A 115,343-nucleotide genomic window follows, 5' to 3' on the forward strand; every position below is an offset into this window, starting at 1 on the left:
GTCGTCGGGTCCAACTTGGTCTTGACCACGTCCTCGTTCCAGCGGCCCCAGTCGGGTTGCGTGCCGTCGAGGTCGGTGAACCCGTACTCGCGCATGAGGGTCCAGGACGCCAGCGCCTGCCCGGTGAACCGGTGCCGGTCCGGGTCGGCGGCCAGCGCCGCGATCCCGCGACCCACGTAGTGCGGCGTCTCGGACATCACGAAGTGCGGCTCCTTCCGCACCGCGTCCCGCCAGTTCGCCTCGGTGACGCCGAAGCCCTCCAGCATCTCCTCCGACCGCAGGAACCCCGGCGTGACGGCGACGGAGGTCGCGCCGTGCTTGCCGATGTCCTTGGCCAGCACGCGACCCATCCGCCGGACCGCGACCTTCACCGAGTCGTAGGCCAGCATCCCCGAGTAGTACTCGTCGTCCTCCCCGTCGGTGACCTCGACGACCAGCCCGCCCGGCTCGCGGATCACCAGCGGCAGCAACCGGTGCAGCGCCACCAGGTGCGCGCGGACGCTGTTGTGCCACATGCCGAGCTGCTTCTCCAGGTCCACCTCCCAGAACGGCTGGAAGTCGACCGCCTGCTCGCCGCCCCACACGTCGTCCACCAGGACGTCCAGCTGTCCGTCCACTTCGGACTCGATGCGGTCGCGGAACGCGTCCACGTCCTCGATCACGGTGAAGTCGCACCGCACCGGGATGCCGCGCCCGCCCGCCGCGGTCACCAGTTCCGCGGTCTCCTCGATCGTCTCGTCCCGCCCGATGGGCGACTTGCCGGCACGCGTCGACCGGCCGCCGACGAACACCGTCGCCCCCAACGCCCCCAGTTCCACCGCGATGGCCCGACCCGCGCCGCGAGTGGCCCCCGTGACCGCCGCGACCTTGCCCTCCAAAGACATTCATCTCCCCTTCCACGCGTCCAACACCGCGTCCACGTCCTCCGCGAGCCGGTCGGCCAGCGCGCCGCGCGGCCGGACCGACCAGTCCATCGAGACCCCGAAGACCACCACCGTGAGCACCCGCGCCGCCCGTTCCGGCGCCGGCGCGTGCGGCAGGTCCGCCGCGCGCACCAGGGCGAGCACCGTGCGCTCGGTCGCCGCGTAGTGCTCGGCCAGCAGCGCCCGCAGGTCCGGGTCGATCAGGTCCACACCGAGTTGGGCGAGGTGGTTGCCCGCCTCGACCGGGTCGGTCATGCCCTCGAACCAGGTCAGCAGCGCCCGGCGCAGGCCCTCGACCGGGTCCGGCCCCTGCGCCGCCGCGCGCATCCGGCGCTCGACGTCGGCGGTGGTCTGCCTGGTCAGCGCCTGGAGCAGGCCGGCCTTCGACCCGAACCGCTGCGCGACCGTGCCAACCGACACCCCGGCCTCGGCGGCGACGTCGGCGATGGTGAACCCGTGCCCCTTGCGGCCGATCACGGTGCCGGCGGCGGTGAGGAGCCGTTCGTCGGTGATGGTCTTCGGTCGTGGCACACGAGTTATTGAACCATGATTCATTAATGTCGTCCATTAGGGTGAGACCAGTGAGTTGGAGACCTCGCCTCATCGCCCTGGACATCGACGGCACGATCACCCGCGTGGGCACCGAGGAGGTCGCCCCCGCCGTGCGCGCGGCCATCCACCGGGCCGTCGACCACGGCGCGCACGTCGTCCTGTCCACCGGCCGCAGCCTCATCGGGACCCGGCCGATCGTCGACGACCTGGACCTGCGCGGCACCACCGCGATCTGCTCCAACGGCGCGGTGTGGTGGGACACGACGACCCGCGAGGTGGTGCGCCAAGTCGCCTTCGACGCGCGACCGACCGTCGAACTGCTGCGCGAACTGTTCCCCGGCGCGGTGTTCGCCACCGAGGTGACCGGCGAGGGCAACCGGTCGCTGGGCCGGTTCCCCGAGGGCGACCTGTGGGGGCACGTGCGCGAGGTGGACCTGGCGGAGCTGACCGCCGAGCCCACGTCCCGGCTGGTCATGCGGTGGATCGACCGCACGCCGGAGGAGGTGTCGCTGCGGCTGGCGGACGTCTCGCTGGGCGACGTGGCGTGGTGGGTGGACAACGCCGAGCCGTGGCTGACCGTCGCGCCGATGGGTGTGAGCAAGGGGTCGGCGCTGGAACTGCTGCGCGTGCGGCTGGGCGTCGCCGAGTCGGACACGCTGGCGATCGGCGACGGGCACAACGACGTGGAGATGCTGCGGTGGGCGGCGCACGGCGTGGCGATGGGCCAGGCGCCGGCGACCGTGCAGGAGGTGGCGGACTCCGTCACCGGGACCGTGCTGGAGGACGGCGCGGCAGCCGTCCTGGACCGGTGGTTCGCGGCCTAGCGCGGGTCCGCGACCTCCGCCGGCACGGCGCAGGCCACACCGACCGACGCCAGCCGGTCGACGATCGGAACACCGTCGGCGACCGGGGGCGTCCACACCGGGGCGCGCCCGGCGGCCAGGTCGTCGGCGTACCGGGCGCGTGCGTCGACCAGGGTGCGCCAATCCGTCAGCCACGCGGCGGTCGGCTCGTCGCGTGCGATGAGGTCCGGCCCGAGCGCCCGAACCGCGTCGACCATCGCCACGACGGCGTCGTTGCGCGCGCGGATCACCGCCACCGGGTCGCCGACCGCCGCGCGCACGTCCCGCGCCATCACGGCGCACGCCTCCTCCACCGCCGCGGCGACCTCGGAGTTGTCGACCAGCTCGGGCCGGTCGTGGTTCGCGTAGGAGACGAAGCCGAACACGGTCAGCGCGCCCAGCACGCCCAGCACGAGGGGTCCTGATCCCATTCAGCCTCCGTGGTGGGCGTGGCCGGCACCGGTGAGGGACAGGGTGCGGGACGTGCGGTCTTCGGTGCCCGGTTCGACGATCACGAACTGGCCCATCATGCCCTTGTCCTCGTGCTTGAGGATGTGGCAGTGGTACATGTACGGCATGGTCGGGTCGGTGTGGTGGCCGAATTCGACGGCCAGGCGCACCTTGGTCTTGCCGGGCACGTAGACGGTGTCCTTGGGGCCGCGCAGGTGGGGAGGGGGTTCCTCGCCGTCGATGTCGAGGATGCGGAACGCCACCTCGTGCACGTGGAAGTTGTGGTCGTAGGTGATGTTGTCGATCTCCCACACCTCGCGCGCGCCGGCCGGGACGACCTCGTCGATGCGGGCCATGTCCATGTCCTGCCCGTTGATGTTCGTGCCGCCCAGCTCGAACGTCCTGGTCTTCGCGCCGGGCTCGATGCGCGGCCGGGCGGACAGGGTGGCGGGCAGGACCGGGCTCGGGGCGAGGGTGCCGGCGGCGCGCAGTTCCAGCAGGTCGTACTCGCCGTCCTCGATCGCCGAGTCGCCGTCGAAGCCCTTGAGCAGCGCGGTTTCGCCGGGCTTGAACTCCACCACGACCTCGAACCGCTCACCGGGGCTGATCTTCACCCGGTCGACGGTCACCGGTTCGGGGAGCAGGCCCGCGTCCGACGCGATCACCTGGAACTCGCGGTTGTCGGCGAAGCCCAGGGTGAAGACGTGCGCGTTGGCGCCGTTGAGAATGCGGAACCGGATTCGGGACGCCTTGACCTCGAAGAACGGGCTGTGCGTGCCGTTGACGAGGATCTGGTCGCCGAGCAGTCCCCAGGTGCCGCCGAAGTCCTCCTTCAACTGACCGTCGGCGTCGAAGACCTTGTCCTGCACGATGAGCGGCACGTCGTCCACGCCGTAGGTGTGCGGCAGTTCGGCGGAGTGCTCGTCGTCGATGATGAACATGCCGGCGAGGCCCCGGTAGACGTGCTCGGCCGTCGCGCCGTGCGGGTGCGGGTGGTACCAGGTGGTGGCGGCGGGCTGGTCCACCGTCCACTGCGGGGTCCACGTGCCGCCGGCGGAGATCATCTGGTGCGGGCCGCCGTCCATCGCGGCCGGCAGGCGCATGCCGTGCCAGTGCAGGGTGGACGCCTCGGGCAGCAGGTTGGTGACGGCCATGGCGACGCGGTCGCCCCGGCGGGCGCGCAGGGTCGGGCCGAGGTACGTGCCGTTGATGCCCCACGTGCGGGCGGGTTTGCCCGGCAGGAACTCGGTCTCCCCCGGCCGCAGCGCGAGCGGGTAGCGCTTCACGCCGTCCGCGCCGGGCTGCGGGTCCAGCACCGGCGGGATGCGCAGCGGGTTGGTGAACTTCAGGGTGCCGGTGTTGCCTTCGGCGCCGCTGCCGCAGCCCGCCAGGGCGGCGAGGGCCATCAGTCCGAGGAAGCCGCGTCGTCTCATGCCCCGGAATGCTGCTGGTCAGCGGCTTTCGAAGCGTCGGCCCGGGACGGTAATCCCGGACCTGCGCCCACGGCGGTACGACGTCAGCCCAGGGCGGTAGCCCGGCGCACGGCCTCCTCGACGTTCGCCTGGGCCGCGGGCAGCAGCGGCAGGCGGACCTCGGCGGTGGGGATGCGGCCCTGCGCGTGCAGGACGCCCTTGATCACGGTCGGGTTCGGCTCGGCGAACAACGCCCTCGACAGCGCGCTGAGCGGGCCGGTGAGCGCGCGGGTCGTGGTGCTGTCGCCCTTCTCCCAGGCCTGGACCAGCTCGACGAACCGGCTGGTCGCGACGTGCGCGGAGGCCACGATGCCGCCGTGGCCGCCGAGCGCGAGCAGCGGCGAGAGGAACGCGTCCTCGCCGCCGAGCACGGCGAAGCCGGCGGGCGGGTCGGCGAGCAGGTCCACGGTGTCGTCGGTGACGCCGCCGGGCGCGTGCTTGACGCCGACGACGTTCGGCAGCGCGGCGATCCGGCGCAGCGTCGCGGCCGACAGGTGCTGGCCGGTGCGGTAGGGGATGTCGTAGACGACCAGGGGCACCGGGCTCTCCGCGGCGACCTTGGTGAAGTAGGCGACCACGCCCTCCTCGCCCGGCCGCAGGAACGGCGGCACCAGGGTCAGGGCGGCGGTCGCGCCCCGGCCGGCCGCGTCGCGCAGGGCCTCGGGGGTGTTCGCGCCGATCAGCAGCTGCGCGCCGCGCTCGTGGCAGACCCGGGCGGTGAGGTTGAGCACCGCCCGCTGCTCGGCCGGGGTGAGCGCGCCGGGCTCGCCGGTGGTGCCGAGCGCGACCAGGCCCGTCGCCCCGTCCGCGAGCACCTGGTCGGCCAGGGCCTCCAGCGCGTCGAGGGCCACTCGGTCCTCGCGGTCGAACGGGGTGATCAGCGGGACGAACAGGCCGGTCAGCATGGTGCCAGGATGCGGTCCGCGAACGTGTAGCACCAGTTCGCGTTCCTCAACGGAAACGTAAGCTGGACTGATGCTCGACGTCCGTCGCCTGCGCCTGCTGCGCGATCTGGCCCACCTGGGCACGATCGCGGCGGTCGCTCAAGCTCATGCCTACACACCCTCGGCAGTCTCCCAGCAATTGGCGGCGCTGCAACGCGAAGCGGGCGTGCCCCTGCTGGAGCACACCGGTCGGCGGGTGACGCTCACGGCCGCCGGGACGGAGTTGGTCCGGCACACCGAGTCGATCCTGGCCACCTTGGAGGCGGCGTCGGCGACCTTGTCGGCGGCCCGCGAGGGCGTGTCCGGGACCGTTCGGATCGGGGCGTTCCCCACCGCCGTGCGCACCCTGCTGCCGACCGCGCTGGTGTCGCTGGCGCGCGACCACCCGGCGCTGGACCTGATGGTGAGCGAGCTGGACCCGGTCGAGATGCCCGACGCGCTGCGCGACGGCAGGTTGGACGTGGCGCTGGTGCACGACTACGACATCGCGCCGGTCGCGCCGGACCCCGGGCTGGACTCCGTGCCGCTGCTGGACGAGACGGTGTTCCTGGCGGTGCCGTCGTCGTTCGAGACGGGGCCGGCCCCGGTGGCGTCGGCGCGCGAGGCCGCGTGGGTGGCCGGGACGCCCGGGACGCTGTGCCACACCATGGCGACCCGGGTGTGCGAGGCCCACGGGTTCACCCCGCGGGTTCGGCACCACGTGGACGACTTCACTGCGGTGTTGGCCCTGGTCGCGGCCGGTCAGGGGGTGGCTCTCGTGCCGCAACTGGGTGCCGCGCAACCGTTTGCGGGGGTGCGCTTGGTGCCGCTGGACGTGTGCCGGCGGACCGCCATCGCGTACCGCCGGGGCGGGGGCGGCCACCCGGCGATCGCCGCGTGCGTCGCGGCCCTGCGGGAGGCGGTGGACTGAGCCCCGGGTCGCCCGACGGCACTGGGACCGCCTACATCCCGTGCGGTAGTTCTCGACCCGGGGCGGTACGTGCGCGGTGTCGGCGGTGGGCTGACGCGGGGGACGGGGGTGGCCGAGCAGGGTTCTCGGCATGAAGCGACTCGTTGTGGCGGTGCTGGCGGCGGCAGGTGTGGCGGTGGCGCCCGGGCAGGCCGTGGCCCATGAACAGCAGCAGGTGGACATCGCGGTCGGGGTCGGGGGCTTCGCCGCGCCCGACACGATCCGGGCCGGTGCGGTGAGGTTCAAGGTGTCCAACACCGATCCGGCCGGGGCGTGGCTGGGGATGGTGCGGCTCAAGGCCGGGGTTTCGCGGGAGCAGTACCTGGCCGATCTCACCCGGGCGATGGGGCCCGACCCGGTCGAAGGCGGCAAGGCCGTGGCCAAGGACGCCGAGATGTTGGGCGGGGTGGCGGTGGCGCGGGTGCCGGCCTCCGTGACCATGCGGGTGTCGCCGGGCGACTACCTGTTGGTCGACTTCCGGGACGTCGGACTGCCCGGCCTCGCCGAGCGCATCCGACCCGTGCGGGTCGTGGCCGGCCACGGGCAAGCACCGCCGCGCGCCGAACAGGTGATCATCGTGTTGGACGGGCGGTATGTCGCGCCCGCGGTGATCAGGGGGTCGGTGCGGGTGGTCAACCTGTCGCCGCACGTCAACGAGGCGATGGTGATGCCGGTACGGCCCGGCACGACCGACGCCGACCTCGAAGCGTTCTTCCGGCGGACCGGTCCCGCGCCCTTCACCGGCGGGCCGACCGGCGTCGTGCCGCTGTCGCCCGGCCGGTCCGCGGTGCTCGACGTCGACCTCCCCGCCGGCGACTACGCCCTCGTCACCTGGGTCACCGACACCCGGACGGGCAGGATGTTCGCGGCGGACGGGATGCGTGCGCTGGTGAGGGTGGAGGGCTGACGTGTCGCGGGTGCCACTGGCCGACGTCGCGCTGGGCGGCGGGCTCGCCGTCCTCGTGCTGGGGACGAGCTTCCTGGAGGTGGGGCCGCCCGGCCCGGCCGGGTCCACCGGGTGGGGCGCGATCGGGTTGGCGGTGGTGCTCGGCGCGGCCCTCGCGGTGCGCCGGCGGATGCCCGTGCTGACGCTGGTCGCGGCCAACGCGGTGACGGCTCTGTGGTTCGCGCTGGACTACCACGGCCGGCTGGTCACCACGTCCGCCCTGATCGGCTGCTACACCCTGGCCGCCTACCGGGGCTGGAAGGCCGGCGTGCTCGGCGGGATCGGCACGGCGGCGGTCACCGTGCTCACCGTCCGGTTCACCCTCGGCGGCCAGTGGTTCTCCGACCAGGTCCTCAACGCGATCCCGCTGGAAGCGGCGGCGACCGCCCTCGGCGCGGCGGTCTTCTCCCACCGGGCCTTCGCGGCCGGCGCGCGGGAACGGGCCGAGCGCATCGCGCAGGCCCGGTCCGACCAGGCCAAGGCGCAGGCCGCCGAGGAACGCCTGGTCATCGCCCGCGAACTGCATGACGTGTTCGGGCACACCATGGCCGCGATCAGCGTGCAGGCCGGGGTGGCGGTGCACGTCATGCAACGCCGACCCGAGCAGGTCGTGGAAGCCTTGAACGCCATCAAGCGGATCAGCGACGACGGGCTCGCCGAAGTCCGCGTGCTGCTGGGCGTGATGCGCTCCGACGAACCGCGCACCCTCACCGCGTCCGGTGGCCTGAAGCACCTGGACAAGCTGCTGGACGTGCCCGGCGTCTCGGTCGACCTCGCCGCCAACGACCCCCGACCGCTCCCGCTCGCCGTGGACCTGGCCGCGTTCCGGATCATCCAGGAGTCCCTGACCAACGTCCGCCGACACGCCCGCGCCACCCGCGTCCGCCTGGAGTTGACCTATGGTGCGTCCGAACTGGAGGTCGTCATCAGGGACAACGGCACCGGGGCGGGCACCGGCACCGGCCACGGCATCGAGGGCATGACCGCGCGGGCGCACGCCCTCGGCGGCACCCTCACCGCCGGACCGGTCGAGGGCGGCTTCGAGGTGCGGTGCGTGCTGCCGGTGGAGGGGGACGCGTGATCAGGGTGCTCATCGCCGACGACCAGGCACTGGTCCGCGGCGGCTTCCGGGTCCTGGTGGACAGCGAACCGGACATGACGGTGGTCGGAGAGGCCGCCGACGGCGGCACGGCGGCGGCGCTGTGCGCCGAGTTGAAGCCCGACGTGGTCCTGATGGACATCCAGATGCCCGGCGTGGACGGCTTGGAAGGCATCCGTCGCATCGCGGCGGACCCGGAGTCGACCGGCGTGCGGGTCCTGATCCTCACCACGTTCGACGAGGACGACTACGTGGTCGAAGGCCTCACGGCGGGCGCCAGCGGCTTCCTCCTGAAGAACACCGACCCGGCCCAACTACTGCACGGCATCCGGGTAGTGGCGGGTGGTGAGGAACTCCTGTCGCCGGGCCTGACCAAGCGCCTGCTGTCCCGCAACGCACCGAGGTCCACGGTCGACCACGACACCTTCGCCCAGCTCACCGCCCGGGAACGCGAGGTCGTGGCGCTGGCCGCGCAGGGGTTGAGCAATGAGGAGATCACCCGGGAACTGGTGATCAGCCCGGCCACCACCAAGACCCACATCAGCCGTGCCCTGGCCAAGCTCGGGGCGCGGGACCGAGCCCAACTGGTGGCCCTCGCCTACCAACACGGCCTGGTGAAGCCCTAGCTGTCCACCACGTGCACCGCTCTTCCGCGCACAGCGCGTCGTCCTTCGGCGCGCAGCGCGTCGTCCTTCGGCACGCAGCGCTCGTCCTTCGGCACGCAGCGCTCGTCCTTCGGCGCGCAGCGCGGCGCTTTGGGCGCGCAGCGCCGTCGGGCAGTGCCGCCGGGGCACACACTTCAACTTGGGCTTCTTGCTTGTGTCATCCCCGTATGGCCCGCCCGAAGGGCTACCACATTTTCGGCCGGGTGCAGCCGAAAATTTTGTGAGGAACGAGCAAAATTTTCAGCGGCACCCGGCCGAAAATGTGGTCGGCTTTGCCGGGTCATGCGGGGATGGCACAAGCAAGAAGCCCCCGCAGTTGTAGTTGTGTCATCCTTGGCGGCTCGCCCGCCGGCGAGGCTCTTTAATCTTTAGACCGGCGCTTCGCTGCTCAAGTCCACGCTTCGCGCGTGTAGACGCAACGCGCTCCGCACTGCTGGAGAATGAACGCGCTTCGCGCTCTTGAACAGCGCTGACGCGCTCTCAAGCTTGAACGCGCCGGCGCGCTCTCAAGATCAAAAGCGGCCTGGAGAACCACCAATGGGGGAGGGAAGGGCGTCGGTTCCCCACCGTATGGCCCGACAAAGCCAACCACAGATTCACCGGGTGCCGCTAAAAACTTTTGCTCGTTCCTCGCAAAACTTTTTGGCTGCACCCGGTGAATCTGTGGTAGCCCTTCGGGCAGGCCATACGGTGGGGGAACCGAAGCCCCGCCGTGGCTGGGAGCAGCCCGCCGCGCGGAGCGCGGCCTAAAAGCAGCCGCTGCGCGGCGAAAAGCGGAGAGCGGGGTTGCGGCGGCACGAAGGTGTGGTTTGCGTGAGGGTGTCCGTGGCGTGGGTGGCGGGATGCGGGTGGGCGGCTCGTGTGGGCGGTGTGCGGCTCTCGGGTGGGCGGTGTGCGGCTCGGACGGGCGGTGCCGGTGGCCGGCTGCGGGGGCGGTCGTGACTTGGCGGACACTGCCCGGTCCCCTGAGGGGTAGCGGGTGAAGTCTCAGGGGACCACTCAGGGTGATCACGGATTACTACACCCGAGGTAGCGCCGACGATAAGACTGAAGTCGCACCCACGAGTCAACTACAGACCGATGTGGTCGACCCCCTGAACCGGGCAGAGTTCTCGCCGAGATCGGGGGATGTGCCAGTCCAGGGGAGAAACCATGATCGAGGCGATCGGCCTCACCAAGCGCTACGGGAACACGGTGGCGGTGGACAACCTGTCGTTCACCGTCGCGCCGGGCCGCGTCACCGGGTTCCTCGGGCCCAACGGCGCCGGCAAGTCCACCACCATGCGGATGATCCTCGGCCTCGACCGGCCGACGTCGGGCAAGGTGCTCATCGACGGCAAGCCCTACACGCAGCTCGACCGTCCACTCCGGACCGTCGGCGCGCTGCTGGACGCCAAGTGGGTGCACCCCAACCGGTCCGCGCGGGCGCACCTGGACTGGCTCGCCAAGTCCAACGGCCTGCCCGGCAAGCGGGTGGACGAGGTGCTGGACCTGGTCGGCCTGACCAAGGTCGCCAAGCGGCGCGCGGGCGGGTTCTCGCTGGGCATGTCGCAGCGGTTGGGCATCGCGGGCGCGCTGCTCGGCGACCCGAAGGTGTTGCTGTTCGACGAGCCGGTCAACGGCCTGGACCCGGAGGGCATCCTCTGGATCCGCCAGTTCATGCAGGGCCTGGCCGCCGAGGGCCGCACCGTGCTGGTGTCCAGCCACCTGCTGTCGGAGATGGCGCTCACCGCGTCCGACCTGGTCGTGATCGGCCGGGGCAAGCTGATCTCGCAGTCGACGACGACCGAGTTCGTGGAGCGCTCGACCGAGAACGCGGTGCGGGTGCGCAGCCCGCACGCCGACAAGCTCGGCGCGATGCTGGTGGACAAGGGGTTCACCGTCCGCGAGGGCGAGGACGGCGCGCTCACCGTGACGGGTGCGACCAGTGACCAGGTGGGTGACATCGCGGCCTCCGCCGGCGTGGTGCTGCACGAGCTGAGCCCTCAGCGAGGTTCGCTGGAAGAGGCGTTCATGCAGCTCACCGGTGATTCTGTCGAGTACCACGCGGCCGAGACGGGGAAGTGACGACCGAGATGACTCTGCTCGCTGTCGAACGGATCAAGCTGTTCACCACGCGCTCGCCGTGGTGGTGCATGGTGCTCGCGCTGGGCCTGTCGATCGGCTTCACCGCGATCATCGCGGCGAACTCGACCGAGGGTGCGATGCCGGTGGTCGCGTCGGCGTTCACGCACCAGTTCGGCCTGATGGTGATCATGGTGATGGCCGCGCTGGCGATCACCACCGAGTACCGGTTCGGGACGATCAAGGCGACGTTCCAGGCGGTGCCCGACCGGATCTCGCCGCTGGTGGCCAAGGGCGTCGTGGTGGCGCTGCTGTCCGCCGTGGTCGGCCTGCTGGTCGGGTTCGGCTCGTGGGGCCTGAGTTGGCTGATCGTCTCCGACCGCTCGCAGCTCGCGCTGGAGAGCGCGAACGACTGGCGGCACGTCCTGGGCGTCTCGCTGGTGTTCGCGGCCGGTTCGCTGCTCGCACTCGGTGTGGGCACGCTGGTCCGCCAGACCGCCGGCGCGGTGTCGATCATCCTGGTGTTCGCGCTGCTGGTGGAGAACCTGGTCACGCTGATCCCCAAGATCGGCGACGACATCCAGAAGTGGCTGCCGTTCACCGTGGCCAACAAGTTCGTGCTGGGCGAGGCGGACAGCAGCGGCCTGCCGGAGGGCGCCGGCCCGCCGGTGCCGGGCGAGCTGTCGCCGTGGGGGTCGCTGGCCTACTTCACGGCCATCGCGCTGGCGTTCTTCGTCGTGTCCCTGGTGGTCGCGAAGCGCCGGGACGCCTAGTCGTTCGACCCCGTCCGGCCGGAATCGGGGCCGGCCGGGCGGGTGCGGGGGAAGGGGGAAGCTCGGGTCGCCTTTCGGGGAGGTGACCCGAGCTTCCGTCGCTTACGTTCGCCGTAGCGGATCGGACAGGAGCTGTCATGATCGAAGCGACCGGACTCACCAAGCACTACGGCACCACCGTCGCCGTGGACGACCTGTCGTTCACCGTCCAGGCCGGCCGGGTCACCGGGTTCCTCGGCCCCAACGGCGCGGGCAAGTCCACCACCATGCGGATGATCCTCGGGCTCGACCGCCCGACCCGCGGCAAGGTCCTCATCGACGGCAAGCGCTACCACGAGCTGCACCGGCCGCTGCGCACCGTCGGCGCCCTGCTGGACGCGAAGTGGGTGCACCCCAACCGGTCCGCGCGGGCCCACCTGCTGTGGCTCGCCCGGTCCAACGGCATCCCCGCCCGGCGGGTGGACGAGGTGCTCGACCTGGTCGGCCTCACCCAGGTGGCCAAGCGGCGCGCCGGCGGGTTCTCGCTGGGCATGTCGCAGCGGCTGGGCATCGCGGGCGCGCTGCTCGGCGACCCGCGGGTGCTGCTGTTCGACGAGCCGGTCAACGGGCTGGACCCGGAGGGCATCCAGTGGATCCGGCAGTTCATGCACCGGCTCGCCGACCAGGGGCGGACCGTGTTCGTGTCCAGCCACCTGCTGTCGGAGATGGCGCAGACCGCCCAGGAGCTGATCGTCATCGGGCGCGGCCGGCTGATCGCGCAGACCAGCACCGAGCAGTTCATCCGGGACGCCACCGAGGACGCGGTGCGGGTCCGCTCACCCCAGCTGGACCGGCTGCGCGAGCTGCTGCCCGGCGGGGCGCGGGTGACCGACGGCGACGGCGCCCTGCTCGTGCACGGCCTGGAGCCCGCCCGCATCGGCGAGCTGGCCGCCCTCAACGGCATCACGCTGCACGAGCTGAGCCCGCAGCGCGGGTCGCTGGAGGAAGCGTTCATCCAGCTGACCAAGGAATCCGTCGAGTACCACGCGCACGAGTAGCCGCCGAATTCACCACCGCGTGCGTTTCCAGAATTCTTCCGGGGGCGGTGGAATTTCCGCGGGTACCGGCGGCGGAGGCTCCGGCCGGCGCGTTCTGGACAACAGCAGACCGGCGACCGCGGTGCCGACCAGAATCGCCAGCAGGCCGCCGAACGCGATACCGGCGCGGGCGCCGCCGCTCCACGCGGGGCCGTTGAGCGCGCGTTCGGCGACCGGCGGGGCGGCCGTCGTCGGGACCGGTGCCGCGGTGGTGCGCGGCGGCGGGGCGAGTGGGTTGCGCTCCACGTCGGCGACGTCCGCGGTGATCGCCGCGACCGGGTCGACCTGGCCGAACCCGGTGGCGTCGTCGCGGCCCGGCACGCCGGCGTCGGTCGCGGTCGTGATCAGCCGGTTCACCACGCTGGCCGCGTTCATGTCCGGGTAGGTGGCGCGGACCAGGGCCGCCGCGCCGGAGACCAGGGCGGTCGCCGCGGACGTGCCGTCCATCTCGGCGTACCCGGTGTCGACCACGGACTTCGGCACCGCGGACACGATGCCCTTCGCGGGCGCGGCCAGCACCGCCTCCGGGCCGGTGTTGGACGAGCCCCACGGCACCAGGTCCCGCTCGGTCCCCGCGACGGCCAGCACGCCGCGGATGTTGGCGGGCGCGCCGATGTGCTCGACGCCGTCGTTGCCGGTGCCCGCGACCACCACGACGTCGTGGTCGAACGCGTGGTTGACCGCGCGCAGCAGGTCGGGGGTGAGGGTGGCCTCGGTGGTCAGGGACAGGTTGATTACGTCGGCGCCGTTGTCGACGGCCCAGGTGATGCCCTCGGCGACCGCCGCGGTGGTGAACTTCGCCCCGTCCGACCCCACCGAGACGGGCAGGATCGTGGCCTCCGGCGCGACGCCCAGCGCGCCGCCGTCGTGGCCCCGGCCGGCGATCAGGGCGGCCATCGCGGTGCCGTGCCCGTCGGTGTCCTCGGTGCCCTTCGTGCCGGTCGCGGACGCGAAGCCGACGCCCGGCAGCACCGCGCCGCCGGCCAGGTCGGGGACGGTGTCGTCCACGCCGGAGTCGACGACGGCCACCACGACGCCCCGGCCGCGCGAGTACTCGTGCGCGGCGGGCACCGCCAGCGCGTCGAGGTGCCACTGCTGGTCCCGGATCGTCTGCGCGTGCGCCGCCGGCGGCGGGGCGCAGAGCGCGATCAGGATCGCGGCGAGCAACGCCCGGCGGGTCATCGCCCAATTCCCCCTGTGGTCGAGGTCACAAGATATTCCATGTCTGCGATGTTTCGACGGAGTTCCGTCCGGCAATCGGAGTAAGGGCCTCGTTAAGAGCCCGTGAACTCCCGCACAGCACCATGACAGGAACGGCTGAACCCGGTCAGATGGAAAGCAGGGAATCGTGAGGCGGCGAAGGTCCGCACGCGAATTCCCATACCCCCGTCAAGGAACCCTCCGGAGGTGAACCCGTGACGGTGCTTGATCCGGACCTGAACGCCGACTCGTCGGCGGCCGGGTCGAAGAAGCTGCCACGGCAACGCGACCACGCCCTTCGCGTCGAACCGATGATGGCACTGGAATGGTCGCACGCGATCGAACCCGCGGGCGGCGTCGGCATCGCCACCACCCCTGCGCAGAGCCGCCGAGCCTGGATCCACCGGGCCGACGAGCAGCAGGTGCTGGCGTTGTTCCGGGCTGTGGGCGCGGACGCCCCGGCCCCGTGGTGGCTGCGGGCGCTGGCCCGCGGCAAGCTCGCGTCCAGGGCGGCGGGCTTCGCCGTCGAGGACGAGGTCACCGACCTGCTGGCCGACCGGCCGGGCTGGGTCTTCGTGCCGTGGGCGGCCGACGGCGAGGTCGGCTACTGGGAGTTCGTGCCCTCCGAGAGCGGCGTCTACGGGCCCGCCGAACCCACGACCGTGCAGTTCACCGACCGGCACCCCGGCTGGGTCGACCTGCTGCCGGTGCACCGCGGACCGGGCACGCGGCAGCCGATCGCCTTCACGCCGGCCGCGCTGCGTGAGCAGATCGAGGACCTGGAGAACATCGCGTAACCGGTCGCTGCTTAGGCTGTGCGCCTGTGACGTCCAGCCAGCGCCCGCCGCACCACCGTTCCGTCGTCAGCTACGTGCAGCGCGGGGAGCGGATGACCGTCGGGCAGCAGCGCGCGTGGGACCGCCACTGGGAGCGCTTGGGCCGCGAGGTCAAGGCGCTCCCGGCCGGTCCCGTCGACTTCGCCGCGTGGTTCGAGCGCGACGCCCCCGTGCTGCTGGAGATCGGCTCGGGCATGGGCGAGACGACCGCTCAGCTGGTCGCGGCCGCGCCGGACGTGAACTACGTCGCCGTCGAGGTCTACAAGCCGGGCCTGGCGCAGCTGCTGATGCGCGCCGAGGCGCTGGGCGCCACGAACCTGCGGGTGCTGCGCGGCGACGCCGTGGACCTGCTGACCGAGCACGTCGAGCCGGACTCGTTGAGCGGCGTGCGGATCTTCTTCCCCGACCCGTGGCCCAAGAAGAAGCACCACAAGCGGCGGTTGGTGCAGCCGGAGTTCGTGCACCTGGTGGCCACGCGGCTCAAGCCGGGCGGCACGCTGCACCTGGCGACGGACTGGGAGCACTACGCCGAGCAGATGCTCGAGGTGTGCTCCGCCGAGCCGCTGCTGCGCAACCGGTACGACGGGTGGGCGCCGCGGCCGGAGTGGCGACCGGTGACGAAGTTCGAGCAGCGGGCGGTCGAGGAGGACCGGGTCAGCCACGACCTGATGTTCGACCGGATTGAGACCACCTGACCGTGTCATAAAGTCACGTCATCGAGTGGTCGATACGGCGACGGTCGGTCGTTTCGTCACTCCATCGAGTGGGCTTTGTTGATCACCCGATGTGCCCCGTCTGGCAGTGACGGGTGACGCCGTTCCGCAACTACGGTTGCCGCCCGTGACCGTCGTAGACAACGAACCGATAACGCTCGACATCGACGCGGCGGAGGGCTTCCTCCGCATGTTCCACATCGCCCACCCCGAGGCCGGCCCCGTCGGCCCCCGCCTGTCGGAGGTCCGCGACGAGATCGCGGAGACCGGCACCTACCGGCACACCACCGCCGAGCTGGCCTACGGCGCCCGCATCGCCCTGCGCGACAGCGGCTGGTGCACCAGCGGCGTCCCGTGGCGCCGGCTCAAGGTCCGCGACCTGCGCGGCTACCGCAACGCCGCCGCCGTGGCCGGCGAGTGCGTGGAGCACCTGCGGCTGGCCACCAACGACGGCGAGGTCCGCCCGCTGGTCACCGTGTTCGCCCCGGACACCCCCACCGCGCCCGGCCCGTGCATCTGGAACGAGCAGCTCGTCCGGTACGCGGGCTACGCCGACGGCACCGGCGACCGGCGCTACGCCGCGTTCACCGACGTCGTCCAGGGCATGGGCTGGCGGCCACCGGAGAAACCGGGCCGCTTCGACGTGCTGCCGCTGGTCGTGGAGACCGCGCACGAGGGGCCCAAGCTGTTCACCATCCCGCCGGACGTGGTGCACGAGGTGTGCCTGGAGCACCCCGAACTGCCCTGGTTCGGCTCGCTGGGCCTGCGCTGGCACGCCGTGCCGCTGATCACCAACATGAAGCTGTGCATCGGCGGCGTCACCTATCCCGCCGCCCCGTTCAACACCTGGTTCGTCGGCTCCGAGGTGGGCACCCGCAGCCTCGCCGACGAGGGCGGCTACGGCGCCGCGCGGCCCGTCGCCGAGGCGCTGGGCCTGGACACCTCCGCCGAGCGCACCCTGTGGCGCGACCGCGCCGTCGTCGAGCTCAACCGGGCCGTCCTGCACTCCTTCGACCTCGCCGAGGTCACCATCACCGACCACCACGCCGAGTCGCTGCACCGGCTGTCCTGGCTGCGCTCCCGGCAGCGGGCGTCGGCCAACCGCCCCGCGTTCCGCCTCGAACCCGCCGCCGCCCGGCGGGCCCGCACCGGCGGCCCCGCGCGCTTTTCCGGCGCGGCGGTGGAAACCACCCAACCGCATTCCCCGAGCCGCCTCGCCGAACTGCTGCGCAGGCGTGCCGAGGGCTAGCCCGGCTCACCGCTGGGAATCGACCAGCACCCCGGCGATCGCCATCAGGACCAGCACCAACAGCCCCAACACCGCACCGGCCCACGTCGCCACGACCGTGAACATCCCGTTCCTCCGTTCCCCGACCCGCCCTTCCAGAGTCACCCCCGGAATCGTCATCCGACATCGGCCACCGGGGTATTTCGCCACGCGTTCGGGTCAGTCCCGCGGATGACGCGCCACCCCGACCGGGGGAGGACGCGGGATCAGCCGCGAGGACATACGGTGACGTCCCGTGGACAGCACTCACCTCGGCTGGCGCACCCTGGCCAAGCGCCAGTGGCCGCTGGCGTGCGCGCTGCTCTTCTTCGCGGGCAGCGAGACCCTCAGCGAGGCGACGTCCTGGTGGCAGCTGCCCGGCACGGCCGTGGTGTGCGCGCTGGCCGTGCTGTCCCCGCGCCGGCCGTTCGACGCGGCCCTGGCCGCGGCCACCGCGCTGGTGGCGTCGTCGGTGGTGCTGGACGTGGTGGACCAGACCGCCGGGCCGGCCGTGCTGGTGTCCGGCGTGACGCTGTCCGAGGGCGCGGCGACGATGGCGCTGACCGCGATCCTGGTGCGCCAGGCGTCGCTACCGCGCGTGCTCGTCGGCGTCGTGGCGCTCGTCCTCGCGGTGGGGTTCACCCAGCCACTCCGGCCGTCGTACTGGGAGCGGTACTACGCCGACGTCGACTACTCCGGTCCGACGTTCTGGCAGCAGGTCCTGGCGGGCGCGGTCCTGCTGGTGCTCTCGGTCGGCACCGGTCTGTACTTCCGGGCCCGCGACCGGGAGCGCGCCACGACCCTGCGGGCCGAGGTGGCCGCCGCCCAGCACGCGGAGCGGATGGCGCTGGCCCGCGAGCTGCACGACGTGGTGGCGCACTACGTGACCGGGATCGTGGTCCACGCCCAGGCCGCGCAGGCGGTGCCCGCGGCGGCGCAGGAGGTGCTGCCGATCATCGCGCAGAGCGGCAACGAGGCGCTGACCGCGATGCGGCGCCTGGTCGGCACCCTGCGCGGGGCGGAGACGGATGCGGCGCCGGCCGCGACCAGCGACCTAGCCGACGACGTGCGGCAGGTGGTGGCGCAGTCCGGGCAGCCGGTGCGGTTGTCGCTGGAGCTGCCGTCGGAGGTGCCGCCGTCGCTGGGGCGTTCCGTGCTGCGGCTGGTGCAGGAGTCGCTGACCAACACGCGCAAGCACGCCGAGGACGTGACCCGGGTGGACGTGTCGGTGGCCGTGCAGGGCGGGGCCGTGCACGTGGTGGTCGCGGACGACGGGCGCGCGTTCAAGGCGGCGCCGGTGGGCGGGTCCGGCGGGTTCGGGCTGGTGGGGATGCGGGAGCGGGTCGAACTGCTGGGCGGCACGTTCTCGGCGGGGCAACGGCCGACCGGCGGCTGGGAGGTCCGCGCGGCACTGCCCATCGCCGAGTGAGGTAGGTGCGGCAGGATCGGGGCATGTCGTTGCGCCTGCACGCCCCCGTGGTCCTGCCCTGCGATCCGTCCTGCACCGTGCTGCGGGACGCGGTGGTCGACGTCGTGGACGGTCGGATCACCCACGTCGGCCCGGCCGCCGACGCGCCCGCGTTCGACGGCGAGGTCCGCCGGCTGTCCGGCATCCTCATGCCCGGCCTGGTCAACACGCACGCGCACAGCCCGATGGTGGTCCTGCGCGGCCTTGGCGGCGACCTGCCGCTTCTGCGGTGGCTGCGCGAGGCCATGTGGCCCGCCGAGGCGAAGATGTCCCCGGACGACATCGGCGCGGGCATGCTGCTGGGCGCGGTGGAGATGCTGCGCAACGGCGTCACCACCAGCTCCGAGATGTACTTCCACGGCCCCCAGCTGACCCAGGCCGTGCTCGACGCCGGGTCGCGGGTGGTGTTCGGCGCGGCGATCATGGACCTGCCCGGCCTGCCGTGGCGGCCGATGACCGACGAGATCACCCGGTGGATCGACGCCGACGGGCTGCGGTTCGGGCCGCACGAGCGGATCGAGCTGTCCTACGGGCCGCACTCGGCGTACCTGATCGCGCCCGAGGCGCTGGGCGAGATCGCGGGCCTCGCGCGGGACCGGGGCGCGCTGCTGCAGATCCACGTGGCCGAGTCGCCGGAGGAGGACGTCGACCAGCGGGCCGCGTTCGGGTCGGTGCCGAAGCTGCTGGAGCAGGCCGGGGTGCTGGGCGGGCGGGTGCTGTCGGCGCACTCGGTGCACCTGTCGCCCGAGGACGTGGAGATCTACGCGCGGCACGGCGTGGGTGTCGCGCACTGCCCGGGGTCCAACACCAAGCTGGCGTCCGGGATCGCGCCGATCCGGTCGTACCTGGACGCGGGCGTGTCGGTCGGGCTGGGCACGGACGGTCCCGCGTCCAACGACGACCTGGACCTGTTCGAGGAGGCGCGGCTGGCGGCCCTGCTGGCCCGCGTGACCACGCTCGACGCCACCGCCATGCGGGCCGCCGACGCCCTGCTGCTGGCCACCCGCGGCGGCGCGGCGGCGCTGGGGCGGGACGACATCGGCGCGCTGGAGGCGGGGCGCTGGGGTGACTTCGTGCACGTGGACGTGGACGACCCGGCGTTCGCGACCGGCTTGGACGCGCCGGACGAGCAGGTGCTGGCGAACCTGGTGTGGGCGTCGGGCACGCGGCGGGTCAAGGACGTGTGGGTGGCGGGCGAGCAGGTCGTGGCCGACGGCGAGACGACCCGCGTGGACCGCCGTGCGGCCCAGGCGGGCGTCGCGGCCGTCTCGAAGCGCCTCCGCTAGCTCGGGGTTCTGTTGGCGCGGTAAAGGCGCGGTGCTAGCGCGGTCGGGGGCGGATGACGATCTCTGTGACGTGGGCGTCGTCCGCCGCCGTGACCGCGGTGTGCACGGCCTCGGCGACCGATTCCGGGCGCAGGTAGAGGTTCGGCTGGTAGTCGCCGGCTTCCTGGTCGCGGACGCCGCGCTGCATGTCGGTGTCGGTGCGGCCGGGGTAGACGGTGGTGACCCGCAGGTCGGTCTCCTCGGCGCGGAGCACGTCGGCGTAGGCGCGCAGGGCGAACTTGCTGGCCGCGTAGACGCCCCAGTTGGCGTTGGCCTGCCGGCCCGCGCCGGAGTTGATCAGCACGACGTGCCCGCGGGCGGCGCGCAGCAGCGGGAGGGCGAGCCGGGTCAGCTCCGCGACCGCGACGACGTTGAGGTCGAGGGTGCGGCGCCAGGTGTCGGTCGTCGCCTCGGCCAGCGGCCCGAGTTCGGCGATGCCCGCGCTGTGGACCAGGACGTCGAGCCGGTCCAGCTCGGCGACGGCTTCGGCGAGTTCGTCGTGGTCGGTCAGCTCGACGAACCACGGCGTGCCGACCCCGGCGTCGGCCAACGCCTGCTCGTCCCGGCCGCCGAGCAGCAGGTCGTGGGTGTCGGCGAGCCGGCGTGCGACGGCCAGCCCGATGCCTCGGGACGCGCCGGTGATCAGGGCAACGGGTCGATCGGTCATGCCCCAGACCCTAGGTCGTGCCCGACCCGGACGTTGGGTTCGAGGTCGCGGGCGCGCAGCCAGTGGTCTTCGGAGAGGCCGTCCGGGCGGCGGCGGGCGAGGAAGTCGTCCATCGACAGGTGCGGGTGCAGGGCTTTGGTGGTCGGGCGGACCGGGATGACCAGCTTGCCGGTTTGTCGAGCGGAGTGAGGGTGGTGGGGTAAGCGGGCCCGGGTGAGTTGCGCCCGGGCCCGCTTCACCTCAGCCGCAGATGCGGCCCTTGTCCTTCTTCCACGTCACCACGACCGACGGGCGCGGCTGGGTCGTGCCGCCGTCCGGCCAGTGCGACGCCGGGTTGTTCGCCGACGCGCCGTCGATCTCGCCCGGGTGCTGCACCGACACCAGGACGAAGTCGTCCTGCACGACCGGGCCGCAGGTCTCCGCGCCCTTCGGCACGGTCAGGAACTGCTTCACGCGGCCCCGGTACCGGCCCTCGACCGGCACCGCGAACAGGCCGTCGTTGGACTTCAGGGCGTTGCCGTCGGTGGAGATCCACAGGTTGCCCTGCGAGTCGAACGCGACGTTGTCCGGGCACGAGATCGGCGACACCTGGGTCTTGTCGTACCCGCCGAAGTACGTGTCCGCCGAGTTCGGGTCGCCGCACACCAGCAGCAGCTTCCACGAGAACGTGGTCGCCGTGTTGTCGCCGCGGCGCTCCTCCAGCTCCAGGACGTGGCCGTGGCGGTTGTTCAGGCGCGGGTTGGGCTCGGTGGCGCCTTCCTTGCCCGCCTTGCCGCGGTCGGAGTTGTTGGTGAGCGCGGCGTAGACGCGGCGGTTGCGGGGGTTGGGCTCGACGTCCTCGGGGCGGTCCATCTTGGTGGCGCCGACCTTGTCCGCGGCCTGGCGGGTGAAGATGTAGACCTCTTCGGCGGTGAAGCCCTCGACGAAGGACTTGTCGCCCGACGCCAGCGGGATCCACACGCCCGAGCCGTCGAACTCGCCGTCGGCCGGGAGCTTGCCGGTGCCGTCGATCTCGGCGGCCGGGCTGTCGCCGGTGAACTTCGCGACGTACAGGGTGCCCTTGTCGAGCAGCTTTTTGTTGTGCTCGCGGGCGTGGCGGCTGTTGCCCGGCTTGTACCGCTCGTCGGAGACGAACTTGTACATGTAGTCGAACCGCTCGTCGTCACCCATGTACGCGACCACGCGGCCGTCGCGGGCCACGATGACGTTCGCGCCCTCGTGCTTGAAGCGGCCCAGCGCGGTGTGCTTGACCGGGGTGGAGTTCGGGTCGAGCGGGTCGATCTCGACGACCCAGCCGAACCGGTTGGGCTCGTTGGGCTCCCGCGCCACGTCGAACCGCTTGTCGAACCGCTCCCACTTGCGGGTGCTCGCGGCGCCGGACAGGCCGTAGCGGGCCAGGCGCGCCTTCTGGACCGGGTCGGTGACGGAGCCCGCGTTGGCGAAGTACTGGTTGAAGTTCTCCTCGCCGGACAGGATCGTGCCCCACGGCGTCACGCCGCCCGCGCAGTTGTTCAGCGTGCCGAAGACCTTGGTGCCGGTCGGGTCGGCGGAGGTCTTGAGGTACTGCGAACCGGCGGCCGGGCCGGTCAGCTCGAACTCCGACTTCACCGTGATGCGGCGGTTGAAGTGCTTGTCCACCTTGGGCAGCAGCTTGCCGCTGCGGTGGTCGCGCTCGACCACGACGACCGACAGGCCGTGCGCGGCCCACGCGATCTCGGTCTGCTCCTTGGTCGGGTTGTTCGAGTCCCAGTTCTTGAACAGGAACTCCTCGGAGGTGTACTCGTGGTTGGACACCATGAGCCAGCGGTTCCAGTGGTTCAGCGGGACCAGGCCGCAGAAGTCGTTGTTGAACCCGAACTGCTTGGCCTGCGCGGCGGCGGTCTGGTTGTCGAAGTCGAACTCGGGCGCGCCCGGCAGCACCGGGTCGCCCCAGCGGATCACGACCGCCGACTCGTAGCCCTCGGGCGTGACGATCCGGTCCTCGGTGTTCGGCGCGACCGGCTCGAAGTTCAGCCCGTCCCGGCCCCACCGGCGGCCCTGGGCCTCGACGTCGGCCTCGGGCTCGGCGGCGGCCGTGCCCGCGCCGGCCAGCCCGACGCCCGCGCCCGCGACGGCGAGCACCGCGCCGGCCTTGAGCAGGCCGCGCCGGCGCACGACCTCGCCGACCACGTCGCCGAAGTAGGCGTTGTCGGACGTGTTGGGTGCCTCGTGCGCGCAGGCGTCGCCGCAGCGGTACTTGCAGGTGATCGCCGACCGCCCGAGGGGGTGGTTGGGCAGCAGGGGCAGCAGGCGCCGGCCCCGATCGGTGGACGAGGACACGCGGACCTCCGAGATCGCTTCAGGTGGGAACCTGGGCGAACGTAGGTTCACAACCACTCTTCCAGGGGACGGGAAGGTGAACGCGAAGCGAACACCTCCCGCCCTTGCCGACCGGAACCGGCTGGTCACGGGGTGTGTTAGTCCCCGATGAACCCGTCGCGCCACACGGCTACGACGGACGGCCGAGGCTGGGAGTCGCCGCCGTCGGGCCAGTGCGACACCGGGTTGTCGGCCGACGCCCCGTCGACCTCGCCGGGGTGCTGCACGCAGACCGTCACCACGCGGTCCCCGATCACCGGCCCGCACGTCTCCGCCCCGCGCGGCACGGTGAGGAAAGCCTTGAGGTGACCGCGTTCCGGGCCGTGCAGCGGCATCGCGTACAGGCCGTCGTTGAGGCCGTTCAACGCGCCCGCCGAGTCGCTGGAGATCCACAGGTTGCCGTGCCGGTCGAACGCCACGTTGTCCGGGCTGGAGATCGGCGACACCTTGGTCTTGTCGTAGCCCGCGAAGTACGTGCTCGGGTCGGCCGGGTCGCCGCACACCAGGACCAGGTTCCAGGAGAAGTGCGGGGACAGCGCGTCTCCGCCGCGCTCGCGCAGTTCGAGGACCTGGCCGTGCTTGTTGAACGTGCGCGGGTTGGGTTCGGTGGCGCCTTCCTTGCCGGGCTTGCCGCGGTCGACGTTGTTGCTCAGGGCGCAGTAGACCGTGCCGGTGTGCGGGTGGGTCTGGATGTCCTCGGGGCGGTCCATCTTCGTGGCGCCGACCTTGTCCGCCGCCACCCTGGTGAACACGTAGACCTCTTCCGCGGTCATACCGTCCACATAGGACTTGTCGCCGCGGGCCAGCGGGATCCACTCGCCGCGGCCGTCGAACTTGCCGTCCGCGGGCAGCTTGCCGGTGCCGTCGATCTCCGCCGGGTCGCTGTCGCCCGTGAACCGGGCGACGTAGAGGGTGCCGTCGTCGAGCAGGGTCATGTTGTGCCGGCGGGCGGATTTGCTCTTGCCGGGGCGGACCTTGCCGGTGGAGACGAACTTGTAGATGTACTCGAACCGCTCGTCGTCGCCGGAGTAGGCGACCACGCGGCCGTCGCGCGCGATGCGGACGTTGGCGCACTCGTGCTTGAACCGGCCCAGCGCGGTGTGCTTGACCGGCGTGGACTCCGGGTCGTTCGGGTCGAGTTCGACGACCCAGCCGAATCTGTTGACCTCGTTGGGTTCCCGCGCGAGGTCGAACCGCTCGTCGAACCGCTCCCACTTGCGGGTGGTGGCGCCGGCGGGGATGCCGTAGCGGGTGCGGCGCGGGTCGGTGCCGCCGTTGGCGAAGTACTGGTTGAAGTTCTCCTCGCCGGACAGGATCGTGCCCCACGGCGTCACGCCGCCCGCGCAGTTGTTCAGCGTGCCGAACACCTTGGTGCCGGTCGGGTCGGCGGAGGTCTTGAGCAGGTCGGACCCGGCCGCCGGACCGCGCAGCTCGAACGGCGTCATCATGGTGATGCGCCGGTTGTAGCGGGAGAACGCCGGGGTCAGCCGGCCCCCGCGCTGCTCGACCTGGACCACGGACAGGCCGTGCGCGGCCCACGCGATCTCGACCTGCTCGCGGGTCGGGTTCGCCGGGTCGTAGCCGCGGAACATGAAGCTCTCGCTGGTGTACTCGTGGTTGGTGACCAGGAGGTTGGTGCGGGCCAACGAGTCCAGCGGGAGCAGGGCGGCGAAGTCGCAGTTGAAGCCGAACTGGCGGGCCTGGGCGGCGGCGGTCTGGTGGTCGAAGTCGAACTCGGGGGCGTCGGGGAACAACGGGTCGCCCCACCGGATCACGACGGCCTGGCGGTAGCCCTCGGGGACCACCACCTCGTCCCGGGTGTTCGGCTGCACCGGGGTGAAGTTCAGACCGCGGGGGTGCCCGGCGGTCTCTGCCTCGGTCTCCGCCTCCGCGGACGCGATCACCGGGACGCTCGCCAACGCGGTCGCCACGACGCCCGCCCGGATCGCCGCACGCCGGCTGAGCAGGTCGCCGAAGTACGGGTTCGCGGAGGTGTTGGGGGCGTCGTGGAAGCACGCGTCGCCGCAGCGGTAGCGGCAGGTCACCGCCGCGCGGCCCGGGGAGTGGTTGGGCAGCAGGGGAAGGTGTCGCACGGTCTGGGTCCTCCGGGTCGGTTCGGGTCCACTGACCGTAGGCCGGCGTTCACCGGTTGTTAACCCACCACTTCTTCACCGACCAGCACGTCCGCGGGTGTGATCGGGCGGTCCTTCGTCCGGCCGATCGCGAGCAGCCCCGCCGCGAGGACGCACGCCACCGCCGCGACCACGAACGGTTGCGCCAGGTGTCCCACGAACGTCGCCGCGAGCGCGCCGCCGAGCCACCGCAGGAAGTTGTACCCGGCGCCGGCGACCGGGCGCGGGGCGGGGCTGATGCTCATGGCGGTGCCGGTGAACAGGGTGTTGAGCAGCCCGCTGACCAGGCCGCTGACGATCACCGCGACGACCAGCAGCGGCTTGTTCGGCACGGCCATGACCAGCATGAGCGCGGCGAACGCGAGGACGGCGGCGATGGTGGCGCGGCGTTCGCCGAACCGGTCGGCGAGCCGGGGCGCGAGCCACGCGCTGGACACCGCCACGCAGACACCCCAGCCGAAGAAGATCAATCCGATCGCGACCGCGCTGTAGTGCAGCACGAACGGCGACCACGCGAGGACCGCGAAGAAAGCGCCGGTGTAGGGGGCGGAGCCGAGCGCGGTGCGCAGGAGTCCGGGGTGGCGCAACGCTTTCAGCACCTGCCGGGGTTGGGGTCGGCTCCGGCGTCGCGGTTGGGCTGCGATTCGAGTTGGCGCCGGGGCCGGCGTCCGGTCTCGGGTTCAGGTCGATGTTCGAGTGGGCGCTCGGGTTGGCGTTGGGGTTCGGGTTGGCGTTCGGGTCGGCGTGGACGTTCGGGCTGGCGTTCGAGCTCGGCTTGGTGTTCGGATTCGGCCGGAAAATTTCACTTCACCATACTAAATATTTTTGCTTAGCGTCACTAAGTAAGTGCGCTCACACTAGGGTGGTCGGCGTGGAAGCGGTGGTGCGGGTGGAAGCGGTGGTGTTCGACCTGGACGGGGTACTCGTGGACTCCGAGACGGTGTGGGACGAGGTGCGCCGGTCCTTCGCGGCCCGCCACGGCGGCACGTGGTTCGCCACCTCGACCCGCGACATGCAGGGGATGAGCACTCCGGAGTGGGCGTCCTACCTGGTCTCGGACGTCGGTGTCCGATTGAGAACCGACGAGGTCGCCCGGGGTGTGGTCGCCGAGATGGCCGCCCGTTACGAGGCCGGGCCGCCTGTGCTGCCGGGCGCGGTCGCGGTGGTCCGGGAGGTGGCGGCGCGGTACCCGGTGGCCATCGCCAGTTCCTCGCCGCCCGTGCTGATCAGGTCTTTCCTGGAGGCCACCGACCTGGTCGACGTCGTCCCGGTGGCGCTGTCCAGCGAGGAGGCCGGCGCGGGCAAACCCGCTCCCGACGTCTACCTGCTGGCAGCCTCGAAGCTCGGCGCGAACCCGACCCGCTGCGCCGCCGTCGAAGACTCCACCAACGGCCTCCGCTCCGCCCTGGCCGCCGGCATGACCGTCTACGCCGTCCCCAACCCGCACTTCCCGCCCGACCCGAAGGTGCTGGCCGAGGTCACGGTGTTGCGGACGCTCTCCGACCTGCCGAGCGCCCTGTCGGCGGACTGACCTGCCGGCCCCGTGAGCGTTGCTGGTGCTGAGCGACAGTTCCGCAGCGCTGGTCTCGCCCGCATGATCCCGCCGACCTAGCCTCTCCGCCATGGATCAACCGGTTGCGGTGGTGAGTGGGGCGGCTCAGGGGATCGGGGCCCGGGTGGCCGAGGTGTTGCGGGAGGACGGGTTTCGGGTTGTCGGGTTCGACCTCCGGGAGACGCCCGGTGGGGTTGTGGGGGACGTCTCGTCGGAGGCGGACGTCGAGCGGCTGGCGGGGCGGCTCGACCGGGTGGACGTGTTGGTCAACAACGCTGGTATCGCGGGGATCTGGGCGTTCGAGGAGACCTCCGTCGAGCAGTGGCAGCGGATGCTCGCGGTCAACCTCACCGGGCCGTTCCTGCTGACGCGGGCGTTGGGGCGGAAGATGCTGGACCAGGGGTCCGGGGCAGTGGTGAACATCGCCTCCGTCGCGGGATTGCGGGGCGTGGCGGATCGGGCCGCGTACAACACCACCAAGCACGGGTTGATCGGCATGACGCGCACGCTCGCCGTCGAGTGGGGTGGGCGAGGTGTCCGGGTCAACGCGGTCTGCCCCGGCTGGGTCAAGACCGAAATGGACGTCGAGTCGCAGGCCGGCGGGCACTACGGGGACGCCGACATCACCGACCACGTCCCGATGGGCCGGTTCGCCTACCCCGACGACATCGCGCAGGCCGTGTCGTTCCTCGCCGACGCCAGGCGCAGCGGCTTCATCAACGGGGTGGCGCTGCCCGTGGACGGTGGGTGGACCGCCGACGGCTCGTGGCAGTCCTTGCGTCTCAGCAAGCGCTGATCACACGCTGAGCAGCGCGAACGCCCCTGTGCCAAGAGAAAGGCACAGGGGCGTTCGTCGACGAGGTCAGCGCTCGACGTCGCCGCGGATGAACGCCTCGACCGCGTCCCGCGCCTCGGAGTCCGAGTACTGCACCGGCGGCGACTTCATGAAGTACGACGACGCCGACAGGATCGGCCCGCCCACGCCCCGGTCCAGGGCGATCTTCGCCGCGCGCACCGCGTCGATGATGATGCCCGCGGAGTTCGGCGAGTCCCACACCTCGAGCTTGTACTCCAGGTTCAGCGGCACGTCGCCGAACGCCCGGCCCTCCAGCCGCACGTACGCCCACTTGCGGTCGTCCAGCCACGCCACGTAGTCCGACGGGCCGATGTGCACGTTCCGCTTGCCCAGCTCGCGGTCGACCTGCGAGGTCACCGCCTGCGTCTTGGAGACCTTCTTGGACTCCAGCCGCTCCAGCTCCTTCATGTTGAGGAAGTCCATGTTGCCGCCCACGTTGAGCTGCATGGTGCGGTCGAGCTGGACGCCCCGGTCCTCGAACAGCTTGGCCAGCACGCGGTGCGTGATGGTGGCACCGACCTGGGACTTGATGTCGTCGCCGACGATCGGGACCTCGGCCTCTTCGAACTTCCGCGCCCATTCGGGGTCGGACGCGATGAACACCGGCAGGGCGTTGACGAACGCCACCTTCGCGTCGATCGCGGCCTGCGCGTAGAAGCGGTCCGCCTCCTCGGAGCCGACCGGCAGGTAGGACACGAGGACGTCGACCTCGGCGTCGCGCAGGGCCTGGACCACGTCCACCGGCGCCTCGTCGGACTCCTCGATGGTCTCCCGGTAGAACTTCCCGAGGCCGTCGAGGGTGGGCCCGCGTTGCACGGTGACGCCCAGCGGCGGCACGTCCGCGATCTTGATCGTGTTGTTCTCGCTGGCCACGATCGCCTCGGACAGGTCGACGCCGACCTTCTTGGCGTCCACGTCGAACGCGGCGACGAACTCGACGTCGCGGACGTGGTACTCGCCGAACTGGACGTGCATCAGGCCGGGCACGCGCGTGGCCGGATCCGCGTCGCGGTAGTACTGGACGCCCTGCACCAGCGACGCCGCGCAGTTGCCGACCCCGACGATGGCCACTCGAACGGTGCGGCGGTTGTCGCCCATGCCGAGTCCTCCTTTGTGTTCTACGTCTGTCATTCGTCCCGCTCGCGCTGTTCGGCCTGCTCGTGCGCGATCAGCTCGTTGAGCCACCGCACCTCGCGTTCGGTGCTCTCCAACCCCATGCGGTGCAGCTCGCGCGTGTAGCGGTCGATCCGCTCGCTCGCGCCCGATAAAGCCGTCCGCAGCCCTTCCCGCCGCTCCTCGACCCGGCGCCGCCGGCCTTCGAGGATGCGCATCCTGATCTCCGCGGGGGTCCGCGAGAAGAACGCCAGGTGGACGCCGAACGAGTCGTCGTCCCACGTCTGGGGGCCCGCGTTGGACAGCAGGTCGGCGAACCGCTCCTTGCCCTCCGCGGTGAGCTTGTAGACCTTGCGCGCACGACGACCCCAGCTGCGGGTCTCCTCCGGCGCCTCCTCGACGATCCACCCGGCGCGTTGCAAGCGGCGCAGCGTGGGGTACAGCGTTCCGTAGGAGAACGCTCGGAACGCCCCCAGCAGCTCGTGCAAGCGCTTGCGCAGCTCGTACCCGTGCATGGGCGCCTCGTGCAGCAGCCCGAGGATGGCGAACTCCAGCACGCGTCACCTCCCGCACTACGCTGCCCGATGGGTGTGCTCAGTATATCGGTGCGATACATCTGTCCGCGCGTTGAGATGTGGCCGGGCGCACAAGGTCACAACGTGATCGCGAGCACTGCCCTGAACGGCCCATCGAAGGGGTTTTGCCGCCCCGTACTCTGGTCCCGTGCTGACCCAACGGCAGGTGGTGGACTACGCCTTGCAGCGACGCGCGCTGCTGGCGGAGGTCTACGCGGGCCGGGTGGGCACGATGGAGGTCTGCGACGCCAGCCCGTACCTGCTGCGAGCTGCGAAGTTCCACGGCCGGCCGAGCGAGGTGACCTGCCCGGTCTGCCGCAAGGAACCCCTGACCCTCGTGTCCTGGGTCTACGGCGACGAGCTGAAGCACGCGGCCGGGTCCGCGCGCACCGCCGAGGAACTGACCCGCATGGCGAACCTCTTCGAGGAGTTCACCGTGTACGTGGTCGAAGTCTGCCGCACATGTAGTTGGAACCACCTGGTGCAGTCATACGTCCTGGGAACGCGCGGGGTGAACTCGCGCAAACCGCGCAGGAGGACCGCGGCGGAGTGAACGTGCTGCTCCCGCCACGGGCGTCGCTGCCGAAGGCGACGGCGTACGACCACCGAACCGCGTGCGACCGCACGCCGGTCTGGGAGGCCATTTCGTGAACGACCAGCATGACGACAGGCACCGTGGCGCGGAGCCGCAGTGGCCGACGGGTGAGGACCCGGACGCCCGCCTGGCACCCCGCCACGGGGCAGGGGATCAGCCGGACCGTCCGAACACGCCACCGGGCGGTTTCGAGCGCCAACCGCGCCACGGCACCCCGCCGGGCGGCTTCGCGCGCCCGCCCCAGGGCACCCCGCCGGGCGGCGTCCCGCGCGGTGGCGGCGCGCCGCCCGGGGGCGTCCCCCGCGGCGGCCCGGGCACACCCCCGGGCGGCGTCCCGCGCGGCGGCACCGGCACCCCGCCGGGTGGCATCCCCCGCGGCACCGGCACGCCCCCCGGTGGCATCCCGCAGTCGGGTGGTCGACGTCACGCCCCCGAACCCGGCCCCGGTCGCGGCCCAGCCGACGGTCCCGGTCGCGGTGCGCCCGGCGCACCCGGTCAGGGCGGCTTCGGCGGCCCGCCCCCGCGCGCGGGCGGCGTGCCCGCCGCGGCGAACGCCGACCCCAACGCCACGCGGCACGTGCCGCGGAGCGGTCCCAGCCGCCCCAACACGCCTCCCGGCGGTATGCGCCGACCCGGCCCCGGCACCGGCCCGGGTGGTCAGCCCCCACGGCCCCGGCCCGGCGAGGAGCCGACCGACCTGCTCCCGCCCGTGCACCAGACCGTCGCCCGCGAGCCCGAACTCCTCACGCACCGCGAGGACGAGATCGAGCTGGAGCCGTTCTACGAGGACGAGTACGACGACGAGCTGACGCCGGAGGAGGAGAAAGCCTTGCGCCGGAAGAAGATCTGGCGCCGGGTGCGCCGCATCTCGTACGTCGGCCTCTTCCTGATGATCCTCGGTCCGATCGTCGCGTTCGCGATCGCCTACCAACTGGTCGAGGTCCCCAACCCGCAGGAGACCGCCTCGAAGCAGGACAAGGCGATCACCATCCTGTACTCCGACGGCTCGGTCATGACCAAGATCGCCCCGTCCGGCGCCAACCGGACGATGGTCACCTACGACCAGATCCCCGAGGTGGTCAAGCAGGCCGTGTTCGCGGCCGAGGACCCGACGTTCGAGACGAACCCGGGCTTCGACTTCCGCGCCATCGCCCGCGCCGGCTGGTACCAGGTCACCGGCCGCAAGAGCGGTGGTTCCGGCCTGACCCAGCAGTACGTCAAGCAGGCGACCGACGAGGACGACGAGACGCTGTCGCGGAAGTTCACCGAGGTCGTCAAGGCGTACAAGATGTCGGAGCAGCAGGACAAGAAGGAGATCCTGACCTCCTACCTCAACACCATCTACTTCGGTCGGTCCGCGTACGGCATCAAGGAAGCGGCCAAGGTCTACTTCAACCGCGACGACCTGAACACGCTGACGATGTCCGAGGCCGCGCTGCTCGCCGGCATGATCCAGAACCCGGGCAAGTCCGAGAACCAGGCGTACAGCAAGGAGCGCTGGGAATACGTCGCCGGCAACCTGGTGAAGTTCGGGTTCATCGACCAGGCCGCGCGCGAGCAGCTCCAGTACGTGCCCCCGGTCCCGCTGGCCGAGGTGAACAACAACGGTCTGGACGGCACCCGCCTCTTCATCCGGATGCAGGTCGAGGCCGAGATGGAGCGCAACCAGTGGGGCCTCGAACGGGCCCAGAAGCTCGGCGTGACCGTGCACACCACCATCGACCCGGCCATGCAGGCCGCCGCCGAGGAGGCGGTCAACGAGGTGATGAAGGGCCAGCCGGAGGTGCTGCGGACCTCGATGTCCGCCATCGACCCGGCCACCGGCGCGGTCCGCGCCTACTGGGGCGGCAACGGCCAGGGGATCGACTACCAGATGGGCACGCTCCAGGAGCCCGGCTCGTCGTTCAAGCCGTTCAACCTCGTCGCCGCGCTCCAGAAGGGCGAGGGCGCGGGCAAGCTCTACGACGGCAGCTCACCCCGCACGTTCCCGGGCCGTGGCCCGGAGAACCCGGTGCGGAACTCGCCTGGTGTGAAGTGCGACGTGCCCACGCAGTGCAGCGTGCGCGAAGCGATGATCAAGTCGGTCAACACGGTGTTCTTCGACATGGCGCTGAAGATCGGCACCGGCAAGGTCGCGCAGGCGGCCCACCAGGCGGGCATCCCGCCGAAGGTCGACGTCGGCGGGAAGACCTACACGCTGCTGGAGGACGAGAACGGCAACGCGCCGGACGCCAACATCTCCATCGGTGGTGGTACGACGCAGGTCCGGCCGTTCGACATGACCTCCACGTACGCGACCTTCGCGGCCCGCGGCGTCTACCACGAGCCGTTCTTCATCACGAAGATCACGAACTCGCAGGACCAGGCCGTCTACACGCACACCGACGTGACACGGCCCGCGTTCGACCCGGACCCGCAGAAGAGCCAGGACATCGCCGACAACGTCACCGACGTCCTCAAGCACATCCCGGGCAAGTCGAACATCCCGTGCGCCAACGGCCGCGAGTGCGCCGGCAAGACCGGTACCCACGAACTCCCGAACAGCCAGGAGAACTCGAAGGCCTGGATGGTCGGCTACACCCCGACGCTCGCGGCGGGCGTGTGGATGGGCACGGACTCCGGCACGGTCGCGTTGAAGAACGCCAAGAACGAGATGATCTACGGCTCGGGCCTGCCGGGGCAGATCTGGAAGAAATTCATGGACAAGGCGCTGGCGAACGCCCCCAAGGAGACGTTCCCCAAGCCGAAGCCGATCGGTGAGACGGAAGCGCCGAAGCCGACGACGACGACGACCACCACGACCAAGGACGACGACAAGGACGACCGGACGACCACCGGCCGGTCGACGACGACGCGCGACGAGCCGACGACCACCACGACCAGGGCCACCAAGCCCTCGGGCTGCGGCATCATCGGCTGCCCGTCCACCACCACGCAGCCGAACGATCCGGATCCGATCGGCGGCGACAGCCCACCGACGAGATAGCCACCGTGAGGCCCGGCCGCAGCGCCGGGCCTCACGCGTTTCCGGCCCGTCGGACACTGGCTCGGGCAGCCGTCACACGACGACGCTCGCGACCCCGTGTTCATCCGGCAAACAACCGGAGAACCGCGCGAACCGTTCAGCTCTTCACGTGACGGCGGTTGACACGCCGTGATCACCCAGTTTGACTGCTGGTGGAGCCGCACTTGTCGGAGTGCCGCAACCCGGGGGTTGGCGTAATGATTTCCGACCGTTCGATGGCGGTGCCCGAAAACTCGCGGGCACCGATCGACACCCAGATCCACGCGCATCGATGCGTCGACCTCTGCCGCGCTGGTGCAGATCGCACTCACCGCCGGGTGAGCGCTCAATAGCGGCGCGCGCCGAGGTTCACAGCTTTCCACACACTTCCGTTCAAGCGGCCGGGGATTCATTTCCAGGCCGCCATGCGGCGCGCCCAAAAGCCGAAGGGAACCCATGGCGAGGAAATGGGCGGCACGCAGGGCAAGGTGTTCCTGACCGGCACGCCGGTCCGCCTGGAGGCGCTGCCGAGTGCACCGGCTCGACGTGCCCGCGAACGCACAGGTGTCCACCCTCGGCGAGTCCGCCGTGACCGGCGTTCGCGCCGCGCGGTACGCCGAAGGGGCGCGCCCCCCGGCCGTGCGCTTGGCCGGAGCCGCGGGAGCAGTCGTTTTGGCCGCGGCCGGGCTCCTGGCGGGCAGCGGCACGGCCAACGCGGCCGTGTGGAAGTGCGCCACCGGCGGGTGGTGCACCAGCGGGTCTACAGCTCGCCCGTCTGGAGTCCCTCCCGGTGCACACCAACGGCGGGCTCGGCACCGGCTTTCGGGGCGGACCGGCTCGCTTCACGCCACGCGCACCTCGTGGCCGTAGCATCCGGCACGTGGCCAGCCCATCACAGCACACGGACGACGACGACACGGACTCGCTCAGCCCGGCGGAGCGGGTCTACCCGACGTGGACCGAGCCGCTGGCGCGGGCTGCCGCGCGGCCGTTCGGGGGGCCGGTGGGGCGGCACGCGTCGGTGGGGCGGCAGTGGTTCTGGACGCCGTTGCGGGTCATCCTGCTGTTGGGCGTGTTGACGCTCGCGCTCGCCTACCTGCAGAAGTCGCCGTGCGTGCAGCAGTACGTCGACACCAACGGGGTGGTGCAGCTCGACTGGCGGGGCAGCAAGCAGTTCACCGCCATGTGCTACTCGGACACCGTGCCGCTGTACACGGCGGAGCGGTTGGACAAGCCGGGCACGTTCCCCTACAAGACGTCGTGGATCGACGACGAGGGCAAGCCCACCGCGCACGTCCGGTACATGGAGTACCCGGTGGTGACGGGGCTGTTCCAGTGGCTCAACGCGCGCATGGCGCAGGGCTGGACCCGGATCGCCGAGAGCGGCTGGCTGCCGAACCCGATGACGGTGATCGTGTACTTCGACATCACCGCGCTGTGGCTGGCCTTCGCGTGGCTGGTGACCACCTACGCGGTGGCCCGACTGGCGCGCCAGCGGGTGTGGGACGCGGCCATCGTCGCCGTGTCGCCCTTGGTCGTCGTGCACGCGTTCACCAACTTCGACACCCTGGCGACCGCCTTCGCCACGGCGGGCATGCTGGCGTGGGCGCGCAAGAAACCCGTGCTCGCGGGCGTCCTGCTCGGGTTGGGCGGCGCGGCGAAGCTGTACCCGTTGTTCCTGCTCGGACCGTTGCTGCTGCTGTGCTGGCGGGCGGACAAGATGCGCGCCGGGCTCACCACGCTGGGCACCACCCTGTTCACGTGGGCGGCGGTGAACGCGCCGATCGCGATCCTGTACCCGGCGGGCTGGCGCGAGTTCTTCCGGCTGAACACCGAGCGCGGGGTCGACCCGGACTCGCTCTACAACGTGGTCGCCCAGTGGACCGACTGGAAGGGCTTCGACCCGGGCCTGGTGCAGGGTCAGGCGCCCGAGGTGCTCAACACCGTGAGCGCGGTCCTGTTCCTGATCTGCTGCGCCGCCATCGGCTTCGTCGCGCTGTCCGCGCCGACCCGGCCGCGCCTGGCGCAGCTCGCGTTCCTGGTGGTGGCGGCGTTCCTGCTGACGAACAAGGTGTGGAGCCCGCAGTACTCGCTGTGGCTGGTGCCGCTGGCGGTCCTCGCGCTGCCGCGTTGGCGGCTGCTCCTGGCGTGGATGACGGTGGACGCCCTGGTCTGGGTGCCGCGCATGTTCTTCTACCTGGGCGTGGACAACAAGGGCCTGCCGATCGACTGGTTCCTGGGCGCGGTGGTGGTGCGGGACGTCGCGGTGGTCGTGCTGTGCGTGTTCATCGTGCGCGAGATCTACCGGCCGGCGCAGGACCTGGTGCGCAGGGCGGGCGACGACGACCCGTGCGGCGGCTTCCTCGACGGCGCTCCGGACAAACGGGTCCTCCGCTTCGGCCGCCGCGCACCGGCTCACGCGGCCTAGCGGCACGCTCTTCCGCCCTTTTGCGGAATTGCCGAGCACATTCACGAGCATCAGGCGCCGCTCTGCTGTGCAGTGAGGACAAGCCACACCACTGCCACCGCAGGTTGGTCGCGGAGCACCTGGCGCGCCGGTGGGACGACGTCACGGTGGAGCATTTGGTCTGAGCGATCGGAGAAGTTCTGCCGTGTAGACGGCCGAGTGGCCGCGGTGGCAAGTCAGCGGTCGGTCAGGCGGCGGACCAGTTTCAGGGCGGACCAGGTCTCGTCGACCGCGCACACCTTCACGTCGACCAGGCCGTGCGCCAGGGCGTGGTCGCGGACGCCGTTCTCGTCCAGGTCCGTGGGCACGCCCGACGACTTCTTCGGCCAGGAGATCCACAGCGCGCCCGCCGTGGTCATCCGGGCCACCGAGGCGTCCCACTGGCGGATCAGGGCGGCTCGGTCCGGGCAGAACACGAGCTGGACGTCGTACGGGTCGCGGCCCGCCCTCCGGTGGAACGGGCAGTCCAGGCCGAAGTCCTTCGGGGAACCCGCCAGCAGGACCCGGTGACCCGGCTTGACGCCCAGCTTCACGTGCAGGGGCTTGCCCGAATACCCGGTCACCGCCGCACCAGGACGTAGGCCTGCGGGGTCTTCTCGTACTCCTCCAGCGGCTCGCGGACCAGGGTCGTGTGCGGGGTGAAGCCCGCCCCGGCCAGGTCCGCCGCCACCTTGTCCACGTTCAGCCGGTACGCCATCGCGTCGAGACCGCTGTGCCCGTACGCCTCGGTGATGTGCTTGGCCTCGTCACCCACCTGGAACCCGAGCAGCAGGTGCCCGCCCGGCGCCAGGACGCGGTGGAACTCGGCGAACACGGCCGGGTGCTCGGCCGGCGGGACGTGGATGACCGAGTACCACGCCACCAGGCCGCCCAGCGAGCCGTCCGGCAGGTCCAGAGCCGTCATGGAACCGACCTCGAACCGCACGTCCGGGTGGGTCCGGCGGGCGATCGCGACCATCTCCGGCGACAGGTCGACGCCGAACACGTCCAGGCCCAGCGCCGCCAGGTGACCGGTGATCCGCCCCGGACCGCAGCCGACGTCCGCCACCCGCCCGGTCACCAGCTCGGCGAACGCGCCCAGCATGGCCCGGTCCAGGACGCTGCCCGCCCGGTTCTCGGCCAGCACGTCCTTGAGCGCTTCGTGGTAGGACTCGGCGACCGTGTCGTAAGCGGCACGGGTGGGTTCGAGGAAGGTCACGAAGCCACTTTAGGCAGGAAGCGCACGCGTTCGGGGAAGGTCACCCGGGCTTTCAGGAACACGACGAACAACGCCACCAGCAGCGCCGCCCGCCCCCACACGCCGATCACCACGGCCTGCGCGGAGAACCCGTCGTAGATGCCCGACGGCTGGGCGAACTCGATCGCGTAGTACCAGCGGAAGATCCCGATGCCCATCGCGAGGTCGGCCGCGAAGTACGCGAACGCCCAGCCCAGCGGCACCCGCAGCAGCACGAACATCGGCACCAGCCACAGCGTGTACTGCGGCGAGTGGACCTTGTGCAGCAGCAGGAACCCGCACAGCATGGCCGCCGACACCGGCACCCACGGGTACACGCCGTCGCGCTGGAACCGCCGCCAGCCCAGCCAGCACGCCAGCGCGAACGACGCCAGGATGCCCACCGGCGACAGCACGCTGACCACGCCCTGCATGGTCTCGTCGGCCATGAACGGCCGCATCGACCAGAACCAGATCGAGTTGGTCGTGATGTCCACGCGCCGCAGCTGCTGGAACGTGAACGACGCCTGCCAGCCCTCGAAGCCTGCGATCGCGAACGGCAGGTTGACCAGCACCACCGTGACGATCGAGGCGAACGCGACCTTCACCGCGCCCGCGACGTCGTACCGCTCGCGGTTCTTCAGGCCCTCGTGCCCGCCGGTCAGCACGTACAGGCACAGCGGCAGCACGAACGCCGCCGGGTAGATCTTGAACGCGAAGCCCAGGCCGAGCAGGACCGACGCCACCACGGCCCGGTCCACCAGCGGTTTCGGCGTCCGCCCCCACCCCCGGTGCACCACGTAGACCGCGGCGACCGCGCAGAACACGACCGGCAGGTCCCAGTTGTGGAACGCGTAGAGCACCATCGGCGGGCCGACCGCCCACAGCAGCGCCCGCCACCGGCTGAGCTTGCCCAGCAGCCACGCCGTCGCCAGCCCGAACGGGGCCATCAGCAACGCGCTGAACAGCAGGAACGCCGCGTCGGTGTGGGCGAAGATCGCGCCCGCCCAGATCAGCAGGCCGGTCAGCACCGGGTACTCGACGGTGCCGCCGATCAGCACGCCCTTGCTGTTGATGCTGCCGTGCACGTACGGGAAGACGTGCCGGTCGACGTCCCGGCCGATCCACAGGTGCTGGATGTCGGAGTAGCAGACCTCGGACTTGTTGCGCTCCTCGTAGTCCGGCGCGCTGCGGCCCCACTGGTCGAACTCCGGGCCGGTGCAGCGGTCCTTGTTGGCGAACCCGAGCAGCAGCGTCACCCCGCACAGGAGGACCAGCGCGGCCAGCGCGGCCCGGCCGAGCCGGTGCGACCGCTCCCCGCGCGCCCGCTCGGGCACGGCCGACACCTCCCGCGTCACGCTCATCGGCCCAGGTGCTCGCGGAGGAACGCGATGTCCTCCGCCTGCCCTTCGTCCGGTGTCTCCACCAGCGCCGGCGACCCGGCCGCGGCGACCACCGCGACCAACTGCTCCGGGTCGATCGTGCCGGTGGCGATGTTGGCGTGCCGGTCGCGGCTGGAGCCGAACTCGTCGCGCGAGCTGTTGAGGTGGACCAGGTCGATGCGGCCGGTGATGGCCTTCACCCGGTCGACGATGCCCACCAGGTCCTCGCCGGAGGCGAACGCGTGGCAGGTGTCCAGGCAGAACCCGGCGTCGAACTCGCCCACCGCGTCCCACAGCCGGGCGAGCATGTCGAACGTGCGGGCCATGGCGTTCTCGCCGCCCGCGGTGTTCTCGATCAGGATCGGCACCGCGAACCCGCCCTCGGCGGCCTGCCGCTCGAACATCTTCCGCCAGTTCGCGATGCCCTCGGCCGGGTCGTCGCCCTTGCCGACGTGGCCGCCGTGCACGATCAGGCCCTTCGCGCCGACCTTGGCCGCGCCCTCGGCGTGCTGGAGGACCATCTTGCGGGACGGGATGCGGATGCGGTTGTTCAGCGACGCCACGTTGGCCAGGTAGGGCGCGTGGATGAAGACGTCGAGGTCCGAGGCCAGCAGGCCCTCGGTCTGGGGGTGCGGCTTGGGCGCCTTCCACCCCTGCGGGTCGGCGAGGAAGAACTGGACGACTTCGGCCCCGCGAGCAGCCGCGGCGCCCAGCGGGTCGTCGTCGCGGACGTGGGCCCCGATGCGCATGGTTGTGCAGAGTAGCCGGGTGCTGCAACGAGTCAGGAGCCGACGCCGATACGGGTTTTGTGAAAAGAGCGCATGACTCGCGTCACCCGAAGGCCTTACGCTCGTTACTTGTAAGTAGGTAACGGCGTGGGGCACGGCAGGAGGACAGCCATGCGGACCCGACTCACCCGGCTGTTGGGCGCGGCGGCCGTGGTGCTCGCGGTCGCGGCGACCGGCTCGGGCACCGCGCAGGCGGCCGAGCCGGTGGTGGTCGGCAGTTGCGCGACGAGCGTCCAGGGTGCTCCCGGCACGCCCGTGTCGCTGAGCCCCGGCGCCGTGGTGCAGCCGATCACCGACCTGATCCGGGCGATCCCGCTGCTCGGGCCGCCCCTCGCGGAGCCGTTCAAGACGACGTTCAACGCCCTGCCGCCGATCCCGATCGGGGCCATCCCCACCGGGTCGGGCGTCATCACCGGCGGGCACATCGCCAACCAGGTCAACGCCGAGCTGAACAAGATCCCGCTGCTCGGGCCGGTCATCACCACGCTGACCGGCCGGGTGCAGGAGACCCTGACCAAGCTCTGCGGCGTGACCGTGACCGGCGTGAACGCGGCGGCGGCCCCCGTCCAGGACGGGTCGAAGGCGGTCGCGGACACCTCCCAGCAGGTCGTCGGCCAGGTCCTGCCCGGCTCCCAGCCCGGTCAACCGGGCACGGGACAGCCGGGGACGGGCCAGCCCGGCACCGGCCAGCCCGGTGGCCAGCCGGGGACCCAGCCCGGCGGTGGTGAGAACGGCTTCACCCCCGTCGGCGGTGTGGGCGGGTTGGACCTGCCGCTGTACGGCAGCAACCCGTTCAGCGGGAACTTCGGCCGCGTGCCGCTGTTCAGCTACGGCTCGCTGCCGTTCGCGATGCCCGGCCGGTTCTCCCCGTCGCCGGGCATCCGTTACGGCGGGAACGTCACCGGCTACCGCCCCGGCTACGGCCTGCCGACCCCGTCCAACGACGGCGTCCAGACCGCCGGCCGCGCCCAGGCCCTGCCGGGTGGCGGCGGTCTCGGCGGCGGTGTGGCGGCCCCGGTGCTGCTGGCGGTGTTGATGCTCTCCTTCGTGACAGGTGCTCTAGTAAGGACCTGGGTGCTCAGGCGCGCGGTCGCCTGACCCGCGAGGCCGCGTCGGCTTGTCGCGTCGCCTTTTCCGACGATCATGCTTTCGATCGGCGAAACGCGGCGTGACGAGCCGACCTCCAGGCGGACTCGCCGCGACGCCGGAGGCGGCGCAATCGAGCACGGCCCCCGGCGGCACGGCCCCCGGGGGCCTCCTGCTAGCCTTCCCGGGTTGCTGACGCGACGACCCTCCTGCCACGGAACGTCCGTGGCCGCCGAGTCCACAGGAGGTGAGTGGTCTTCATGCGTCATTACGAAGTGATGGTCATCCTGGACCCCAGTCTCGACGAGCGCACCATCGCGCCGTCGCTCGACACGTTCCTCAACGTCATCCGCACCAGCGGTGGCAACGTGGAGAAGGTCGACGTGTGGGGCAAGCGCCGGTTGAGCTTCGAGATCAACAAGAACACCGAGGGCATCTACGCGGTGCTCGACCTGACCTCGACCCCGGACGCGGTGAAGGAGCTGGACCGCCAGCTCGGCCTGCAGGAGACGGTGCTGCGGACCAAGGTCCTGCGCCGCGAGCCCGCCAAGGCTTAGGAGTCCTCCACATGGCAGGCGAGACGACGATCACGGTGGTCGGGAACCTGACCGCCGATCCGGAACTCCGCTTCACCCAGTCGGGTGCCGCGGTGGCGAGCTTCACGGTCGCCTCCACGCCCCGCACCTTCGACCGCCAGTCCGGCGAGTGGAAGGACGGGGAGGCGCTGTTCCTGCGGTGCAACGTGTGGCGGCAGGTCGCGGAGAACGTGGCCGAGTCGCTCACCCGCGGCTCGCGCGTGCTCGTGACCGGGCGCCTGCGCCAGCGTTCCTTCGAGACGAAGGAAGGCGAGAAGCGCACCGTCATCGAGCTGGAGGTCGACGAGATCGGCCCCTCGCTGCGGTACGCGACCGCGAAGGTCAACAAGGTGAGCCGGGGTGACGGCGGCGGCGGCTTCGGCGGCGGCGGCGGTCAGTCCCGCGGCGGTGGCGCTCCGGTGGACGACCCGTGGGGCTCCGCGCCCCCGGCGGGCTCCGGCGGCGGCTTCTCCGACGAGCCCCCCTTCTAGACCCGCACCCCCCTTCACTTCACCGCTTCATCCAGGAGTACCCACATGGCCAAGCCGCCTGTGCGCAAGCCCAAGAAGAAGGTCTGCGCCTTCTGCAAGGACCGCAACGCCAACCTGATCGACTACAAGGACACGACCCTGCTGCGGAAGTACATCTCCGACCGCGGCAAGATCCGTGCCCGCCGGGTCACCGGCAACTGCTCCCAGCACCAGCGCGACGTCGCCGTGGCCGTGAAGAACGCCCGCGAGATGGCGCTGCTGCCCTACACCTCGACCGCTCGCTGAGAAAGGGGGACACACCGTGAAGCTCATCCTCACCGCTGACGTCAGCGGCCTCGGTGGCCCCGGCGACATCGTCGAGGTCAAGGACGGCTACGGCCGCAACTACCTGCTGCCCCGCGGCCTGGCGATCGTCGCCACCAAGGGCGCGGCCAAGCAGGTCGAGGTCATCCGCCGTGCGCAGGAGACCCGCCGGGTCCGCGACCTGGACCACGCCAAGGAGATCAAGGCCGCGCTCGAGGGCCTCGGCTCCGTGACGCTCAAGGCCAAGGCCGCCGTCGGCTCCAAGAAGCTGTTCGGCTCGGTCACCACGTCCGACGTCGTGTCCGCGGTCCGCTCCGCGGGCGGCCCGACGCTGGACAAGCGCGCCGTCGAGATCGCCGGCCACATCAAGACCCTGGGCAAGCACACGGTCGCCGTGCGCCTGCACCCCGAGGTCACGGTGTCGCTGGCCGTCGAGGTCGCCGCCGCGAACTGACGTTCGCCGCTTTCGAGAGGCGCCGTCCGACCGGTACTCCGGACGGGCGGCGCCTTCGCACGTCCGGCTGTGGACAACCCGGTGTGACAGCCCGTGCGCGACACGCCGTAGACGCGGTTACACGCGACACGCCGAAGGTGTGACGAAGGACTTTTCCACATCTCTATCCACAGGGTCTGACGTGGGAAAACTTCTGTCATGGCCGGAGTTGTACCCAGGTTGTCCACAGCTTTCCCCGGCGTTGTGGCCAACCCGCCGGAACCATCCCCAAGCTGTCCACCGGTCTGTCCCCAGGGCCGTTTGCCTGCGCCATCCGGGGGTCACTAGCGTCCGCGAAGTCGCTGAGCGTGGCTCGCGGAAATTGTCGTACCCGCGGGGTAGAAAACAGGGCACGAGCGGATTGGGGTGAGTGCGCGGTGGCGCTGGTGGACGACCGGGGGATGGCCGACCCCGGCTTCGAGCGGCAGCCGCCCCAGGACCTAGCGGCGGAGCAGTCCGTGCTCGGCGGCATGCTGCTGAGCAAGGACGCCATCGCCGACGTCGTCGAGGTGCTCGCGCCCAACGACTTCTACCGGCCCGCGCACCAGGCCATCTACGACTGCATCCTCGACCTGTACGGGCGCGGCGAGCCCGCCGACCCGATCACCGTGTCGGCCGAGCTGGAGCGGCGCGGCGAGCTGCTGCGCGTCGGCGGCGCCCCGTACCTGCACACCCTGATCGCGACCGTGCCGACGGCCGCCAACGCCTCGTACTACGCGGAGATCGTCGCCGAGAAGGCCGTCCTGCGCCGCCTGGTCGAGGCCGGCACCCGCATCGTGCAGCTGGGCTACAACGGCGCCGAGGGCGCCGACGTCGACGAGGTCGTGGACCGCGCCCAGGCCGCCATCTACGAGGTCACCGAGCGCCGGACGACCGAGGACTACGTGGTGCTGGAGGAACTGCTCCAGCCGACCATGGACGAGATCGACGCCATCGCCTCGCGCGGCGGCTCGTCGCTGGGCATCCCGACCGGCTTCGCCGACCTGGACGAGCTGACCAACGGCCTGCACCCCGGCCAGATGATCATCGTCGCGGCCCGACCGGGCGTGGGCAAGGCGCTGGCGCTGGACACGCCGCTGCCCACCCCGACCGGTTGGACGACGATGGGCGACGTCGCGGTCGGCGACCAGCTGATCGGCGCGGACGGCGTGCCCACGACGGTAGTCGCCGCCACCGACGTCATGCACGGCCGACCGTGCTACGAGGTGGAGTTCTCCGACGGCACCGTGGTCGTCGCCGACGCGGAGCACCAGTGGCTGACCGAGACCCGAGCCTCCCGCAAGTCCGCCGATGCCGCCGCCGCCGGGCGCAACCGGAACCAGAGGACGTTCGCCGAGGTCCGCACCACCCGCGAGATCGCGGCCACGCTGCGCTGCACCACGGCCGACGCGCGCCTCAACCACTCGGTCACCAACGCCCGACCGCTCGCCCTGCCCGACCGACCGCTACCGCTCGCGCCGTACGTCCTGGGCGTCTGGCTCGGCGACGGCCACTCGGCGTCCGCGCGGTTCACCACGGCCGACCCCGAGATCACGTGCCATGTCGAGGCCGAGGGCTACGACGTGGTCCCGCAGGGACCACTGCTCTACGGCATCCGGCTCTCGGCCGAGCAGCCCGCCGAACGCGAGTGCGCTGTGTGCGGCGAGCGGTTCACACCGCAGACCAGCCAGGTCCGCACCTGTGGCCGCGGCTGCGGCGGCAAAGCCCGCTTCACCTCCGCGCCCGTGCCGGCACCGACGTGCCCCGACTGCGGCAAGCCGTCCACCGGTATGCGCAGGTGCCGGCAGTGCCACAGCCACCACGGCACGGTGCAGGCGGTCCTGCGCAGCCTCGGCGTCCTCGGTGCCAAGCACATCCCGGCCGAGTACCTGCGGGCGGCGGAGGCGCAGCGCCGGGCCCTGCTCGCCGGTCTCCTCGACACCGTCGGCACGGTGACCACCGGCGGGTCGGTGCAGTTCAGCGTCACCAACCGGCGGCTCGCCGAGGACGTGCGCGAACTGGTGGTCAGCCTCGGCTACCGGTGCGGATTCTCGACGAAACGGGTGCCTGGCCGCGATGAGGACTCCTCGACCGCGTACACCCTGACCTTCGGCACGGACGACGACGTCTTCCGGCTCGAACGCAAGAGGCTCGTGCTGAAGGAGCGGCGGCGCACGGCGAGCACGGCCCGCACCGGGTCCCGGTACATCGTCGACGTCCGGCCGGTCGACAGCGTCCCCGTGCGCTGCGTCGAGGTGGACAACGCCGATCACCTGTACTTGGCGAGCCGGTCGATGATCCCCACCCACAACTCGACGCTGGGACTGGACTTCGCCCGGTCGGCGTCGGTGAAGCACGGACTGACCAGTGCGTTCTTCTCGCTGGAGATGAGCAAGACCGAGATCGTCATGCGCATGCTGTCCGCCGAGGCCCGCATCCGGCTCGGCGACATGCGCGGTGGGCGGATGAGTGACGACGACTGGACGCGGCTCGCGCGGCGGATGAGTGAGATCAGCGAGGCGCCGTTGTTCATCGACGACTCGCCGAACCTGACCATGATGGAGATCCGGGCCAAGGCGCGCCGGCTCAAGCAGCGGCACGACCTGCGGCTGGTGGTGGTCGACTACCTCCAGCTGATGTCGTCGGGCAAGCGCAGCGAGTCGCGCCAGCAGGAGGTCTCGGAGTTCTCCCGGAACCTGAAGCTGATCGCGAAGGAGCTGGAGGTCCCGGTGATCGCGATCTCCCAGCTGAACCGCGGTCCCGAGCAGCGCACCGACAAGCGCCCCCAGCTGTCCGACCTGCGCGAGTCCGGCTCGCTGGAACAGGACGCCGACATGGTCATCCTGATCAACCGCCCCGACGCGTGGGAGCGCGACGACCCGCGCGCGGGCGAGGCGGACCTGATCATCGCCAAGCACCGCGCCGGTCCCACGGCCACCATCACGGTCGCCCACCAGCTCCACTACAGCCGCTTCGCCGACCTCGCCCAGGGCTGACCCTCAGCCGGGTTGGAAGAACGCGAGCATCCGCTCGGCGGCGTCCGGCGACATCAGCAGGTCCTGGAGGTCGGCGGACATCCGGGCGGCGGCGCCGGTGCGGTCGAACATCTCGCGTTCGTACTCGCGGACGGCGGTGGGGACGTCGTGCGCGGCCAGGGCGCGGCCCAGGACGGCACCGTCGAGCAGGGCCATGTTGGCGCCCTCGCCGACCGGTGGCATCAGGTGCGCGGCGTCGCCGACCAGGGTGACGGCCGGGTTCGGCGGCCAGGTCAGGCCGACCGGGAGGGTGGTGATCGGCCACTGCCGGATGGTGTCGTCGCAGGCCTCGATCAGGGCGGTGAACTTCGGGTCCCAGCCGGCGAGCAGGTCGACCAGCGCGGCCCGGGTGGCGGCCGGGTCGTCGAACGGGATGCCGCCGGCGGCGAACCAGTCTTCTCCGGTGTGGTAGACGCTGAGGCCGATGCGCACGCGGCCGTCGCCGTTGCGCTGGGCCGCCAGGGACATGCCGTCGCCGAGCACCCAGTAGTTGCCGCGGCCGACCATCGCGGCGAGGTCGGGGTGGGTGCGGTCGATGTCGGGGATGCCGAGTTCGACGACGTTCTGGCCGATGTGCGTGGGCCGGGCGTCGGTGAGCAGTGCGCGGACGCGGGAGTTCGCGCCGTCGGCGCCGACCAGGAGGTCGTACCGGGCACTGCTGCCGTTGGCGAAGTGCGGCACGCCGTTGTCGGCTGACTCGAACGCGTGCCCCCAGCGCACCGTGTTCTCGGGGAGGGAGTTGAGGAGCAGGTTGCGCAGATCGGCGCGGTCCACCTCGGGTCGCAGGAGCGGTGCGTCCTCGGGTGTGTCCTCTTGGAGCAGGAGGGTGCCGTCCGGCTTCAGGAGGCGCATGTCCTGGCCTTCGCCCCGGGCGATCGCGTGGAACTGGTCGAGCAGGCCGGCCTCGCGCAGCGCTTCCTGGCCGGAGTGGATGTCGAGCATGCCGCCCTGGCTGCGGGCGTCGGGCGAGGTCTCACGTTCGTAGACGACGGCGTCGATGCCGTTGACGTGCAGGACTCGGGCAAGGGTCAGGCCGCCCAAGCCGGCTCCGATGATGGCGATGGTCATGTCGCGGCTCCGATTCGCCGTATCGGTCGATACAGTGTATCGCGACGCGCACTGTATCGTCGGCGCATGTTGGTGTGGGAGCGGCCGGAGCCGCCGGACCGGCCGGTGCCGGCCCCGCTGAGCCGGGAGCGGATCGTGCGCGCGGCGATCCGGCTCGCCGACGAGGACGGGCTGGACGCGGTGTCGCTGCGCAAGGTCGCCGCGGAGCTGGACGTCGGCCCGATGCGGCTGTACGGCTACATCGCCACCAAGGAGGAGCTGCTCGACCTGATGGTCGACGCCGTGCACGCCGAGATCCGACCGACCGGCGACGGGTGGCGCGAGGTGCTGCGGTCCCTGGCCGACGCCACCCGGCAGGCCGCGCGCCGGCACGAGTGGCTGGCCGACCTGATCGGCGGGCGACCCCAGCTGGGACCGCACACGCTGGCCGCCGGCGAGGCCGTGCTGGCCGCGATGGGCGGTGTCGACCTGGACACCGTCGTGCCGGCGGTCGCGGCGGTCAACGCGTACGTGGTCGGGGCGGTGCGCCGGGAGATCACCGAGCGGCGCGCCGAGCGGGCGTCCGGGATGGACCAGGCGCAGTGGCAGGCCGCCTACGGGCCCTACCTCGAACGGACCTTCGCCACCGGCCGGTTCCCCGCGCTGGCGAGGATGGTGCACGACGGTCCGCACCTGGACGCCGACGAGAACTTCCGGACCGGCCTCGAATTCCTCCTCGACGGCATCGAGGCCCGCATCGCGCGCTGATCACCGGAAGCGCAGGAGCCACCACCCGAGGACGGCGTACCAGAGCATCACCGGCAGGTGGAGGGCGTACCCGATCCGCTCCAACTCCGGCGGGAAGCCCGCCGTCCCGGTCGTCCACGGCAGGACCACCGCGGCGAAGCCCGACACGGCGGCCACCACCCCGGCCAGGCGGAACCACCGCGGGGCGAGCAGGCCCGCGGTCGTGGCGACGGTGGCCGCCACCCACAGCAACCCGGCCAGGTTGACGCCCCACTTGGCGGTCAACATGGCCGGCGCGGCGACCTCCGCCGACGCGGCCGACGGCTCGGCGGCCAGCCGCGTCACGGCCAGGTTGCCCGCGTCGTGCAACAGCCCGGCCAGACCGGCCGCCGCCAGCAACCCGCCGGCGAGCACGGCGAGGCGCCCCCGCCTGCCGGCCGCGTCCAGTCCGGCGGTGGTCAACGCCAGGTGACCCCGTCCGCCGGCGATGACGAGTCCGGCGCTGGTTAAAGCCAGCCAGCCGAGCACGTCGAGCGCCAACTCGGTCATGTGCAAGCCGACCTGGTCGTGGACCGCGGTCAAAGCAGCCAACGGGTCGGTCGGGTTCAGGGTCAACCCCGATGGTGCGGCGACGGCCGCACCGGCCACCATCGCGGCGAAGGAGATCAGCAGCAGCACGCCGGCGAGACGGGTGCCGGGGTTCGCGTCGGTCATGGCCGGCGACGCTAGGACCCTGCCCCAGGGAGAAGGTCAACGTGTGGCGGATCGGGCAGCTGGCCCGCATGGCCGGGACGACCGAACGGACCCTGCGCCACTACGACCGGATCGGGCTGCTCGCCCCGGCCGCGGTCGACCCGGTGTCCGGCTACCGCTGGTACGGGGTGGCCGAACTCGTGCGGCTGGAACGCATCCGCGCGCTGCGCCGGCTGGGACTGCCGCTGCGCCTGGTGGCCGACGTGGTGGACGCCCCGGACGCCGAGGTCCGCCGGGCGCTGCGGGACACGCTGGCCGACCTCGACCGGCAGGTCGCCGAGCTGACCGCGGTCGCCGAACGCGCCCGCCGGCACCTGGCCGCGCCCACGTCGTTCCTGCCGCACGTGACCACCGCCGCGGCCCGGCGACTGCACGTGCGGCACCTGACCGTCGAGCACCCGAGCGAGATCGCCGCGGCCTGCGCCGACGAGCCGTCGGTCCTGGTGACCTGGCTGCGGGAGCGACCCGACGGCGCGTTCGCCGCCGCGGTCGGCACCCGCGCCGGCGATCCGCTCACCCTCTCCGCTCGCACCGTGGCGCGCGTGACCGTCACCGCGCAGGAGGTCGTCCGGGCGGGGTGCGAGCTGTTCGACTGGCTGGTCCGGCACGGGCTCACCGTCAGCGCCCCCACCGCGGAGACGCGCCTGGTGGACGGGGACGGCGTCCGCGCCACCGTCCTGGAGATCCCTTTCGAGGCACCCGTGTCACCGCGGTGACCGGGTGGTGTCAGGGCGCCCAGCGAACGTGATCTCCATGACGAACACACCGAACAAGCTGTTCCGACGCGCAGGTGCCGCCGTGCTGGCGGTCGCGCTCCTGGCCGGGGCCGCGGCACCCGCCGGCGCGGAAACCCTGCCCGGCCCGCACGCCCACGGCTACCACCGCCACCAGGACGGCGGCGAGTGGAAGGTCGTCGACGTGGTTGACACGGTGTTCTGCGGCAAGCCCGCGAACTGAGTGTCAGCGGTCGTGTCAGCCGTGGAACAGGGGTGTGTCAGCGCGGCCGATGACAGTGGGCGCATGACGGATTCCGCGATCGTGGCCTCAGGGCTGCGCAATGGCCGACGGCATGACGATCTTCCTCACCACCCAGTACCTGGAGGAAGCCGACCAGCTCGCCGACCGGATCGCGGTGCTCGACCAGGGCCGCCTGGTCGCCGAGGGCACCGCCGCCGAGCTCAAGCGCCAGGTGCCGGGCAGCCACGTCCGGCTCCGGTTCGCCGACGCCGGGACCCTCGGCGCGGCGGCCCGGGTGGTGGTCGGCGCGACGCCGGACGAGGAGGCTCTGACCCTGCGCGTCCCCGGTGACGGTGGCGTGAAGTCGTTGCGGGCGCTGCTGAACCGGCTCGACGAGCACTCGATCGAGGTCGAGGAGTTCTCCGTGCGCACGCCGGACCTCGACGACGTCTTCCTCGCCCTCACCGGTCACGCGAGCACGGGGGTCATCGCGAAATGAGCACCACCGATTCGGCGATCATGCTGCGCCGCAACGTCAAGCACTCGATCCGCAACCCGGTCACCGTGTTCAACGCGATCCTGCTGCCGATCGTGCTGATGCTGATGTTCGTCCACGTGTTCGGCGACTCGTTCAACGTCGGCGGCGAGTACATCGACTACGCGACGCCGGGGATGGTGCTGATGGCGGTCAGCTACGGGTTGAGCGCCACGTCGCTGGGCGTGAACTCGGACATGACCAAGGGGATCATCAACCGGTTCCGGGTCATGGACGTCTCCCGCGCCGCGGTCCTGACCGGGCACGTCGTGGTCACCGTCGTGCGCACCTCGATCGCCGTCGCGGCGGTCGTCGGGGTCGCGTTCCTCATGGGCTTCGACCCTTCCGCGACCTTCGGGCACTGGCTCGCCGCGATCGGGATCATGCTGCTGACGGCGTTCGCGCTGGCCTGGCTGACCGTCGCGATGGGACTGGCGGCGAAGACGCCGGAGTCGGCCGGGTTCGTGACCGTGCCGCTGATCATGCTGCCGTTCTTCAGCAGCGCGATCGTGCCGGCCGGGCAGATGGGTCCGGGCGTGCGGGAGTTCGCCGAGTACCAGCCGTTCACGCCGATCATCGAGAGCCTGCGCGGGTTCTTCGCCGGCACGCCGTCCACCGGGGACACGGTCGCCGCGATCGCGTGGTGCGTCGGGATCGCGCTCGTCGGGTACGTGTGGGCGAGGGCGACCTTCACCAGGCGAACGTGACCTCGGCCAGGTCCCGCCAGTCCGCTCGCGAACCCTCCTCGACCGCCTCGGTGAACCCCGTGTCACCGAGGCGGTCGCGCGCTTCGCGCTCGATGCGGGCCACGTCCGGGTGGGACCGGTCGAGCAGGCCGACCACCGCGGCGCTCGCCCCGAGCAGGCGGGCGGCCTGGTCGGGCAGGTCCCGGCGCAGCGCCAGGTCCGCGACCCCGATCAGCACGTGGGCGAGGGAGAGCGGGATGCCCGACTCGGCCGCCGCGTGGAGCGCCGCGACGCGGTGTTCGCGGGCCTCGTCGAGCCCTTCGGCGAGGTGGGCGAGGAGGTCGTGCGTGGCCGCGCGCATCCCGGCGTGCTCGGCCAGTTCGCCCAACAGGCTCCGGGCGACGTCGAGCTGGCGGTGGGACTGCTCGGCGTCGCCACGCCGGCGGGCCAGCTCGGCCTTGGCCATGGCCAGGTCGGTCAACGCCTCCGGCCAGGAGACCCGTTCCGCGAGCCGCTGCGCCTGGTCGAGCGCGGCGGCGCTGGCCTCCCGGTCGCCGGTCAGCCAGTGCAGCTCGGCCTGCCGGGCCCGGATGCGCAGCAGGTCTTCGGCGGCGCCGACCTGGCTGATCGCCGTGGCCGCGTCCTCCAGGTGCTCGCACGCGCGGACGAACTCGCCGCGCATGGCGATCCGGTTCGCCAGCTCGGTCAGCGCGAACGAGGTCCCCCACCGCTCGCCGATCGCGCGGAACTCGGCGAGCGCCGTCTCCAGGCAGGCGTCCGCGTCCCGCCCGCCGTGGCCGTGCAGGATCGCCATCTTGCCCAGTTGCAGCCGGGCGAGCGCGCGCACGAAGGGTTCCGGGTCGGCCAGCAGCGGTTCGTAGGCGGCCCGGTAGTCGCCCTGCTCGACCAGCATGTGCTCCAGCGCGACGACGAGCTTCACCACGGGGTGCAGGCCGTCGACGCGCCGGCTGATCTCGGCCGCCTTCCGGATCCACTCCTCGGCCTGGAACTCGTCGCTGCCCCGGCCGGCGGTCAGCAGGGTCGTGACGAACGTGTACACCAGGGCACGGACGTCGTCGGTGACCTCGCCGGGCATCCGGGCCGCCGCGATGATCAGCTCGCCGCCCTCGACCTTGTGCCCGTTCAGCCACCAGTACCAGCCGGCCGCCGCCGCGAGCCGCATCGCGCCCTGGGCTTCACCGGCGGCGAGCGCACCGCGCATGGCGGCGACGACGTTGTCGTGCTCGACCTCCAGCGCGGCGAGCCACTCCACCTGCTCCGCGCGCCGCAGGTGCGGCTCGGCGGTCTCGACGAGTTCGGTGCACCAGGCCAGGTGGGCCTGCCGCGCGGACTCCGCCTCGCCCGCCTCGGCGAGGCGCCGGCCGGCGTACTCCTTGATCGTGCTCAGCATCCGGTAGCGCGGTGCCGCGTCGCCGCGGGTGACCACCAGGGACTTCTCGGTCAGCGCGGTGAGCAGTTCGAGCACCTGCCACGGCTCGACGCCGTCGCCCGCGCAGACCCGTTCGGCCGCCTCCAGGCTCGCGCCGCCGGTGAACACGGAAAGCCTGCGCAGGACGACCCGTTCGGCGTCGTTGAGCAGTTCCCAGCTCCAGTCGATCACCGCGCGCAGCGTCCGGTGGCGGGGCAGGGCGGTGCGGCTGCCGCCGGTGAGCAGGCGGAACCGGTCGTCGAGCCGGTGGGCCAGTTGGTCCAGGGACATCGTGCGCAGCCTCGCCGCGGCCAGTTCGATGGCCAGCGGCATCCCGTCCAGCGCCTGGCACACCCGCGCCATGGTGTGGACGTCCGCCGCGAGGTCGTTGCGGACGGCGGCGGCCCGGTCCCGGAGCAGCCGAACGGCCGGTGAGGCTTCGATCTCGCGCGGGTCGGCATCCGCCGCGGGCAGGGCCAGCGGTTCGACGTGCCACAGCGCCTCGCCGGTGATGCCCAGCGGTTCGCGGCTGGTCGCGAGGATGCGCAGCCGCCGGCACTCGCCGAGCACGCGGTGGGCGAACTTCGCGGCCGCGTCGATCACGTGCTCGCAGTTGTCCAGGACCAGCAGCGCGTCCCGCTCGCGGAGCGCGGCGACGACCCGTTCCGCCGGTTCGGCGTCCGACGCCCCGCCCAGCAGCGCGTCGCGCAGCCCGAGCACGGCGAGGGTCGCCCCCGCCACGTGGCCGCCCGCGCCGACCGGGGCGAGTTCGACCAGCCAGGCCCCGTCGGGCAGGTCGTCGAGCAGGGTGCGCACGGTCTCCGCGGCCAGCCGGGTCTTGCCCGAGCCGCCCGGCCCGATCAGGGTGGTCAGCCGGTGCCCGGTGACCAGGTCGCGGACCGCGGCGACGTCGGCATCCTTGCCGACGAAGCTGGTCAGCTCGGCGCGCAGGTTGGTCTTCCGGGTCTCCTCGCGCCGGCCCAGCTCGCCCCGGAGCAGGGCGACGTGCAGTGCGGACAGCTCCGGCGAGGGGTCGACGCCCAGCGCGTCGGCGAGCGCTTCCCGTGCCCGCTGGTAGACCATCAGCGCCTCGGTGCTGCGGCCGGCCGCGCCCAGCGCGCGCATCAACGCGGCGACGAGCCGTTCCCGCACCGGGTGGGCGGCCACCAGCCCGGTCAGCTCCGCGACCAGCTCCGGCCCTTTTCCGAGCGCCAGTTCCGCCTCGAACCGGTCCTCCAGCGCGGCCAGCCGCAGCCCTTCGAGCCGGGTGACCGCCGCGTCGAACGCCTCGCTGTCCTGAAGACCGACGTCCTGCATGGCCGGGCCGCGCCACAGGCCGAGGGCTTCCCGCAGCAGACCCGCCTGCCGGGTTTCGTCGGCGCCGCGCGCCTGGCCGACGAGCCGTTCGAACCGCACGGCGTCCACGGCGTCGGGCGCCACGTCCAACCGGTAGCCGCCCACCTGCCCGTCGACCACCCCGTCCGGCAGCACCCGGCGAAGTCTGGATGCCAGGCGTTGCAGGGCGTTCGCCGCGTCGGACGGCGGGTGCTCACCCCACACCCAGTCGACCAGCACGGCCTTCGGCACCACCCGACCGGGTTCCAGCGCGAGGGCGGTCAACAACGCGCGCAACCGCGCACCCGGCACGTTCGCCAGGCCACCGTCGTCCGCGCGGACCTCGAACGGCCCCAGCACCCCGATCTGCACCCGCTCGATTCTGCCGTCACCGTCCCGCCGGCCAGACCGGAACGGGTGATCAGCGCCCGTCCCACGCGGCGGCGGTGGCCGCCGCCCAGGCCCGGACGCGGTCCGCGAAACCCTCGGCCGGGAACGTGCCACCCGCGGCCACGTCACCGATCGTGACGGCGAACCCGGTGGGTGGCGGGCCAAGCGCGGTGCTCACGTGTGACGGACCCCGGCCGCGGTTCGCACGGCGTCTGGCCCCGGTCAGGGCGGTGACCGCCCGGAGGCCGCCGTCGACGTAGGCGCGCAGGAGTTCCCGGGGCGGGCCGCGGTGCCCCTCCGGCAGGCGGCTCGGGTGTTGCAGCAGGTAGCAGGCGACGGTGACGCCGTGCAGGGGTCCCCACGGCGGCCGGCGCGAGTGGTCGAGCGCCAGCACGGCGTGGAACAACTCCTCGCACGGCTCGGTCGTCCCGCACTCCGGGCAGCTCACGGCGCGAGCGTAGGGCTTCCAGCCGGTGGAGGGTCCAGGCTTCGGTTGCGATGCGCAGGCACTTCGGGTCGGTGCTACACGGAAGTGTGAACGTCTCGGGTCGGCGCGTTTACGATCAAGGGATGCCACCCGACGCGGCGCGGCGCAGCGAGCGGTCTCGGAGGGCCGTGCTGGCGGCCGCGCTGGAGCTGGTCGAGGCGGTCGGGTACGCGCGGCTGACCATCGAGGCGGTCGCCGCCCGGGCCGGGGTCGGCAAGCAGACGATCTACCGCTGGTGGGAGTCCAAGGGTCCGCTGCTGTTCGACGCGCTGGTCGAGTTCGGGCCGGCCGAGGACGAGCCGCCCGGCTGGGGCGCGCTCGGTGACGACCTGCGCCGGGAGCTGCGGGAGGCGGTGCGGCAGCTGGAGGAGCGGCGGTTCGACCAGGTGTGCCGGGTGCTGGTGCACGAGGCGCGGACCGACCTGGTGACGCTGCTGCTCACGCCGCGCCGGATGCGGCTGGAGGAACGGCTCGGGCTGGCGCAGCGCTCCGGCGAGATCCGCGGCGACGTGGACGTGCCGGCCGCGGCCGAACTGCTGCTGGGACCGGTCTACCAGCGGTGGCTGCTGCGGACCGGACCGTTGACGGGCACGTTCTCCGACACTGTGGTCTCGCTCGCGCTCCGAGCGCTGCGTGCGTGATCGCGGGCCGCGTCGGCCTGTCGCGGCGCCTTTCGCTCCGATCACGCTCTTCGATCGGAGCGAAACGCGCCGCGATGGGCCGACTTCCAGGCGGCCTCGCCGCGACGCCGGAGGCGGCGCCATCCAACACAGCCCCGAAAGATCACCGGACTGGGTGTCGTAAGGCCTATTGAAATGCCTGCGACCTGCGGGGAGGCTCTTCACGGACAGGTCGGTCCGGCGAAGGGCACGAGTCCTATGCGCACCGTGCAGACAACGCGTCCTGTGTGGGACGAACTCGTCTCCGAACTGCCCGTCGGCGTGCTGCTCCAGGACGAGCGCGGCACCGTGCTCGCCGGCAACCGCCTGGCCGCCACCCTGCTGGGTGTCCCGCCGACCACCCTGCCGGGTTACCGCCTGCCCGTCGCCTGGGACGAATCCGGGGCCCAACTGCCGACCTGCGCCGAACTCGCCGCGCAGGTGCTGCGGACCGGGGCGCCGCTGACCATCCCGGTGGTCCTGCCGCACACCCGGGTCTGGGCCGACATCCACCCGCTGTCCGAACGCGGTCAGGTGCTGGTGCTGCTGCGGCCGGTCCAGCAGGACGTCCCGCACAGCGCGAACCTGCTGGACGCGCTGACCGGGCTGCCCGGCCGGGCGCTCCTCCTGGACCGCCTCGACCAGGCGCTGACCCGCGCCCGCACGCACGGCACGCTGGCCACCCTGGTGCTCCTCGACGTGCACCAGCTCGCCGAGGTCAACCGGACGCACGGCTTCCAGCGCGGCGACGAACTGCTCGCGGTGATCGGCGGACGGCTGCGGGAAGGGCTGCGCGCGGACTACACGGTGGCCCGGTACGGCGGGGACGAGTTCGCCGTCGTCGCCGAACACCCCAGCGGCAACGGCGAGGCCGTGGCGGCGCGGGCCCGTGAGCTGGCGGGGCGGGCGGTGCGGCTGGGCGGGACGCGCATCCAGCCGGGGGTGCGGGTGTGCTGGGTGACCAGCGACGGCGACGCGCCCCTGCACTCGGTGATAGCCCACGTGGAAGAACGCCTCCGCCACTGAAACGAAAAGGACCCCTGGCACCGGATGTGCCAGGGGTCCCGTTTCACACCGAGTGGATCAGATCTTCGGCAGGACCTGGGTCACGTCCATCGCGCCCATCGCGTCGAAGATGCTCATCGCGTCCAGACCGGCCAGGGCCGGGGCGGAGGTGCGCTCCTTCGGGCCCTCGACCTTGCCGTTGAGCGGGTTCACGTTCAGGCCGGACAGCGACGCGCCGGACAGCTGCGGCACGGCGGGCGCGGCCGGGACGCCCGGCAGGGCCGGGGCCGCGGTGCGCGGCTGGGCCACGCCCGGCACCGGCACCACGAACGGCAGCGGCAGCGGGGACGCCAGGCTCGGCAGGTTCCGCGGGGAACCCTTCTGCGGGCCGGGCAGCAGCGGCAGGCCCTGCACCACCGGGGTCACGCCCAGGGTGCCGCCGAACAGCGGCAGGGTGCCGCCGAAGGACCGCTCGTCCTTGTCCGAGTCGTTGACGATCTTGTGCTGGTCGGAGGCGTTGACGATGGCCTCCGGCACCCGCCGCAGCTCCTGCAGGCGGCGCAGCTCGTTCAGCTTGCCCAGCTCGGGCGACCGGGTGAGGCCGGTGACCTTCGACAGGTTCGACAGGCCGGGGACGTTCGCCACGCCGGGCACCTTCACGTCCGTCAGGCCGCCGGTGGGCAGCTTGCCGGGCAGCGACGGCGTGGGCAGCTTCTTGTCCGCGACGCTGGTGGCCGGGGCCTTCGAGGGCAGCTTCGTCGGCAGCTCGTTGGGCGCCACCTTGGTCAGGTCGACCTTGGGCAGCCCGGCGGCCTGGCCGGTCAGCAGCTCCAGGACCAGCTTCGGGTTGGGGATCTGGTTGACCGGCATGTCCTCCAGGTCGACCACGTCGGACACGGCGGGCAGCTTCGGCAGCGACTTGCGGGTCAGCGACAGGTCGCTGGCGCGGGTCAGGTCCATGCCGCGCACCTGGGGCGCGCCCAGCTCGCGGACCTTCGACAGCTCCAGGCCGCGCAGCACCGACAGGTCGAAGTCGCGCAGGTCGGACAGGTCCATCGCGCCCAGGCCGGACAGCTTGTCCAGGCTGGACAGGCTCGGCAGCTCCGTCGGCTTCATCAGGCTGTCCACGCCGGCCGGCAGGTTGATGCCCCGCGGCACGGTCTTGCGCGGGCCGCCCTGGCTCTCCGGCTCGTCGCCGGTCCGCTCGACCGAGGCCTCGGAGAGGTCGGTCCGGGCGTCGCCGAGCACGTCGGCGGGCACGTCGAACACGGCGGGCCGCGTCTCGGCGGGCACCGACAGGTCGTGCGAGGTGAGCGCGCCCGAGCCCTTGGTCTCGGAGTCGCCGCCGGCCTGGGTCAGGCTCAGCGAGTCGGCGTTGGCGTCGGACAGGCCGCCCGCGGTCGCCGCGTCGCCGAACACGCCGGGCTTGGCGTTGGCCGGCAGGTTGACCAGGTTGCCCGACAGCGAGCTGTTCCAGGCCTCGGTCTCCTGGTCGCCGCCGGCGACCACCGCGGACTGGTCGGTGACGTCCGAGCGGCTGTTGCCGACGGCGGACACCGAGTCGGCGAAGGTCTGCAGCGCCAGGGCGGGCTGCGCGGTGACGCCGTTGCCGGACACCGAGCCCTGGTTGCCGCTGGTCTCGATGTCGCCGCCGGAGAACGAGGTGAACTCGTTCTCGACCGCGCTCTTGGCGTTGCTGCCCGCGGCCAGGGTCGAGCCGAACAGCTGCGGCGAGGACGCCTGCGGGGCCGACACGATGTTGCCGGTGAAGGCGCCGTGGTCGCCCTCGGAGGTGGCGTTGCCGCCGGAGCGGGAGTGCAGCTCGTTGCTCAGGTCGGACGCGCCGTTGCCGACGGCCACCACCGTGTTGCCGGGCACCTGGGCCGGGTTCGAGGTCGGGGCCTCGACGATGTTGCCGGACATCGAGCCGTGCCGGCCGGTGGCCGACGCCGGGCCGCCCGCGACGATCGCGGTGTCGCTGTCGGTCTTCGAGGTCGGGTTGCCGACCAGCGCGCCGGCGTTGCCGAAGCCCTGGCCGCCCAGGGCGGTGGGCGTGGTGATCACGTTGCTGGAGACGGTGCCGTTGTCGTCGCGGGCGTTGGGCGCGCCACCGGCCCGGATCTCCTTGTCCTCCACGGCGTTGCCGGTGGCCAGGCCGCCGACGCCGCCCGCGTTGCCGAAGCCCTCGGCGGGCAGGGCCAGCGGGGCCTGGCCGATGTTGCCGGACAGGACCGCGTCGTTGCCGGTGGTGCCGTTGTAGCCGCCGGCGCTGGAGTCGACCTCGTTCTCGCACTGCGAGGCCGCGATGCCGCCGCCGGACAGGCCGTTGCCGCACGCGTCGATCGCGCCGGCCGGGGCCGCGTTGGTGGAGTTCGCCGACAGCACCGAGCGGTCGCCGTCGGTGAACGTCGAGCCGCCCGCCTGGACGTCGGTGTCCGCCGCGTGGGTCGACGAGGTGTTGCCGAGCAGCGAACCCGAGTTGCCCGCGCTGCCCACCGGCAGCGCGACCGGCGCGTCGCCGAAGTTGCCGGACAGGGTCGAGTCCTGGCCACTGGTCTGCGCCCAGCCGCCCGCCTGGGCGTTGTTGTCCGACCGGGTCTCGGTGTCGGCGTTGCCGACGCCGGCCAGGGCGTTGTTGTTCACCGTGGCGGGGCCGGCGAGCTGCGGCTGGAGCGCGTTGCCCGCCATGGTGGCGTTCTCGCCGCTGGTGGACAGCCACGACTCGTGGTTGCCGCGGGTCGGGCCGGTGTCGCCGGCGACCGCGGTGGTGCGGTGGTCGGCGGTGGAGTCGGCGTTGCCGGCCGCGCCGACCGCGTTGCCCTCGACCGAGGTGATCGGGGCGAGCGGGATGCCCGCAGTGTTGCCGCCGAGGGTGCTGCGGTCGCCGTGGGTGGCCAGCGAGCCGCCGGCCTCGGCCTCGGTGTCGGCGTGCGAGGCGCTGTTGGCGATGCCGCCGCCCGCGACCGCGTTGTTGCTGACCCGGAACGGGGTGGCCTGCTGGACGCCGAGGATGTTGCCGGACAGCGAGCCGTCCGAGCCGCCGGTGCTGACGTCGCCGCCGGCGGTGGCGTCCTGGCGGGCGTAGGACTCGGAGTAGGCGTTGGCGCCGACGCCGGCGGCGTTGCCGGTGACGCCGACCGGGCTGGCGTTGTGGACCGCGGCCACGTTGCCCGCGAACGAACCGCGGGAGCCGTCGGTGCGGGTCTTGCCGGTGCTGGGCGTGTACTGCGCGCACTCGCCGTCGGCGTGGGCGTCGCCGCCCGCGCCGACCGCGTTGCCGCAGGCGTGGACCGGGGCGACGACGTCGCCGTCGAACGCGTTGCCGCGCGTCACCTGGGTGGTGTCGACCTGGCGGACGCGGGCCTGCGTGTCGCGGACCAGGGGGTTCTTGGTGACGGCTTCCGGCTGCGGCACGTTCTCCGTGCCGATCTCGCGGTGGATCTCCGGCAGGTCCCGGTTGCCGACCGGGGTGCCCAGGTTGTTCTCCTCGACGTCGATCGGCACGCGGACGCGGGCGTCCAGCGGCGACGGCGGGGCGTCGGGGTTGACGTTCTCCTGGGCTGAAGCGATGCCCGTGCCGAGCATCAGCAAACCACCCGTGACAAGTGCGGTCTGGAAACCGCGCTTGGCCCAGGTTTGCATGGGTTCTCCTTCTTCTGTGTCCCTTGAGCGGGAGGTGAAGGGCGGTCGACGCGGCACCGCGTCGTGGGCGACGACCACCCGGATCGGGGGTGGGGCGCGGCGTTTCGACCGGTGTCGGGCGCGACGGGGGCGCGTCGGTCGATTACCGGGACGGCGGAGGGCCGCCCGCGGACCGCGCGCTGGGATCAGTCGGGGGTGGTGCCGGGCTGCTTGCCCGGCAGCACGGAGTTCCGCTCGGTGCCGGGCAGCAGCGCCCGGAGCACGGCGGCGTCCGTGCCGTCGGCGGTCACGCCCGTGAACGGGCCGTTGCCGCCGGCGGCGGAACCGGAGCCGTCACCACCGCACGAGCAGTGCACCGGCACCCCTGACGGCGGTGCGAACGGCGTGCGCGTGGGGGCGGCCGGGTCTCCCAACGGGGAGGTGCGGTCCTCGTCGGACGACGCGTCGGACGACGGCGCCGGCGAGGAGGCCCAGCTCTCGCTGAGCTTGCCGAACGGGCCCCGCACCACCGGGGTGCCGATGGAGACCGGCACGGCGGTGGCTTCGGAGGCGGGCTCGGTGTGCCGGTTCACCGCGCGCCCCGACAGGGACGAGGCGATGACCGACTGGCCCAGGTTCGGCTCGAACCGGGCCACGGTGTGGCCGAAGGTGTCGCGGATGTCCTCCGCGACGCGGCCGAGGTCGGGCACCCGGGGGTGCTCGTGCTTGGCGCGCACCTTCCGGTCGAGGTCGCGCACGGTCTCGCGGACCGGTGCGACGGCCTCGCCGACCGGGCCGGCCGCCACCGCTTCGGCGACGGACGTGACCGCGTCGGGCTGGGCGGCCCCCTGCGCGGAGGCCGGGGCGGAGGACAGCGCCCAGACGGCGGCAGTGCCAGCCAGCACACCGCCGGCGACCAGCAGGGCGCGGGAGAGCAGCCGCCGGACGCGGCTCACCCCCGTGCCCGATCGCTGGTCGGCCGACGACACCGCTGGTACCTCCACCTGAACGCTGGGGAATCGTCGGCGCGAGACGTCGAAGGTGATCAAGCCGACGCCGTCGAGCGTGCCAGCCCGCCGGGCCGGTGCGCACGCGTTCGCGGCCTGGTTCGCCGGATCGTGTGATCGACACTCCGTGTTGTCGAATTTAACCCTGGGTAGCCGACACTGGTCAGACCCGCTTCAGCACGCGGGCCGCGCCGGCCGCCGCCGTGGAGGCCAGGATCCAGCCCACCGCGATCAACGCGCTGGAGATCCACTGGGAGGCGCCGGAGAACTTCCACTTGCCGTCCTGGCCCAGGTCGACGATGGGGATCAGCAGGTCGACGGCCAGCAGCCACGGGTTCCAGGACGGCGACTCGTCGTCGTTGAGCTTGGGCATCTCGTGGCCGAGGAACCACAGCGCGCCCGCCAGCCAGAACGCCGCCAGCCACGCGATCGCCAGCCAGGGCCGGTACCCGTAGCCCACGGTCCAGCGCTGGAGGAAACCCCACGCCCGGCCCGCCCGGCCCAGCTCGGAGTAGCGGCGGTGCTGCTTCTCCAACTGGACGTGCTGCGCGAGTTCCTCCTCGCCGCCGTCCCGGTACACCGCGGCGAGCTGCTCGTACGGCCCGGGCGCGAAGTCCGGCTGGACCTCGCGCAGCCACCGCAGCCGGGTGTGCACGTCCACCGGCGGGGTCGAGGAGATCGCGCTGAAGGTGAAGTCCTCCACGTCCACCCCGCCGGTCGCCGCCCACAGCCCGGGCCCGTCCTGCACGGCGGTCGCGCTCACCCGCCGCAGCACCACGCGGCCGACCGGGATCACATCCTCGGCCATCCGCAGCACCAACTGGCTGACGGTGAGCCCGTAGGCGTTGAGCGCGATGTCGCTGCCCGGACCGCCCAGCCGGGCGCCGGTGAAGGTGGCCATCTTGCCGACCTCGGCCAGCCGGATGCGGACGCCGCCGGTCGCGGTGAACCCCTGGCTGCACAGCAGGTCCTTGCCGATGGTGGCGACGCGGGCGTCGAGCGAGGGCTTGACCCCGGTGCCGTCGGATCGGCGGCGGGGTTGGACCAGGGTGGCGCCCGAGCAGTCGAGGGTGGAGCCGATCGCGGCGTTCTGGAGCCGGAGCGAGCCCTTGGCGTGCAGGTCGCGGAGGAAGAGGGTGCCGCCGACGGTGAGCCGGTCGGCGAACAGGACGTCGATGCCGGGGCCGTGGAGCTGGACGCCGGACAGGCTCGCGCTGCCCCGGACGTGCGCGTCGACCAGGCGGACCTGCCCGTAGGCGCGCAGGGCGGACTCCCGCGCCCCGTCCCCGCGGAACCCGCCGTTGACCGCGCCGCGCGCTTCGAGGTCGCCGCGCACCCGGATGCCGTCGGCGTGGAGTGCGACGGGAACCCGGTCCACCACCTCGCGGGCTTCGAGTTCTTCGACCACGTCCCGCTGCCCGATGGCCGCGCCGGACAGCCGCAGGTACCCGCCGATCTCTGCGTTGGGCAGCCGCACGGTGCCGCTGGAGGTGAAGCCGTCGTCGAACTCGACGTTGCCGTCGACCCGGATGCGGTCGGCGACGAGGGCGGCGGACTCGTCGGCCGTGCCGCGCGGGATGACGAGGACGGGCCGGTCCACCACGCCGGCCTTGAGGCGGGCGCCGGAGAAGACGACGTTGCCGCCGACCCGGGCCCCGTCGAGCAGGATGCGGCCATCCGCGGTGAACCGACCGCCTTCGGCGTCGCAGAACAGGTTGCCCGCGATGGTGATGCCGGAGCCGTCGAGCGCGTTCTGGCCGGGGTTGAGCAGCCGCGCGCCGCCGAGGTGCACGGACCCGCCGATGTTCGCCCCGCGCATCCGCACTTCTCCGCCCGCGCGCAGGGCGATGGCCTGGAGCGACCCGGAGAGCCGGATGCGGGCGGCGAGGAGGGCGTGGTCCCCCTTGGCCTTGAGGACCGCGCCGGCGAGGCGGAAGGTGCCGTCGACGGTGGCGTCGGTCAGGTCCACCACGCCCTCGCTGGTGAAGCCGGCTTCGAGGACGAGGTCGCTGCCGACGCGGAGGTTGCGCGCCCAGAGGCCGGGGACCTTGCAGCCCCGCATGCGCAGGCTCGTGAGGCGGGCCATGCGGAGGTCGGGCACTTCGTCGAACGTGCAGTCGACGAGGTCGACGACCTGGGTGACCGTGAGGCCTTCGAGCGCGAAGGGACCGGTGACGTGCGCGCCGACCAGGCGGAGGGCGGAACCGGGGAGGGGTTCGGTGAGGAGGGCGGAGAGGAGTTCGCCGCGAACGGTGCGGTCGACCTTGGGTTTCCGGGTGTCGAAGGCGGTGCGGCGGCCGACGGCGAAGGCGGCGCGCAGGGTCTCCTCGTCGGTCACGGGCTCGATCCGATCATCCCGACGAGGGTGTCCGCCAGAACTTGTCGGCTGGACCTCGTGGCCTCCGGCCCCCGGTTCCATTGTCCCACGGGGGTATGACATCTCGGCGGGCTCGCGCGTTCCCGGGGTGACCCGACCGGCGGAACCTTCCCATGGGGAAGGGGAGCCCCGCCGGTCACGGTGGCGGGGCTCCTCCTTCGGGTCACTTCTTGTAGGAGTACTTCTTCAGGCCCTTGCAGAGCGCCTCGCCCGCGTAGTCGACCAGGCACTTCGGCGACACCAGGGCGTGCGAGAAGATCAACTTCTGGGTCTTCCTGCCGTCCGAGTAGGTGTCCTGCCGCCAGAGTTCGTGGTTCGGCATCTTGTCGTGGCTGCCGACGACCTCCGTCCGGCCGTCGCGGTGGACGTCGATGACCATGGTCCAGTCGATCGCCGCGAAGCCCGTGCACCACGGGTTGGTCACCTTGTGCGACACGGCCATCCCGCCCGTCTTCGCGCTGATCTTCGGCTCGCCCTCGACCCGGATGCCGTCGTCGTTCGCGGTCCGGCTGTCCTCGTAGACGAACTTGCCGCCCACCTTCTTGTACCGGCTCGTCGGGTGGACGGTGTGCCGCTCGCCGTACTTCTTCTTCTTGAAGTCGAACGTCAGCACCACCTGCGTCCGGAACTGGCCCGTGCCGAACGCGGGACCGGTGCGGTTGTCGACCCCGTTCCACCAGTCGGCCTTGGTGCGGCCGTCCTTGCCGAAGTTGTGGCAGCCGACGTCGGGGGTGTCGATGTAGCCCTGCGGCGCGACGGTCGGGTGCCGCGGGATGTAGGTCTCGTAGAAGATCTCCGACTTGACGATCTTCGCCGCCTTCGCGGCCTTCGACGACGCCACCGGCTGGATGCCGACCCCGGCGGCGCCGCCCGCGGCGGCGATCCCGAGCACCGCGGCCACGGCGAGGGCGATGCGCGCCCCGGAACCCTTGAACAGCCTCTTCACGATGTTCTCCTGGACGGGGTGGTGGTTCAGCCGACGACGAAGCCGTACGCGTCCTGGAGGTGGTCGCCGTTGACGATCGCCACCTGGGACGGCTGGCTGCCCTCGATGAAGCCGGGCTCGTCCGACTTCGACTTCTTGGTGTCCTGCTTCTTGGTCTCGGTCTTCTTCTTCGTGTCCGTCTTCTTCGTATCGGTCTTCTTCTTCGTGTCGGACTTCTTCTTGGTGTCGGACGTCTTGGTGTCGGACGTCTTGGTGTCGGAGTTCTTGGTGTCGGTCTTCTTCTTGGTGTCCGTCTTCTTCTTGGTGTCTGTCTTCTTCGTCTTCTTCTCGACGGGGGACGCGTAGCCGGTCACCTGCGACTTCTTCGGGTCGATGGTGATCTTCGAGACCTTCTTCGACCCGGGGCCGCTGTTGCCGGAGATCACGGTGATCTTCCCGGTCTTCTTGTTGACCTTCGTGACGATGCCGACGTGGTCGTTGCCGGTGTTGCCGTCGTTCAGCCGGTACGTGACCGCGTCGCCCGGCTTGACGTTCTTCACGCCCGCGCCGTTCTTCCACGTCCCGTACTTCACGCCGTAGCTGCGGAAGCTGTTGGCCATCGACGTGGCGCCGTCGGTCTTCACGCCGGCCTTGTTCCAGACCCACTTGGTGAAGTCCGCGCACCACGCCTGGCACTTGCCGCCCGGGCTGTACGCGTTGCAGTTGTCGCCACCGGACTCGTGGTTGCGCTTGGGGTTGTTCAACTCCTTCTGCGCGATGTCCACGATCTTCTTGCGGGACTCGTCGTCCGCCGGCTTGGTCGCGGCGGCGACCAGCTCCATCTCGACCGGGGCGGCGTGCGCGGACATGCCCATCAGGGCGATGCCGGCGGCCGCGGCGACACCGACGACGAGGCGGGCGGTGGTGGTTTTGAGCAGGGTGAATCGCAACGGGATCTCCTCTGTCAGGGATGTGCGGGCGTCAGCGGCCCGCGGGAACGACCACGAAAGGACCATCGCTGTCCGGACCGACGTGCACGGCGTACGGCTCGGACGGGGTGTGCGGCTCGACGGTGCGCAGTTCGCGGTGCTCGGTGAACTCGCCGAACTCGCGGAATTCGGGGGACCTGGGGGATTCGGGGTACTCGGGGAACTGCGGGGCGATCGGCTCGACGGGCATGGTGCGCAGGACGCGGTCCGACGGCTCGGGGACGTAGGGCGGGTACGGCTGGTACGGCTCGATCACCGGCGGCGCGGGCTGGGGCTCGGGACGGACGGTGAAGGTCTCGGTGAACTCGGGCTCGGACACCTGCGGCTCGAACCCGCGCGGTTCGGACGCCTCCGGCTCGACGGACTGCGGCTGGAACACCTCGGGCTCGACGACCTCCACCGGCTCGACGACCTCCACCGGCTCGACGACCTCCACCGGCTCGACGACCTCGACCGGCTCAGCGGGCTCGGCGGGCTCGGCCGGCTCGGCGGGCTCGGCCGGCTCGGCGGGCTCGACCGGCTCGGCGGGCACGGCGGGCTCCTCGGTGGGACGGGTGGCCGCCTCCACGGACACCGCCACGGCGGGCGGCTGCACGGGCGCGGGCGTCTGGGCCGGCGCGTCCTCCACCGGCACCGCCTGACCGGCCGGCTCCTCCTCGGACACCGGCTCCTCCGACGACGAAGGCTCCTCCGCGGGCGACTCCTCGGAGGGCGACTCCGCAGGCGACTCCTCGGCAGGCGCCTCCGAGGACGGCGCGGTGGGCGTCTCCGGAGCGGGCGTCACGGACTCCTCCGGCTCCTCCACCGGCACCTGCCCGACCGGCGCCTCGGCCACCGGCGGCTCCGCGACCGTCGCCTCGCCGCCCTGCTGGTGCCCCAGCAGGAACGCCGCCACGACCGCCAGCGCGAACGCCGCGAACACCAGCAGCGTCTTCGGCTCCATCCGCCCGGGCTTCTGCTCCCCGGCGGACCGTGCGGACCCGGCGGACCGAGAAGACCGAGCGGACCCAGCCGGCGCGGCGGAAGCGCGCTTCTCCCGCGCTGCGGCTGGTGGGGTGACTCGTCGGCGTGGCATCGGCACGGCCCTTCCTCGTCGGGATCGCTCGACACCGGACGCAATCCGTCCGAACGGGTGTCCGACAAGCGCCGACGACCGGCCGGGACTGTCCCGGACGTCCGACGTCCCCGTGAGCGGGAGTTGGCCGCGTGTTCGACTCGCGCGGCCCGTGCGCGGGCTACGGTGATCGTGTGAAGGGGAGCGATACGGAAACCAGCGTCCCGCGCCTGCTGCGGGTCAGCGCCGCGCTGAGTTGGCGGTTCGTGGCGGTCGTCGCCGCGCTGTACGTCATCGGCGTGGTCGTCGGGTACCTGACGACCATCGTCATCCCGGCCGGGGTGGCGCTGCTGCTGGCGGCGCTGCTGTCGCCGGCGGTGGCGCAGCTGACCCGGGTCGGGGTGCCCAAGGGGCTCGCGACCGGGCTGGTGCTGGTCGGCGGCATCGCCGTGGTCGGCGGGGTGCTCACCTTCGTCATCACCGAGTTCTCCAAGGGCCTGCCGGACCTGCAGAAGCAGGTCAGCGCGAGCCTCGACACGATCCGCGGCTGGCTCAAGGACGGCCCGCTGCACCTGAGCGACGTGCAGCTCCAGCAGTACCTCGACCGGGTCGTGCAGACGATCAAGGAGAACCAGGCCGAGATCACCTCCGGCGCGCTGACCACCGCCGCGACCGTCGGCGAGCTGCTCACCGGGCTGATCCTCGCCCTGTTCACGCTGATCTTCTTCCTGCACGACGGCGACGGCATCTGGCGGTTCCTGATCCGGGCCGTCCCGGCGGACGTCCGGGACCGGGCGGACGTGGCGGGACGGCGCGGTTTCGCGTCCCTCGTCTCCTACGTCCGGGCCACCGCGCTGGTGGCCGTGGTGGACGCGCTCGGCGTCGGCATCGGCCTGTGGATCGTGGGCGTCCCGCTGGTCGTGCCGCTGTCCGCGCTGGTCTTCCTGGGTGCGTTCATCCCGATCGTGGGCGCGGTGATCACCGGTGCGGTGGCCGTCCTGGTGGCGCTGGTCGCCAACGGGTGGGTGGCGGCGCTGATCGTGCTGGCCATCCTGATCGGCGTGATGCAGCTCGAATCCCACGTGCTCCAGCCGCTGCTGCTGGGTCGCGCGGTGAAGCTGCACCCGCTGGCCGTGGTCCTCGCGATCACCGCGGGCCTGGTCGTGGGCGGCATCTCCGGCGCGCTGCTGTCCGTGCCGCTGCTTGCGGTGCTCAACTCGGGCATCCGGTCGCTGCTGTCGGAGTCGGACAAGGCCGTCGAGCCCGCGCAGGTGGACGTGCACGAACCGCAGGAGACCGGTCCGCCGGACACCGGCGGCGAACGCGTCGAGGACCTCGACGGCAAGCCCTAGGCCATCTCCACCAGGTTCCGGCCGTACCCCTTCGCGGCGAGCAGCGCGGCGTCGGCGGCCACCAGCAGGTCCGGCAGCTCGTAGCCGTAGCGCTGGGTGGTCGCCACGCCGATGCTCACGGTCAGCCCGGTCAGCAGGTGCTCGCGGCCGTCGGTGCCGACCGTGGTCACCGCCAGGCCCGCCACCGCCAGCCGCACCCGCTGCGCCACGGACCGGGCGACCGCCGGTTCGGCGTCCGGCAGCAGCACCACGAACTCCTCGCCGCCGAACCGTCCGACCAGGTCACCGCGCCGGACCGTCCCGGACAGCAGCAGGGCGATCGCGGACAGCGCCGCGTCCCCGGCCAGGTGCCCGACCTCGTCGTTGACCTTCTTGAAGTGGTCCAGGTCGAGCAGCATCACGGCCATCGGCCGGTTGCGGGCGCGCGCCTTGGACAGCTCGTAGCGGGCCTTGCCGTCCCAGTGCACGGCGTTGGCCAGGCCGGTCTTGGCGTCCCGCTGCGCCGACCGCCGCCAGTGCGGCAGTTGAGCCGCGCGTTCCAGCAGGGCCATCGGGGCCGCCGCCATCAGCGCGTGCACGGGGGTGGCCGTCGCGACGAACCCCATCAGCCCGCCGATGCTCACCGCGACGATCCCCAGGACGGCGTCGATGGGTTCGCCGACGACCTCCTCGGCGGGCGCCTGCGGGCTGCGCAGCTTCAGCCCGAGCGCGATGATCCCGGCCCGCAGGATCAACAGCACCGCCGCGCCGAGCACCATGACCAGCAGCTCGCGGTTCGGGCTCATCCAGCCCAGCAGCGCGCGGGTGGCGAACACCGAGACGGCGGTCGCGGACAGGGTGAACACCCAGCGGTGCGACTCCGGGCGCTGCGCCAGCACGCCGTGCAGGGCGGGCCCGAACAGCAGCAGGACCAGGAGGTTGCACGGCAGCGCGATCAGGCCGGCGGTCAGGTAGGTGAGGTGCGCGGCCCACGGGTTGCGCTCCGTCTCGCCCATCCGGTGGCTGTAGATGGAGCTGACGATGATCACCGCGCCCGCCGTGCCGGCGATGGCGCCGAACCGGGCGATGGCCTCGGAGTCGGGAGTGGGCGTGGAAGCTATTACGTACACAACTATCCCGAGCGCGATGGCGTCGACGGCCAGCCAGTAGGCCAGGGCGGAGCGCCGCAGCGTCCACAGTGGCCAGTCGCGCACGTCCACCCCACCCCTCGTGCCAGGAGTCGAATCGCGCGGTGTCCCCCGAGAGTCACACCCAGTAGTGCCGGCAAGCCTTCCACACCCGCCGGCCGCCGAACAGACGGCCACCTGGGGGTTAGCTGCGCCACTCCGACACGGCAAAATCACCGGTGAAGGGAGCACACCGTGCACACAGAGCCGGGCCGGACGGGTCCATCGGTGACCGGAGACCCGGTCGCGCACCTCTGGCGGGGAACCGTCGCGCTACGCATCGTGACGTTCCTGTTCGCACTGGGCAACGCCGCGGTCCACCACAGCACGTACGAACGGCCGTGGCTGGCGTGGACCGTGATCGGCGTGATGGCCGCGTGGACGGTGTTCACCAGCGTCGCCTACAGCCGGGAGAACGGGCGGCGGCCGTGGGTGGTGTCCGCCGACCTGGGGCTGGCGTGCGCGCTGATGTCCCTGTCGCCGCTGATCATGACCGATTTCCAGTTCCTGTCGAACGTCCCGCTGATCACCACGATCTGGGCGTCCGGGCCGCCGGTCGCGGCGGGCGCGCTGGGCGGGTCGGTGGCGGGCGCGCTGTCCGGGCTGGTGGTCGGGCTGTTCACCTACCTGAGCCGGGGCGTGCTGAGCGTGGACCTGGTGCGGGACGTCGTGCTGCTGTCCGGCGCGGGCCTGGTCGTGGGCATGGCGTCCACGACCGCGCGCAAGTCGGCCGTGCGGCTGGAGCAGGCGTTGCGCACCGAGGCGGCCACGGCGGAACGCGAGCGCCTCGCGCGGTCCATTCACGACGGTGTCCTCCAGGTGCTGGCGCGGGTGCGCAAGCGCGGGCTGGAACTGGGCGGCGAGGCGGCGGAGTTGGCCGAACTGGCTGGAGAGCAGGAGATCGCGCTGCGGTCGCTGGTGGCCGCCGCGCCCACCGAGTCCACTGTGGATGGTGACGCGGACCTGCGGCCGGGGCTGCAGCTGCTGGCCACGCCGCGGGTGCAGGTGTCCACTCCGGCCACCCAGGTGATGCTCCCGGCCTCGACGGTCGCCGAGCTGACCGCGGTGGTCCGCGAGGCGCTGTCCAACGTGGACAAGCACGCGCCCGGCGCGAAGGCTTGGGTGCTGCTTGAGGACCTGGGCGCGGAAGTGGTGCTCAGCGTCCGCGACGACGGTCCCGGCATCCCGGAGGGGCGGCTGGCGTCGGCCGAGGCGGAGGGGCGGATGGGCGTGGCGAAGTCCATCCGGGGCCGGGTCGAGGCGCTGCGTGGGACGCTGGAGCTGCAGACCGGCCCGGGGGAGGGCACTGAGTGGGAGGTGCGGGTCTACCGATGAGCGTGTCCGTGATGGTGGTCGACGACCACCCGATCTGGCGGGACGGGGTCGCGCGCGACCTCGCCGAACGCGGGTTCGACGTGGTCGCCACCGCCGGCGACGCGGCGTCCGCGGTGCGCATCGCCCGCGCCGTGCGGCCGGACGTGGTGCTGATGGACCTCAACCTGGGCGAGTCGACCGGGGTCGAGGCCACCACGATGATCACCGGGTCGCTGACCGGGACCCGGGTCCTGGTGCTGTCCGCCAGCGGCGAGCACGACGACGTCCTGGAGGCGGTGAAGGCGGGCGCGTCGGGCTACCTGGTGAAGTCCGCGTCCGCGGAGGAGCTGGTCGAGGCGGTCAACCGCACCGCCGCCGGCGACGCCGTGTTCACCGCGGGCCTCGCGGGCCTGGTGCTCGGCGAGTACCGCCGCATGGCCGCTACCCCGGACGAGGACAAACCGCAGCTCACCGACCGCGAGACCGAGGTGCTGAGGCTGGTCGCCAAGGGCCTGACCGCCCGCCAGATCGCCAACCGCCTGGTCATCTCGCACCGCACCGTGGAGAACCACGTGCAGTCGACGCTGCGCAAGCTCCAACTGCACAACCGGGTCGAGCTGGCCCGGTACGCCATCGAGCACGGCCTGGACGTCGAGCCGGAGGGGACATGACCGATCCGAGGCAGTGGCGGGTGTCCGACGCCGAGAGGGAACACGTGGTGGGGCTGCTCCAGAAGGCGATCGGGCGCGGCCTGATCACCCTGGACGAGTTCACCGAGCGGGCCGACACGGCGCTGGCCGCGAAGACCCGCGAACAGCTCAACGCCGTGCTGCTGGACCTGAGCGGCGTGGTGCACACCGACCAGACCCGGGTGGCCGCGTCGGTCGAGCCGCTGGAGCTGAAGTCGACCATGTCGTCGGTGCGCCGCAAGGGCCAGTGGACGGTGCCGAAGACCGTCGTCGTGCGCAACCGGATGGGGTCGACCGAGCTGGACTTCCGGGAGGCGTCGATCCTGACGCCGGTGGTCGAGGTGGAACTGGACGTGCTGGCCGGCTCGGTGAAGCTGGTGCTGCCCGACGACGCCACCGTGAGCACCGAAGGGGTGGACCTGGCGGCGTCCTCTTTGAAGGACAAGGTGGGCGGCACCGGCGGCCGTCCGCACTTCGTCCTGCGCGGCCACGTGACGGCGGGTTCGGTCGAGGTCAAGCGCAAGAAGAACTGGCTGCGCAGCGCCTGATGCGGCACGGGGAGCGGGTGCGCCCGCGGGGCGTCGAGCCCGGGGACCGGCAGGCGTTCATGCGGTTCGACCAGCACGTCTCGGACATGCGGAACGTGGACCTCGTGCACCCGCCCCGGTCCGCGGCCGGTTACCGGGCGTGACCACGAGTTCTTCGCCGGCCGCCACCATTACGTCGTCCTGAGGGGTTTGACGACGGCCGAGTTCGCGAAGCGCCACCCGTTCCCGGGGGTCTGGTCAGCCGGCGCATAGCGCGGGCGGTTGCCGCGGTTGCGGGTGCCCCGGGCCGGCGTGGCCGGCGCTCCGGGTGGCGGCGGCGGGCGGGGGCGGGTCCACTTACGGCAGCGCGCGGTGTTCGTGCCGCGCGGCTAGTGCAGCGGAGCTTACAAGCGAGTTCAGAAAGTCCTGATGGACTGCACAAGCGTGACGGGAGCACACTGCCGGCATGAAGGCTCTGGTCAAGGCGACCGCCGGGCCGGGACTGTCGCTGACCGACGTCCCCGACCCGACCCCCGGCTCCACCGACGTGGTCGTCCGGGTGCTGCGCACCGGCATCTGCGGCACCGACCTGCACATCGACTCGTGGGACGAGTGGGCCGCCCACAACATCCACGCGCCCCTCGTGCTCGGCCACGAGTTCGTCGGCGAGGTCGTCGAGACCGGGTCCGCGGTGACCGGGGTGCAGGTCGGCGACCTGGTCAGCGGCGAGGGCCACCTGGTGTGCGGCACGTGCCGCAACTGCAAGGCGGGCCGCCGGCACCTGTGCGCCCACACGCGCGGCCTCGGCGTGCACAGCGACGGGGCGTTCGCCCAGTACGTGGTGCTGCCCGAGCAGAACGCGTGGGTGCACCGCGCCCCCGTCGACCTGGACGTGGCGGCGATCTTCGACCCGTTCGGCAACGCCGTGCACACCGCGCTGTCGTTCCCGGTCATCGGCGAGGACGTGCTGATCACCGGTGCGGGCCCGATCGGCATCATGGCCGCGGCCGTCGCCAAGCACGCGGGCGCGCGCAACGTCGTGATCACCGACGTCAGCGAGCACCGGCTGGACATCGCCCGCAAGGTCGGCGTCGACCTCGCGCTGGACGTGACCAAGCGGTCCATCGCCGAGGCCCAGGGCGAACTGGGCATGACCGAGGGCTTCGACGTCGGCATGGAGATGTCCGGCAAGCCGGTCGCCCTGCAGGACATGATCGGCAACATGGCGCACGGCGGCCGGATCGCCATCCTCGGGCTGCCCGCCGAGGAGTTCGCGGTGGACTGGAGCAGCGTCGTGCTGAAGATGCTGCACATCAAGGGCATCTACGGCCGCGAGATGTTCGAGACCTGGTACTCGATGTCGGTGCTGCTCCAGCGCGGCCTCGACCTCACCCCGGTGATCACGCACCGGTTCGACTACACCGAGCACGCCGAGGCCTTCGCCACCGCCCGCGAGGGCAAGTGCGGCAAGGTCATCCTCGACTGGACGGGAGCCCACTGATGTACGGCGCGATGCGCGACGACCTGCGTTCCGGCCTCGACGAGATCCGCGCGGCAGGCCTGTACAAGGCGGAACGGGTGATCGGCACACCGCAGAACGCCGCCGTGCGGGTCGGCGCGGGTGACGAGGTGCTGAACTTCTGCGCCAACAACTACCTGGGCCTCGCCGACCACCCGAAGCTGATCGCCGCGGCCAAGGACGCGCTGGACCGGTGGGGCTTCGGCATGGCGTCCGTGCGGTTCATCTGCGGCACCCAGGAACCGCACAAGGAGCTGGAGAAGCGCCTGTCGGAGTTCCTCGGCACCGAGGACACCATCCTCTACAGCTCGTGCTTCGACGCCAACGGCGGCCTGTTCGAGACGCTGCTCGGCGCGGACGACGCGATCATCTCCGACGAGCTGAACCACGCGTCGATCATCGACGGCGTCCGGCTGTCCAAGGCCCGCCGGTACCGCTACAAGAACCGCGACATGGACGACCTGGAGCGGCAGCTCAAGGACGCCGCGGACGCCCGCTACCGGCTGATCGCCACCGACGGCGTGTTCTCCATGGACGGCTACCTGGCGCCGCTGGACGAGATCTGCGACCTGGCCGACCGGTACGACGCCCTGGTCATGGTCGACGACTCGCACGCCGTGGGCTTCACCGGCCCGACCGGGCGCGGCACGCCGGAGCTGTTCGGCGTGCAGGACCGGGTGGACATCGTCACCGGCACGCTGGGCAAGGCGCTGGGCGGGGCGAGCGGCGGTTACACGTCCGGGCGGGCGGAGATCGTGGAGATGCTGCGCCAGCGCTCCCGGCCGTACCTGTTCTCCAACTCCCTGGCCCCGTCCATCACCGCCGCCGCGATCGCCGCGCTGGACCTGCTCAGCTCGTCCGGCGAACTGCTGGGGCGGCTGCGCGCGAACACGGCGCTGTTCCGGTCGCGGATGACCGAGGCGGGCTTCGACCTGCTGCCCGGCGAGCACCCGATCATCCCGGTGATGATCGGCGACGCGGCCGAGGCGTCCCGGATGGCCGACCTGCTGCTGGAGCAGGGCATCTACGTGATCGGCTTCTCCTACCCGGTGGTCCCGCACGGCAAGGCCCGCATCCGCACCCAGATGTCGGCCGCGCACTCGACCGACGACGTGAACCGGGCCGTGGACGCCTTCATCGCCGCACGCGAGGTCATGCGGCAGACGGCGTGACCGGCTCGCCCTCGGCGCCTCCTCCGACCAGGGCAAGCGGACGACGACCCCGGTGAAGACAATGTCCGGGTGATCGATCCCCGACGGCTGCGCGTGCTGCGGGCGCTCGCCGACCACGGCACGGTGACGGCGGCGGCGCAGGCGTTGCACCTGACGCCGTCCGCCGTCTCGCAGCAGCTGGCCGCCCTGGAGTCCGAGGTCGGGCAGGAGCTGCTGCGCCGGCGTGGTCGGCGGGTGTCGTTGACGTCCGCGGGCGAGCTGCTGGTGGGGCACGCGAACGCGGTCGCCGCCGAGTTGGAGCGGGCCCAGGCGACCCTGGCGGGGCTGTCGTCCGGGGTCGCGGGTCGGGTGGAGGTGGGCAGCTTCGCGTCGGCGATCACGCAGGTCGTGGCGCCGGCGCTGGCCCGGCTGCGGGTGTCCGCGCCGGGGGTGGTGGTGCGGGTCCGGGACGTGGAGGGGCACGCGAGCGTGCCGCTGCTGCTCGACGGCGAGATCGACCTGGCGATCACCGAGGAGTACCGGCCGCGCCGCGACGACGGCCGGCTGACCCGGTTCCCGCTCTACACCGAGCCGTTCGACGTGGTCCTGCCGCCTTCGCACCCGTTGGCTTCGCGGGCGGAGGTGGACCTGCGGGACCTGGCCGAGGAGGACTGGGTGGCGACGCTGCCCGGCAACCCGGTGCGGGACGTGGTGGAACTGGCGTGCGGCGACGCCGGGTTCGCACCCCGGATCGTGCACACGTCCGACGACTTCAGCGCGGTCGGGGCGCTGGTCCGGGCCGGTGCGGGCGTGGCGCTGGTGCCGCGGCACGCCCTGCGCGGCATCCCGGTCCGGGGCACCGCGCCGCTGCGCCGGGTGTTCGCGGCGGTCCGCAAGGGCAGCGAGGACCACCCCCTGATCAGGGCGGTCCTCGACGCGGCCCGCTAGTGCGGCGCCCGGGCGGCCAGCTTGGCCGACGCCGGGTCGTGCGCTCCCAGTGCGCCACGCGCCGCGAGTTGGCACAGGTCGAAGCTGGTGGAGGCGAGCTTCGCGCCGACGACGGTGAGCGCCGTGTGGTTCATGGACAGGCTGGTCACGCCCATGCCGATGAGCACGCACGCCAGCAGCGGGTCGGCCGCCGCCTCGCCGCACACGCCGACCGGTTTGCCCAGCTCGGTGCCGGCGTCGCCGACCAGCTTGACCAGGCGCAGCAGGCCGGGCTGCCACGGGTCGTTCAACGCGGCCACCGCGCCCACCTGGCGGTCGGCGGCGAAGGTGTACTGCGCGAGGTCGTTGGTGCCCAGGGACACGAAGTCCACCACGGCCAGGATCTCCCGGGCGACCAGCGCCGCGGCCGGGATCTCGATCATCACGCCGGCCCGCTCGACGCCGGCCTTGCGGGCGCGTTCGACGAACCACGCGGCCTCGGCGGCGGTCGCGACCATCGGCGCCATCACCGACACGTCCGCGCCGGTGTCCTTGGCGGCCAGCGCGATGGCCTCCAGCTGCCGGTCCAGCACCTCGGGCCGGTCGAACGCGACGCGCAGGCCGCGCACGCCCAGCGCCGGGTTCGGCTCGGGGTCGGGTTCGAGGAACGCGAGCGGCTTGTCCGCGCCGGCGTCCAGCGTCCGGACGACGACCGGCTTGCCGGCGAACGGCGCGAGCACGGCGGCGTAGGCCTTGCGCTGGTCCTCGACGCTCGGCTCCTGCGTCGAGGACAGGAAGCAGAACTCGGTGCGGAACAGGCCCACGCCCTCCGCGCCGGCGGCCGCCGCGGCGACCGCGTCGGCCGGGGAGCCCACGTTGCCCAGGACCTTCACCCGGTGCCCGTCGCGCAGCACGCCCACGCCGTTCCACACGGCCTTGCCGGCGACGTGCGCGGCGCGGACCGTGCCGTCGGACGCCTGCACGGCGCCGGTGTCGCCGTCCACCAGCAGGGCGGCGGCGTCGGAGGCGAGGATGCCGCGGCACGCGACGACGGCCGGGATGCCCAGCGAGCGCGCGAGGATCGCGGTGTGCGAGGTGGGGCCGCCCTCCTCGGTGACCAGGGCGAGGACCTTGGTCGGGTCGAGGCCGGCGGTGTCGGCGGGGGCGAGGTCGCGGGCGACCAGGACGCTCGGCGAGGCCAGGTCGGGCACGCCCGGCGGTGCGACGCCGAGGAGTTCGGCGACCAGGCGGTCGCGGACGTCCTGCACGTCGCGGGCGCGTTCGGCCATGTACCCGCCGGCGGCTTCGAGCGCGGTGATGAACCCGGCGGCGGCCTGGTGGACGGCGCGCGCGGCGGGCAGCCGGCGTTCGGTGACGAGCTTCTCGGCCTGGCCGAGGAGGGCCGGGTCGGCCGCCATCGCGGCGGTGGTCTCCAGGACGGCCTTCGCGTCGCCGATGGCCTGGGCGGCCCGGGCGACGAGCCGTTCGGCGACGACGTCCGCGGCGGGCCGGATGCGCGCCGCCTCCGCTGTCACGTCGGCGGGCACCGGCTCGGCCGGTGGCTCCCCCAACGGCTCGGCCACCCGCACCACGGGCCCGGAGGCTCGACCGGAACTGACACCGACACCGCTCAGCCGCGCGCTCGACATGGTCTAGACCATACCCTTCGGGTAGCAGGGACGTGAACCAGCCAACGCCACTACCCGCGAGTCCGCTACCGCAGGAAACGCACTCTTAACCGGTTTCGATCAACCGCAGCACGTCCGCGAGGGGTTGGACGTCGCCGAACGAGTGGGAGAGGGGTGCCACGTCGAGTTGTGGTCCGGCGGCGGAGTGCGGCGCGCGGGTCGGGTTCGGGGTCCGGACGCGGGACGACCCCACGGCGGGGCAGCGCCGTGGGGTCGTGGGGTGCGCCGGTGCGGTCCGCGCGGGAGGTGGGGGCGGACGGCTTGGCGCGGGATCGACGGCTTGGGCACGGGACTGTCGGGCCGGCGCGGGAAGATCGGCATCAAAGGCGCCGAAGGCCCGGTGTCGCACCCCTCTGGGAGAATGGAAGTCGGGGGCCTGCTCAGAACGGGACGCCGCAGCGGAGCACGACGTTGGCGTACGGGGTCGCCTCGCCGGTCCGCACCACCAACCGCGCGCCAGCGGTCCTCGCCTTCAGGGCGTCGTGGCTGATCCGGTCGATGATCGGCAGTCGGTCCGCCAGGGCCTGCGCGCACGTCGGGTTGCGTTCGTCGATCTCCGCCGCCACCACCGCGCGCTCGACCACCAGCTCCGCCAGCAGCCCGTCCACCACCTGCAAGAACGTCGGCACGCCGAACGTGAACGCCAGGTCCACCACCGCCGGACCCGGCGGGATCGGCAGGCCGCAGTCCGCCACCACCACCTCGTCCGTGTGACCCAGGCGCGCCAGTTCCGCGTTCAGCGTCGCGTGCAGGATGCCCGTCCGCTTCACCCGAGCACCTCGGCCGGCCCCGGGTAGGACGGCTGCGCGCCCGGCCTGGTCACCGACGTCGCGGCCACCCGGGCGGCGAACTTCGCGGCCTCCACCAGGGAGTCCCCGCGGGACAGTCCGAAGGCGAGAGCGCCGGCGAACGCGTCACCGGCACCGGTCGTGTCGACCACGTCCACCGCAGGCGCGCCCACCTCGACAACCCCGTCCGAGGTCACCACGGCCGCGCCCCGCGCACCCAGCGTCACCACAGCCGACCGCGGCCCCAACGCCAACAACCCCTCGAACGAGTCCGCCAACGCCAGCGCCTCGTGCTCGTTCACGATCAACGGGTCGAGCAACGCCATCGCCTCCGCCGACACCGAGGTCACCGGCGACAGGTTCAGCACACAACGCACTCCGTGCGCAGCAGCAACCGAAAGCGCGTGCTCCACAGTGGACAGAGGAACCTCAAGCGAACACACCAGGACCGAAACCCCGTCCCACACGAGAGCGTCCACATCGGACGGAAAAACGTCCGAGTTCGCCCCCGGCGCCACGACGATGGAGTTCTCCCCGTCCGGCGTCACCGTGATGTACGCGAGCCCGGTCGGCCGGTCCGAGGTGCGCACCGACTCCACGCGCACCCCGGCCGACACCAGCGACTCCCGCAGCAGCGAGCCGTACTGGTCCGCGCCCACGGCACCCACCAGCGCGACGTCGCACCCGAGCCGCCCGGCGGCGACGGCCGTGTTGGCGCCCTTGCCGCCCGGCATCACCACCGTGTCACCGCCCAGGACCGTCTCGCCGCCCGCCGGACGGCGGTCCACCGCCACGACGAGGTCCGCGTTGGCCGAGCCCAGCACCAGTACGCCCACTGCCCGACTCACTTCTTGAACTCGGCGACGTTCTTCTTCGTCACGACCTTGACCTCGACGTCGACGACCTCCTGGACCGCCTCGCCGCGCGCCGCCTTCACCGCCTGCTCGACGGCCTTGCGCCCGAGCACGTCGGGCTGCTGCGCGATCGTCGCGGCCATCGTGCCGTCCTCGACCGCCTTGAGGCCGTCCGGCGTGCCGTCGAACCCGACCACGGCGACGTCCTTGCCCGCCCGGTCGCCCAGCGCCTTGATCGCGCCCAGCGCCATCTCGTCGTTGTCCGCGAACACGCCCTTGATGCCCGGGTTGGCCTGCAGCAGGTTGGTCATCACGTCCAGGCCCTTGGCGCGGTTGAAGTCCGCGGGCTGGCTCGCCACGACCTTGATGCCGCCGGAGTTGAGCCCCTGCTCGAAGCCCTGGCCGCGGTCGCGGGCGGCCGACGCGCCGGGGATGCCCTGCAGGTGCACGACCTCGCCGCTGGCCGCGCGGCCCAGCTCGATCGCCGCCAGGGTGCCGCCCTGGACGTTGTCCGAGGCGACCTCGGACACGACCTTGCCCCCGTCCACCGACCGGTCCACCGCGACCAGCGGGATGTTCGCGTTCTCGGCGGCCTTCGCGGCGGGCGCGGCCTGCTTGGAGTCGACCGGGTTGATGATGATGGCCTTGACGCCCTGGGTGGTGAACGTCTGCACCTGGTTGATCTGGTTGGTCGCGTCGTTCTGCGCGTCCACCACGGTCAGCTTGACGCCCAGCTCGGCGGCGGCCTTCTCGGCGCCTTCCTTGAGCGCCACGAAGTACGGGTTGTCCAGGGTGGAGATCGCCAGGCCGACGGTGATCTCGCCACCGCCACCTGCCGGGGACCCCGAACCGCACGCGGTCAGCGCCGCGAGGGCGACGGCCGACAGCGCGGCGACACCGCGGAACTTCATCTTGGTCATTCCTTTCATCGGGTACGGCGGCGAAGCGTGTCGAGCAGGACGGCCAGCGCGATCACCGCGCCGATCACGACCTGCTGCCAGAACGGGGACACCTGCAACTGGTTGAGTCCGTTGCGCAGCACGGCCAGCACGAGCGCGCCGACCAGCGTGCCGGTGGCGCGGCCGACGCCGCCGGACAGCGACGCGCCGCCGATCACCACGGCCGCGATCGCGTCCAGCTCGTAGCCCACGGCGGCCTGCGGCCCGGCGGAGGACAGCCGGCCCGCCAGCAGCATCCCGGCGACGGCCGCGAACAGGCCGGACAGCGCGTAGATGACGAGCTTCTGCCGGCGCACGTCGATGCCGGACAGCCGCGCGGCCTCCTCGTTGCCGCCGATCGCGTACATGGCGCGGCCGGAGTACGTGCGGGACAGCACGAAACCGGTGATCCCGAAGAACACCAGCATCACCAGCAGCGGCACCGGCAGGTACGGGGTGAGGTTCGACCCGAGGAAGCTGACGACGTCGGGCGTGGTGGTCGGGCTGCCCTGCGACACCACCAGGGTCAGACCGCGGGCGACGCTGAGCATCGCCAGGGTCGCGATGAACGCGGGCAGCTTCCCGTAGGACACCAGCGCGCCGTTGACCAGGCCCGCGACCACGCCGGTGCCCAGGCCCAGCAGCAATGCCACCGGTCCGGGCAGGCCCGCCTCGGCCGACGACCACGCGCCGACCATCGCCGACAGCGCCGCGACGCTGCCCACGGACAGGTCGATGCCGCCGGACACGATGACGAACGTCGACCCGAACGCGAGCACCGCGACCACGGCCGCCTGCACGCCCACGTTGAGCAGGTTCTGGGTGGTCAGGAACGACGGCGCGAGCAGCGACAGCGCCACCACCAGCACCAGCAGGCCCGCGAGCGCGCCGTTGTCCGACAGCACCTTGACGTTCTTGCGACTGGCCACCGTTGTCATGCCGGGAACTCCTGAACCGCCAACGCCATCACCTTGTCCTGGGTCGTGCCGCCGGGCAGTTCGCCCGCGACGCGGCCGTGCGCCATCACGACGACCCGGTCGCTCATCCCGATCACCTCGGGCAGGTCGGAGGACACCAGCACGACCGCGCGCCCGGCCGCCGTCATCCGGTTGACCAGCTCGTAGATCTCGACCTTCGCGCCCACGTCCACGCCGCGGGTCGGCTCGTCGAGCACCAGCACGCGCGGGTCGGCGAGCAGCCACTTGCCGATGACGACCTTCTGCTGGTTGCCGCCGGACAGCTCGCGCACCTGCTGCCCCAGCCCGGACGCCTTGACCCGCAACGACTTCGCCATCCCGGCGGCCCGCTCGCGCTGGCCGCGCCGGTCCACCAGGCCCGCCCGGGTGCTCGCCTTCATGGTGACCAGGCCGAGGTTGTCGGCGACGGTCGAGGTCAGCACCAGGCCCTGGCCCTTGCGGTCCTCGGGGACCAGGCCCAGCCCGGCGCGCACCGCGGCCTGCACGTCGTGCCGGGGGACCTGCCGCCCGGCGACCTCGACGGTGCCGGAGTCGTAGGGGTCGACGCCGAACGCGGCGCGCACCACCTCGGTCCGGCCCGCGCCGACCAGGCCCGCGACACCGACGACCTCGCCCGCGCGGACGTGGAAGGACACGTCGTGGAACGCGCCGCGCCGGGTCAGGCCCTCGACCTTGAACAGCACCTCGCCGGGTTCGGTGCGGCGGCGCGGGTACTGCTCGTCGATGGTGCGGCCGACCATCAGCTCGATCATGTGCTCGACGGTGGCCGTGCCGGGGAGGGTGCCGACGCTGCGGCCGTCGCGCAGGACGGTGATCCGGTCGGCGACGCGGCGGATCTCGTCGAGGTGGTGGGTGATGAACACCAGGCCGACGCCCTGCGCGCGCAGCTCGGACATGATGTCGAGCAGGCGGTCGGTCTCGGTGTCGGTGAGCACGGCGGTCGGCTCGTCCAGGACCAGGAGCTGGGCGTTCAGGCTCAGCGCGCGGGCGATCTCGACCATCTGCTGCCCGGCGATGCCCAGGTCTTGGACAGGTGTGGTCGGGTCGACGTCGAGGCCGACGCGGTCCAGGAGCGCTTTGGCGTCCTCTCGCATTCGCGCTTTGTCGACGATTCCGAAGCGGCGGGGCGGGCGGCCGAGGAACAGGTTCTCGGCGACCGAGAGCTGGGGGACCAGGGTGAGTTCCTGGTGGATCACGGCCAGGCTGCCGCGGCGCTCGACCGTCCCGGTGTCCGGCGCGTGCACCCCGGCGAGGACCTTGACCAGCGTGGACTTGCCCGCGCCGTTCTCGCCGAGCAGGACGTGCACCTCGCCGGGGCGGACGTCGAAGTCCACGCCGTCCAGCGCGCGCACGCCGGTGAAGCTCTTGCCGATGTTCCGCGCCTCAAGCAGCACCGGTCGCCTCCCCGCAGGAACCCCGCACGACCAGGCGCGCGGTGAGCTGGACGTCGGCCGGCTGCTCGCCCGCGACCAGCGCCAACAGGCTGCGGGCGGCGGCGTGGCCCATTTCGACGGTGGGTTGGGCGATGACCGTGATCGGCGGGTCGAGCAGCGGGAACCACGGCTGGTCGTCGTACACCGCGAGACCCACGTCCGCGGGCACGGTCAGACCGCGGCGGCGGAGTTCTTCGAGCGCGCCCAGGCCCATCAGGTTGTCCATCGCGACCAGGGCCGTGGGGCGGTCCGGCGCGTCGAGGAGTTCGGCCGCGGCGCGGGCGCCGCTCTCCCGGCGGAAGTCGCCGTGCACGACCCGCAGGTCCAGGCCGCCGCGCGCGAACTGCTCCAGGCGCTCCCGGCCGGTGCTGGTGTCGGGCGGACCGGCGATCACGCCGACTCGCTGGTGACCTGCGGCTTTCAACGCTTCGGCGAGGTCGGCGAGCGCTTGCGCGCCGTCCGCGCGGACCACCGGGCAGGACGCGTCGGGGACCGTGCGGTCCAGCAGGACCAGCGGGACCCCGCGCTGCTCGACCTCCGCGAGCCACGACGGGTCGTCGGTGGCCGGGCACACCAGGAGGCCGTCGACGCGGCGGTCCAGCAGGGTGCGGACGTAGGTGAGGAGCTGGTCGGCGGACTCGTCGGCGTTGGCGACGATCACGCAGTAGCCATGCGCCCGGGCCTCCTCCTCGACCGCGCGGGCGATCTCGGCGAAGAACGGGTTCACCAGGTCGCTGATCACCAGGCCGAGGGTCTTGGTCGAGGTGGTGCGCAGGGAGCGGGCCAGCGCGTTGGGGCGGTAGCCGAGTTCTTCGACGGCGGCGAGGACGCGGGTGCGGGTCTCGGGCGTCGGGGCGGCGTGGCCGTTGAGGACGCGGGAGACGGTCGCGGTCGAGACGCCGGCGTGCTGCGCGACGTCTTTGATCGTGGTCACGCTCCGCACCCCCTCGATCACGTGGTATCGATTACAGGGGCGTAGTTAATCGGTTACACGGGGGGCGCTGTCAAGTTTCTCGATTCAGCGGCGTGACCTGTTCGGTACGCGGAGGTGAGTAGAGGTACGGATCCGCCAGGCGCGCGGCGGGGGCGATCCTGGTCACATGACCGGACAGGACCCCCTCATACGGCTGGCGGACGAACTCGCCCACCTCGGCCGGCGACTGGAAGCGGTGGGCGTCGAACTCCGCAACACCACCCTCACCGCTGCCTCCCAGCCGACCACGCCCACCCAACCCCCGGCACCCCAGCCCTCGGCGGCCCAACCCGCGGAGCCGCAGCCGCATTCGCCGGGCTGGAGCGCGCCCGCCGCCCAAGCCGCCGGCCCACCGGTCGCCGCCACGCCGCACCTCCCGCCGGCCGCCGCGCCGACCGCGCCGCAGGTGCCGCCGGCCGCCACGCCACCCACGCCGCACGTCCCGGTGCCGGCCGCGCCGCCCCCGCCGGCGCCGTGGGCCGCCCAGCCGATGCCGCACATGCCGCCGACTCCCCCGCGCCCGTCCCTGTTCGACCGGCTGAGCCAACCCGGCGCCGGCAGCAAACTGCTCGCCTGGGTCGGTGGCGCGGTGACCCTCCTCGGCGTCGTCCTCCTCCTCGTCCTCGCGGTGCAGCGCGGCTACCTCGGCCCCGTCCCGCGCGTGGTCGGCGGCGCGCTCCTCGGCGCGGCACTCGTCGGCATCGCCCTCCGCCTGCACCGCAGCGAGCACTCCCGCACCGGCGCGTTCGCCGTCGCCGCCACCGGGTTCGCCGTGCTCTACCTCGACGTCGTCGCCGCCACCTCGATCTACGCCTACCTCCCCGAAGGCGCCGGTCTGGCCGCCGGACTCCTGATCGCCGCCGGCGGCCTGCTGCTCGCCATGCGCTGGGACTCCGCCCTCTTCGCGGCCGGCGTGGTGGGCGCCTGCGCGGTGTGCGCGCCGGTCCTCACCGACGGCTTCACCCCGTTGCTGGTCGGGTTCCTGCTGGTCCTGAAGATCGCCGCCAGTCCCGTGCACCTGCGCAAGGACTGGCCGTCGCTGGCCGTCACCGCGGGCATCCCGCCGCTCCTGGCGACCCTCCTGGTCATCGGCCACACCCGCGACCCCCGCGCCCTCGCCGGACTCGCCCTGCTCGCCGCCCTGGTCGGGGTGGCCGCGGCCGTCGTCACGGTCCGGGTCCGCCCCGGCGACGTGACCGCGCTCGGCCTGGCCGTCGGCTCACCCCTGCCCGCCCTGCTCACGACCGTCGTCCTCGACAAGACCTGGGGAGCCGGGCTGGCCGGGGCCGTCGCGGTCGTCGTGCTCGGTCTGTGGGCGGTCGGCCGGCGTGCGCTGCCGTCCGCGTTCACCGCCGGGGTCGGCGCGGTCGGCGTGCTGGCGCTGTTCGTCGCGACCGCCCTCGCACTCGATGGCAGTGCCCGCGCCGGCGTCGTGCTCGGCGAAGCCCTGGTGCTGGCCGTCCTCGCCGAACGGCTCCGGTCCCGCGGGTCCCTGCTCGGTTCGACCGCGTTCGCCGGCATCGGCCTGGTGATGACGCTCGCCGACGCGGTCCCGCTGGAGTGGCTCCTCGACGAACCGCGGCACCCGATCACCCGGGGCGACCTGGTGACCGGGCTGCTCGCGGCGCTGGTCCTGGCGCTGACGGCGATCGCGCTGCCGTGGGCCGCCGTGCGGCTCGGCGTCCTGGACCGGCACCCGCTGCCGTGGATCACGGTCGGCCTGGTCGTCCTCTACGCGACGGCCGGGGTCGTCCTGTGCTCCGCGCTGCTGGTGTCGCAGGACGAAGCCGGGTTCCTGTTCGGCCACTCGGTCGTGACGGTCTCGTGGACGGTGGCCGCCCTGGTGCTGCTGGTACGGGGCATCGACGTGCGGTCGCTGCGGGTCGCGGGCCTGGTGCTGGTCGGCGCGGCGGTGGTCAAACTGCTGCTGTTCGACCTGGCCGCACTGGACGGCATCGCCCGCGTCCTTGCGTTCATCGGCGCAGGCCTGGTGCTCCTGACGGCGGGCACCCGTTACGCCAAGCTGGTGGCCGCACGACGAATTTCCGCGAATTAGGGCCGGTCGGGATCCAAAACCCGGCGCCGTGCGTCAACCTGGTGTAGTTCTACGTCGTCGGGGAACGACCACCGGTGCAGCGCACCGGCAGGGGCCCGGCGTCGGTCGTTTCGCCCCCCGAGCGACCGGCGCCGGGCACACCATCGCCGCGTGCTGCCGCCCGCCCCGCCGTCGCGGGCGGCAGTTCACTCGCTCCGGCAAGAAAATCACTCGTCCGTAGGACTTGGACTGGATCGGCGCGGGCGGCAGGTGCTCCCATTCGCGCATGGTCCGACGACGAACCGCCCTCTTGTGCGCGGGGCTGCTCGTCGCCACCGCGCTCGTCCCGGCCTTCGGTGAACGCCCCCGGCGCGCCGTCGTCACCGCCGCCGGCACGCCCGTCCCGCTCGCGTACGTGATCTCCAAGAACGGCCAGGTCCAGGTCCTCGACACCGCCGCCGGCAAGGTCCGCACCGAGGTCGACACCGGGGCGTGGATTACCGGCGCCGCGGTCGCCCCGGACGGCACCCGGGTCTACGTCGTCAACGGCTACGCGGGCGTCATCACCGCCGTCGACCCGCTCGTCGGCAAGGTCACCGGCCGCATCCACACCGGCGCCCAGCTCGCCCGCGCCGCGCTGCACCCGAACGGCGAACGCCTGTACGTCACCGGCAGCGGCGTCGTCGTCGTCGACACCCGCGATCTCCACCTGATCGCGGCGGTCCGGGTGGGCCGCCAGCCGCAGGGCATCGCGGTCGCACCGGACGGCGATCTGGTCTTCGTGGCCAACTCCCAGGACGGCACGGTCACCGTGATGGACACGAAATTGTCGTCCGCGGTCGCCACGATCCCCGTCGGCGGACTCCCGCAGAACGTGGCGGTCAGCCCCGACGGGAGCGCGGTCTACGTCAGTTCCCTTGAGGTCTCCGACCGCACCGGCACGATCACCCTGATCGACCCGCAGACGAACCGCGTGCGCCGGCACCAGAAAGTGGGTCGGGGCGCGGGCAGCGTCGCCGTGACCCCGGACGGCGAACGGGTTTACGTCGCCCTCGACGGCGAAATCGCCGTCCTGGACACCAGCACCGACGAGGTCACCCGCGTCCGCCACGACGTCCGCGGCCTCGCCATCCCGCCGGGCGACCGCCGCGTCTTCCTGGCCTGCGGCAAGACCACGACCGTCATGGACAGCACCGACAACACGGTCCTGACCACCTACCACCACAGCGCCCCGTTCAACGACAACGGCCGGCGTTTCGACGCCATCGCAGTGGTTTTCGCCCAACAACGCTCATGAAAGCGGCCCCCGGACACGAAGTCCGGGGGCCGGCACAGCGACTAGACCCGCGCGGGAACCCGCTCGTCCTCCACCGGCGGCGCCTCCTCGTGGATGGCCATCCGCTCCTGGATCCGCTTCAACGGCCCGGGCGCCCACCAAGCCGCCCCGCCCAACAGCTTGAGCACCGCCGGCACCAGGAGCATCCGCACGACCGTGGCGTCCAGCGCCAGCGCCAGGATCATGCCCACACCGACGAACCGCATCATCGCGACCTGCGAGAACGCGAACGCCCCGGTCACCACGATCAGCAGCAACGCCGCCGCCGTGATCACCCGACCGGTCTTGGCCAGCCCCGTCGCCACCGCCTCCTCCGTGGACGCGCCGCGCCCGCGGGCCTCGACCATGCGGGACATGAGGAACACCTCGTAGTCCGTGGACAGCCCGAACACCATGGCCGCCATCAGCACCACGATCCCCGACTCCAGCGGCCCCGGCGTGACCCCCAGCAGCGAAGCGCCGTGGCCCTCCTGGAACGCCAGCACCAGCACGCCGAACGTGGCCGACAGCGACAACGCGCTGACCACGACCGCCTTGAGCGGCAGCAGGACCGACCCGAACGCCAGGAACATCAGCAGGAACGTGGCGCCGACCAGCATCAGCACCATCCACGGCAGCTCGGCGCGCACCGCGTCCAGGCTGTCCGACACCACCGCCGTGTTGCCGCCGACCAGGACCTCGTCACCCGGCCCGTCCAGCGCCCGGACGTCCTTCATCGCCTGCTTGGCCTCGTCGGACAGCTGGTCCACGTCCAGACCGGCGTTGACCAGCCACACCCCGTTCTTCGGCTCGGCCGCGATGACCGCCTCGCCGACCCCGGGCACCGCGCCGACCCGGGTCGCGAACGCCTGCACGTCCGCAGGCGTCGGGTCGCCGGTGATCACGATCTTGATGCTGCCGGACGCCAGCCCGGGGAAGTCGTTGTTGATCGACTCGGCCGCGACCCGCACCGCGTTGCCCTCCGGCAGCACCTTCTCGGTGACCTGCCCGAACTTCACGCCGAGGAACGGCGCGCCCAGCGCCACCAGCACCGCGACGATCGGCAGCGCGAACAGCACCGGCCGCTTCATCACCACGCCGGCGAGCTTGCGCCAGCCGCGCTCGGACGGCTCGCCCTTCTTGCGCCACGGCATGGCCAGCTTGTCCACCCGGTGGCCGAGGATGCCCAGCAGCGCGGGCAGCAGGGTCAGCGACACGACCATGGCGATCGCCACCGCGGACATGCCGCCGTAGCTGAGCGACTTGAGGAAGCCGTGCGGGAACAGCAGCAGCCCGGACAGCGCGATGACCAGCAGCGTCGCCGAGAACACGACCGTGCGGCCGGCGGACATGACGGTCCGCCGCACGGCCTGCTCCGGGGTGCGGCCGGCGGCAATCTCCTCGCGGAACCGGCCGACGATGAACAGGCCGTAGTCGATGGCCATGCCCAGGCCGAGCAGGCTGGCGACGTTGACCGCGAACGAGTTCACCTCGGCGCCCAGCGAGATCGCGTGCAGCACGCCCAGCGACCCCATGATCGCCAGCCCGCCGACCAGCACCGGCAGGGACGCGGCGACCAGGCCGCCGAAGATGACGATGAGCAGGAGCAGCACGATCGGCAGCGAGACGGCCTCGGCGGTGGCCAGGTCCGACGACGACATGTCGTTGATGGCCTTCTGGGTCGGGATGAACCCGCCCACGACCTCGTTGACGCCGTCGACGTGCAACTGGTCCTTGATCTGCTCGTACTGCTTGACGTGCGTGTTGGAGTCGCTGCCGCGCAGCGTGATGGCCACCAGCGACTTGCCCGCCTCGGCCGACGGGAACGGGTCCTGCACGGTCAGCACGGCGTCGGACGGCAGGCCCGACAGCTGGTTGTCGATCTTCTGCAGCATGGCCGGGTCGACCGTGTCGTACACGACGACCACGTCACCGCCGGTCCGCCCGAACGCCTGCTCCGCGACCTTGTTGGCGCGCGCCGACTCGCTGTCCGGGGCGTCGTAGCCGCCCTGGCTGAGCTTGTCGAAGACCCCCAGACCCCACACGCCGCCCGCGACGGCCAGCACCACCGTCGCGATCAACACCACCCATCGGCGGCGGTACGCCAGCGATCCCCACTTCGCGAACAAAGCGTCCTCCCAGGCTGATGCGTTACGGTGGCGTGAATGGCGTGAACTTCGTAAACACCGTTCACTGAGATCCCCGCCCGACCGTACGCCCGGTGAACACCGTTTACAACCCGATGGGGTGACATATGACCGAGGCCACGCGCCGCGAACGGCTCCGGGCCGAGACGGAGCGCGACATCCGGCGGCAAGCACGTGCCCTGTTGGTGTCGCATGGTCGCGATGCTGTCACGCTTCGTGCCATCGCCCGGGAACTCGGCATCACCGCACCCGCCCTCTACAGGTACTACGACTCGCGCGAGGACCTGCTCCGCCGGCTCGCCGACGACATCTGCACCGACCTCGCCGTCGAACTCGACGCCGACCTCGCGGTGATCGCGTCCGACGACGTCGCCGCGCAGGTCTACGCGGTGTGCCGGGGCTTCCGCCGGTGGGCGCTGGCCCACCCGCAGGAGTTCGCGCTGGTGTTCGCCAGCACCGAGGACACCCTCGGCGTGTGCAGCCCCGACCAGCGCGAACAGGTCGGTGACCAGTTCGGCCGGATCTTCCTGGAGGTCGCGGGCCGGCTCATCGCGAGCCATCCCGCGCCGACGCCACCGCACACCGACGTGCCGGAGAGCCTGCACGCCGACCTGGAGGCCTTCCGCCGGGTGCTGCTCGACACGGTCGCCGCGCAGGGCGTGCCGGTGGACCCGGAGGTGCTGCCGCTGACCGCCGTCTACCACATCACGCAGTCGTGGGTCCGCCTCTACGGCCACGTGGCGCTGGAGGTCTTCGGCCGCTTCCCGTTCGCCATCGGCAACCCCGAGCCCATGTTCGACTCGATGCTCCGCGAGATCCTGGCCGAGATGGGCTTCACCGACTGACCCGCAGACACGAAAGGGGCCGCTCCCCGTTGTCGGGAGCGGCCCCTTCCAGCGTTGCTACAGCACCACGTTGACCAGGCGGCCCGGCACGACGATCACCTTGCGGGGCTCACCGCCGCCGACCAGTTCGGCCACCTTCGGGTCGGCCAGCGCGGCGGCCCTCACCTCGTCCTGCCCGGCCGACGCGGGCACGACCACGCGGGCCTTCACCTTGCCGTTGACCTGGATCGGGTACTCCACGGTGTCCTCGACCAGGTACTTCTCGTCGGCCACCGGGAACGGCCCGTGCGCCAGCGACTCGGCGTGGCCCAGCTTCGCCCACAGCTCCTCCGCCACGTGCGGGCACAGCGGGGCCAGCAGCAGGACCAGCGGTTCGGCGATCGCGCGCGGCGCGCCGCCCGGGTGGTGCTTGGTCACGTGGTTGTTCAGCTCGATCAGCTTCGCGCCCGCCGTGTTGTAGCGCAGGTTCGCGTAGTCCTCGCGCACGCCCGCGACCGTCTTGTGCAGCAGCCGCAACGCTTCCTCGGTCGGCTCCTCGTCGGTGACCCGCAGCGCGCCGGTCTCCTCGTCGACCAGGTTGCGCCACAGGCGCTGCAAGAACCGTTGTGCGCCAACGACGTCCTTGGTCGCCCACGGGCGGGACACGTCCATCGGGCCCATCGACATCTCGTACAGCCGGAACGTGTCCGCGCCGTACCGGTCGCACATGTCGTCCGGCGTGACGACGTTCTTCAGGCTCTTGCCCATCTTGCCGTACTCGCGCTTGACCTCTTCGCCCTCGAAGAAGTACTTGCCGTCGCGCTCCTCCACCTGCTCGGCGGGCACGTACACGCCGCGCGCGTCGGTGTAGGCGTACGCCTCGATGTAGCCCTGGTTGAACAGCCGCCGGTAGGGCTCGTCGCCGGACACGTGGCCCAGGTCGAACAGCACCTTCTGCCAGAACCGCGCGTACAGCAGGTGCAGCACCGCGTGCTCGACGCCGCCGATGTACAGGTCGACGCCGCCCGGGTCGTCGGCCCCGTGCTCCTCGGTGCGCGGGCCCAGCCAGTAGCGCTCGTTCTCGGCGTTGACGAACCGGCTGTCCTCGGTCGGGTCCACGTACCGCAGCTGGTACCAGCAGGAACCGGCCCAGTTCGGCATGGTGTTGGTCTCGCGCCGGTACTTCTTGCGCCCGTCGCCCAGGTCCAGCTCGACCTCGACCCAGTTCTCCGCGCGCGACAGCGGCGGCGACGGCTCGGAGTTCGCGTCGTCCGGGTCGAACGTCCGCGGCGAGTAGTCGTCCACGTCGGGCAGCTCGATCGGCAGCATCGACTCCGGCACCGCGACCGGCACGCCGTCCTCGTCGTAGACGATCGGGAACGGCTCGCCCCAGTACCGCTGGCGGGAGAACAGCCAGTCGCGCAGCTTGTACTGCACGGTCCCCTCGCCGCGGCCCTGCTCCTCCAGCCACGCGATGATCGTCTTCTTGGCCTCGTCGACGTCCAGGCCGTCCAGGAAGCCCGAGTTGATCGCCGGGCCGACGCCGGTGAACGCCTCGCCCTCGAAGTCGGCGGGCGGCTGCACGGTCCGGATGATCGGCAGGTCGAACGCCTTGGCGAAGTCCCAGTCGCGCTGGTCCTGGCCGGGCACCGCCATGATCGCGCCGGTGCCGTAGCCCATCAGGACGTAGTCCGCGACGAAGACCGGGATCTCCTTGCCGTTCACCGGGTTCACCGCGTGCGCCCCGGTGAAGACGCCGGTCTTGTCCTTGTTCTCCTGGCGGTCCAGTTCGGACTTGCGGGCCACCTCGCGCCGGTAGGCCTCGATCGCCTCGGCGTGCTCGGGGGTCGCGATGACGTCCACCAGCGGGTGCTCGGGCGCCAGCACCATGTAGGTCGCGCCGAACAGCGTGTCCGGGCGCGTGGTGAAGACCTCGATGTCGGTGTCCCCACAGGCGAACTTCACCCGCGCGCCGTGCGAGCGCCCGATCCAGTTGCGCTGCATCGACTTGACCTTCTCCGGCCAGTCCAGCCGGTCCAGGTCGTCGATCAGGCGGTCGGAGTAGGCGGTGATCCGCATCATCCACTGGCGCAGCGACCGGCGGAACACCGGGAAGTTGCCGCGCTCGCTGCGGCCGTCGGCGGTGACCTCCTCGTTGGCCAGCACGGTGCCCAGGCCGGGGCACCAGTTGACCGGCGCCTCGGACAGGTAGGCCAGGCGGTAGCCGCCCAGCACCTTCTGCTGCTCGGCGCGGGTCAGCTCGCACCAGCCGCGACCGTCCGGGGTGGACCGCTTGCCCTGCGCGAACTCGGCCTCCAGCTCGGCGATCGGCCGGGCCTTCTTGGCCTTGTCGTCGTACCAGGAGTTGAAGATCTGCAGGAAGATCCACTGGGTCCACTTGTAGTACGCCGGGTCGATCGTGGAGATCCGGCGGCGCTCGTCGTGGCCCAGGCCCACCCGGCGGATCTGCCGCAGGTAGGTCTGGATGTTGTCCTCGGTGGTCTTGCGCGGGTGCTGGCCGGTCTGCACGGCGTACTGCTCGGCGGGCAGGCCGAACGCGTCGAAGCCCATCGTGTGCAGGACGTTGCGGCCCGTCATCCGGTGGTAGCGGGCGAACACGTCGGTGCCGATGAAGCCCAGCGGGTGGCCGACGTGCAGCCCGGCGCCGGACGGGTACGGGAACATGTCCTGCACGAACAGCTTGTCCGCGGGCACGTCACCCTTGAGCGGGCCGACCGGGTTGGGCGCGTGGAACGTGCCGCGCTCCTCCCACTCGCGCTGCCACCGCCGTTCGATCTCCCCCGCCAGTGCGGCGGTGTAGCGGAAGGCGGGCGTCTCAGCCGCCGCGTCGGTGCTCATCTGGGTAGTCCCTTCCGGTTGCCGGCCCCTGACATGACGAAACCCCCCAGCCCCGATGGGCATGAGGGGTTGCCGCGCCGACCCTTTCGTGCGGGTCCGCGCGGCTAGATAAGGAGCAGGCGGGCCGTGCTCATGCCTCCACGGTATCAGCGGACCGCAAGCAGGATGAACCGGGTGAACTCCTCGGCGGCGAAGTTGTCGTCGCTGACCAGCACGACCGTGCGCGCGCCGGACGGCAGGCGGGGTCCCCAGGCGATGCCCTCGACGTTGTCGATCACCGGCAGCGGGAAGTCGGACAGGTCGGCGAGCAGGCGCTTGCGCACGGGCTTGTAGTCGGCGTCGACGAGGGAGGCCACTTCTTCCACGTTCGTCGCGCCCCGCACGTCGATCTCGAACAGCCGCACCTCGTAGTCGGAGCCCGGCACCCAGGACCGCTCGACGGTCAGGTAACGGCCGGGGTTGCGGGGGTCGGCGAGGATGCCCGGGACGCCGGTGTCCGGGCCCCACGGTCCGGGTTCGGGCGCGGCGAACAGGGGTTCCAGCGGGTAGGCGTGCTGGCTGAGCACGTCGCCGGAGCGGTTCTGCACGGTCAGGCGGGCGACCGAGCCGCGGTCGACCGTGGACTCCTCGCCGTCCTGCACCAGCGGACCTTCGACGACGCTGGTCAGCAGCGAGCCGGTGCGGTCGAACGTGATCGCCTCCAGCGCCCGGTTGCCGCGCGGGCCGGCGTTCTCGGTGATCGCGTAGTTCGCGGGCAGGGGGAGTTGCCCGGCGTAGGAGCCGTCGCGTTCGCTGCGCTCGATGGACGGCTGGACGACGGTGGTCGACCGGTTGCCCTCCTGGCTCCACCAGTATTGGCCGGTCAGCGGGTCGACGCGGACGTCCTCGGGGTCGACGGCGTTCGGCGGGTAGGGGACGCCGTCCGGGTTGGTGAGCGTGCGGACGCCGGTGATCGCCACCCCGTCGACGGCCACCCTGGCCGTGTACACCCGAACGGGGTTGATGTTCGACCGGTCGTCGCTGATCAGGACGTACTCGCCGGTCTCCGGGTCGCGGTCGATGCCGGAGAGGCCGCCGACGGTGGTTCCGGCGTACTGGAGCTCGTGCGGGAGCACGTGGTGGCCCAGGAAGCCCACCTCGGGCGTGGCGTGCGCGGTCGTCGCGTGCGCGGCGACGAGGGCCGCCGCGACCAGGAGTGAGCGGGTAATCACGGGTTCGACCCTGCCGCCCGGTCGGCCGGCACCGGAACTCCCACTTCGGGTGACCACGTTCGGAGGACCTGGTTCGACCTTGATCGAAGGACGCGCCTACCCTCGACAGGGTGAACATCGTGCTGCTCGTGGTGCTGGGCTTGGTCGGCGTGGCGTTCGGGACGACCGGCGTGCTGGGTCTGCGCGGCCAACTGCGCCGCAACCGGTTCTTCGGCGTCCGCACCGCGGCCACCCTCCGCGACGACGAGACCTTCGCGATGGCCAACCGCGTGGCGGCCGTGCCGACCGCCGTGGCGGGCGCGATCGCCCTGCTCAGCGCGGTGGCGGTGCTCCTGAACCCGGAGACGGCACTGGTCGTCGGTCTGCTGGGCCTGGTCGGTTCCCTCGTGATCGCCGCCGCCGGCGGCGTCGTGGCCCACCGGGCCGCCGAGGCCATGCCCGCACCGGAGCCGGCGGGTTGCGGCGGCTGCGCCTGCGCCGGCGCGTGCGGCGTGCTCCAGCGCGCCTGACCGACAAGAGTTCACGGCCCGGACGCCCACCACCGTCCGGGCCGTTTCTGCTTCACGGCCGCGGCCTCCGGCCCCCGTCTCCATTGTCCCGCGGGGGTACGACAATCCGGTTCGAGCGCCCCCTGGGGCTCATTCTTCCAGCGGGGTACGACACGGTGGGCCGTCAGTTGCGGCGGACGTCCATGGGGAAGGTGGCCAGCAGTGCGGTGGGCATGCCCTGGCGGCGGAGGACCCGGCCCCACAGGTCGGTGTTCGGTGGGGTCAGGACGTCGTCGGGCAGGCCCGGCACCACGATCCAGTCGCCGCGGTCGATCTCGCGCGCCAACTGGTCCTCGCCCCACCCCGCGTAACCCGCGAACACCCGCAACCCGCGCACCTTCGGGACCAGGGCGTCCGGGTCCGAATCCAGGTCGATCAACGCCACCGGTCCGTGCACGCCGACCACCCCTTCGAGGGAGCCGTGGTCCTCGCCGGCCCGCAACGCGGCCAAGCACAGGGCCGTCTTCTGCTCCACCGGACCGCCGATGTACACCGCCTGCGGCCGGGACACGTGCGGCCCCCACGCGGGCAGGACGTCGTGCACCGCGACCTCGCTCGGGCGGTTCAGGACCACGCCCAGCGTGCCCTCGCCGCGGTGGTCGATGACGTAGACCACGGTGCGGCGGAAGTTCGGGTCGGTCAGGCTCGGTGCCGCGACCAGCAGGGAACCCGGTTCGACTTCGGCATCAGGGCGCACCGGCCCATGATCCCAGACGACGCACATCACACCCGGAGCGGAACATCCGGGTTACCGTGTTCGTTGCAGTGACCGTCAGGTGCCATCGAGTCCCCCGGGCCCAACACAAACCGCCTTCGCGGAATACCGCACGGCTGGAGCCGCGAAGCGCAATCCGCCGAGAGGCGACCGGGCACCTGGCGCCAGGGAGGCCGGATCCGTCACGGGTCCGGCCTTCGTGGCACTCACGCCCCTGATTCCCCCGACCGTTCACCCGAGCGGCCCACCCCAAGGCATAGGCTCGTGGCGTGACCACTGCCGGGACCACGGCAAAGCACCACCTCGGAATCCGGAAGCTCCTCGCCGTCGCCGACTTCCGCAGGCTGCTGGCCTCCCGGCTCGCGGCCCAGTGGGGTGACGGTCTGTTCCAGGCCGGTCTCGCGGGCGCGGTGCTGTTCAACCCGGAGCGGCACGCCGACCCGCTCGCCGTCGCCGCCGGGTTCGCGGTCCTGCTGCTCCCGTACTCCGTGGTCGGGCCGTTCGCGGGCGCCCTGCTGGACCGGTGGGACCGCCGCCGCGTCCTGGTCGTCGCCAACCTCACCCGGGGCGCGTTCATCCTGCTCACGGCCGCCGCCGTGGGGCTGGGCCTGGACGGCGTCCCGCTCTACGCGTCCGCGCTGTTCGTCACGGGGGTGAGCCGGTTCGTCGGCTCCGGCCTGTCGGCGTCCCTCCCGCACGTGGTGGACGACGACCACCTGGTCGAGGCCAACGCCTTCGTCACCACCCTCGGGGCGCTGACCGCCGTGCTCGGCGCGGCCTGCGCGGTCGGGCTGCGCCAACTGCTCGGCGCGGGGGACGGCGGTTCGGCGTCGACCACGGCGTTCGCCGTCGTCGGCTCGCTGACCGCCGCGTTCCTGGCGTCCCGGTTCGCGCGCGGCGTGCTGGGCCCCGACGAGGTCGACGAACCGTCCCGCACGGTGACCGCCGTGGCGCTGGGCCTGGTCGACGGCGGACGGGCCGCGTGGCACGCGCCCAGCGTGTCCGCCGCGCTGCTCGCCCTGCTCTCCCACCGCGCCGCGTTCGGCATGTCGCTGCTGATCACGCTGCTGCTGATGCGCAACTCGTTCACCGACTTCGGCCCGTTCCGGGCGGGCCTCGCGGGACTCGGCGAGGTCGCGGTCTTCGGCGGCGCGGGCATCCTCGTCGCCGGCCTGGTCACCGACCGGGTCGTGGACGTGCTCGGCCGGCGCGGCACGGTGTGCGGCGCGCTCGGCCTGGCCGCCGCGACCCAGCTCGGCCTCGGCCTGCCCATGACCCTGCCGACCACGCTGGCCGCGTCGTTCCTGCTGACCTTCGCGGGCCAGGTGGTGAAGCTGTGCGTGGACGCGGCCGTGCAGCACGACATCGGCGACGAGGTCCGCGGCCGGGTGTTCGCGCTGTACGACACGCTGTTCAACGCCACGCAGGTGGCGGCGGTCGCGGTCGCCGCGGCGGTGGTTCCCCTGGACGGCCGGTCACCCGGCCTGGTCGTCGCGGCGACCGTCGCCTACCTGCTCGGCATCACCGGCTTCCTGGCGCTGAACCGCCGCACTCACACGCCATAAGGCACCGGTAGCCGGATCATCCCTATCTCGTGCGCGTAGACCACGGCCGCCATGCGGTCGCGCAGGTTCAGCGCCCGCAGGATCTCGCCGACGACCACACCGACCTGGCGCTGCGTCACCGCCAGCACGCGGGCGATCTCGTGGTCGGCCAACCCCCTGGCCAGACACCTGAGCACCGCCCGCTGGTGGTCGGTCAGCACCGCCAGCCCGTCCGCCCGAGCGCCCCCTTCTGTGGACAACCCCCAAGCGTTCATTCGACACCACCCCCAAATGTGCGCCTGCCCCCGACGCACACAGTCATGGTGTCGCAACCGCCTGTCACTTGGCTAACGGAAAGCGGGTGATTGTTTCACCAGGAGTCACCCGGGCACGTCGATCCCCTCGGCACGCGCCCACGCCATCAGCTCCGCCACGGCCTCGTCGTGGTCCAGCGGACCGCGGTCCAGCCGCAGTTCCTTGAGGAACTTCCACGCCTTGCCGACCAACGGCCCCGGCGGCAGCCCGAGCAGCTTCATGATCTCGTTGCCGTCGAGGTCCGGCCGCACCCGGCGCAGGTCCTCCTCGGCCGCGATCCGGGCGATCCGGCGCTCCAGCTCGTCGTAGGTGCGCTGGAGCGTGTTGGCCTTGCGCTTGTTGCGCGTGGTGCAGTCGGCGCGGACCAGCTTGTGCAGGCGCGGCAGCAGGTGACCCGCGTCGGTCACGTACCGGCGCACCGCCGAGTCGGTCCACTCGCCGGAGCCGTAGCCGTGGAAGCGCAGGTGCAGGTACACCAGCTGGGAGACGTCCTCGACGACCTCCTTGGAGTACCGCAGCGCCCGCAAGCGCTTGCGGGCCATCTTCGCGCCGACCACCTCGTGGTGGTGGAACGAGACGCCGCCGCCCTCCTCGAACTTCCGCGTGTCCGGCTTGCCGATGTCGTGCAGCAGCGCCGCGAGCCGCAGCACCAGGTCCGGCTCCGGCCCGTCCTCCAGGTCGATCGCCTGCTCCAGCACGACCAGCGAGTGGTGGTAGACGTCCTTGTGCTGGTGGTGCTCGTCGATCTCCAGCTTCATCGCGGGCAGCTCGGGCAGCACGACGTCCGCCAGCCCCGTCTCCACCATCAGCTCGATGCCGGCCTTCGGGAACGCGCCGGTCAGCAGCTTGGACAGCTCGGCCTGCACCCGCTCGGGCGTGATCCGGGACAGCTCGCCCGCCATCGCCCGCATCGCCTCGACCACCCGCGGCGCGGGCCGGAACCCGAGCTGGGACACGAACCTCGCCGCGCGCAGCATCCGCAGCGGGTCGTCGGAGAACGACTGCTCGGGCGTCGCGGGCGTGTCCAGGACCTGCTCCGCCAGCGCCGCGCGACCGCCGGTCGGGTCCACCAGCTCGCGCGCGACCAGGTCGAACGCCATCGCGTTGGCGGTGAAGTCGCGCCGGACCAGGTCGCCGTCGATGGTGTCGCCGAAGGTGACCTCGGGGTTGCGCGTCACGCCGTCGTAGGTGTCCGCGCGGAACGTGGTGATCTCCAGCGTCAGACCGCGCTTGGCCGCGCCGACCGTGCCGAACGCGATACCGGTGTCCCACACCGCCTCGGCCCACCCGGACAGCAGCTTCTCCACCGCCGGCGGCCGGGCGTCGGTGGTGAAGTCCAGGTCGTAGGAGCCGGTCAGCCGGCCCAGCAGCGCGTCACGGACACTGCCGCCCACGAGGTAGAGCCGGTGCCCCGCGGCGGCGAACCGCTCGGCCAGCTCGTCGGCGACGGGGAACGCGCTGAGCAGCTCCACGACGTCATCTGGGGACAGCTTCGATCCGGACACGAAAGGCCAGCCTTCTATCAGCGAGGGTTTTGGTCCTAAGTCAAGTCGTCTAAGTCAAGCATGCGACGATATCCGTTACTTCGGGCAACGCCGGGGTCACGACCGGTAATCAAGGTACGTGACTACCATCAGGTCATGCCCCACTCGTCCGGTCGCTCCGGCGGTCCCAAGCCGAGGCGTCGGAACCGACGTCGCGGCCGCCGCCTGAAGACGGTGGACGAGACGTCGGCGGGCGGCCTCGTGCTCGACCGCCTGCGCGGCGCGGCGGCGATCATCGGCCGGCTCGACCGACGTGGCAGGCTCCTGTGGTCGCTGCCCAAGGGCCACATCGAGGCCGGCGAGACCGCGGAGCAGACCGCGGTGCGCGAGGTCGCGGAGGAGACGGGTATCCATAGCAGGGTCCTGCGGCCCCTCGGCTCGATCGACTACTGGTTCGTCGCCGAGGACCGCCGGGTGCACAAGACCGTCCACCACTTCCTCCTCGAAGCGCTGGGCGGCGAGTTGTCCGACGAAGACGTGGAGGTCACCGAGGTGGCGTGGGTGCCCCTTGGCGAACTGGACGAGCGGCTCGCCTACGCGGACGAGCGGCGGCTGGTGCGCCGGGCCGTCGACCTGCTCGCCGGGTCCGAACTGCCCGACCTGGTCAACGCGGCCCGCACCGAGTTCCCGGTGCCCCGCGAACTGTCGCGCGAACGGACCGCGCCGCGAGAACTGTCGGTGCCCCGTGAGATGATCGACTCGGGGGCCGGAGGCCACACGGCCGAGGACGGGGCGGAGCGCGCGTGAAACGGCTGCTGTCCGCTCTAGCGGCGGCCGGGCTCCTGCTCACCGGCTCGCCGGCTTTCGCCACGCCCGTCGACGGCGCCGCCCCGGCCCACCCGGGCGCCACCGGCCAACCCGAGACCGCCCCTCAGCCCGAGACCGCGGGCCAACCCGAGAGCGCAGGCCAACCCGGCGGCCAGGTCGACGGCGCGCTGTCCCCGGCCCAACCCGGCCCGGTCGGCGGCGTGATCGCGGGCCGCATCCCGGTCAAGCCCGCGCCCGCCACCCAGGTCTGGTCGACCCGCGCCCTGTCCAGCCAGCCCGGCCAGAACGCGCCCGCCCGGCTCCGGCTCGACATCGAGGCGCTCACCCCCCGCGTCGTCACCGCCGACACCGAGTCCGTCACGATCACCGGCAAGGTCGTCAACATCGGCGACCGCCCGCTGTTCGACCTGGAGCTGCGCCTGGAGCGCGGCAAGGCCCTGGAGTCCGAGGACGCCGTCCGCCGCGCCCTGCGCGAACCCACCGACGCCGAGTTCGTCCAGCCCTGGTTCACCCCGATCGTGGACGAACTGGGGGAGAACGAGAGCAAGCCGTTCACCCTCACCGTCCCGGTCCGCGGCACCGGCACCACCTCGCTGCAGATCGACCAGCCCGGCATCTACCCGGTCCTGGCCAACATCAACGGCCGCCCGCAGGACGGCGGACGCGCCCGCCTGGTCGCGCTGAGCACCCTGCTGCCGGTGCTCGGCGTCCCCGGCGGCAGCCCGCTCGGCGCGCCCGCCGACCCGGCGAAGATCACCCTGCTGTGGCCCCTGGTGGACCGCCCCCGGATGATCTCCGGCGGCCTCGAACCGGTGCTCGCCGACGACGAGCTGGCCGGTTCCCTCGCGCTCGGCGGACGCCTGTACGGCCTGCTCATGGCGTACGAGTCCGCGCTGGACGGCCCGCTGGGACCGGCCGTGTGCCTGGCCGTGGACCCCGACCTGCTGCGCACGGTGTCCGCGATGGCCAAGGGCTACCAGGTGCGCGGTCAGGGCGCGGGCAAGGGCTCCGGCGCGGCCGAGCTGTGGCTGTCCCGGCTGAAGCTGCTCGCCGGCGGCCGGTGCGTGGTGGCGCTGCCGGACGCGGACGCCGACCTGGTCGCGCTGTCCCGGGCCCGGCTGACCGACCTGGCCGCGCTGGCCGGCAAGGGCGTCGACGTGGTCCGCCAGGTCCTCGACGTGCAGGCCCAGGCCGGCCTCGCGTGGCCCGAGGACGGCGTGGTGGACGAGCAGACCCTCGCCGACCTCACCGCGCTGGGCGTGACCTCGCTGGTGGTCGACCAGTCCGCGGTCGCGGGCACCGCCGGCACCGCGCCGGTCCGCCTCGACGCGCCCGGCGGCAAGCCGGTGACCGCCGTCCGGATCGACGACATGGTGTCCGACGCGCTGCGCGGCGGCCCGAACCAGGTCACCGCCGGCATCACCACGCCCGCCGAGAGCCGCCCGGTGTCGGTGCAGAACGCGCTGGCCGCGCTGGTCTACCGGACCGCGTTCCAGGGCGCCGGCCGGCACCTGGTGGTCACGCCCCCGCGCCGCTGGAACGCGCCGACCGGCGAGGTCGACACGTTCCTCCAGCAGACGAAGTCCCTGGTCGGGTCCGGGTTCGCCACGCCGGTGGGCCTGCCGACCCTGCTCGGCGCGACCCCGCCCGAGCAGCGGGCGAGCTTGAGCTACCCGGTCGAGTCCGGCGCGCGGGAGGTCTCGCCCGCGGTCACCGCCGACGTGTCCGCGACCTGGCAGCAGCTCCAGCAGCTGTTCGGCGCGATGGCCCAGCAGGACGCTGAGTCCACCAAGCCCAACGACCTCGTCGAGCCGATGCGCCTGAACCTGCTGCGCGCGGTGTCCGGGTCGTGGCGGGGCAACGAGTCCGGCGCGCGCGCCACCCTGGACACCGGCCGCGAGCAGCTCGACGGGCTGCGCGGCCAGGTCACCGTGTCCGAGCCGAGCAGCCCGATCCTGCTCGCCTCGGGCGACAGCCCCATCCCGGTGACCATCCGCAACCGGCTCGACGTGCGGGTCACCGTGCGCATCCTGGTCGAGGACACCCCCGGCATCCTGGTCGAGCAGCAGCCCGACGTGGTCCTCCCGGCCCGCGGCGACCGGCAGCTCACCGTGCCGGTCGAGGTGCTGCGGTCCGGCCGCTTCCCGGTGCACGTCCGGCTGACCACGCCGGACGGCGTCGAGCTGGGCGAACGGGCCCGGCTGGAGGTGTCGTCGTCCGCGTACGGGACCATCACCGTCGTCATCACCGCCCTCGCGGGCGCGTTGCTCGTGCTGCTGTCCGCCCGGCGCATCTACCGGCGGGCGCGCGCGGCGAAGTCCGCGGCGGCGGTGCCGAGCACAGCAGGCCCCGGGCAGCCGGAAGCGGTCAGGCCGGAGAGGTCGAGCGCGAGTTGAGCGGAACGAGCACGGTGGTCGAGCAGCAGAAGCCCCCGTCGGTGGCGCGTGCCTCCGGCTCGATGGCCATCGCCACGATCGTCAGCCGGGTCTCCGGCCTGCTGGCCAAGCTGCTGCTGGTCACGCTGGTCGGCACGACCGTCCTGAACGACTCCTACCAGGTCGCCACGACGCTGCCGACGATGATCAACGAGCTGCTCCTGGGCGGCGTGCTGACCAGCGTGGCCATCCCGCTGCTGGTCCGCGCCGAGAAGGAGGACCCGGACGGCGGCGAGGGCTACGCGCAGTGGCTGATCACCATGTCGGTGGTCCTGCTCGGCGTCGGCACGCTGGTCGCGCTGCTCTGCGCGCCGCTGCTGACCGCGCTGTTCATCGGCGGCTCGGACAAGGCCAACCCCGAGCTGACCACGGCGTTCGCCTACCTGGTGCTCCCCGGGATCGTCTTCTACGGCCTGTCCGCGATGCTCGGCGCGATCCTGAACACCCGGCACGTGTTCGGCCTGCCCACCTGGGCGCCGGTGCTCAACAACGTCGTGGTGATCCTGACCCTGGGCGTGTACTGGCTGGTGCCGGGTGAGATCTCGCTCGACCCGGTCCGGATGGGCGAGCCGAAGCTGCTGGTCCTGGGCCTGGGCACGATGCTCGGCGTGGCGGTGCAGGCGTCGGTGATGGTGCCCGCGATGCGGCGCACCGGCTTCCGGTTCCGCTGGCGGTGGGGCTGGGACCGGCGGCTCGCCGAGTTCGGCGGGCTGGCGTTCTGGGTGCTGCTCTACGTGGCGCTCGGGTTCGTGAGCATGGTCGTGCTGACCCGGGTCGCGGCCCACGACGAGGGCGCGATCACCGTCTACAACTACCAGTGGCTGGTCGCGCAGGTGCCCTACGGCGTGCTGGGCGTCTCGCTGCTGACCGCCCTGATGCCGAAGATGTCCCGCGCGGCGGCGGCGCACGACACCGGGGCGCTGGTCGGCGACCTGGCGTTCGGCAACCGGATGTCGTCGATCATGCTGATGCCGTTCAGCGCGCTGATGACGGTGGCCGGCGTGTCGATCGGCCTCGCGGTGTTCTCGTGGGGCGAGTCGGGTGTGGTGGGCGGCGAGCGCATCGGCACCGCGTTGGCGCTGTCGGCGTTCGGGCTGGTGCCCTACGCGATCACGCTGTTGCAGCTGCGGGTGTTCTACGCGCTCAAGGACGCCCGGACGCCCACGTTGATCCAGGCGATCATCGTCGTGGTCCGGATCGGGCTGCTGTACGCGTTCCTGGCGATCTCGCCGCCGGAGAAGCTGGCGGTGGGCGTGTCGGTCGCCATGTCGCTGAGCTTCGTCGTGGGTTGCCTGGTGGGGCAGCTGTGGTTGCGCATCCGGTTGGGCCGGCTGCGGACCGGGTACACGGCGTGGACGATCTGCCTGAGCGTGGTGGCGTCGGCCCTCGGGTTCGGGGTGGCCGCCGGGGCGGCGTGGCTCGCCGTCCGGCTGCTGGGCACCGAAGGTCCCGTCGCGACCGCCTGGGTGGAGATGACCGTGCTGACGATCGTGGGACTGCCGCTGAGCTTCCTGCTGATGGCGGTGTTCCGGGTACCCGAGGTGAAGCCCGTGGTGGACAGGATCAGCCGTCTGGTGCGGCGGCGGTGAACGTGCCGACAGAGCCGAGTCCCGTACGCTCGGGCGCGTGAGCAGCGGCCCGATCCAGAACACCTCGCTGGTGCCCGGCGGGGTCATTGGCGACGGCCGCTACCGGCTGCTCGCCTCCTCCGGCGTCGACCAGCGCTGCGACGCCCAGCTGTGGCGGGCGCGCGACGGCCAGCTCAACCGGGACGTCGCCCTGACCGTCCTGGTCGGCGACCCGGCCGACCAGCAGGCGCTGGCGCGGGCCAAGCGGACCGCCGAACGCGCCACCCACGCGGCCAGCTTCACCCATCCGGGCGTGTCCCGGGTGATCGACGTCCTGACCCCCGGCACCGGCGTGAAGCTGGACGAGGGCATCCTCGGCATCGTCGTGGCGGAGTGGACCCAGGGCACCGACCTGATGGACCTGATCGCCGAGGGCCCGCTGCCCGCCGGCGCCGCCACCCGCCTGCTCGAACCCCTCGGCGCCGCGATCGAGGGCGCCCACCACGCGGGCCTGGTCCTCGGCGCGGACCACCCCCAGCGCATCCGGGTGACCTCCGACGGCCGGCTGCGGCTGGCGTTCCCCGGACCGAGACCGGACGCGATCGCCCGCGACGACGTCAAGGGCCTGGGCGCGATCCTGTACCTGCTGCTCACCGGCCGGTGGGCGCTGCCGGGCGGCCCGGAGGGCGTGCCGGTGGCCCCGACCGGCCCGGACGGTTCCGTCGTCGCCCCGAGCACGCTGCACCCGTACGTGCCGCACGAGCTGTCGTCGGTGGCCGTGCGGTCCCTGGAGGACACCAGCGTCGGCGGCATCCGCACGTCCGCCGCGATCCTCCAGGTCCTCGACCAGATCGCCGAGTCCGAGGCCCAGACCGCCCTGATCGAGCCGGTCCACCCCGAGGACGACGGCGCGGTGTGGACCACCCAGCGCCCCCAGCGCGGCCGGGACCACAAGCGCAAGCTGTGGATCAGCGTGGCCGTGCTCGCCGCGGCCACCCTGGCGGTGATCGTCTGGCTGGGCGTGCAGATCGTCAGCTTCTTCAGCGACGAACCCACCAAGGGCGGCGGCCCCACGGTGGTGATCGGCCAGACCACCCCCGCCACCTCCGGCCAGCCCGCCCCACCCGCGCCGACCCCCGCGGGCCCGGTGCAGCCGGCGTCGATCGGCGTCTACGACGTGACGAACCAGCCGGACAACGCCAACCGCGCCAACCGGGCCGTGGACAACAACCCGGCGACGGTGTGGCAGACGGAGAACTACTTCCAGCCGTTCCCGGCGCTCAAGCCGGGCATCGGGCTGATGGCCTCGTTCGCCGAGCCGGTGAAGCTGGCGTCGGTCACGATCACCTCGCCGAGTGAGGGCACGGTCGTCGAGATCCGCGTGGCGGCCGCGGAGAACGCCCCGCTCGAGGAGACCAAGGTCATCGCGACGGCCACTTTGTCGCCGGGCCAGACCCAGATCCAGTTGGGTGAGCACGAAGCCACGCAACACGTGCTGGTGTGGGTGACGAAGCTCGCGGGCGGCGGCCGCAACCACAAGTCCGAGATCGCGGAACTCCTCTACACCCGCGCCCAGTGATCGACACTGCGCCGAACGGGTGATCGAAACGTCACAGGGGAGTGCCGATACGCTCTTCCGCGTGACCGCCGCAGCCAGCTCGGACGCAGACCTCATCGCGGCACACGCCGCGGGTGACCCGCACGCCTTCTCGGAGCTGGTCAGACGGCACAGGGACCGGATGTGGGCCGTCGCGCTGCGCACGTTGCGCGACCCCGAAGAGGCGGCGGACGCGTTGCAGGAGGCGTTCATCTCCGCCTTCCGCGCCGCCGCGAGCTTCCGCGCGGAGTCCCAGGTCACGACATGGCTGCACCGAATAGTGGTGAACGCCTGCCTTGACCGGATGCGCAGGCGGCAGACCCGACCCACCGTGCCGCTGCCCGAGGCCGGGCCCGGCGAGCCGGTCGCGCCGCGGGACGCGATGGCCGAGCGGGAGACGCGGCTGGTCGTGCAGGCCGCGCTGAACGAGCTGCCGGAGGAGCAACGGGCGCCGATCGTCCTGGTCGACGTGGAGGGGTACTCGGTCGCCGAAACCGCCCAGTTGCTGGGCATCGCCGAGGGCACGGTCAAGTCGCGGTGTGCCCGGGGTCGCGCGAAGCTGGCCAAAGTTCTCGGGCACCTCCGGAACCAGAGTGCAGATGCGAACGTCCCAATGAGCGATGTGCAGGTGCAACAGGGACGTCAGTTGGAGGAACGATGACCGGCAATGTGCGGCGTTCAGGGCCGCCGTGGTCCGTCGACCTGCTGGCTGACCTGCACGCGGGTGTGCTGGACCCGCAGGACGAGGCCGAGCTGCGGGCGGCCGTGGCCGACGACCCGGAGGCCCGGGAGATCCTCGCCGCGCTCGACGCGACCGTCGCCGACCTGCGCGACCTGCCGCCGATCCCGGTGCCGCGCGAGGTCGCGGACCGGATCGACGCGGCGCTGGCAGAGGAGTTCCGGCGCGCCGGCGCCTCGCCCGCTCCGACGCACCAGCCGGCCGCCGAGCACGTAGCCCCGGTGGTCGACCTGGCCGCGCGGCGGCGGAAGAAGCAGCTCGGGTGGGGTGCCGGTCTCCTCGCCGCCGCGGCCGTCGCGGTCGGCGTGGTGGTCGTCTCGACCCAGGGCACCCCGACGTCCGACCCCGGCGACAACGTGGCCCAGCCGACCTCGAACACCCCGGTCACCCACCGTCCACTGGCGGTGAAGGGCAACGACTTCGGCCCGGTCTTCGGCGACGTGCTCAAGGCGCAGAACTACGGACCCCTGGAGAACCAGGACAAGCTGGCCGGCTGCCTCCAGGGCGCGAACATCGCCAGCGCCAAGCCGCTGGGCGTCAGCCCGATCACGCTGGACGGCAAGGACGCGGTGATGGCGATCCTGCCGGGCGGCAAGCCGGGCGCGTTCAAGATCGTCGTGCTGGACCCGGACACCTGCGGCCCGGACAACCCGAACGGCGTCCTCGCGACCAGCCAGATCACGCCGTGACGCAGTAGCCCACCTCACCCCGCAGATCAGGAATTGCGGCACCCTACGATCCGTTGAGCACAAGTGCAGGCCCCACGCCTGTCACGACAAACGGAGGTCGAGGGTGTCGGACGTTCGGAACCTGATCGTCGTGGGATCGGGGCCCGCCGGGTACACCGCGGCGGTCTACGCGGCACGCGCGCAGCTCGAACCGCTGGTGTTCGAGGGCTCGCAGTACGGCGGCGCGCTGATGACCACGACCGAAGTCGAGAACTACCCCGGCTTCCGCGACGGCATCATGGGGCCCGACCTCATGGAGCAGATGCGCGAGCAGGCCAAGCGGTTCGGCGCCGAGCTGCGCGCCGAGGACGTGGAGCGGCTGGAGCTGGAGGGCGACGTCAAGTACGTCACCGCCAACGGCGTCCGCTACGCGGCCAAGGCGGTCGTCCTCGCCATGGGCGCGGCGGCCCGCTACCTGCACATCCCCGGCGAGCAGGAGCTGCTCGGCCGCGGCGTGTCGGCCTGCGCCACCTGCGACGGCTTCTTCTTCCGCGACCAGGACATCGCGGTGGTCGGCGGCGGCGACTCGGCGATGGAGGAGGCCACGTTCCTCACCCGCTTCGCCCGGTCGGTCACGGTCATCCACCGCCGCGAGGAGTTCCGCGCGTCGAAGATCATGCTGGAGCGCGCCCGCGCCAACGAGAAGATCAAGTGGCTGCTCAACGCCGAGGCCGTCGAGGTCGTCGGCGAGGGCGGCACGATGTCCGCCCTCAAGGTGCGTGACACCCGGACGGGTGAGATCACCGAGCACCCGTTCACCGGGTTCTTCCTCGCGATCGGCCACGACCCGCGCAGCGACCTCGTCCGCGGCCAGGTCGACGTGGACGAAGACGGCTACGTGAAGGTCAAGGGGCAGAGCACCTACACCAACCTCGACGGCGTGTTCGCGGCCGGCGACCTGGTCGACCACACCTACCGCCAGGCCATCACCGCCGCCGGCTCCGGCTGCGCCGCGGCGATCGACGCGGAGCGCTGGCTGGCCGAGCACGGCGCGTCCGAGGCGCACCTGACGCCCGAGTTCGTGGGCGGCGGCTACGGCGACTCCGCCGACTGACATCCCCCAGCACATCCCCACGTTTCCCGCCACCAGAGGAGAGAACATGGCAGGCGCCACCGTCGCTGTGACCAGCAGCGACAGCTTCACCGAGAACGTGCTCCAGAGCGACAAGCCGGTCCTGGTCGACTTCTGGGCCACCTGGTGCGGCCCGTGCAAGATGGTCGCCCCGGTGCTGGAGGAGATCGCGGCGGAGAACGCCGAGAAGATCACCGTGGCGAAGCTGGACATCGACGCCAACCCCGGGATCGCGCGGGACTACCAGATCATGTCGGTGCCGACCCTGATCGTCTTCCAGGGCGGCCGCCCGGTGAAGCAGATCGTCGGCGCCAAGCCGAAGGCCGCGCTGCTCAACGACCTCGCCGACTACCTCGGCTGAGTGCAACCCGAAGCGTGACCCGTCCGTCTTCACGGTGAGACGGACGGGTCACGCTTTTGTGGGTGGGTAACCACTCGCAGTAGCCCAGCGAGGAGCATCGGCTCAGGCAAGGCACAATAGGGCGTCAACCTCAGCGTCGGCGGCTGTCGACGCCTTAGTGAACGAGGGGTACATGCTGCTACTCCGCCGCGGGGATTTCGGTCCGGACGTCGCCGAGGTGAGGGCCACGCTGACCCGGCTCGGCCTGCTGTCCGATCCGCAGCCGTCTCAGGTGTTCGACCTGCCGGTCGAGCACGCCGTGCGCGCGTTCCAGCAGCAACGGGGTCTGATCACCGACGGCGTCGTCGGCCCCGCCACCTACCGCGCACTGCGCGACGCGACCTACCGCCTCGGCGACCGGCCGCTGGCGTACCTGATGTCCCAGCCGGTGACCGGCGACGACGTGTTCGCCCTCCAGGAGCGGCTGCTGGAACTGGGCTACGACGCCGGTCGGCCCAACGGCGAGTTCGGGCAGCAGACCGAGCAGGCGCTGCGCAGCTTCCAGCGCGACTACGGCCTGATCGTGGACGGCATGTGCGGCCCGGACACGGTGCGGGCGCTGCGCCAGCTCCAGCCGAAGGTCCGCGGCGGCCGGCCGGTGTTCCTGCGCGAGCAGGAGCGGGTCCGCAAGGCCGGGCCGAGGCTGTCCGGCAAGCGGATCATCATCGACCCCGGCCACGGCGGCGAGGACCGCGGTGTCGTGGTCGGTGGCGTGTCCGAGGCCGACGTCATGCTGGACCTGGCCCGCCTGCTCGAGGGCAAGATGGCCGCGACCGGCATGGAAGCCCTGCTCACCCGCGGTCCGCACAACTGCCCGGACGAGAGCGAGCGGGCGCGCTTCGCCAACGAGGCGGGCGCCGACCTGATCCTGTCCCTGCACAGCGACGGCAACAAGTCCCCGCTGGCCAACGGCGTCGCGAGCTTCCACTACGGCACCGGCAACGGCACGTCCTCCACGGTCGGCGAGGCCCTGGCGGGCTTCATCCAGCGGGAACTGGTCGCCCGGACGGGGATGCTGGACTGCGGCACCCACCCGAAGACCTGGGACATGCTCCGCATGACCAAGTGCACCGCCGTCCGCGTGGAAGTCGGCTACCTGACCAACGACCAGGACCGGGCACGGCTGGCGACGCCCGCGTTCCGGGACGTCGTGGCCGAGGGCATCCTGGTGGCCGTGAAACGCCTGTACCTGCTGGGCAAGGACGACCAGCCCACCGGCACCTTCACCCTCGACGACCTCATGCGCCACGAACTGGCCACCGGCCAGCGCTCAGCGGGCTAGCTGATCCGGTTCGAGTCGGCGAACACCGCTCGATCCTCGACCCGGTCGAACTGTCGATGGTCGTCGCCGACCGCGACCGCGAGGAGGCCCGACCCGCGCCGAACATCGGCGGGAGCCTGCTCCCGGTCGCGGCGGTGTTCGGCCCCAACGCCTCCGGCGAGGAGGCGCTGCTTGCGGGCTAGTAGAGCAGGAGCAGGTAGAGGCTGACCAGCAACCCGCCGGCCAGGGTGTGGGCCACCGGGTTGCGGGTCAGGATGGCGACGAATTCGCGCAGGAACGCGCTCGGCAGGAAGTAGAACGCCGTCCGCGACCCGATCACGCCCATCTTCAGCCGCAACCTCCGCGCGATCACCGCCGTGCGGAACACGTGGTAGTTGTTCGTCACCGCCACGGTCCGGCCGCTGTGCCCGGCCGAGTCCAGCACCGCCCGGCTGTACCGCAGGTTCTCCTCGGTCGTGGTCGCCCGGTCCTCCAGCAGCACCGCCTCCGCCGGCACGCCCGCCGCCACCAGCCACCGCTGCATCGCCAGCGCCTCCGAGACGGCCTCGTCCGCCCCCTGACCACCGGAAACGACGATCACCGGCGCACCACCGGCCGCCACCTCCCGCCGGTACAGCTGCGCCGCCCGGTCCAGCCGGGACGCCAGCAGTGGTGGGACGCGGTCGCCGAGCAGGCCCGAGCCGAGCACGACCACGGCGTCGAAGCCCGTCCGGCGGCCGGTCTTGCCGTAGAGCACCGAGTACAGCAGCAGGCTGACGAACAGGAACGCCAGGTACGCCGACACGATCACCAGCGACCCCACCACGGCGTGCACCCACGTCCGCGGGTCGTCCAGGGCCAGCAGGAAGATCACCACCAGCCCGACCACCGCCAGGCCCGCGAGCAGCGACAACAGGTTCCCCAGCGCACGCCCCTCGCGCCGGAGCATCAGCAGCCCGTTCCCGATCAGCGCGATCGGCAGCACCAGCCCGCACCCCAGCACGGCCACCGCGACCGCCCACCCCAGCAGGTCGTCCAGCCACCACGGCAGGTCGTCCTTGGTCAACAGCCACAGCAGGGCCGCGACCAGCGTCAACCCCAGCCACACGGCGTTGGCGACCCGCCGCCGGTCGCGGCGCACCCCCAGCACGAAGAACACGGCCGACACCAGGCCGAAGATCGCGAACACCACGCCGTGAAACCTAGACCGCGCAGGTCACTGCGGCATCTCCCACGGGATGCCGGACAGCGTCCGCCCGGTCTCCAGCAACGACTTCAGGTTCGACAGCACCGCCGCCCACCCGGCCGCCGCCTGGGCGCGCTCGGCCTCGTCGGCCAGGTTCTCGTGGGTCACGGTGAGCCGCACGATGCCCTCGTACGGCTGGATCAGGAACGTGACGGTCGACGACTCCCGCGGGTCCTCCGGGTCCCGCCACGTCGTCACCAGGCGGTGCGGCGGGTCGCTCGCCAGCACCTCGCCCACCACGTCGTCCACGTCCGAGTCGACCCGCCGGTGCGCCCACGTCGACCCGACCTGCCAGTCCGACACGTTCCGGTGCCCCCAGTAGGCCGCGGTCGTGTCCGGGTCGGTGAGGGCCTCCCAGACCTTCTCCGGCGTGCTCTCGATGTACGTCACGTACACGAACTCGGGCTTCATCGCGTTCTCCGCTCGTCGTTTGACCTCGGCGAGCACCCGCAGCCGGGGGCGCTCGAACTTGTCGATCCACCGTTCCTGGATCTCGTGCAGCGGCACCGGGTTGAGGTAGTGCAGCTTCTCCCGGCCCCGGCGGACGGTGCTGACCAGGTTCGCGGCCTCCAGGACGGCCAGGTGCTGGGTGGCGGACTGGCGGGTCATGCCCACGCGTGCGCACAGCTCACCCAGCGTCTGGCCGTTCTCCTCGTGCAACCGGTCCAGCAGGTAGCGCCGGGTCGGGTCGGCGAGGGCCTTGAACACCTTGTCCACGCGGTAAACGTTATGCAGGCAAATACCTGCATGTCAACCCGCGCTGAAGAAACCACAGGTCAGAGCAATGAATCAGACGGGACGGAAGCTGGGCTCGGCCGTCGACACGGTCACGGAGCTGAGCAGCCGCTCCAGCGCCGCCTCCACGTCTTCCTTCCACGAGGACGCGCTGCGCAGCTCCAGCCGCAACCGGGGCCAGCGCGGGTGGGGCCGCACCGTCTTGAACCCGACGCTGGTGAGGAAGTCCGCGGGCGTCACGCACGTCCGCTCGCCCTCGATCGGCTGGGCGTCGCCGAACGCCTCGATCGCCTTCACGCCGCGGCGGGTCAGGTCCTTCGCCACGGTCTGCACGAGCACGCGCCCGAGCCCGCCACCGCGGAACTCCGGCAGCACCTCGAGACCGGTCATCAACACGGCGTCGGGGCTCGCGGGAGAGGTGGGGAAGGCCAACGACCGGGGCACCGCAGCCGGGGGCGCGTAGAACACCGAACCGGCGGGAATCCCATCGCAGTAGATGATGCGACCGCACGAACCCCACTCGAGCAGGACGCTGGAGACCCAGGCCTCCTTCTCGAACTCGGTGTCGCCGAACTCCTCGGCCTGCTCCTTCAGGTGGGGCGCCAGCTCCCAGAACACGCAGGTCCGACTGTGCTTGGAGAGGTGCTCCAGGTTGTCCAGAGTGACGCCCACGACGCGTCGCGACACCCCGACCTCCCAACCCCCGAATGCAACCCCTACGAGGATAGGCGGATGTGACCCCCGCCCGGAAGGCACATGCCCCGAACGGGACGGCGGTTACACTCAGCCGGGAACAAACCCGCCGGTAACCACTACTACCTCGGAGTTCCCCGTGAACCTACCCGGACAGCCCCCGAAGCAGGGTGCCAGAAGCCTCGATCCCCACCTGCGCCGGTACGCGGCGCGCACGGCGGGGATGACGGCCTCGGAGATCCGGGCGCTGTTCGCGGTGGCAAGCAGGCCCGAGGTGGTGTCCCTGGCGGGAGGGATGCCCCACCTGGCGGCACTGCCCCTCGAGTCGCTGTCCGCCGAGGTCGCGGACGTGGTGGCCACGGACGGCCTGGTGGCGCTCCAGTACGGCTCGGCCCAGGGCATCCCGGAGCTGCGCGAGCAGATCTGCGACATCATGGCGCTGGAGGGCATCAACGCCCACCCCGACGACGTCGTGGTCACCGTCGGCTCCCAGATGGGCCTGGACATGGTGACCCGGATCTTCTGCGACCCGGGTGACGTCGTGCTGGCCGAGGGCCCGTCGTACGTGGGCGCGCTCGGCTCGTTCTCCGCCTACCAGGCCAACGTCGTGCACGTGGCCATGGACGCCGACGGCCTGGTGCCCGAGGCGCTGCGCGAGGCCATCCGGGCGGTCGAGCAGGCCGGGCAGCGGGTCAAGTTCCTCTACACGATCCCGAACTTCCACAACCCGGCCGGCGTGACGCTCGCCGTCGAGCGCCGGGCCGAGGTGCTGGAGATCTGCCGGCAGCACGGCATCCTCGTGGTCGAGGACAACCCGTACGGGCTGCTCGGCTTCGACGGCGTCACCTACCCGGCGCTGCGCTCCACCGATCCGGACAACGTGGTCTACCTGGGCTCCTTCTCCAAGACCTTCGCCGCCGGCCTGCGCGTGGGCTGGGTCCTCGCGCCGCACGCGGTGCGCGAGAAGCTGGTCCTGGCGGCCGAGTCGGCCACGCTGTGCCCGCCCACGTTCAACCAGCTCGTCGTGTCGCGGTACCTGTCGACGCACGACTGGAAGGGCCAGATCAAGATCTACCGCGAGGCCTACCGGGAGCGGCGCGACGCGGCCATCGAGGCCCTGGAGCAGCACATGCCGCTTGGCTCCACGTGGAACAAGCCCAACGGCGGGTTCTACGTGTGGCTGACCGTGCCCGAGGGCATCGACACCAAGGCCATGCTGCCCCGTGCCATCACCCAGCGGGTGGCGTACGCGTCCGGCACCGGGTTCTACGCGGACGGGCTGGGCAGCCGCCAGCTGCGCATCTCGTACTGCTACCCGACGCCGGAGCGCATCCGCGAGGGCGTGCGGCGGCTGGCGAACGTGATCAAGGACGAGCTGGAGCTGCACGAGACGTTCGGGCCGTCGACGCCCCGCCCGGTCTCCGGTCCGCAGACCCCCTCGCCCGACACCGCCTGATTAGGAGAGAAGTTGTCCGACCACTGGGTCGCAGTGCTGTCCGGGGGCCTGTCGCACGAGCGGGAGGTGTCCCTGCGATCCGGTCGCAGGCTGTCCGCCGCGCTGCGTTCGGCCGGTCTCGTCGTGGAGGAGTGGGACGCCGACGCCCAACTCCTCACGCGGTTGCGCGAGCACCGGCCGGACGCCGTCGTGGTGGCGCTGCACGGCGGCGAGGGCGAGAACGGGTCGGTGCAGACCGTCCTGGAGATGCTGGACGTGCCGTTCGTCGGCACGGACTCGCGGGCGTGCCGCCGGGCGTGGGACAAGCCGACCGCCAAGGCCGAGCTGGCCCGCGCCGGCCTGTCGACGCCGGACTGGGCCGTGCTGCCGCACGCGACGTTCCGCGAGCTGGGCGCGCAGCCGGTGCTGGACGCGATGGTGGACAAGCTCGGCCTGCCGCTGATGCTCAAGCCCGACCAGGGCGGCTCGGCGCTGGGCGCCCAGGTCGTGCGCGAGGCCGCCGAACTGCCCGCCGCGATGGTGGGGTGCCTGGCGTACGGGGACACCGTGCTGGCGGAGCGGTACGTCGAGGGCGTCGAGGTGGCCGTGGCGGTCGTCGACGGACCGGACGGCCCCCGCGCTCTGCCGCCGGTCGAGATCGTCCCGGAGAGCGGCGTCTACGACTACACCGCCCGCTACACCGCCGGCCTCACCGACTTCCACGCCCCGGCCCGGCTGGACGAGAAGGCGGCCCAGGCGGTCGGCGAACTCGCCGTGGCCGCGCACCGGCTGTTGGGCCTGCGGGACGTCTCGCGCACCGACGCGGTCGTGGCGCCGGACGGGACCGTGTACTTCCTTGAGGTGAACGTGTCGCCGGGTCTGACCGAGACATCGCTCCTGCCGATGGCGGTGGAGGCGGCCGGCCAGTCGCTGGGGGAGATCTACGCGGGCCTCGTGGAGCGCGCGGTCAACCGCTGAACCAACCTCGCAACGTGGTGACGGCCCGTATCCTTTCGGATGCGGGCCGTCATCGTCACCGTGACATAAGTGCCGTGGGTGATCACACGTCCGTCGAACGTGTCCGATTTGTCGCTTCTGGCGCCATGAGGTGGATGATGCGTTCAAGATCATCCACCGACCCGAACTCGACCACGATCCGACCCTTCCGCTGACCCAGTTCGACCTTCACCCGGGTGTCGAAGCTGTCCGACAGCCGCTCCGCCAGCTCCTGCAACCCCGGCGCCTGGATCGGCTTGCGCCGCGCCTGCTTCGCCTTGGCCGGCTCGGCCGACTTCGCCAGCGTCACCGCCTCCTCGGTCGCCCGGACCGACATGCCCTCGGCCACGATCCGGGTCGCCAAGTCCTCCTGCGCACCTGGGTCGTCCAACCCGAGCAACGCCCGCGCGTGCCCGGCCGACAGCACGCCCGCCGCCACCCGCCGCTGCACGGGGAGGGGCAGCTTCAGCAGCCGGATCGTGTTGGTCACGACCGGGCGGCTGCGGCCGATGCGGTCGGCCAGCTCCTCGTGGGTGACGCCGAACTCCTCCAGCAGCTGCTGGTACGCCGCCGCCTCTTCCAACGGGTTGAGCTGGACGCGGTGGATGTTCTCCAGCAGCGCGTCGCGCAGCATCACGTCGTCGGCGGTCTGCCGCACGATCGCCGGGATGGTCTTGAGCCCCGCCAGCTGGGTCGCGCGCCACCGGCGCTCGCCCATCACCAGCTCGTAGGAGTCCGGGCCGATCGACCGGACGACGATCGGCTGCATGAGCCCGAACTCGCGGATCGAGTGCTCCAGCTCGTGCAGCGCGTCCTCGTCGAAGACCTGCCGCGGCTGCTTCGGGTTGGTGCGGATCGAGGTGACCGGCAGCTCCTGGTACACCGCGCCCGCCACCTCACCCGACGCCGACGGGGCGGGGGAGGGCGCAGGGGTGGCGCCGTTCGGCACGGCCCGGATCGGGGTCGGCGCACCCACCGGGGGTCCGCTCGGGATCAGGGCCGCGAGGCCGCGGCCGAGTCCACCCTTGCGCTGCTCCGTCATGCCGACTCCATCTCCGCGCCGCGCTCGGCGATCTCCCTCGCTGCGTCCAGGTAGCTCATCGCGCCCCGTGAGCCGGGATCGTAGGTGAGCACCGTCTGACCGAATCCTGGTGCCTCGGAGACCTTCACGCTGCGCGGGATCACCGTTTTGAGGACCGTGTCGCCGAAGTGGCCGCGCACCTCGCTGGTCACCTGGTCGGCCAGCTTCGTGCGGCCGTCGTACATGGTGAGCAGGATGGTGGACACGCTCAGGGTCGGGTTCAGGTGCGCCTGGACGAGTTCGATGTTGCGCAGGAGCTGCCCCAGGCCCTCCAGCGCGTAGTACTCGCACTGGATCGGGATCAGGACCTCCTGCGCGGCGACCATCGCGTTGACGGTCAGCAGGCCGAGCGACGGCGGGCAGTCGATGAACACGTAGTCCGGGCGGATCGGGTCCAGCGCCTCGGGGCTCAGCGCCTCCTTCAGGCGGGACTCGCGGGCCACCATCGACACCAGTTCGATCTCCGCGCCGGCGAGGTCGATCGTGGCCGGGACGCAGTACAGGTTGGGGGACTGGTTGCTGACCTGGGCGGCCTCGGCGACCGACATCTCACCGATCAGCACCTCGTAGACCGACGGCGTGCCGGAGCGGTGCTCGACGGCCAGGGCGGTGCTCGCGTTGCCCTGCGGGTCGAGGTCGATCACGAGGACCTTGAGGCCGTGGATGGCGAGCGCGGCGGCCAGGTTGACCGTGCTGGTCGTCTTGCCGACGCCGCCCTTCTGGTTCGCCACGGTGAGGACGCGGCGGTGGGTCGGCGGGGGGAGCTGGAGGGAGTCGGGGTGGAGGACGCGCGTGGCGCGTGCCGCCTCTTCCGCGATGGGGGTCCACACGGTGCTGTCTCCTGCGTTGTCGCTCACGGTCGGCTCGGTCGGGGCGGGGCGCAGGACCTCGTCCGCGCCCACCGCGCCCTGTTCTGTTTCACGTGAAACACCGGCAGCTTGGAACACCGGTTGCAGGGGGTCGGGGTACACGGTCACCGATCCTTCCGTGGTCTGGTTGCCGCCTTCACCGGTCGGCGCGCCCCGGCCCGGCGGCTCGTGTCGTCGCGCTCCACCAGCACGACGGTCGTTGGCACTTCGAGGACACCAGCGCCGCAGGTGGTCACGGAGGGCTGGACGCCCCCGGCCCTCCGCACCGCCTCGGCGTCACGTTCGACTTCTTCGGCGGCACTCTCACCCTTGAGCGCCACCAGCCGCCCACCGGGTCGCAGCAGCGGCAGGCACCACCGGGCGAGCCGTTCGAGCGGTGCGACCGCGCGAGCGGTCACGGCGTCACTGCCGGACAGCCGCTCCCGCACCGGCCCCTCCTCGGCTCGCCCGCGCACCACGTCGACGTCGAGCCCGAGCGCGTCCACGACCTCGGTCAGCCACGCCACCCGTCGAGCCATCGGTTCGAGGAGGGTCAGGTCGAGGTCCGGTCGCGCGATCGCCAGGGGGATGCCCGGCAGGCCCGCCCCCGAGCCTACGTCCACCACCCGACTCCCGGCGGGAAACAGCTCCGCCACGACGGCCGAGTTGAGGATGTGGCGGTCCCACAGCCGGTCGACCTCACGCGGCCCGATGAGCCCGCGCTCGACGCCCTGCTCCGCGAGCATCTCCGTGAAGGCGACCGCCTTGGGGTAGTGGTCACCGAAGACCCGCTTCGCGCGGTCTTCCAACTCTCCGGCCATGTCTCCGTCGTTTCACGTGAAACCACACGGCGGGTGTCGAGCCGGGTGGGTGGATGGGGGCGCCCACGGGGGCGTCACGCGCCCCGCAAATGTGCCGACGCCCACTATGACGGATCACCCCGGCGACACGCCAAATCGACGTGACCAGAACGACCGTGTTTCACGTGAAACGAGCAATCCGGCCGTCATCGGGGCGGTTCCGGAACATCTCCAGCCCCACGTCGACCGACTCCACGTGATCGAGTCCGGGGACCTCGTCGAGCGGAAACCACCCGGCCTGGTCGGTCGACCCACCCACTTCGAAGGTCAGCTCGCCGCCGACGACCTCCGCTTCGTAGAGGATCCGGATCCGGTGGTAGTCCACGTCCACACCGTCCCGGTTGAGCGGCCCGTGGACGTTCTGGATGCCGAGCAGCCGACGCACCTCGGCCTTGTACCCGGTCTCCTCGAACACCTCCCGGATGACGGCGTCGTACGGATCCTCCCCGTGGTCCACCCCACCGCCGGGCAGGATCCACATCGGCCGCTCCGGCCCCAGCCACCGCGACAACAGGATCTGGTCCTCACGAACGATGACCGCGTACGCGGCGACACGGAGCTTCCGGATGATCTCAGTCATGCCCGGACCGTTTCACGTGAAACACGACGAGGGGAAGAGCTTTAGATGTTCACCATCCGCCCCGGCCGCCTCAGCACCTCCGCGCACCCCGAGGACGTCGCGGAAGTCGAGGAGTGGACCGCCGCCGGCGTGGACATCGTCGTGTGCGCCCTGACCACCCCGTAGATCGCGGAGCTGTACCTGGAGGACTCCCGCCGCCGCCCGCGACCACCGCCACCTCCCCATCCCGGATTTCGGCGTACCCACGACCCTCGACCCCGAACTCCACCGCCTGGCCGCCGACCTCCGCACCGGCCGCCACATCCTGATCCACTGCTGGGGCGGCATCGGCCGCTCGTCCCTCTTGGCGGCGGCACTGCTCGTCCTCGACGGCGCGAGCCCGGCGGCGGCGTGGCAGGCGATCGTCGAGGCGCGCGGCCGAGAGGTGCCGGAGACCGACGAACAACGCACCTGGCTCGACACCTTCGCCACCCGCCAGTTCCGCGACACCCGGCTGGAGACGTTCAACCACGAGCCACACGAACTTTGAACGACCGCACCACAGCGCAGCCCCCACAGCGCAGCCCCCACAGCGCAGCCCCCACAGCGCAGCCCCCACAGCGCAGCCCCCACCCTCCCGGGGGGCGGCCCTGTTCCAGCCTATCGGCGGCGGGCGGCGGTGGGCGGCTTGGCGGCGCATCTGTGGACAACCTCGGCGCTGTGGACAACGGGCAG

The 115,343-nt window shown here is 71.9% G+C and carries 101 protein-coding genes and 4 pseudogenes (1 of these 105 running past the window's edge); 57 read left to right on the forward strand and 48 right to left on the reverse strand.

The window, feature by feature from the left end:
• On the reverse strand, window positions 1-884 hold the 5' portion of the coding sequence (locus tag RIN75_RS01615; RefSeq protein WP_309109916.1) for an SDR family oxidoreductase. It extends 25 nt beyond the left edge of the window; the window shows 884 of its 909 coding nt (coding positions 1-884); its start codon is at window positions 882-884; the stop codon falls past the left edge of the window.
• Window positions 885-1,454: a TetR/AcrR family transcriptional regulator gene (locus RIN75_RS01620; RefSeq protein WP_309109917.1), complete on the reverse strand. Its 570-nt coding sequence runs from the start codon at window positions 1,452-1,454 to the stop codon at window positions 885-887.
• Between the two features lie 50 nt (window positions 1,455-1,504).
• Here RIN75_RS01620 and RIN75_RS01625 point away from each other — a divergent pair, with 50 nt between their 5' ends.
• Window positions 1,505-2,299: an HAD-IIB family hydrolase gene (locus tag RIN75_RS01625; protein ID WP_309109918.1), complete on the forward strand. Its 795-nt coding sequence runs from the start codon at window positions 1,505-1,507 to the stop codon at window positions 2,297-2,299.
• On the opposite strand, the gene RIN75_RS01630 is transcribed toward RIN75_RS01625, so the two are convergent.
• The 3 genes from RIN75_RS01630 to RIN75_RS01640 form a co-directional block, all read right to left on the reverse strand.
• A complete protein-coding gene (locus tag RIN75_RS01630; RefSeq protein WP_309109919.1) occupies window positions 2,296-2,748 on the reverse strand; it encodes a hypothetical protein in 453 nt (150 codons plus the stop codon). The two genes, RIN75_RS01625 and RIN75_RS01630, sit on opposite strands and share 4 nt — an antisense overlap.
• A complete protein-coding gene (locus RIN75_RS01635; RefSeq protein ID WP_309109920.1) occupies window positions 2,749-4,200 on the reverse strand; it encodes a multicopper oxidase domain-containing protein in 1,452 nt (483 codons plus the stop codon).
• A gap of 83 nt (window positions 4,201-4,283) precedes the next feature.
• Window positions 4,284-5,144 (reverse strand): dihydrodipicolinate synthase family protein, encoded by an 861-nt coding sequence (locus RIN75_RS01640; RefSeq protein ID WP_309109921.1) that lies wholly within the window; start codon window positions 5,142-5,144, stop codon window positions 4,284-4,286.
• Between the two features lie 70 nt (window positions 5,145-5,214).
• Here RIN75_RS01640 and RIN75_RS01645 point away from each other — a divergent pair, with 70 nt between their 5' ends.
• From RIN75_RS01645 to RIN75_RS01675, 7 genes are all read left to right on the forward strand, one after another.
• Window positions 5,215-6,093 carry a LysR family transcriptional regulator gene (locus RIN75_RS01645; protein WP_309109922.1) on the forward strand — a complete coding sequence of 293 codons (879 nt, stop codon included), beginning with the start codon at window positions 5,215-5,217 and terminating at the stop codon, window positions 6,091-6,093.
• Window positions 6,094-6,223: 130 nt separating this feature from the next.
• Entirely contained in the window at window positions 6,224-7,039 is an 816-nt protein-coding gene (locus tag RIN75_RS01650; RefSeq protein ID WP_309109923.1) for a hypothetical protein, read from the forward strand.
• 1 nt (window position 7,040) lies between these two features.
• A complete protein-coding gene (locus RIN75_RS01655) occupies window positions 7,041-8,159 on the forward strand; it encodes a histidine kinase (RefSeq protein WP_309109924.1) in 1,119 nt (372 codons plus the stop codon).
• Window positions 8,156-8,803, forward strand: a complete 648-nt coding sequence (locus tag RIN75_RS01660) for a response regulator transcription factor (protein WP_309109925.1) — start codon at window positions 8,156-8,158, stop codon at window positions 8,801-8,803. The genes RIN75_RS01655 and RIN75_RS01660 overlap by 4 nt, the downstream gene beginning before the upstream one ends.
• A 1,191-nt stretch (window positions 8,804-9,994) precedes the next feature.
• Window positions 9,995-10,909 (forward strand): ABC transporter ATP-binding protein, encoded by a 915-nt coding sequence (locus RIN75_RS01665; RefSeq protein WP_309109926.1) that lies wholly within the window; start codon window positions 9,995-9,997, stop codon window positions 10,907-10,909.
• An 8-nt stretch (window positions 10,910-10,917) separates the two neighbouring features.
• Complete coding sequence (locus RIN75_RS01670; protein WP_309109927.1) at window positions 10,918-11,679, forward strand: hypothetical protein; 762 nt, start codon at window positions 10,918-10,920, stop codon at window positions 11,677-11,679.
• A gap of 137 nt (window positions 11,680-11,816) precedes the next feature.
• The gene (locus tag RIN75_RS01675; protein ID WP_309109928.1) at window positions 11,817-12,716 is read left to right on the forward strand and encodes an ABC transporter ATP-binding protein; all 900 of its coding nucleotides are present in this window, start codon (window positions 11,817-11,819) and stop codon (window positions 12,714-12,716) included.
• A gap of 9 nt (window positions 12,717-12,725) precedes the next feature.
• On the opposite strand, the gene RIN75_RS01680 is transcribed toward RIN75_RS01675, so the two are convergent.
• A complete protein-coding gene (locus RIN75_RS01680) occupies window positions 12,726-13,937 on the reverse strand; it encodes a S8 family serine peptidase (protein ID WP_309109929.1) in 1,212 nt (403 codons plus the stop codon).
• Between the two features lie 233 nt (window positions 13,938-14,170).
• Between RIN75_RS01680 and RIN75_RS01685 the strand changes: the two genes are divergently transcribed.
• From RIN75_RS01685 to RIN75_RS01705, 5 genes are all read left to right on the forward strand, one after another.
• Window positions 14,171-14,752 carry a hypothetical protein gene (locus tag RIN75_RS01685; protein WP_309109930.1) on the forward strand — a complete coding sequence of 194 codons (582 nt, stop codon included), beginning with the start codon at window positions 14,171-14,173 and terminating at the stop codon, window positions 14,750-14,752.
• A gap of 92 nt (window positions 14,753-14,844) precedes the next feature.
• The gene (trmB, locus tag RIN75_RS01690; RefSeq protein ID WP_309110422.1) at window positions 14,845-15,486 is read left to right on the forward strand and encodes a tRNA (guanosine(46)-N7)-methyltransferase TrmB; all 642 of its coding nucleotides are present in this window, start codon (window positions 14,845-14,847) and stop codon (window positions 15,484-15,486) included.
• A gap of 145 nt (window positions 15,487-15,631) precedes the next feature.
• Window positions 15,632-16,753 (forward strand): nitric oxide synthase oxygenase, encoded by a 1,122-nt coding sequence (locus tag RIN75_RS01695; RefSeq protein WP_309109931.1) that lies wholly within the window; start codon window positions 15,632-15,634, stop codon window positions 16,751-16,753.
• Window positions 16,754-17,027: 274 nt separating this feature from the next.
• Window positions 17,028-18,200 carry a histidine kinase gene (locus RIN75_RS01700; RefSeq protein WP_309109932.1) on the forward strand — a complete coding sequence of 391 codons (1,173 nt, stop codon included), beginning with the start codon at window positions 17,028-17,030 and terminating at the stop codon, window positions 18,198-18,200.
• A gap of 23 nt (window positions 18,201-18,223) precedes the next feature.
• The gene (locus tag RIN75_RS01705) at window positions 18,224-19,525 is read left to right on the forward strand and encodes an amidohydrolase (RefSeq protein ID WP_309109933.1); all 1,302 of its coding nucleotides are present in this window, start codon (window positions 18,224-18,226) and stop codon (window positions 19,523-19,525) included.
• 34 nt (window positions 19,526-19,559) lie between these two features.
• Here RIN75_RS01705 and RIN75_RS01710 read toward each other — a convergent pair whose 3' ends face one another.
• The 5 genes and pseudogenes from RIN75_RS01710 to RIN75_RS01730 all read right to left on the reverse strand — a co-directional run.
• Entirely contained in the window at window positions 19,560-20,231 is a 672-nt protein-coding gene (locus RIN75_RS01710; protein WP_309109934.1) for an SDR family oxidoreductase, read from the reverse strand.
• Window positions 20,228-20,470 (reverse strand): hypothetical protein, encoded by a 243-nt coding sequence (locus RIN75_RS01715; RefSeq protein WP_309109935.1) that lies wholly within the window; start codon window positions 20,468-20,470, stop codon window positions 20,228-20,230. The genes RIN75_RS01710 and RIN75_RS01715 overlap by 4 nt, the downstream gene beginning before the upstream one ends.
• 1 nt (window position 20,471) lies before the next feature.
• Window positions 20,472-22,550, reverse strand: coding sequence for a PhoX family phosphatase (locus RIN75_RS01720; protein WP_309109936.1), 2,079 nt, complete (start codon window positions 22,548-22,550; stop codon window positions 20,472-20,474).
• A 137-nt stretch (window positions 22,551-22,687) separates the two neighbouring features.
• Window positions 22,688-24,682 (reverse strand): PhoX family phosphatase, encoded by a 1,995-nt coding sequence (locus tag RIN75_RS01725; protein ID WP_309109937.1) that lies wholly within the window; start codon window positions 24,680-24,682, stop codon window positions 22,688-22,690.
• Window positions 24,683-24,741: 59 nt separating this feature from the next.
• Window positions 24,742-25,347, reverse strand: a pseudogene (locus RIN75_RS01730) (MFS transporter); the annotation flags it as partial.
• Between the two features lie 263 nt (window positions 25,348-25,610).
• Here RIN75_RS01730 and RIN75_RS01735 point away from each other — a divergent pair.
• Window positions 25,611-26,252, forward strand: a complete 642-nt coding sequence (locus RIN75_RS01735; protein WP_309110423.1) for an HAD family phosphatase — start codon at window positions 25,611-25,613, stop codon at window positions 26,250-26,252.
• Between the two features lie 91 nt (window positions 26,253-26,343).
• Window positions 26,344-27,069 carry an SDR family oxidoreductase gene (locus RIN75_RS01740; RefSeq protein ID WP_309109938.1) on the forward strand — a complete coding sequence of 242 codons (726 nt, stop codon included), beginning with the start codon at window positions 26,344-26,346 and terminating at the stop codon, window positions 27,067-27,069.
• Window positions 27,070-27,135: 66 nt separating this feature from the next.
• On the opposite strand, the gene RIN75_RS01745 is transcribed toward RIN75_RS01740, so the two are convergent.
• Entirely contained in the window at window positions 27,136-28,227 is a 1,092-nt protein-coding gene (locus RIN75_RS01745) for an inositol-3-phosphate synthase (protein WP_309109939.1), read from the reverse strand.
• A 29-nt stretch (window positions 28,228-28,256) separates the two neighbouring features.
• Window positions 28,257-28,799: a PadR family transcriptional regulator gene (locus tag RIN75_RS01750; RefSeq protein ID WP_309109940.1), complete on the reverse strand. Its 543-nt coding sequence runs from the start codon at window positions 28,797-28,799 to the stop codon at window positions 28,257-28,259.
• 166 nt (window positions 28,800-28,965) lie between these two features.
• Between RIN75_RS01750 and RIN75_RS01755 the strand changes: the two genes are divergently transcribed.
• From RIN75_RS01755 to RIN75_RS01765, 3 genes are all read left to right on the forward strand, one after another.
• A complete protein-coding gene (locus RIN75_RS01755) occupies window positions 28,966-29,370 on the forward strand; it encodes a DUF5318 domain-containing protein (protein WP_309109941.1) in 405 nt (134 codons plus the stop codon).
• 94 nt (window positions 29,371-29,464) lie between these two features.
• A complete protein-coding gene (locus tag RIN75_RS01760) occupies window positions 29,465-32,398 on the forward strand; it encodes a transglycosylase domain-containing protein (protein WP_309109942.1) in 2,934 nt (977 codons plus the stop codon).
• A gap of 898 nt (window positions 32,399-33,296) precedes the next feature.
• Complete coding sequence (locus tag RIN75_RS01765) at window positions 33,297-34,844, forward strand: glycosyltransferase 87 family protein (protein WP_309109943.1); 1,548 nt, start codon at window positions 33,297-33,299, stop codon at window positions 34,842-34,844.
• A gap of 215 nt (window positions 34,845-35,059) precedes the next feature.
• Here RIN75_RS01765 and RIN75_RS01775 read toward each other — a convergent pair whose 3' ends face one another.
• From RIN75_RS01775 to RIN75_RS01790, 4 genes are read right to left on the reverse strand one after another with little or no spacing between them, the layout of a single operon-like run.
• On the reverse strand, window positions 35,060-35,446 hold the full coding sequence (locus tag RIN75_RS01775; RefSeq protein ID WP_309109945.1) for a DUF3052 domain-containing protein: 387 nt from the start codon (window positions 35,444-35,446) through the stop codon (window positions 35,060-35,062).
• Window positions 35,443-36,081 carry a methyltransferase domain-containing protein gene (locus RIN75_RS01780; RefSeq protein WP_309109946.1) on the reverse strand — a complete coding sequence of 213 codons (639 nt, stop codon included), beginning with the start codon at window positions 36,079-36,081 and terminating at the stop codon, window positions 35,443-35,445. Before RIN75_RS01780 ends, RIN75_RS01775 begins: the two co-directional genes overlap by 4 nt.
• Complete coding sequence (locus tag RIN75_RS01785; protein ID WP_309109947.1) at window positions 36,078-37,463, reverse strand: glycosyltransferase 87 family protein; 1,386 nt, start codon at window positions 37,461-37,463, stop codon at window positions 36,078-36,080. Before RIN75_RS01785 ends, RIN75_RS01780 begins: the two co-directional genes overlap by 4 nt.
• Entirely contained in the window at window positions 37,460-38,230 is a 771-nt protein-coding gene (locus RIN75_RS01790; protein ID WP_309109948.1) for a deoxyribonuclease IV, read from the reverse strand. The genes RIN75_RS01785 and RIN75_RS01790 overlap by 4 nt, the downstream gene beginning before the upstream one ends.
• 150 nt (window positions 38,231-38,380) lie before the next feature.
• On the opposite strand from RIN75_RS01790, the gene RIN75_RS01795 reads away from it, so the two are divergent.
• The 6 genes from RIN75_RS01795 (at window position 38,381) to dnaB (ending at window position 44,192) form a co-directional block, all read left to right on the forward strand.
• A complete protein-coding gene (locus tag RIN75_RS01795; protein ID WP_309109949.1) occupies window positions 38,381-39,367 on the forward strand; it encodes a hypothetical protein in 987 nt (328 codons plus the stop codon).
• 248 nt (window positions 39,368-39,615) lie between these two features.
• A complete protein-coding gene (gene rpsF / locus RIN75_RS01800; protein ID WP_309109950.1) occupies window positions 39,616-39,912 on the forward strand; it encodes a 30S ribosomal protein S6 in 297 nt (98 codons plus the stop codon).
• 11 nt (window positions 39,913-39,923) lie between these two features.
• Entirely contained in the window at window positions 39,924-40,421 is a 498-nt protein-coding gene (locus tag RIN75_RS01805; RefSeq protein WP_309109951.1) for a single-stranded DNA-binding protein, read from the forward strand.
• 45 nt (window positions 40,422-40,466) lie between these two features.
• Window positions 40,467-40,706 carry a 30S ribosomal protein S18 gene (rpsR, locus tag RIN75_RS01810; protein ID WP_033428226.1) on the forward strand — a complete coding sequence of 80 codons (240 nt, stop codon included), beginning with the start codon at window positions 40,467-40,469 and terminating at the stop codon, window positions 40,704-40,706.
• Window positions 40,707-40,722: 16 nt separating this feature from the next.
• Window positions 40,723-41,178 carry a 50S ribosomal protein L9 gene (rplI, locus tag RIN75_RS01815; protein WP_309109952.1) on the forward strand — a complete coding sequence of 152 codons (456 nt, stop codon included), beginning with the start codon at window positions 40,723-40,725 and terminating at the stop codon, window positions 41,176-41,178.
• 440 nt (window positions 41,179-41,618) lie between these two features.
• Entirely contained in the window at window positions 41,619-44,192 is a 2,574-nt protein-coding gene (gene dnaB / locus RIN75_RS01820) for a replicative DNA helicase (protein WP_309110424.1), read from the forward strand.
• A 3-nt stretch (window positions 44,193-44,195) separates the two neighbouring features.
• On the opposite strand, the gene RIN75_RS01825 is transcribed toward dnaB, so the two are convergent.
• Window positions 44,196-45,299, reverse strand: a complete 1,104-nt coding sequence (locus tag RIN75_RS01825; protein WP_309109953.1) for an NAD(P)/FAD-dependent oxidoreductase — start codon at window positions 45,297-45,299, stop codon at window positions 44,196-44,198.
• Between the two features lie 66 nt (window positions 45,300-45,365).
• On the opposite strand from RIN75_RS01825, the gene RIN75_RS01830 reads away from it, so the two are divergent.
• The gene (locus tag RIN75_RS01830) at window positions 45,366-46,046 is read left to right on the forward strand and encodes a TetR/AcrR family transcriptional regulator C-terminal domain-containing protein (RefSeq protein ID WP_309109954.1); all 681 of its coding nucleotides are present in this window, start codon (window positions 45,366-45,368) and stop codon (window positions 46,044-46,046) included.
• Here RIN75_RS01830 and RIN75_RS01835 read toward each other — a convergent pair whose 3' ends face one another.
• Window positions 46,047-46,739, reverse strand: coding sequence for a hypothetical protein (locus RIN75_RS01835; protein WP_309109955.1), 693 nt, complete (start codon window positions 46,737-46,739; stop codon window positions 46,047-46,049). It lies immediately after the preceding gene.
• Window positions 46,740-46,780: 41 nt separating this feature from the next.
• Here RIN75_RS01835 and RIN75_RS01840 point away from each other — a divergent pair, with 41 nt between their 5' ends.
• The 4 genes and pseudogenes from RIN75_RS01840 to RIN75_RS01855 all read left to right on the forward strand — a co-directional run bounded on the left by RIN75_RS01840 (window position 46,781) and on the right by RIN75_RS01855 (window position 48,977).
• A complete protein-coding gene (locus tag RIN75_RS01840; RefSeq protein ID WP_309109956.1) occupies window positions 46,781-47,494 on the forward strand; it encodes a MerR family transcriptional regulator in 714 nt (237 codons plus the stop codon).
• Window positions 47,495-47,531: 37 nt separating this feature from the next.
• Window positions 47,532-47,735 (forward strand): hypothetical protein, encoded by a 204-nt coding sequence (locus tag RIN75_RS01845; protein WP_309109957.1) that lies wholly within the window; start codon window positions 47,532-47,534, stop codon window positions 47,733-47,735.
• Between the two features lie 100 nt (window positions 47,736-47,835).
• Window positions 47,836-48,234 (forward strand): annotated as a pseudogene (locus RIN75_RS01850) (DUF4162 domain-containing protein); the annotation flags it as partial.
• Window positions 48,231-48,977, forward strand: a complete 747-nt coding sequence (locus tag RIN75_RS01855; RefSeq protein WP_309109958.1) for an ABC transporter permease — start codon at window positions 48,231-48,233, stop codon at window positions 48,975-48,977. The pseudogene RIN75_RS01850 and the gene RIN75_RS01855, both read left to right, overlap by 4 nt.
• On the opposite strand, the gene RIN75_RS01860 is transcribed toward RIN75_RS01855, so the two are convergent.
• Window positions 48,961-52,092 carry a BTAD domain-containing putative transcriptional regulator gene (locus RIN75_RS01860; RefSeq protein WP_309109959.1) on the reverse strand — a complete coding sequence of 1,044 codons (3,132 nt, stop codon included), beginning with the start codon at window positions 52,090-52,092 and terminating at the stop codon, window positions 48,961-48,963. The genes RIN75_RS01855 and RIN75_RS01860 overlap by 17 nt on opposite strands.
• A gap of 49 nt (window positions 52,093-52,141) precedes the next feature.
• Entirely contained in the window at window positions 52,142-52,558 is a 417-nt protein-coding gene (locus tag RIN75_RS01865) for a DUF5946 family protein (protein ID WP_309109960.1), read from the reverse strand.
• A 122-nt stretch (window positions 52,559-52,680) separates the two neighbouring features.
• Here RIN75_RS01865 and RIN75_RS01870 point away from each other — a divergent pair, with 122 nt between their 5' ends.
• Both RIN75_RS01870 and RIN75_RS01875 read left to right on the forward strand, forming a co-directional pair.
• Window positions 52,681-53,238 (forward strand): TetR/AcrR family transcriptional regulator, encoded by a 558-nt coding sequence (locus tag RIN75_RS01870; protein WP_309109961.1) that lies wholly within the window; start codon window positions 52,681-52,683, stop codon window positions 53,236-53,238.
• Between the two features lie 237 nt (window positions 53,239-53,475).
• On the forward strand, window positions 53,476-54,282 hold the full coding sequence (locus tag RIN75_RS01875) for a GGDEF domain-containing protein (RefSeq protein ID WP_309109962.1): 807 nt from the start codon (window positions 53,476-53,478) through the stop codon (window positions 54,280-54,282).
• Window positions 54,283-54,339: 57 nt separating this feature from the next.
• On the opposite strand, the gene RIN75_RS01880 is transcribed toward RIN75_RS01875, so the two are convergent.
• From RIN75_RS01880 to RIN75_RS01905, 6 genes are all read right to left on the reverse strand, one after another.
• On the reverse strand, window positions 54,340-57,903 hold the full coding sequence (locus RIN75_RS01880; protein ID WP_309109963.1) for a hypothetical protein: 3,564 nt from the start codon (window positions 57,901-57,903) through the stop codon (window positions 54,340-54,342).
• A 185-nt stretch (window positions 57,904-58,088) separates the two neighbouring features.
• Entirely contained in the window at window positions 58,089-58,871 is a 783-nt protein-coding gene (locus RIN75_RS01885; RefSeq protein ID WP_309109964.1) for a hypothetical protein, read from the reverse strand.
• 181 nt (window positions 58,872-59,052) lie between these two features.
• Window positions 59,053-61,227, reverse strand: coding sequence for a hypothetical protein (locus RIN75_RS01890; RefSeq protein ID WP_309109965.1), 2,175 nt, complete (start codon window positions 61,225-61,227; stop codon window positions 59,053-59,055).
• A 202-nt stretch (window positions 61,228-61,429) separates the two neighbouring features.
• Window positions 61,430-62,212 carry a hypothetical protein gene (locus tag RIN75_RS01895; protein ID WP_309109966.1) on the reverse strand — a complete coding sequence of 261 codons (783 nt, stop codon included), beginning with the start codon at window positions 62,210-62,212 and terminating at the stop codon, window positions 61,430-61,432.
• A 26-nt stretch (window positions 62,213-62,238) separates the two neighbouring features.
• A complete protein-coding gene (locus tag RIN75_RS01900; RefSeq protein ID WP_309109967.1) occupies window positions 62,239-63,141 on the reverse strand; it encodes a CHAP domain-containing protein in 903 nt (300 codons plus the stop codon).
• 31 nt (window positions 63,142-63,172) lie between these two features.
• Window positions 63,173-64,123, reverse strand: coding sequence for a hypothetical protein (locus RIN75_RS01905; RefSeq protein ID WP_309109968.1), 951 nt, complete (start codon window positions 64,121-64,123; stop codon window positions 63,173-63,175).
• Window positions 64,124-64,428: 305 nt separating this feature from the next.
• On the opposite strand from RIN75_RS01905, the gene RIN75_RS01910 reads away from it, so the two are divergent.
• Window positions 64,429-65,586, forward strand: coding sequence for an AI-2E family transporter (locus RIN75_RS01910; RefSeq protein ID WP_309109969.1), 1,158 nt, complete (start codon window positions 64,429-64,431; stop codon window positions 65,584-65,586).
• Here RIN75_RS01910 and RIN75_RS01915 read toward each other — a convergent pair.
• Window positions 65,583-66,779, reverse strand: a complete 1,197-nt coding sequence (locus RIN75_RS01915; RefSeq protein ID WP_309109970.1) for a diguanylate cyclase — start codon at window positions 66,777-66,779, stop codon at window positions 65,583-65,585. The two genes, RIN75_RS01910 and RIN75_RS01915, sit on opposite strands and share 4 nt — an antisense overlap.
• 168 nt (window positions 66,780-66,947) lie before the next feature.
• Here RIN75_RS01915 and macS point away from each other — a divergent pair, with 168 nt between their 5' ends.
• The 7 genes from macS to RIN75_RS01950 all read left to right on the forward strand — a co-directional run bounded on the left by macS (window position 66,948) and on the right by RIN75_RS01950 (window position 72,900).
• A complete protein-coding gene (gene macS, locus RIN75_RS01920) occupies window positions 66,948-68,087 on the forward strand; it encodes a MacS family sensor histidine kinase (RefSeq protein ID WP_309109971.1) in 1,140 nt (379 codons plus the stop codon).
• A complete protein-coding gene (locus RIN75_RS01925; RefSeq protein ID WP_309109972.1) occupies window positions 68,084-68,737 on the forward strand; it encodes a response regulator transcription factor in 654 nt (217 codons plus the stop codon). The genes macS and RIN75_RS01925 overlap by 4 nt, the downstream gene beginning before the upstream one ends.
• A complete protein-coding gene (locus RIN75_RS01930) occupies window positions 68,734-69,303 on the forward strand; it encodes a DUF1707 domain-containing protein (protein WP_309109973.1) in 570 nt (189 codons plus the stop codon). Before RIN75_RS01925 ends, RIN75_RS01930 begins: the two co-directional genes overlap by 4 nt.
• The gene (locus RIN75_RS01935) at window positions 69,303-69,446 is read left to right on the forward strand and encodes a hypothetical protein (RefSeq protein ID WP_309109974.1); all 144 of its coding nucleotides are present in this window, start codon (window positions 69,303-69,305) and stop codon (window positions 69,444-69,446) included. Before RIN75_RS01930 ends, RIN75_RS01935 begins: the two co-directional genes overlap by 1 nt.
• A 302-nt stretch (window positions 69,447-69,748) precedes the next feature.
• Window positions 69,749-70,783, forward strand: a complete 1,035-nt coding sequence (tdh, locus tag RIN75_RS01940) for an L-threonine 3-dehydrogenase (RefSeq protein ID WP_309109975.1) — start codon at window positions 69,749-69,751, stop codon at window positions 70,781-70,783.
• Window positions 70,783-71,973: a glycine C-acetyltransferase gene (locus tag RIN75_RS01945; protein WP_309109976.1), complete on the forward strand. Its 1,191-nt coding sequence runs from the start codon at window positions 70,783-70,785 to the stop codon at window positions 71,971-71,973. The genes tdh and RIN75_RS01945 overlap by 1 nt, the downstream gene beginning before the upstream one ends.
• Before the next feature lie 69 nt (window positions 71,974-72,042).
• Complete coding sequence (locus RIN75_RS01950) at window positions 72,043-72,900, forward strand: LysR family transcriptional regulator (RefSeq protein ID WP_309109977.1); 858 nt, start codon at window positions 72,043-72,045, stop codon at window positions 72,898-72,900.
• On the opposite strand, the gene ptsP is transcribed toward RIN75_RS01950, so the two are convergent.
• The 7 genes from ptsP to RIN75_RS01985 form a co-directional block, all read right to left on the reverse strand.
• Window positions 72,897-74,528: a phosphoenolpyruvate--protein phosphotransferase gene (ptsP, locus tag RIN75_RS01955; protein WP_309109978.1), complete on the reverse strand. Its 1,632-nt coding sequence runs from the start codon at window positions 74,526-74,528 to the stop codon at window positions 72,897-72,899. The genes RIN75_RS01950 and ptsP overlap by 4 nt on opposite strands.
• Window positions 74,529-74,947: 419 nt before the next feature.
• Window positions 74,948-75,337 carry a D-ribose pyranase gene (gene rbsD, locus RIN75_RS01960; protein ID WP_309109979.1) on the reverse strand — a complete coding sequence of 130 codons (390 nt, stop codon included), beginning with the start codon at window positions 75,335-75,337 and terminating at the stop codon, window positions 74,948-74,950.
• Entirely contained in the window at window positions 75,334-76,191 is an 858-nt protein-coding gene (locus RIN75_RS01965; protein WP_309109980.1) for a ribokinase, read from the reverse strand. The genes rbsD and RIN75_RS01965 overlap by 4 nt, the downstream gene beginning before the upstream one ends.
• Before the next feature lie 8 nt (window positions 76,192-76,199).
• Window positions 76,200-77,120: a substrate-binding domain-containing protein gene (locus RIN75_RS01970; protein ID WP_309109981.1), complete on the reverse strand. Its 921-nt coding sequence runs from the start codon at window positions 77,118-77,120 to the stop codon at window positions 76,200-76,202.
• Between the two features lie 14 nt (window positions 77,121-77,134).
• Entirely contained in the window at window positions 77,135-78,085 is a 951-nt protein-coding gene (locus RIN75_RS01975; protein WP_309109982.1) for an ABC transporter permease, read from the reverse strand.
• A complete protein-coding gene (locus RIN75_RS01980; protein ID WP_309109983.1) occupies window positions 78,082-79,518 on the reverse strand; it encodes a sugar ABC transporter ATP-binding protein in 1,437 nt (478 codons plus the stop codon). Before RIN75_RS01980 ends, RIN75_RS01975 begins: the two co-directional genes overlap by 4 nt.
• Complete coding sequence (locus RIN75_RS01985) at window positions 79,508-80,491, reverse strand: LacI family DNA-binding transcriptional regulator (RefSeq protein ID WP_309109984.1); 984 nt, start codon at window positions 80,489-80,491, stop codon at window positions 79,508-79,510. The genes RIN75_RS01980 and RIN75_RS01985 overlap by 11 nt, the downstream gene beginning before the upstream one ends.
• A 166-nt stretch (window positions 80,492-80,657) precedes the next feature.
• Between RIN75_RS01985 and RIN75_RS01990 the strand changes: the two genes are divergently transcribed.
• Window positions 80,658-82,586 carry a DUF2339 domain-containing protein gene (locus RIN75_RS01990; RefSeq protein WP_309109985.1) on the forward strand — a complete coding sequence of 643 codons (1,929 nt, stop codon included), beginning with the start codon at window positions 80,658-80,660 and terminating at the stop codon, window positions 82,584-82,586.
• A 265-nt stretch (window positions 82,587-82,851) separates the two neighbouring features.
• A complete protein-coding gene (locus tag RIN75_RS01995; protein WP_309109986.1) occupies window positions 82,852-83,862 on the forward strand; it encodes a hypothetical protein in 1,011 nt (336 codons plus the stop codon).
• A gap of 41 nt (window positions 83,863-83,903) precedes the next feature.
• On the opposite strand, the gene RIN75_RS02000 is transcribed toward RIN75_RS01995, so the two are convergent.
• A complete protein-coding gene (locus RIN75_RS02000) occupies window positions 83,904-86,009 on the reverse strand; it encodes an MMPL family transporter (RefSeq protein WP_309109987.1) in 2,106 nt (701 codons plus the stop codon).
• Window positions 86,010-86,134: 125 nt separating this feature from the next.
• Here RIN75_RS02000 and RIN75_RS02005 point away from each other — a divergent pair, with 125 nt between their 5' ends.
• Window positions 86,135-86,872: a TetR/AcrR family transcriptional regulator gene (locus tag RIN75_RS02005; protein WP_309109988.1), complete on the forward strand. Its 738-nt coding sequence runs from the start codon at window positions 86,135-86,137 to the stop codon at window positions 86,870-86,872.
• Window positions 86,873-86,929: 57 nt separating this feature from the next.
• Here the strand turns inward: RIN75_RS02005 and leuS are convergent, their stop codons facing one another.
• Complete coding sequence (gene leuS / locus RIN75_RS02010) at window positions 86,930-89,710, reverse strand: leucine--tRNA ligase (RefSeq protein WP_309109989.1); 2,781 nt, start codon at window positions 89,708-89,710, stop codon at window positions 86,930-86,932.
• Between the two features lie 146 nt (window positions 89,711-89,856).
• Window positions 89,857-90,921, reverse strand: coding sequence for an esterase-like activity of phytase family protein (locus tag RIN75_RS02015; protein WP_309109990.1), 1,065 nt, complete (start codon window positions 90,919-90,921; stop codon window positions 89,857-89,859).
• A gap of 110 nt (window positions 90,922-91,031) precedes the next feature.
• Between RIN75_RS02015 and RIN75_RS02020 the strand changes: the two genes are divergently transcribed.
• Complete coding sequence (locus RIN75_RS02020) at window positions 91,032-91,430, forward strand: SdpI family protein (protein ID WP_309109991.1); 399 nt, start codon at window positions 91,032-91,034, stop codon at window positions 91,428-91,430.
• A gap of 163 nt (window positions 91,431-91,593) precedes the next feature.
• On the opposite strand, the gene RIN75_RS02025 is transcribed toward RIN75_RS02020, so the two are convergent.
• Window positions 91,594-92,193 carry a YqgE/AlgH family protein gene (locus tag RIN75_RS02025; protein ID WP_309109992.1) on the reverse strand — a complete coding sequence of 200 codons (600 nt, stop codon included), beginning with the start codon at window positions 92,191-92,193 and terminating at the stop codon, window positions 91,594-91,596.
• 260 nt (window positions 92,194-92,453) lie between these two features.
• On the opposite strand from RIN75_RS02025, the gene RIN75_RS02030 reads away from it, so the two are divergent.
• Complete coding sequence (locus tag RIN75_RS02030; RefSeq protein WP_309109993.1) at window positions 92,454-93,749, forward strand: MFS transporter; 1,296 nt, start codon at window positions 92,454-92,456, stop codon at window positions 93,747-93,749.
• Here the strand turns inward: RIN75_RS02030 and RIN75_RS02035 are convergent.
• Entirely contained in the window at window positions 93,737-94,003 is a 267-nt protein-coding gene (locus RIN75_RS02035) for a helix-turn-helix transcriptional regulator (protein WP_309109994.1), read from the reverse strand. The genes RIN75_RS02030 and RIN75_RS02035 overlap by 13 nt on opposite strands.
• Window positions 94,004-94,108: 105 nt before the next feature.
• Window positions 94,109-95,548 (reverse strand): CCA tRNA nucleotidyltransferase, encoded by a 1,440-nt coding sequence (locus RIN75_RS02040; RefSeq protein ID WP_309109995.1) that lies wholly within the window; start codon window positions 95,546-95,548, stop codon window positions 94,109-94,111.
• 135 nt (window positions 95,549-95,683) lie between these two features.
• Here RIN75_RS02040 and RIN75_RS02045 point away from each other — a divergent pair.
• The 10 genes and pseudogenes from RIN75_RS02045 to RIN75_RS02090 all read left to right on the forward strand — a co-directional run.
• Window positions 95,684-96,169: pseudogene (locus tag RIN75_RS02045) on the forward strand (NUDIX hydrolase); the annotation flags it as partial.
• Between the two features lie 161 nt (window positions 96,170-96,330).
• Window positions 96,331-98,751: a DUF6049 family protein gene (locus RIN75_RS02050; protein WP_309109996.1), complete on the forward strand. Its 2,421-nt coding sequence runs from the start codon at window positions 96,331-96,333 to the stop codon at window positions 98,749-98,751.
• Complete coding sequence (murJ, locus tag RIN75_RS02055) at window positions 98,748-100,379, forward strand: murein biosynthesis integral membrane protein MurJ (RefSeq protein WP_309109997.1); 1,632 nt, start codon at window positions 98,748-98,750, stop codon at window positions 100,377-100,379. Before RIN75_RS02050 ends, murJ begins: the two co-directional genes overlap by 4 nt.
• Before the next feature lie 37 nt (window positions 100,380-100,416).
• Window positions 100,417-101,937 (forward strand): protein kinase family protein, encoded by a 1,521-nt coding sequence (locus RIN75_RS02060; RefSeq protein ID WP_309109998.1) that lies wholly within the window; start codon window positions 100,417-100,419, stop codon window positions 101,935-101,937.
• Window positions 101,938-101,998: 61 nt separating this feature from the next.
• On the forward strand, window positions 101,999-102,616 hold the full coding sequence (gene sigM / locus RIN75_RS02065) for an RNA polymerase sigma factor SigM (RefSeq protein WP_309109999.1): 618 nt from the start codon (window positions 101,999-102,001) through the stop codon (window positions 102,614-102,616).
• Window positions 102,613-103,383 carry a hypothetical protein gene (locus RIN75_RS02070; RefSeq protein WP_309110000.1) on the forward strand — a complete coding sequence of 257 codons (771 nt, stop codon included), beginning with the start codon at window positions 102,613-102,615 and terminating at the stop codon, window positions 103,381-103,383. Before sigM ends, RIN75_RS02070 begins: the two co-directional genes overlap by 4 nt.
• Before the next feature lie 103 nt (window positions 103,384-103,486).
• Window positions 103,487-104,476: a thioredoxin-disulfide reductase gene (trxB, locus tag RIN75_RS02075; protein ID WP_309110001.1), complete on the forward strand. Its 990-nt coding sequence runs from the start codon at window positions 103,487-103,489 to the stop codon at window positions 104,474-104,476.
• 46 nt (window positions 104,477-104,522) lie between these two features.
• A complete protein-coding gene (trxA, locus tag RIN75_RS02080; RefSeq protein WP_309110002.1) occupies window positions 104,523-104,855 on the forward strand; it encodes a thioredoxin in 333 nt (110 codons plus the stop codon).
• Window positions 104,856-105,027: 172 nt separating this feature from the next.
• On the forward strand, window positions 105,028-106,176 hold the full coding sequence (locus tag RIN75_RS02085) for an N-acetylmuramoyl-L-alanine amidase (protein WP_309110003.1): 1,149 nt from the start codon (window positions 105,028-105,030) through the stop codon (window positions 106,174-106,176).
• Between the two features lie 56 nt (window positions 106,177-106,232).
• Window positions 106,233-106,358 carry a hypothetical protein gene (locus RIN75_RS02090; RefSeq protein WP_309110004.1) on the forward strand — a complete coding sequence of 42 codons (126 nt, stop codon included), beginning with the start codon at window positions 106,233-106,235 and terminating at the stop codon, window positions 106,356-106,358.
• Here the strand turns inward: RIN75_RS02090 and RIN75_RS02095 are convergent.
• The 3 genes from RIN75_RS02095 to RIN75_RS02105 all read right to left on the reverse strand — a co-directional run bounded on the left by RIN75_RS02095 (window position 106,355) and on the right by RIN75_RS02105 (window position 108,823).
• Window positions 106,355-107,347: a YdcF family protein gene (locus RIN75_RS02095; RefSeq protein WP_309110005.1), complete on the reverse strand. Its 993-nt coding sequence runs from the start codon at window positions 107,345-107,347 to the stop codon at window positions 106,355-106,357. The two genes, RIN75_RS02090 and RIN75_RS02095, sit on opposite strands and share 4 nt — an antisense overlap.
• Before the next feature lie 24 nt (window positions 107,348-107,371).
• The gene (locus tag RIN75_RS02100; protein ID WP_309110006.1) at window positions 107,372-108,118 is read right to left on the reverse strand and encodes a metalloregulator ArsR/SmtB family transcription factor; all 747 of its coding nucleotides are present in this window, start codon (window positions 108,116-108,118) and stop codon (window positions 107,372-107,374) included.
• A gap of 72 nt (window positions 108,119-108,190) precedes the next feature.
• Window positions 108,191-108,823, reverse strand: coding sequence for a GNAT family N-acetyltransferase (locus tag RIN75_RS02105; protein ID WP_309110007.1), 633 nt, complete (start codon window positions 108,821-108,823; stop codon window positions 108,191-108,193).
• 145 nt (window positions 108,824-108,968) lie between these two features.
• Here RIN75_RS02105 and RIN75_RS02110 point away from each other — a divergent pair, with 145 nt between their 5' ends.
• Both RIN75_RS02110 and RIN75_RS02115 read left to right on the forward strand, forming a co-directional pair.
• Entirely contained in the window at window positions 108,969-110,285 is a 1,317-nt protein-coding gene (locus RIN75_RS02110) for a PLP-dependent aminotransferase family protein (protein ID WP_309110008.1), read from the forward strand.
• Window positions 110,286-110,297: 12 nt separating this feature from the next.
• Complete coding sequence (locus RIN75_RS02115; RefSeq protein ID WP_309110009.1) at window positions 110,298-111,242, forward strand: D-alanine--D-alanine ligase; 945 nt, start codon at window positions 110,298-110,300, stop codon at window positions 111,240-111,242.
• An 82-nt stretch (window positions 111,243-111,324) separates the two neighbouring features.
• Here the strand turns inward: RIN75_RS02115 and RIN75_RS02120 are convergent, their stop codons facing one another.
• From RIN75_RS02120 to RIN75_RS02135, 4 genes are all read right to left on the reverse strand, one after another.
• A complete protein-coding gene (locus tag RIN75_RS02120) occupies window positions 111,325-112,302 on the reverse strand; it encodes a ParB/RepB/Spo0J family partition protein (protein WP_309110010.1) in 978 nt (325 codons plus the stop codon).
• The gene (locus RIN75_RS02125; RefSeq protein ID WP_309110425.1) at window positions 112,299-113,198 is read right to left on the reverse strand and encodes a ParA family protein; all 900 of its coding nucleotides are present in this window, start codon (window positions 113,196-113,198) and stop codon (window positions 112,299-112,301) included. The genes RIN75_RS02120 and RIN75_RS02125 overlap by 4 nt, the downstream gene beginning before the upstream one ends.
• A 116-nt stretch (window positions 113,199-113,314) precedes the next feature.
• Window positions 113,315-114,010 (reverse strand): 16S rRNA (guanine(527)-N(7))-methyltransferase RsmG, encoded by a 696-nt coding sequence (gene rsmG, locus RIN75_RS02130; protein WP_309110011.1) that lies wholly within the window; start codon window positions 114,008-114,010, stop codon window positions 113,315-113,317.
• A gap of 160 nt (window positions 114,011-114,170) precedes the next feature.
• The gene (locus RIN75_RS02135; protein ID WP_309110012.1) at window positions 114,171-114,629 is read right to left on the reverse strand and encodes an NUDIX hydrolase; all 459 of its coding nucleotides are present in this window, start codon (window positions 114,627-114,629) and stop codon (window positions 114,171-114,173) included.
• Window positions 114,630-114,834: 205 nt separating this feature from the next.
• On the opposite strand from RIN75_RS02135, the pseudogene RIN75_RS02140 reads away from it, so the two are divergent.
• Window positions 114,835-115,158 (forward strand): annotated as a pseudogene (locus RIN75_RS02140) (hypothetical protein); the annotation flags it as partial.
• Between the last annotated feature and the right edge of the window lie 185 nt (window positions 115,159-115,343).

Source organism: Saccharothrix sp. (assembly GCF_031180885.1).
In the GTDB taxonomy this organism is placed as follows: domain Bacteria; phylum Actinomycetota; class Actinomycetes; order Mycobacteriales; family Pseudonocardiaceae; genus Actinosynnema.

Bases quoted from the DNA above. Each gene is read 5' to 3' on its own strand.
- RIN75_RS01630 (WP_309109919.1), bottom strand. From the start codon at position 2,748: ATGGGATCAGGACCCCTCGTGCTGGGCGTGCTGGGCGCGCTGACCGTG.
- RIN75_RS01635 (WP_309109920.1), bottom strand. From the start codon at position 4,200: ATGAGACGACGCGGCTTCCTCGGACTGATGGCCCTCGCCGCCCTGGCG.
- RIN75_RS01640 (WP_309109921.1), bottom strand. From the start codon at position 5,144: ATGCTGACCGGCCTGTTCGTCCCGCTGATCACCCCGTTCGACCGCGAG.
- RIN75_RS01645 (WP_309109922.1), top strand. From the start codon at position 5,215: ATGCTCGACGTCCGTCGCCTGCGCCTGCTGCGCGATCTGGCCCACCTG.
- RIN75_RS01650 (WP_309109923.1), top strand. From the start codon at position 6,224: ATGAAGCGACTCGTTGTGGCGGTGCTGGCGGCGGCAGGTGTGGCGGTG.
- RIN75_RS01665 (WP_309109926.1), top strand. From the start codon at position 9,995: ATGATCGAGGCGATCGGCCTCACCAAGCGCTACGGGAACACGGTGGCG.
- RIN75_RS01670 (WP_309109927.1), top strand. From the start codon at position 10,918: ATGACTCTGCTCGCTGTCGAACGGATCAAGCTGTTCACCACGCGCTCG.
- RIN75_RS01675 (WP_309109928.1), top strand. From the start codon at position 11,817: ATGATCGAAGCGACCGGACTCACCAAGCACTACGGCACCACCGTCGCC.
- RIN75_RS01680 (WP_309109929.1), bottom strand. From the start codon at position 13,937: ATGACCCGCCGGGCGTTGCTCGCCGCGATCCTGATCGCGCTCTGCGCC.
- trmB (WP_309110422.1), top strand. From the start codon at position 14,845: ATGACCGTCGGGCAGCAGCGCGCGTGGGACCGCCACTGGGAGCGCTTG.
- RIN75_RS01705 (WP_309109933.1), top strand. From the start codon at position 18,224: ATGTCGTTGCGCCTGCACGCCCCCGTGGTCCTGCCCTGCGATCCGTCC.
- RIN75_RS01710 (WP_309109934.1), bottom strand. From the start codon at position 20,231: ATGACCGATCGACCCGTTGCCCTGATCACCGGCGCGTCCCGAGGCATC.
- RIN75_RS01740 (WP_309109938.1), top strand. From the start codon at position 26,344: ATGGATCAACCGGTTGCGGTGGTGAGTGGGGCGGCTCAGGGGATCGGG.
- RIN75_RS01745 (WP_309109939.1), bottom strand. From the start codon at position 28,227: ATGGGCGACAACCGCCGCACCGTTCGAGTGGCCATCGTCGGGGTCGGC.
- RIN75_RS01785 (WP_309109947.1), bottom strand. From the start codon at position 37,463: ATGAGCGTGACGCGGGAGGTGTCGGCCGTGCCCGAGCGGGCGCGCGGG.
- RIN75_RS01790 (WP_309109948.1), bottom strand. From the start codon at position 38,230: ATGCGCATCGGGGCCCACGTCCGCGACGACGACCCGCTGGGCGCCGCG.
- RIN75_RS01795 (WP_309109949.1), top strand. From the start codon at position 38,381: ATGCGGACCCGACTCACCCGGCTGTTGGGCGCGGCGGCCGTGGTGCTC.
- rpsF (WP_309109950.1), top strand. From the start codon at position 39,616: ATGCGTCATTACGAAGTGATGGTCATCCTGGACCCCAGTCTCGACGAG.
- RIN75_RS01805 (WP_309109951.1), top strand. From the start codon at position 39,924: ATGGCAGGCGAGACGACGATCACGGTGGTCGGGAACCTGACCGCCGAT.
- rpsR (WP_033428226.1), top strand. From the start codon at position 40,467: ATGGCCAAGCCGCCTGTGCGCAAGCCCAAGAAGAAGGTCTGCGCCTTC.
- dnaB (WP_309110424.1), top strand. From the start codon at position 41,619: ATGGCCGACCCCGGCTTCGAGCGGCAGCCGCCCCAGGACCTAGCGGCG.
- RIN75_RS01825 (WP_309109953.1), bottom strand. From the start codon at position 45,299: ATGACCATCGCCATCATCGGAGCCGGCTTGGGCGGCCTGACCCTTGCC.
- RIN75_RS01830 (WP_309109954.1), top strand. From the start codon at position 45,366: ATGTTGGTGTGGGAGCGGCCGGAGCCGCCGGACCGGCCGGTGCCGGCC.
- RIN75_RS01835 (WP_309109955.1), bottom strand. From the start codon at position 46,739: ATGACCGACGCGAACCCCGGCACCCGTCTCGCCGGCGTGCTGCTGCTG.
- RIN75_RS01845 (WP_309109957.1), top strand. From the start codon at position 47,532: ATGACGAACACACCGAACAAGCTGTTCCGACGCGCAGGTGCCGCCGTG.
- RIN75_RS01855 (WP_309109958.1), top strand. From the start codon at position 48,231: ATGAGCACCACCGATTCGGCGATCATGCTGCGCCGCAACGTCAAGCAC.
- RIN75_RS01870 (WP_309109961.1), top strand. From the start codon at position 52,681: ATGCCACCCGACGCGGCGCGGCGCAGCGAGCGGTCTCGGAGGGCCGTG.
- RIN75_RS01875 (WP_309109962.1), top strand. From the start codon at position 53,476: ATGCGCACCGTGCAGACAACGCGTCCTGTGTGGGACGAACTCGTCTCC.
- RIN75_RS01880 (WP_309109963.1), bottom strand. From the start codon at position 57,903: ATGCAAACCTGGGCCAAGCGCGGTTTCCAGACCGCACTTGTCACGGGT.
- RIN75_RS01905 (WP_309109968.1), bottom strand. From the start codon at position 64,123: ATGGAGCCGAAGACGCTGCTGGTGTTCGCGGCGTTCGCGCTGGCGGTC.
- RIN75_RS01925 (WP_309109972.1), top strand. From the start codon at position 68,084: ATGAGCGTGTCCGTGATGGTGGTCGACGACCACCCGATCTGGCGGGAC.
- RIN75_RS01930 (WP_309109973.1), top strand. From the start codon at position 68,734: ATGACCGATCCGAGGCAGTGGCGGGTGTCCGACGCCGAGAGGGAACAC.
- RIN75_RS01935 (WP_309109974.1), top strand. From the start codon at position 69,303: ATGCGGCACGGGGAGCGGGTGCGCCCGCGGGGCGTCGAGCCCGGGGAC.
- tdh (WP_309109975.1), top strand. From the start codon at position 69,749: ATGAAGGCTCTGGTCAAGGCGACCGCCGGGCCGGGACTGTCGCTGACC.
- RIN75_RS01945 (WP_309109976.1), top strand. From the start codon at position 70,783: ATGTACGGCGCGATGCGCGACGACCTGCGTTCCGGCCTCGACGAGATC.
- ptsP (WP_309109978.1), bottom strand. From the start codon at position 74,528: ATGTCGAGCGCGCGGCTGAGCGGTGTCGGTGTCAGTTCCGGTCGAGCC.
- RIN75_RS01970 (WP_309109981.1), bottom strand. From the start codon at position 77,120: ATGAAGTTCCGCGGTGTCGCCGCGCTGTCGGCCGTCGCCCTCGCGGCG.
- RIN75_RS01975 (WP_309109982.1), bottom strand. From the start codon at position 78,085: ATGACAACGGTGGCCAGTCGCAAGAACGTCAAGGTGCTGTCGGACAAC.
- RIN75_RS01990 (WP_309109985.1), top strand. From the start codon at position 80,658: ATGACCGGACAGGACCCCCTCATACGGCTGGCGGACGAACTCGCCCAC.
- RIN75_RS01995 (WP_309109986.1), top strand. From the start codon at position 82,852: ATGGTCCGACGACGAACCGCCCTCTTGTGCGCGGGGCTGCTCGTCGCC.
- RIN75_RS02005 (WP_309109988.1), top strand. From the start codon at position 86,135: ATGACCGAGGCCACGCGCCGCGAACGGCTCCGGGCCGAGACGGAGCGC.
- leuS (WP_309109989.1), bottom strand. From the start codon at position 89,710: ATGAGCACCGACGCGGCGGCTGAGACGCCCGCCTTCCGCTACACCGCC.
- RIN75_RS02025 (WP_309109992.1), bottom strand. From the start codon at position 92,193: ATGTGCGTCGTCTGGGATCATGGGCCGGTGCGCCCTGATGCCGAAGTC.
- RIN75_RS02035 (WP_309109994.1), bottom strand. From the start codon at position 94,003: ATGAACGCTTGGGGGTTGTCCACAGAAGGGGGCGCTCGGGCGGACGGG.
- RIN75_RS02070 (WP_309110000.1), top strand. From the start codon at position 102,613: ATGACCGGCAATGTGCGGCGTTCAGGGCCGCCGTGGTCCGTCGACCTG.
- trxA (WP_309110002.1), top strand. From the start codon at position 104,523: ATGGCAGGCGCCACCGTCGCTGTGACCAGCAGCGACAGCTTCACCGAG.
- RIN75_RS02085 (WP_309110003.1), top strand. From the start codon at position 105,028: ATGCTGCTACTCCGCCGCGGGGATTTCGGTCCGGACGTCGCCGAGGTG.
- RIN75_RS02090 (WP_309110004.1), top strand. From the start codon at position 106,233: ATGGTCGTCGCCGACCGCGACCGCGAGGAGGCCCGACCCGCGCCGAAC.
- RIN75_RS02120 (WP_309110010.1), bottom strand. From the start codon at position 112,302: ATGACGGAGCAGCGCAAGGGTGGACTCGGCCGCGGCCTCGCGGCCCTG.
- rsmG (WP_309110011.1), bottom strand. From the start codon at position 114,010: ATGGCCGGAGAGTTGGAAGACCGCGCGAAGCGGGTCTTCGGTGACCAC.
- RIN75_RS02135 (WP_309110012.1), bottom strand. From the start codon at position 114,629: ATGACTGAGATCATCCGGAAGCTCCGTGTCGCCGCGTACGCGGTCATC.